Origin of the sequence: Pseudomonas sp. IPO3749 (genome assembly GCF_013386605.1) — a bacterium.
GTDB classification, from domain to species: Bacteria; Pseudomonadota; Gammaproteobacteria; order Pseudomonadales; family Pseudomonadaceae; genus Aquipseudomonas; species Aquipseudomonas azotoformans_A.
In genome coordinates, this window is the sequence record NZ_JACARN010000007.1 from 1 (window position 1) to 111,589 (window position 111,589).

Sequence of the window (111,589 nt, forward strand, 5' to 3'; positions counted from 1 at the left end):
GGCAAGCCCGCTCACCACACAAGCCCGCTCACCACAGAGGCCCGCCCAAAGATCGCGGAGTCAGTCGTAGATGACTTTCTTCTTCCACTCGGCGTCGGCATCCACCACTTTGAGGCCTTCGGTCAGTTCGTTGACCTCGTCTTCGGCAGGCTTGCTGTTGGTCAGCACCGTGGAGTTGGCGCGAGCAAGCTGCGCCTCCAGCTGTTGCAGTTGTGTGCTGTAGATCACCGGCTCCGGCTGTTTGCGCAGGTACTGCACGCCGCGCTCGAACGCCAGGCGTGCCTGGCCCGGCTGGCCTTGTTGCAGGGCGTGCTGGCCGAGGTTGTTGAAGAACTCGATGTGCAGCAACACCAGGATATGGCGGATTTCCCGGATCCAGTGCTTGGCCTCGTTGGCCGGCAGGAAGCCGTCTTGGGCGGCGCGGGTGACCTGGCCGTGCAGGGCTTCGAGCAGGAAGCGCACGTCCTTGGCCTTGGCTTCGGTCTGGATCGGCGCGGGCGGGTTGTTCACCGGGATCGATTCGCCTTGGGCTACCAGCGTATTCAACTCGGCGATGCGGGCTTTCAGTGGTGCGCTGCCTTTGTTGAGGTTCAACAGGCGCTGGTTGACGTTGAGTTCCAGGCGGGTCATCAACAGTTTGAGCGCCGGGGTCATCAACTGGCCGGGGAAGGTCTCGGTGATTTCACCGCAGCGACGCAGGCGATCATTAAGCTCGATCTCGGTGCGCTTCTTTTCCAGCTTGTTGTTTTCCACCACGTGGTTCATGTAGCCAATGGCGATCAGTATTACGATCCCGGCTATTACCAGCAGGGTGATCATGAGTGGTGTCACCGGTGTGACCTCTTTATAGGGTTTACAGTGGAGTGTAGTGACTGGGCCATCCGGCGGATAGGACTGATCGACCAGTTGCCCGGGTAGTTTGCTTCTATATAGATAGGCGCTCCCTGCATGGATGCACATTGCCATCATTTGCCGGAGCGAACTATAGCGCCTTGTCGGGTGCCAGAATATAGGCGTCAAAGCCCGGACGCGCACAATTCGCCCGCAGGCCCTGAAAGCAGGTCGAAGTCATTGATTTTAATAAATTTATCCTTGGGGGTTGACGACCTTTCAATCCATCCATAGAATGCGCGCCACTTAACGCGTAAAGCACACAGCGAAACGCGGTTAGGTAGTGAATGTTGTACGTGTGTCCCCTTCGTCTAGTGGCCTAGGACACCGCCCTTTCACGGCGGTAACAGGGGTTCGAGTCCCCTAGGGGACGCCATTTGCGGGAATAGCTCAGTTGGTAGAGCACGACCTTGCCAAGGTCGGGGTCGCGAGTTCGAGTCTCGTTTCCCGCTCCAAGTTTAAGCAGTGTGGCTCTCGGGCGGCACTGAGTGAAACCAGGGCATGATCTTCGGATCTAACCTCTGGACACTGAAATACACACCATGTGTTTCAGTTGTGTGTCCCCTTCGTCTAGTGGCCTAGGACACCGCCCTTTCACGGCGGTAACAGGGGTTCGAGTCCCCTAGGGGACGCCATTTGCGGGAATAGCTCAGTTGGTAGAGCACGACCTTGCCAAGGTCGGGGTCGCGAGTTCGAGTCTCGTTTCCCGCTCCAAATTTTGATCCACAGACTTCTACTGGGGTCTGTAGGTCATTGAAAAAAGGAGCTTCGGCTCCTTTTTTCATTCCAGCGAGTGCCACGGAAATCCACCCACAGCTACCGTTTTTGAGTGACCAAATAAGGCACAAGAATACGGGTGGGTCGGCTACCGGATAGTTGCTGGGGCTGAGCGGGGACCATGACGAGCATAGGGCCTAAGTCATTACTTAGGAGTCTCGAAATGGCGCTCTCTGATCTGACCGTCCGGCAGGCGAAGACCACCGGAAAACGCTACACCCTCTCCGACAACGACTGCCTGGGCCTGATGGTCTCAGCCGCAGGCGGCAAGTCATGGCAATTCCGCTACTACTGGCTGGGCAAGCAAAAGCGCCTGTGCCTGGGCGGCTATCCTGCTCTCAGCCTGCGCGAGGCCCGGATCGAGCGAGACAAGGCCCAGGCCCTGCTCGCCAGGGGGATCGATCCTCAGGTCGAGCGCGACCAGAAACGGCACGCGGCCAAGCTGGCGGGCGAATACACCTTCAAGACCGTCTTCGATGCCTGGGTCGAGCATCGCCGCAAGGAACTCAAGGAAGGCCGTCAAAGCACGCTGTCGCAGATCCTGCGCATCTTCAACAAGGACGTGTTGCCCACCCTGGGAAGAATGTCGATCTACGACATTCGCCGCCCCCAACTCCTGGGCGTCTTGGCGGCGATCGAGAAACGCAAGGCGTTCACCACCGCCGAGAAGGTCCGCACCTGGTTCAACCAGTTGTTCCGCTATGCCCTGGTCATTGCCGAGGGGTTGGAAGTCAACCCGGCCGCCGACCTGGACGTGGTGGCAGAGCCCAAGCCCCCCGTAGCCCACAATCCCTACCTGCACCTGCCCGAGATGCCCGAGTTCCTCCAGAAGCTCCGGCTCTACAACCCCCGTGGCTGGCAGACCCAGCTTGGCGTCCGGCTGCTGTTCCTGACCGGGGTGCGCACCGGCGAACTGCGATTGGCCGAACCCGAACAGTTCGACCTCGACAGGGGCTTGTGGATCATCCCACCGCAGATCGTCAAGCAGCTCCAGGATGAAATGCGCAAGGCAGGGAAGCGGCCGCAGGATGTGCCCCCCTATATCGTGCCGCTATCCCTGCAGGCCATCGAGATCGTGCGCTATCTCCTGGGGGTGATGCGGCCGGCGCAGAAGTACTTGCTGTCACACCGCAGCGAACTCAAGAAGCGCATCAGCGAGAACACCCTCAACAAGGCCGTGCAGCTCATGGGCTATGAGGGGCGCCTGACCGGCCACGGCATCCGCGGCACTATCTCGACGGCGCTCAACGAGATTGGCTACCCGAAGATTTGGGTGGACGCGCAGCTTTCCCATTCCGACCCCAACAAGGTGAGTTCGTCCTACAACCACGCCAAGTACGTTGAGCCGCGCCGTCGGATGATGCAGGACTGGGCCGATCGGCTCGACCTGCTCGAACAGGGCGAAGTGGAAGCCGCGAGCGCGCATCTGACCATCCGTATCGACGGGGCGCCGGCGATGGCAGAAGTGGAGGAAGCGGTGGATGCGACCCTCGCGATGGCCGAGCCCACTCCTCCCGGCGTCCCGCCCGTCGTGGCCACGCCTATTGTCGTAACCCCGAGCAGCGGCGGCATCACGTTCCAGCGGCTGTCTCAGGTACCGCCGCCTCCGACGCATGCCCCAGAGCCGGAAGTGTCCGCGATCCAGCGCGAGCGCGAGGAAATGCTGACCATCTACGAGTCTCCAAGCAGCTTGCCGGTCCCGCTGTTCGGCAAGCTGGCCGGAAAGTCCAAGGACCAGATCAACCGCGAACTGAAAGCGGGCAAGTTGCTGTCCATCAGTTTGGGCAATCGGGGGCAGCGTGTTCCCGATTGGCAACTGGTGCCGCTCAAGCACAAGCTGGCCCAGGTGCTCATGAACCAGTGCCCGCACGCGGATTCGTGGGATCTGTACCGCATGCTGACCCAGCCGCACCCTGACCTGGGGGACCGCGCGGCCATTGATGCGGTCACGCCGACCAACGTACCGGCGATCATCCAGGTCATCATGGGCGACTACCAGCACTATGCGGATATGCCCGAGGCCATTGCCCCGTACCCCATCCCCGAGGATGTGCGGCAAAGCGTTCGTCGGCTGGTGGATAGCGCAGTAGTTCTAGACGGAGCATAGGGCTCTCAAACCTTGCAGGGGCCTTGCGGCCCCTGCATTACGCTTGCACCGCCTCCACGAGTTCGCTCAGCGTGCGCGGTGCGGGAGCGAAGAACACGGCGCCGGTGTGCGCCGTCGAGAAATCGAGCAGGCGGTCGTGCATGCCTGGCGGATCGCCGAGGAACATGCGCTCCAGCATCTTCTGCGTCACCCACAGATGCCTGGAGTAGCCGATGAAGTAGGTGCCATATTCGCCCTGGCCGGGGCGGCCGAAGGGCATGTTGTCGCGCAGGATGTCGTGCTCGGTGCCGTCGTCGTCCACGATCGTGGCGAGGGTCTTGTGCGATTTCTGGCCGCTCGTCGCGTCGGGCAATTCGACATTGCTGACGATCTCCCGGCCGATGATCCGCTCTTGCTCGTCCTTGGCGAGCCGAGCCCACGGCTGCATTTGGTGCAGATACTTCTGCACCACCAAGTAGCTGCCGCCGGCGAACGCCTGATCTTCACTGCCGACCAGCGTCGAGGCGCCGATGTCGTGCCCGGTCGGGTTGGCCGTGCCATCGACAAAGCCAAGCAGGTCGCGGGAGTCGAAGTAGCGAAAACCGACCACCTCGTCGGCCACCGTCACGCTGCTGCCCAGTTGGTCCAGCAGCAGGCGCTCGAATTCAAAACAGAGGTCCTCGCGTTCGGCACGGATGTGAAAGAACAGGTCGCCGGGCGTGGCAGGCGCGGTGTGCTTGGCACCCTCGATGGGCACGAAGGGCCGTAGTTCCTTCGGGCGCTTCCCGGTCTGGAAACGGTCCCATAGCGCCGATCCCAGTGCAGTGATGCACGACAGCCGGCCGTTGAGATCGCGGAAGCCCACCGTTTTGATCAGGTCGTCCAGCCCGTCCAAGACGCCGGCGACCGCCTGAAGGGCCTCGTGGCCCTCGGCGACCGTCAACGTGAGAAACACCGCCGCGCGCGACAGCGGCGCATCGATGCTTTGCGAGTCAATTGGTACTCGATCCCAACCACTTCCAACCATTCGTGCCTCCAAAGACCATGTTAATTCATCATATTGCCAGAGATGGAAGCGCTATCACTGGCGCGCTAACAGGCGCGTGCCGCTGCAATTACCCGCACGCAGCCTCGGCGAGAGCGGGCTATGGGGTATTCGAGCAAGCCGCCCTGTCCCTGGCAACCAGCATTGCCCTGTGCTCGAACCGCTCAGAAACAACATTGGCTCGTCCGTGGGGTCGCTGCAGGTATGTCACGATCTCGTAGGGGCCGTCTGAAAGCGGTCGCATAGTGATCCCCCACGCATGGGCACGCTCAATGCGCGATTGCGCGGAGAGCCCCACTCCGTAGCCAGCGGTCACCCAAAGCGCCATCATCTCGAACGAAGTCACGTGCTGAATGCTCTGCTGGCTCAACGGAAGAAAGGACAGTCGCTGATCCAGCAGTAGGCAAGCCTCCGCCGGCCAGCGAAACACCGGATAGTCCAGAAGCTCGGCAAGCGTGATCTTCGCCTGGGCAACTAAGGGGGACCCCAGCGGCACTGCAACAGCCACGTTCTCCACCCAGAGCGGTTGGCTTTTCACAGCCGGAGCACCAGCGTTCCGAAGCGTCATTCCAGCGTCGTAGCGGCCTTCCTCAAGGCCCGTCAACAGATCATCGGCTGAGGTCTCAAAGAACGTGATGGTGACTTCTGGTTCCTCCGCGCGCTGTAGGGCAAGAAGCGTTGTGAGGCAAGAGGATGGCACTCCGGGCGCGATAGCAAGCCTGAAATGGGAAAACTGGCTGGTGGCGTCATGCATGAGGGCCCCCAATAAGCGATCTGTCCAGAAAGGCAAACCAGCGTTTCAGGAAAGAGTGAAGTTTAACGTCGTTATCTTTAACGTGGTTAATTGTGGCAGATTGTTTGACGCTTCTGCTAATGCAGAAATCAACAATTCAGCCAGGCCGTCCTTCTGGCACATCGACGTATGAATCCGAGTCGGCGTTAGCCTTCGGACAGGCCGTGCGCGCTGCGCGCGTCGCTCAAGGAGTCGCGCAAGACGAGTTCGCATCTCGGGCAAGCATTTCGCGTTCTCACATGGGTAAGATCGAGCGTGGTGAGCACGTGCCCACGCTTCCGCTCATACTGAAAATTTCTACGGCACTTGGAATAAGCGCGGCTGACCTGATGACGGCGACCGAACGCAATCTGCGTGCCGACACTGATCCCTGAGTGTCTAGCCTGCCAGGCTCCGTCAACCGTCCGAAGAGTCGCGAAGGCGAACGATAAATCGCTCCACCGAAGCCGATAAATTGCCGCCGTCCGGCCGAAGCAGGTAGGTGGTGATCACGGCAGAATCCATCGCCAAGGGGCGGATCACCACATCCGGCCGTTGGGAGATGGGAATCTTGGTCGCCGTCATGAAGCCGATGCCGTAGCCGGCGCCGACCAACGTGAGCATCATGTCCAGCGAGGACACTTCCTCGACAACATTCAGCTTGTGCTCCAACGTGTTGAGCAGCCGCTTGAGTTCGCGGCAATAGCCCTCGCATACCTGCGGGTCGCACAGGACAAGTGGATGGCCTTGAAGTTCTTGAAGTGGCACCTCCTTGTAGGTGAGCAATGAGTGACGAGCTGGCACCGCAATCACCAGCGGGTCGTGCCAGATTGGTTCGGCAGCGATACCGTCGCCGACATCGCCCGTGTGCGCGAACCCGATCATGAAGTCGCCCGAACGCAAGCCACGCACTTGCTCTGCCAGAGGCACTTCTGACAAGCGTATTTCGATCTCCGGCTCCTCGGCGCGGCAACGAGCCAGAAATGCCGACAGCCGTGGATCGATAGCCCCATCTGATACAGCGATGCGCAGGCTACCGCGCAAGCCCGATGCCACAGCCTTGGCATTTTCACGAGCCTGTTCCAGCACTGTGAATAGACGGCGAACATCTTGCAAGAAGACCGCGCCCGCCGCCGTTAGAACTGTTCCTCGTCGGTTTCGGTCGAAGAGCACTACGCCCAACTCGTCCTCAAGTTCCTTGATGGCTCGTGATAGCGGTGGTTGTTCGATATGCAGGCGCTCAGCCGCCCGCGTGAAATGTAGCTCCTCAGCAAGAACTACGAAGCAGCGAAGATGGCGCAGCTCCATAGGCCACCCTCCCGTTCCGACTTATCCAACACTGTGCTATCTCCCTATAGAAGTGACTGCCATTCTGGCGGCGGCGAGTTCGGCCACATCATTGGAAACTTCTGGCTGAATGAGCCAGGGCTGGGTTGACCGTGCGATGGCCCGAGGCAGGCACAACACTAGGCGAGCCTGATCAAGTCCGTGGGGTGATAAGGATCAGACGAAGGCTATCTCCAGCCACGCACGTCAATGGATGCCGTGCATCGTCCCCGTCTGACCCTTGGCCGATTGCGAACCAAGCGCTTGAACACGCTTGCGGTTGATCATCACCTGCGGATTGCTGAGGCTCTGCTCCTGGTCCGAGCCAAGGCAAGTACCCTGGGGCAGACGGCAAATGCCGGCGAAAATATTCGCCGGCTCCAGTTGCTGCCCGGAGACTGGCGGGACCAGAATGCCTCTCACCAGAAAGTGTGAGACATCCTGATGCTTAGCCCGCGCCGGATGCTTAATGCCGCACTGAACCATGCGGGTCGATGACGTACTTGTATGCAGAACCCGCGTCGAACTCTTTGTACGCGGCGGGCGCGTCTTCGAGCTTGATGAACTTAGTGTTCATCATCGGCGAAAGGTAAGGCATGCGATCGTTCAGTATCGCCCGCATTAACGCGTGGTTGTAGTTGGCCGTCGGAGATTGACCAGCCGACATTCGCGGCGACTTGATCCAGGCGTTGGACCATTCCAGATCCATATGGCCTTTCTTGGCTTTCGGGTCTTTCGAGATCGGGTTTGCGCAGTACACACCGACCGTACTGGTCATTCCGCCGAAGCGGACATATTTGAGCATTGCGTTGGTAACAGCGCTCTCCACGATCTTGTCAGCCTCCGCGCCAAACCCGCGGCAGTCCACACCAACATAGTCGATGACGCGATCCACCTCCCTGTGCCCGGTAATGCGTTCGAGATGCTCCTCGATCGGCACGCCGTCGGAAAGGTTGATGGTTTCCACGCCGTGTGGCTTGAGAAGGTCCAGCCGCTCTTGAATGTAATCGGCAACGATGATGGCGCCTGCACCCAGAAGTCTGGCGCAGGCGGCACCCGCTCTGCCGACCGGCCCGGCACCGAAGATCAGGATGTTTTCGCCGACGACGTAGGCCGGCGCGGCTGGCCAGTCTGGGCCAGCGAACCCATGGAAAGCTGTGGGTAATACGTCAGAGAGAAGGGTCAGGTCGCGGATTTTTTCCATGGCGGCATCCTTGTCAGGGAAGCGAAGGAGATTGAAATCCGCATACGGTACGAAGAGATAATCACCTTGCCCCCCCGTCCAGCCACCGAGGTTGAACCCGTAGGCTCCGCAGTCGATTTCGGGGTTGGTGTTCTCGCATACATCGGAGCGCATATGCTTGCAGTTGTAGCAACGCCCACACCCCACATTGAAGGGAACGGAAACGATGTCGCCCTTCTTCACGACTTCGACGTCTGATCCCACTTCGATCACTTCGCCGGTCATTTCATGGCCCATGGTCATTCCCTTGGGAACAGCAAACGAACCGCGATAAATGTGAAGGTCGCTGCCACAGATATTTGTGGTAACTATTTTGAGGATAGCGCCATGGGGTGCGCTTTTCCCTTGAGGGGTTATCAGCTCTGGAAATTTGAAGGTGTTGACCTTCATTTCCAAGGGCTTCTCGAAAGTCACGATTCGGTTACCGGTCGGAGTCATTTCGTCACCTCTGTGCGTTAATGTTTCCATCTTCTAAATCGAAGTGGGAAACGAAATTTACCGCTGTCAAGAAGAACGATCGTGGTACTGCCTAGCCGTTGGCCGCGTCTCCTTCTGCGGTCTTGACAGCATCGGATCAAGCTCAGAAGTGGTCAAACTGGAATAATCTATGTACAGATAGGCACGATCTATCTACGCGGGATCGTCGAGCCGTGCTCGTCTCCTAGCCGGGAGAGGGCAACGATCATCGCTACATCGCGCCTCCTAGCTTGATCTAGGAACAGTCAGCTCGACCCAGCGAGACATGAGGAGGCCGCATGCAGCAGGTACTCCTGTCCCCCGAGTTGCCCCTGGACCTAGTGGCCTTCGATGGGTTGCTCAGCACGTGGCGCCTGTTAGCGGCGCACACGGCATGCCTGCAATCTTCGCCTGGTTGAAGCAATACAGAGTTGCTCTTCAAGACTCGCTATTTCAGGGGGCTTTGAGATGAGTCTGCTTTGGGCTGGAACCGACGATGGATCGATATAACGGATTGAAGAGTGGCGGCGAGTTCGGGGGTGTGCACCATTTCGAGCAATGCACGCGATGACGGTGCCTCGAACGCATTTTTCCCAGCAACGAATCCGACATTTGAGTGCGACATTGGTCCATTGATTGCGATTGCGTGGAGATTTGGAATGTGCGCGAGTTGGCCGGCGAGAGATTGCGGAAGAACTGCCGAATATTTTCCTGTCGCCACGTGTGCCGATAGCACGTCAATTGAATCAGTGCGAATAGTCTGCGCGGTACATTGCATCAGCCTATCTTGAATGGGTTCAGGTACTGCCGAGTTCAGCACGCAGAGTTGTCTATTGAGAACATGGTCCCACGTTGTGCTTCGGGGTTGCTGTGTTCTCGCGGCGTGAAAAAGGAAAATGCGTTCACGGTACAGAAGGTGAGTATCGAAGTCTTCCCCTGGGATATCCTCCAAATGCATGAGTGCGATATCCAAATTGTTTTCTCGAATCGCCTGTAGCAGGGAAGAAGCGCCGGAAACCAGAACTGATTGTTGAAGTAAGGGTGTTTTTTCAGCAAGGGCGATGCTTAATGTGGGCGCTACACCGGCAGTTCCTGGGAGTATCCCTAGCCGGAATTGCCCCTCTATACCTCGCCGTAGTGCGGAGAGTTCTCGCTCCAGCCCTTTGCAGTCGTCATACATCTGCTGAGCCCAAGACAGTACGCGCATCCCTTCAGAAGTGAGGCCGTCATAGCGTCGGCCATGACGCACGATCTCGACACCCATGTCTTCCTCCAATTGCTTAATGCCCGCGGAGAGTGTCGGCTGAGAAACATTGCAGCTTTTGGCCGCGTTGCCAAAATGGCCTTCACGGTGCAAAGCAAGCAAGTATTCAAAGTTTCTTACGATCATATATTTTCTTCTGATAAAGTTGATTAGATTTTATACTTTCACGAAAAACCCTGCGCACGCTTCGATCCGCGTCCAACCTTGGGCACGTAGCTGGCACGCATGAAAGGCTGCCGCGCGCAGTGCCCATACAGTAGGTTCGACTCGTCATCGACGGTCAGCACCACAACGCACGGGACAGCCAATAGCGCGAACACAGGTGCTTTGCGCTGTGGGCGAGTCGTCCTCATGTAGCTTAGCAGTTGGCGCGTTCTGGAAGGGAGTAAGCGTGAGTGGTGAGGCACGCAACCGCAAAAGGCGGTGCTAAGCTCTTGAGCTGTTCGGGTCGTGGCCGTTGAAGCGGGGAGAGAATGGAGCCTGCCATGGCCGTTGTGGCGCAGCTGGGGAAATCCTGAAAAAGACTTCCTGATTTGGCAAAATCCCCGGACACCAATCGCCGAGCTTTTCGATGATGAAACAAATGACCTTCGCCGATGCCGAGTACGCCGGTAAGCGCAAGCAGACCCGCAAGGAGCTGTTCCTGATAGAGATGGATCGGGTCGTACCCTGGGAGGGTTTGATTGCTCTGATCAAACCTCATTACCCAAAGGGCGAAGGGGGCCGTCCAGCCTATCCGCTGATGGCGATGCTGCGGATTCATCTAATGCAGAACTGGTTCGGTTACAGCGATCCGGCGATGGAAGAGGCGCTGTACGAGACGACGATCCTGCGCCAGTTTTCCGGTCTGAGCCTGGAGCGAATCCCGGATGAAACCACCATCCTCAACTTCCGTCGCCTGCTGGAAAAGCATGAGTTGGCCACCGGTATTCTCGGCGTGATCAATGGCTATTTGGGCGACCGTGGCTTGTCACTGCGACAAGGCACCATCGTCGATGCCACTCTGATTCATGCGCCCAGTTCGACCAAGAACAAGGACGGCAAACGCGACCCGGAAATGCATCAGACCAAGAAGGGCAACCAGTATTACTTCGGTGCCAAAGCTCACATTGGTGTCGACGATGAGTCCGGGCTTGTGCACAGCGTGGTGGTCACTGCGGCCAACGTCGCGGACGTAACCCAAGTCGACAAACTGCTGCACGGTGGTGAGAACGTGGTCTGCGCTGATGCGGGCTATACCGGTGTAGAGAAGCGTGAAGAGCATGAGGGGCGCCAAGTCATCTGGCAGATTGCAGCCCGGCGCAGCACTTACAAAAAGCACGGTAACCGCAGCGCGTTATACAAAGCGATACGTAAGATCGAAAGAGCCAAGGCCCAGGTTCGCTCCAAGGTTGAGCATCCATTTCGGGTGATCAAGCGCCAGTTTGGTTATACGAAAGTGCGCTTCCGAGGCTTGGTGAAAAACACTGCTCAGATGGTGACGCTGTTCGCCCTGTCGAACATTTGGATGGCGCGTCGACATTTGCTCTCCAATGCAGGAGAGGTGCGTCCGTGAAGAGTGAAGTGACTGCTGCGAGGTGCTTGCAGCGGCAAAAAAGGCTGAAATAGACGGCAGGTTTGACCGGGATTTGAGCGGCTACCGTTTTTTGAAAGTGTCGATGGCGAAGTAGCCGGAAAACAGGGGCTACTTCAGACCATCCCTAGTACACCATGCCCCCAGCGTTTCCTTAGCTGCGATTGACGGGCATGCCTGGCGGTAGCTCAATAACAGCCATTTATGGATGAAGGAACGAGGGGAATAAGGCAGATGAAGATATTCACGATTGGATTCACTAAGACCTCCGCGCGGTCCTTCTTCACCAAGTTAAGTGCTTCTGGTGCCAAGCGCCTTGTCGATGTTCGCCTGAATAATGTTTCGCAATTGGCCGGGTTCGCTAAACGCGAGGATCTTCGATATTTTTCCGAGGCGTTGTGTGGGATGGAATATGAACATCTACCAGCACTTGCTCCAACCAAAGACATGTTCGAGGAATATAAAATAAAAGGGGGAGATTGGGATATCTACGCCAGTAAATTTCTGGATTTAATGTCGTCCCGAAAGATTGAGTCAATCGATAAAGAAAAGATTGATAACAGTTGCCTGCTTTGCAGCGAAGACAAGCCCCATCACTGCCATCGGAGGCTAGTGGCCGAGTACCTTGCAGGCAAATGGCCGAATGTTGAGATCGTGCATCTTTAGAGGGGCGACGTAGCTCCACGTTTCCAACGCCTCGTCTGGAGGGCTGAGAGAGACAAAGGCGCGTATCGGCGGGAGCCGGCGCCACACATTGGGCGTACAGAGCAACCTCGCCCGCCACGGCTCGATGTCAGCGCTCAACGAGGCGAGTGGCTCCAGGTGCATTGGCAGACGGGCCGCTGGCTGACGTCGTGGCGATCGGCGGATATGCACTGGGAAGCCCGCCCATGTGTTGGGCTATCATGTTGGCGACGCCTACGCCCAGGTGGGGCGCGGCAGGATCGCCGTCATTTACACCCCAGTTTGGTACTGCTATAGGTCTTCTGGAATAGCCGATACATCAGGACAAATTGAAGTAGCTCAATTAGGAGATATCTAATGTCAACCGGTATGTTTATTCTGCACTCCAACTATACGCCGGCGGGGGACCAGCCAGAGGCGATCGCGCGGCTGCTGTCGGACATAGAAGAAGGTGCGACGCACCAGACGCTGAAAGGTATCACCGGCTCAGGTAAGACCTTCACCATGGCCAATGTGATTCATCGTCTGAAGCGGCCCACGTTGATCTTGGCTCCCAACAAGACGTTGACCGCGCAGCTCTATAGTGAAATGAAGCACTTCTTTCCTGAGAATGCGGTCGAGTACTTCGTTTCGTATTACGACTATTTTCAGCCCGAGATCTATATGCCGGGCACCGATCGTTTCATACCGAAGGACTCGGCCATCAATGACCACCTTGAGCGCCTGCGCCTGTCCACGACCAAATCCTTGATTGAGCGTCGTGACGTGATCGTCGTCGCTTCGGTGTCTTCAATCTACGGCCTGGGTGATCCAGATGCATATCGAGCGCTACAGATCGCTCTGTCCCCTGGGGTCAAACTAAACCAGAGAGAGCTAATTCGTCGCTTGGCTTTGCTGCAATATGATCGCACGGAGCGTACGCTCAAGCGTGCAACGTTCCGCGTCCAAGGTGATGTGATTGACATTTTCCCCGCTGATTCCGAGTACAGGGCGGTTCGGGTGGAACTGTTGGATGACACTGTTGCGTCTGTCCAATGGATGGACCCTGTTACTGGCAAGACGTTGGGAGAGATAGACCATTATTTGGTTTCGCCAAAAACGCTTTTCGCACCGCCCACGAACAAAATAGATTCTGCATCCAAAAAGATACTCGCTGATATGGAAGAGCGGGTTGCCGAGCTGAACAGGAATAATCGCTTGGTCGAGGCAAACAGACTGTACGAGCGGATCACGCATGACGTGGAAATGATGCGCGAGGTCGGCTATTGCTCGGGGATGGAGAATTATTCCTGCTACTTCAGCGACCGAGACGCAGCTTCTCCTCCGATCACGTTGCTGGATTATTTGCCGAAAGACGGGCTGCTGTTCGTCGATGAATCTCATGTCATGGTGCCACAGATATCCGCAATGTACCGGGGGGATCAGGCGCGCAAGGACACGCTGATCGATTACGGGTTCCGTTTGCCTTCATCGAAGAACAACCGGCCATTGAACTTTGACGAGTTCGAGAAGGTCAAGCCTCAGACCATCTTTGTTTCCGCTACTCCGGGCGACTACGAGCTGAGGGTGTCGAAAGGCAGGGTTGTCGAACAGGTTATCAGGCCAACGGGACTGCTTGACCCCAAGGTTGAAGTGCGGAAAGCGGATGGATACATAGATGACCTGCTTGCCGAAATATCGAAGTGCGTGAAGAGAAAGAATCGAGTGCTTGTGACTACGCTGACGAAGGTCAGTGCAGAAGAGCTAACGGATTTCTTGACGGACAACGGGATTCGAGCGCGCTACATGCATTCGGACATAAAAGCGGAGGATCGTGTTGAGATCATCAATGGCCTGCGCGCAGGAGAGTTCGATGTTTTGATTGGGATTAGTCTTTTGCGCGAAGGGCTGGATATTCCAGAGGCATCATTGGTTGCCATTCTCGATGCAGACCGTGCAGGGTTCTTGCGTTCGGCCCATGCGCTCATTCAGATGATCGGTCGAGTCGCTCGGAATGAAAACGGCAAGGCGATCTTGTACGCCGACGCGGTGACGCCGGCGATGAAGCAGGCGATCGATGAGACCAATAGGCGCAGGCAGCTTCAAATTGCCTTTAACGAGGAAAATGGGATTTCTCCAGCCTCGTCTGTGCGAAAACTAGCAGGGGAAGAGACGAATACGGAGGAGCCCACCGTTCATTCCGAGGCTTTCTGCGAGAACTTGTCCGACCTTTGCGATCAGATCACTGCCAAGGAACAGCAGCTACTCGAATTTACCGATACCGGTGACGAGCAGCGCGTCGAAGACATTCGTCATCAGTTGGATGGGTTGTACCGGCAATTCATTTACATCTAATCGTTCGCCGGCATTGAGTTGCATGGCCGACCGATCTGCACCTGGGGCAAGCGGGCAGACGGTCGGCTCATCATTCAACCGGAGGGGTGAGCCGCCGAGGCTCAGTGCCCCGCTTTCCAAGGTGTGTGCCCTACAGCGTCTTGCGACGTGTCAGCGCAAAGCTGGCAACGATCCAACGGCGACCAGCATTTCATCAAATACCGCTCGAACCCTTCCCGGAATGGGGCCACGCTGAGGCCGATAGACGTACAACCCCCATGCCGGAGGTTCTTCGTTCTCCAGCACTCGCACGAGCTTCCCGCTGGCAATGTAGGGGGCGGCCATGTAGTCCGCCAGTTGCGCGAACGCGATCCCGGCCAGCGCCGCTCCCATTTCCATGTCGGCATTGTCTGCGACGAGAGTGGGTGCGGTAGGTGTCCACTGGCGTCCCGCCTTGAAGTGCCAAGGCCAGGGACGGCCGGTATTGATATCCAAGGCCACGGTAACTGGCAGGCTGCTTAGCGCATCGATGTTTGCAGGTACGCCCACTTTCTTGATCAGGCGCGGAGCGGCAACGATGGGGAGTCTCATGTCGGCGGCCTTGCGTGCGACGAAGCGGCTATCGCGCATGAATCCGACCCTGATCCCGACGTCAATCCCTTCGTCAACCGTATTGCTGATGCGATCGGACAGGCGCACATCCAGCGTGATGCCGGGATGGCGCGCGGCCACGCGCTCCAGTGCCGGTAGCACCGCTCTGGTGCCCAAGCTGTGCGGTGCGGTGATGCGAACCGTACCGGACAGAGAGGCCTGCTGGTCGGAGCCAGGCGTTCGCCACAGATCCTCGAACCGCTCCAATGCGGGGCGCACTTGGTCTAGCAGCCCTTCGCCGAAGGCGGTGATGCGCACCTGGCGCGTGCTTCGATGAAACAACACCTCGCCGTAGTGTTGCTCCAGTTGCTGGATGGCACGGGTTACACCTTGCGGAGAAGTCCCCAGCCGGACGGCCGCATCGCGAAAACTGCTGCTTTCGGCCGCCACCCGAAAGATGCGCAGTAGTTCCATTTCCTTGTTCATGACGCACGCCTTATGGCCGATTTCGCTGCTCGTTGATTGTTCCAGATTGTGGAATTATAAAATCGCAACAATTCCATATACAAGGGAGGCGCGGTTGCCCAGACTGACAACACCCCGGAATGCTCCGCTCCGAACAACCCAATAAGGAACGCGAATGAACGCTGCGACTCTCATCACTGCCTACTACGACGCCTTCAACCGCGGTGACCGCGAGGCCATGCTGTCAATGTTGACCGATGACGTCGCGCACGACTTGAACCAGGGCGCTCGTGAGGTCGGTCGCGAAGCCTTCCGCGCCTTCCTGCAGCGCATGGACCGCTGCTATGGCGAGCAACTGCGCGGGATCGTGGTGATGGTCAGCGCCGACGGCCTGTGTGCAGGCGCGGAGTACGTGGTGCATGGCGAATACAAGGTCACGGACGACGGGCTGCCGGAAGCCCAGGGCCAGCGCTACGTGCTGCCGGGCGGCGCGTTCTTCGAGATCCGCGATGGCAAGATCGCTCGTGTCACCAACTACTACAACCTCGGCGACTGGATCGCACAGGTTGGAGGGGACGCCTGAAATGACCAGCGACGTGCAGGTGCTGGTTCATCGTGGTCCGGACATTGCCGAATGGTTCGATGCCGTGGCAGGCCTGCGGGCGAGCGTCTTCCGCAGCTTTCCTTACCTGTACGAGGGCGACACCGAATACGAGAAGCACTACCTCGCTATGTACGCCCGTTCGGCAGACAGCCTGCTGGTACTCGCGCTCGCTGATGACGTGGTCGTGGGTGCGTCCACGGGATTGCCGCTCGGCGATGCGGAGCCGGCCTTCCAGGTGCCGTTCGCCGATCGAGGAATCCCGATGGAGGCAGTGTTTTACTGCGGCGAATCAGTCCTGCTCCCGGCCTTCCGGGGCCTTGGCCTGGGCCATCGCTTCTTTGACGAACGCGAAGCGCATGCCCGTTCGTTGGGCGGCATGCAGTGGACATCGTTCGCGTCGGTGGATCGAGCAGACGACGATCCCCGGCGTCCTTCCAACTACCGCAGTAATGATCCCTTCTGGATCCGTCGTGGCTACGTGCGGCAGTCGGACATGAAGGTTACGCTGCCCTGGAAACAGGTGGGTGAGCCGAGCGAAACCGAGCAGACGCTCACGATGTGGCTGCGCTCCCTGGAGAACGCGAAATGAAAGTAGCAGTTGCGAAATACGCAGTGGGTCAGCCCACGGGCTTCGAGGCATTCGCAGCGCGGCAGCGGCGGGTTCTGGAGGAGGCGAGCCGTGCCGGAGCGGAACTGGCCGTGTTGCCAGAATATCTGTCCCTCGAACTGGCTGCGATGTTCGAGCCTGGCATCCGCCAGGATTTCAACGCCTCGCTGGCCGCGCTGCAGGCCTTGCAGCCTGCGTGGCTGGCCCTGTACACCGACCTGGCGCGCGAGCTGCGCATGACCATTCAGGCCGGTACGTTCTTGACCCGGGTTGGACCGGATCGCTATCGCAACCGGGCGTGGTGGTTTGCGCCGGACGGCACGCGTGACTACCAGGACAAATTGCAGTTGACGGGGTTCGAGAAAGACACTGGCGTCATCGAGGGGGGCGACGAACTCAAAGTGTTCGACCTGAATGGCGTGCGTGCCGGCATCGCTGTCTGCTACGACAGTGAGTTTCCATTGCCCGTGCGAGCCCAGCGAGAGGCGGGTGCACGCCTGCTGTTGGTCCCGAGCTGTACGGACACGAGGGCAGGTGCAACCCGGGTTCGTGTGGGCTGCATGGCGCGGGCACTGGAGAACCGGATGTTCGTCGCACAGGCCGTGACGACCGGAGCTGCTGACTGGAGTCCGGCGCTGGACACGAACACTGGCGAGGCCACGATCTATGCACCCATGGATCGTGGATTCCCCGAGGATGGCATTCTCGCGACTACTTGCGGCACGCAGACATGGGCGATCGGTGATCTTGACGTTGAAGCACTCGAACGAAACCAAGAACAGGCCCAGGTTGCGGTCGATCGTGACTGGGACGGACAGATGTTGCCTGCACTGCGGAAAGCTCGACACTCGGGTCATCAGGTCGCCTAGCCGGTCTCATCTTGATAGCTTCAACTCGATGAGTCGGCTTAGATAGGTCATATCTATCTGCGCATAGATTTTTCCAGTTTGACCAGTTTTGAACTTGCCCCGATGCTGTCGATACATGCAAGAAATATTCATTGATTTGAATGTTTTGCGCTTCTTGGGAACAAACCTGTACTAGCCTGTAAGAGTGCTCGAAGAGCACAGAATTTGTGGCAAAGTTCGGCCGCATATACTATGGGGGAGTATTGTATAATGCGGCGGTGTACCCAAGTAGAGAGGTGTTCGATGCCACACAGTCCGGAAGAAAAGAAGCAAGCACTGACGCGCATCCGGCGCATCAAAGGTCAGGTAGCGACTCTTGAGCAAGCGCTTGATGCAGGTGCGGAATGCCCTGCAATTCTTCAGCAGCTTGCGGCCGTTCGTGGGGCAGTCAACGGATTGATGGCAACCGTTCTGGAGAGCTATCTGCGGGAAGAATTTCCCAGTAGCGAAATCAGGAGCGATTCGCAGAACAAGTCCATTGACGAGACCATCTCTATCGTCCGCTCCTATCTGCGATAGAGGCACCAGGGTGCCCTCGGTGAGGGCAAATTTAGTTAGCTAGTAAAGGAAGCGACATCATGAAATCACGTGCAGCAGTTGCCTTCGGGCCAGGAAAGCCGCTGGAAATCGTCGAGATCGACGTCGAGCCGCCGCGCAAGGGCGAGGTGCTCATCAAGATCACGAATACCGGCGTTTGCCATACCGACGCCTTCACCCTGTCGGGCGACGACCCCGAAGGTCTCTTCCCGGTCGTGCTGGGTCATGAAGGTGCGGGTATCGTCGTGGAGGTGGGTGAAGGTGTGACCAGCGTGAAGCCTGGCGATCACGTCATTCCGCTCTACACCGCCGAATGCGGCGAGTGCCTGTTCTGCAAGTCCGGCAAGACCAACCTGTGTGTCGCGGTTCGCGCAACCCAGGGCAAGGGGCTGATGCCCGATGGTACGACTCGCTTCTCGTACAACGGTCAGCCGCTTTACCACTACATGGGCTGCTCGACCTTCAGCGAATACACGGTCGTCGCCGAAGTCTCGCTGGCCAAGATCAACCCGGACGCCAACCCCGAGCACGTCTGCCTGCTGGGCTGCGGCGTGACCACCGGCATCGGCGCCGTGCACAACACGGCCAAGGTACAGCCCGGCGACTCGGTGGCCATCTTCGGCCTCGGCGGCATCGGTCTCGCTGCGATTCAAGGTGCACGCCAGGCCAAAGCGGGCCGCATCATCGCCATCGATACCAATCCGGCGAAGTTCGAACTGGCTCGTACCTTCGGCGCGACCGAATGTCTCAACCCGAAGGACTTCGACAAGCCGATTCACGAGGTTCTGATCGAGATGACTGGCTGGGGTGTCGATCACACCTTCGAGTGCATCGGCAACGTCAACGTGATGCGTTCGGCTCTGGAAGCTGCCCACCGCGGCTGGGGCCAGTCGATCGTCATCGGCGTCGCCGGGGCCGGCAAGGAAATCTCGACCCGTCCGTTCCAGTTGGTCACCGGCCGGACCTGGAAGGGGTCGGCTTTCGGCGGGGTCAAGGGGCGCACCCAACTCCCGGGCATGGTGGAAGACGCAATGAAAGGCGAGATCGATCTCGCCCCGTTCGTCACTCACACCATGGGTCTCGACGAGATCAACCACGCCTTCGACCTGATGCATGAAGGCAAGTCGATTCGCACGGTGATCCACTACTGATCACTCACTATCCATTCAACACCAACCACCAAGGAAATTAACCATGTCCAATCCTGTCATTTCCGGCGACGGCATCTTCTCGCACGTCTTCATCGGCGCCGCCGACGTCCAGAAGTCGGCCGCGTTCTATGACGCCGCTCTGGGTGCTCTCGGCATCAAGAACCTCGGTCCTTTCGGCAACGGATGGGTGCTTTTCGGTCGCGAAAAGCCGGCTTTCATCATCGCCCGTCCGGGCAATGGTGAAGCGCCTTCCAGCAACGGCGTGACGGTCGGCTTTGCGGCCGCCACTCCCGCCGAAGTGGATGCCTTCCACGCCGCCGGCCTTGCCGCAGGCGGCACCGACGAGGGCCAGCCTGGCCCGCGTGGCCACCTGCCGGGTGCCTATGCGGCCTACCTGCGTGATCCGGCGGGCAACAAGGTTTGCTCGTACACCTTCGTCTGAAAGCTAGGAAGCTGAGGGCGTTCTGAAAGGGCCAGCACAAGCCTCTACACGGCGAGCCTATTAGACGGACCGTGTAGAGCGGTGCCCGCTCATGAAGATCGGCCCGCAGCCATGTGCGAAACGCATGGCTGCGGGCATTTGCTTTGAAGCGTGTTTTTCAACCAAGAAGAAATGAGGTCGTTATGAAAGAGCCGGCCAACATCAATACGACGACCGTACAACCCACCCCGACCGCCACCGTGTACGGCATGCCGGCCTATACCGATCGTGCTGCCGCCGTGGGTGAAGTGCACGCGCGCCCGCATCTCTTGATTCAGGCCCCCCGCGGCATATTGCAGCTCGCTTTCATGACCGAAGGCGACCAGGCCAGGGATCAGATGGCGATGAGCGAGTTGTCTCATCGCTTCGGCGTTGCCGAACCCGACCATACTACGCCGCTCCACGGCGTGACATGGGATGAAGGAGACCTGCACTGCGAAAAGCACACCGAGTTCTCGACGTATCTCTGGTGCGCTTCGCTGGATTCCGAGACGGGAGAGCCGTGCGGCGAAAATCCGTTCAAGCATGGATTTGTTCCTCCCGGCCCGGTCGTATCCGGCATCCGTTTGAGACTTCTTCCGTGGACGCCGGAAACGGAGAAGGAGGTCGATCGCTTCGATCCTGCCAGCCTGTGCTACTCGCTGGTGGAGAACGGCTCTGCCGCCATCCTGACCGACTTTCGACAGGATGAGGATGGCCTGACGCAGATCCTCGTCCTGGCCCGCGATTTGACCCCGGCGCGGGCGGGTGCGCTGGCTCAACGTCTGCTGGAGATCGAGACTTACCGCACCTTGGCGTTGCTGTCCCTGCCGTTGACACGATCGATGACGTCGGAACTGCGACGCATGGAGTCGCGCCTTGCGGCGATCACCGACGAGATGTGTACGAGCTTGGTGGAACGGCGCGACAGCGACGTGCTGCTGTCCGAATTGACCGGCCTGGCTGCCGAGCTGGAAGCTGGCGTTGCGGCGAATCTCTATCGCTTCGGCGCCAGCCGTGCCTACTACGAGATCGTCGAGGAAAGGCTGGCAGCGCTTTCGGAAGAGGCCGTATCCGGGTACTGCACCTGGGCGGATTTCCTGCAGCGTCGCATCGCTCCCGCCATGCGGACATGCCAATCCGTAAAGGAGCGCCAGACCAAGCTCTCCGACAAGCTGACCCGGGCCATCGCGTTGCTGCGTTCCTGGATCGACGTCGAGCTTGAACGCCAGAACCGCGATCTGCTTGCGTCGATGAACAACCGGGCCAAGATGCAATTGCGCCTTCAGCAAACCGTCGAAGGCCTGTCGGTCGCGGCAATTTCTTATTACGTCGTGAGTCTTCTCGGCTATTTGCTCAAGGGCATTCCGATGGTTCACGACAGCGTGGCGCCGGTGATGGCGGTTCTGGTGCCTGCGGTGATGCTGACGATCTGGTGGATCGTGCGCAGGATCAGACACGCCCACGGCGACACGGCAGCGGAAGAGAAATCTTCCTGACGAGCTGCCGTCCTGGCGCGCGAGAGCTGCGCCGTTCCTTTGAACATAGGAGAACACCATGGAACGCATCGAACATCACGCCAGCTTTGATGGTTGGCAGGACGTTTATCAGCATGAATCCACGACGCTCGGTTGCACGATGAAAGTCGGCGTCTATCTGCCTCCGCAGGCACAGCACGGCAAGGTGCCGGTGCTGTACTGGCTTTCAGGCCTCACCTGCACCGAGCAGAACTTCATCACCAAGTCCGCCGTCCAGCGCTACGCAGCCGAACATGGCATTGCCGTCGTCGCGCCCGATAGCAGCGCTCGCGGCGAAGGCGTTGCCGACGATCCCGCCTATGACCTCGGACAGGGGGCAGGTTTCTACGTCAACGCCACGCAGGAACCCTGGGCTGCGAATCATCGGATGTATGACTACGTGGTGCAGGAACTACCGGCGCTGATCGAGGCCCACTTTCCCGTGACAGCGGAGCGGAGCATCAGCGGCCATTCCATGGGGGGACACGGTGCTCTGGTCATCGCCCTGCGCAACCCGGGCCGTTATCGAAGCGTCTCGGCCTTCTCGCCCATCGTCGCGCCCACCCAGGTTCCCTGGGGACACAAGGCCTTCGAGGCGTACCTGGGCAGCGACCGGGAGGCGTGGAAGCAGTACGACACCGTGGAGCTGATTCGCACCGTGCAGGAGCGTCTGCCGCTGCTGGTGGATCAGGGTTTGGGCGACGAGTTCCTGGAGAGTCAGCTTCAGCCCGATCTGCTGCGCAAGGCCTGCGACGAGACGGGGCACCCGCTCACGTTGAATCTGCGCCCAGGCTACGACCACAGCTACTACTTCATTGCCAGTTTCATTGGCGAGCATATGGCACACCACGCATCGGCGCTGAAACGCTGAGAGAGAGGAGATCAGGTCATGACAAAGACCTCCAAAAACCGACATCACGTCGTCATTATCGGAGCGGGCTTCGGCGGGATCGAGGTTGCCAACCAGCTTGCTGGTGCCGAGGTCGATGTGACGATCATCGACCGGCGCAATCATCACCTGTTCCAGCCGCTGCTTTACCAGGTCGCAGGGGCATCTCTCTCGACATCCGAGATCGCCTGGCCTATTCGCTATCTATTCCGAAATCGCCCGGAAGTGAACACCTTGATGGCGGAAGTGGAAGGTATCGACCAGGACGCGCGTCAGGTCATTCTCAACAATGGCTCGCGCCAAACCTACGACACGCTCGTACTCGCGACAGGTGCTACCCATGCCTATTTCGGACACGACGAATGGGGGGCTTTCGCGCCGGGGTTGAAGACGCTGGAAGATGCCACGACCATTCGAGGCCGAATCCTCGCGGCTTTCGAGGAGGCCGAGCGCACGAGCGATCCTCAGCAGCGTGCCGCGCTGCAGACGTTCGTCATCATCGGTGGTGGTCCCACCGGGGTTGAATTGGCCGGGACCATCGCCGAGCTTGCACGAGACACGCTGGCGCGTGACTTCCGCTCGATCGACCCGAGCACGTCCCGGGTTGTACTGATCGAGGCGGGCCCGCGTCTGTTGTCCGTCTTTCCAGAGGATCTTTCGGCCTATACGCGCCAGGCACTCGAAAAGCTCGGGGTCGAGGTCGTGCTGGGTACGCCGGTCACCGAATGCTCGGCCGACGGCGTGGTGTATGGCGGCAAGCCTCTTTCGGCCAAGACCATCGTTTGGGCCGCCGGCGTCCAGGCGTCTCCCGCGGCTCGCTGGTTGGGTGCTGCGTCTGATCGTGCGGGTCGAGTGGTCGTTGGTCCCGACCTGACGGTGGCCGGTCGCCCGGAGGTCTTCGCCATCGGCGATACCGCCTCGTGCACCATGGCTGATGGGAAGCCCGTACCGGGCATCGCCCCCGCCGCCAAACAGCAAGGCAAGTACGTCGCCAACCTCATTGGACGGCGTTTGAAAGGCAAGCCCGCTGACGGGCCTTTCAAATACCGGCATCAGGGGAACCTGGCCACCATCGGCCGCAGCCTGGCCGTAATTGACATGGGGCGGGTTAAGCTGCGTGGAGCCTTTGCGTGGTGGATCTGGAAGCTCGCGCATATCTACTTTCTGATCGGTACGCGAAATCGTCTCAGCGTCGCGTTGAGCTGGGTATGGAACCATAGCATCGGCTACCGCGGCTCTCGCATCATCATGCATGCGATTAGCGACAAAGAGCCCACGGCGTTGGATAAATCCGGCTCTCTGGATTGAGGTGCACACCTTATCGGAACGTCAACTATCAGAAATACCAGGGAGAGGAACTTGACCGATCTATTCACGACAAAGCCCAAGCCTCCCTTGGCCGAACTCCTGCGGCCCAAGACGCTGGATGAATTCGTCGGGCAACGGCACTTGCTCGGCCCCGGCAAGCCGCTTCGTCTCGCGTTCGAGGCGGGCAAGTTGCACTCGTTCATCCTCTGGGGGCCGCCAGGCGTGGGCAAGACCACCCTGGGGCGCCTGGCCGCCAGTGCGACCGACAGCCGATTCATCGCCATCTCGGCCGTGCTTGCCGGGGTGAAGGACATCCGGCAAGCCATCGACGAGGCCCAGGCAGAACTGGGCAACCATGGTCGATCGACGGTGCTTTTCGTCGATGAGATCCATCGCTTCAACAAGGCGCAGCAGGATGCCCTACTGCCCCATGTCGAGTCGGGGCTCCTGACCCTGGTGGGGGGAACGACCGAGCATCCGGGGCTGGCGGTCAATTCCGCTCTGCTCTCACGCGCGCAGGTCTATACCCTCGAACCGCTGTCCGGCGACGAACTGAACCAGCTCTACGAACGCGCACTGCCGCATCTCCAGGGCGTCACGTTGGACGCGGACGCGCTGGATCTGCTCAAGGGCTTTGCCGATGGCGATGGCAGGCGCTTCCTCAATCTGCTTGAGCAGGTGACGAATGCTGCGTCGGGCGCGGGCAAGGCCGTGGTCGATGGCGAGTTTGCCAAACTGTCCACCAGCCCATCACTGCGCAGGTTCGACAAGGGCGGCGACGAGTTCTACTGGCAGCTCTCCGCCTTCCACAAGTCGCTGCGGGGCTCCGACCCCGACGCGGCCCTGTACTGGCTGGCCCGCATCCTCGACGGCAGCGGCGACGTCAGCCAGGTGACGCGCCGCATGATCGTGGTGGCCAGCGAAGACATCGGCAATGCCGACCCGCAGGCGCTGCAACTGGCGCTCAATGCCGCGCTGGCTTATGAGAGGCTGGGTTCCCCCGAAGGCGAAATACCGATTGCCCACGCGGCGACCTACCTTGCTGCCGCCCCCAAGTCGAACGCTGCCTATGCCGCCTGGAACAAGGCGAAGGCCTTCGTCAAGAACAGCGGCTCCCTGCCTGTGCCTCTCCATCTTCGCAATGCGCCGACGAAGCTGATGCAGCAGATGGGGTATCACGAAGGCTACCGCTATGCCCATGACGAGCCCAACGGCTATGCCGCTGGGCAAAGCTACTTTCCCGAGGGCGTGGCGCGGCCGGGCTGGTATCAGCCAACGGACAGAGGTGTTGAGCGCAGGCTGGGAGAAAGGCTTACTTGGCTGCGCTCGCTGGATGATGGGACGCTGCCAGAGGCGGACGCCTGACCGGTCGCCTCCGAAACCGGCTCATCGCGACTTCACGAACTACAGGAACAGGATAAGAACATGTCAGCCACTTCTTTCGGTGCATCCTCGGCGAATATCAGCCGGGGACGCGTTGCCCGCTATCTGCGCACGGAGTCTGGTGCTGCGGTGCTGCTGGTGATCGTCACGGTCGTGGCGCTGGCGTGGGCGAACTCGCCGCTATCCGATGCCTATTTCGCGTTGTGGCACCTGGACGTCGGGTTTGACTTCGGGCCGCTGGGCATGCACATGGATCTGCATCACTGGGTCAACGACGGCCTGATGGTGGTCTTCTTCTTCCTGATCGGCCTGGAGGTGCGTCAGGAGTTCGCCCACGGATCGCTCAGGGACCGCAGCCGTGCCCGTCTCGCTCTGATCGCGGGTGTCGCAGGTGTCGTGCTTCCCGCGCTGGTGTATGTCCTGATCGTGGGGCTGGCCGGAAGTGAAGGCCTGCACGGGTGGGGGGCGGTGGTCGGCACCGATACGGCATTCATGCTGGGCACCCTGGCGATCGTCGGCCCGCGGCTATCCGGTCAGTTGCGCGTGTTCCTGCTCACCCTGACCGTGGTCGATGACTTCCTCGCCGTGTCCATCATCGGCATCGTCTATAGCGAGGAGATTCGGATCGTCCCGTTGTTGATCGCCCTCGCCAGTCTCGTTGCGTTGTGGTGGCTAGGGCGCACCCGCCAGTGGCGGGCAATGCCGTATGTGCTGATCGTGATCGTGCTGTGGCTCGCAACCGTGTACTCCGGCATCCATGCCTCTCTCGCCGGGATGGCCGCGGGGCTGCTGATCCCCGCCTACGCGACGCAACGTCACAAGGTCGTCGCGGCAAAACAACTGTTCCGCGACTTCTGGCAGTCTCCGAGTGCCGCATCGGCCCGCGCGGTGGACTGCGGGCTGTCCCGGGGTATCTCGGTGAACGAGCGATTGCACGAGTTCCTGCGGCTGCCGACGGCGCTGCTGATCGTGCCGGTGTTCGCCTTGGCGAACGCCGGAGTGGACGTGCGTGGCGGGCTGCTCGCCGAGGCCTTCGGCTCGCCAGTCACGTGGGGCGTCATCGCAGGGCTCGTGCTCGGCAAGCTCGTGGGCATCGGGCTCATCACGCTCGTCGCCGTCCGTCTCGGCCTGGGCCGGCTGCCCGAGGGCGTCGGGGTGGGGAGCGTGTTCGGTGGTGCGGCACTGTCCGGGATCGGCTTCACCGTGTCGCTGCTGATCATCGGGCTCGCGTTCGGCACGACCTCCGACCTGGGCCGCCAGGCGACGGTCGGCGTGCTCGTGTCGATGGTGTTCGCCACGTTGCTCGGGTGGCTGATCTTCAAGGTCGCCGCCAAGCGGTGGGGTGAGAAGACCGCTGACCTGCCGATGGTGCTTGAGCCACCGGTCGATCCGGAGATCGATCACATCCGCGGGCCGGAGGACGCCCAGCTCACACTCGTCGAGTACGTGGACTTCGAGTGCGCGTACTGTGCGCACGCGACCGGTTCTTGGGACGATCTGCGTGCCCACTTCGGGGACGACCTGCGGTATGTGGTGCGCCATCTGCCGCACCACCCGCACGGGCCGATCGCCGCGCGGGCGTCCGAGGCAGCGGCGAACCAGGGGATGTTCTGGCCGTGGCTGGACTTCGTGTTCACCCGTCAGCATGCGCTGGAGCGCGAGCATCTGATCGGCTACGCCGCCGAGCTTGGGCTCGACGTCGAACGGTTCATCGCGGATCTCGACAGCACCGCGGTGATCGAGCGTGTCGAGCGCGACCTCGCCAGTGCGGTCGCCAGCGGTGCGCACGCCACGCCGACGTTCTTCGTCGAGGGTCGTCGTCTGCGCGGCAGCTACGACGCCCGCACTGTCACCGCGGCGCTCGAAGCCAGTCGCCGCGGCCCACGAACTCAGGAAGTCCCGTCCTGAGCGGGACGAACTACAGGATAAGAACATGCCAAACAATTCTTTCGGTGAATCCTCTTGTACCGCTGCGGCCAGCGGCCTCGTGCAGGTGCGCGGGGCGCGCGAGAACAACCTCAAAGAGGTGGACGTTTCCATCCCGCGTAACGCGCTCGTGGTGTTCTCGGGAGTCTCCGGCTCCGGGAAGTCCTCGCTGGCCTTCGGCACCATCTATGCCGAGGCTCAGCGACGTTACTTCGAGTCGGTGGCCCCCTATGCGCGGCGATTGATCGACCAGGCCGGCGTGCCCGACGTCGATGCGATCGACGGCCTCCCGCCGGCGGTGGCGCTGCAGCAGCAGCGTGGCTCCAGCAACGCGCGTTCCTCCGTGGGCAGTGTGACCACCCTGTCCAGCCTGGTGCGGATGATGTATTCGCGCGCCGGCGCCTACCCAGCCAACCAGCCGATGCTGTACGCCGAGGATTTTTCGCCCAACACGCCGCAGGGAGCGTGCCCGACCTGCCACGGCCTGGGCCATGTGTACGAGGTGACCGAGGCCATCATGGTGCCCGATCCCTCCCTGAGCATCCGCGAGCGGGCGATCGCCTCCTGGCCCCCCGCCTGGCAAGGCCAGAACCTGCGCGACATCCTGGTCAGCATGGGCTACGACGTTGACCGACCGTGGAAGGACCTGCCGAAGAAGGATCGCGACTGGATTCTGTTCACCGAGGAAACACCGACGGTGCCGGTGTACGCCGGCTTCACGCCCGCCGAGACCCGCGCCGCGCTCAAGCGCAAGATGGAGCCGAGCTACATGGGCACCTTCACCGGTGCTCGCCGGTATGTGCTGCACACCTTTGCCAACACCCAGAGCGCGCTGATGAGAAAGCGCGTGTCCCGGTTCATGGAGGGCAAGCCGTGCCCCACCTGCCACGGCAAGCGGCTCAAGCCCGAGGCGTTGTCGGTCACCTTCGCCGGCGTGGACATCGGCGCGTTCATGCAGATGCCGCTGGACCAGTTGGCGGCCTTGCTCGAACCCATTGCCCAGGGTGATTTCCGCGCCCATGCAGCGGGGGCGGCTACGGACAAGGAAGCGACCCGGCGCGACCGTGCCCAACGCGCGGCCTCCGGTCGTGCCGTACACGCGGTATCGCCCGACGTGCGCCGCACCTCCGCGCTGTCGGAAGAAAAGCGCCTCGCCGCGCAGCGCCTGGCCGGTGGCGTGATGGCACGCCTGCGCCAACTGCGCGGGCTGGGCTTGGGCTACCTGACGCTGGACCGGGCCACGCCGACGCTTTCGGCTGGCGAGTTGCAACGCCTGCGGCTGGCTACGCAATTGAGTTCCCTGCTGTTCGGCGTCGTGTACGTGCTCGACGAGCCCTCGGCGGGGCTGCACCCCTCCGACAGCCAGGCCCTGTACGACGCACTCGATCGGCTGCGCGACGCAGGCAACTCGGTGTTCGTGGTGGAGCACGACCTGGAACTGATGCGCCGCGCGCAATGGCTAGTGGATGTCGGGCCGGATGCCGGGGAGCGTGGCGGCCGCGTGCTCTACAGTGGCGAGCCGGATGGCCTGCGCAAGATTGCCGAATCGCGCACCGCCCGTTACCTGTTCGACGAGATCCCCGCGCCGGGGAGCCGGGCACGCGAAGCGATCGGCTGGCTGGAGCTGCAGGGCGTCCACCGCCACAACCTGCATGGCGTGGACGCACGCATTCCGCTGGGCGTGCTGACGGCCGTCACCGGCATCTCCGGCTCGGGCAAGTCCAGCCTCGTCGCGCAGGCCCTGCCGGAGCTGGTGCTGCTGCACCTGGGCCACGAGCCGGAAGACGATGTAGCCGAAAGCGCCACCAGCGAAGGGCCGGCAGTGATCGAAGCGACCGGCGGCCATCTGGCGGGCGACGTGGACGCCGTACAGCGTCTGGTGCAGGTGGACCAGAAACCGATCGGGCGCACGCCGCGGTCGAACCTAGCCACCTACACGGGCCTGTTCGACCATGTGCGCAAGCTGTTCGCTGCCACGCCCGATGCGCGACGCCGCCGCTACGATGCCGGACGGTTCTCGTTCAACGTCGCCAAGGGGCGCTGCGAGACCTGCGAGGGCGAGGGCTTCGTCAGCGTGGAACTGCTGTTCATGCCCAGCGTGTACGCGCCGTGCCCGACGTGCCATGGCGCACGCTACAACGAGGCCACGCTGAAGGTGCAATGGAACGGGCGCAACATCGCCGAGGTGCTGCAGATGACCGTGGACGAAGCCAGCGAATTCTTCGCGGGTGAAGACGCTGTGGCAAGGCCACTGCAACTGCTGCGCGATATCGGACTGGGCTACCTGCGCCTGGGGCAACCGGCCACCGAGCTTTCCGGTGGCGAGGCGCAGCGTATCAAGCTGGCGACCGAGCTTCAGCGCAGCCAGCGCGGCCGAAGCCTGTACGTGCTCGACGAGCCGACTACCGGGCTGCATGCGTCGGACGCCGACCGGCTGCTGGTGCAGTTGCAGCGCCTGGTCGATGCCGGCAATACCGTAGTGATGATCGAACACGATATGCGCGCGGTGGCCCAGGCCGATTGGGTGATCGACGTGGGGCCTGGTGCAGGCGCTGCCGGCGGCAGCATCGTGGTGGCGGGCTCCCCTCAGCAGGTGGCCCGAACGTCTGGCAGCAGAACCGCTCCGTTCCTTGCACAGGAGTTGGCGCGGGCCGAGTAGCTCAGTTCGCCAAATGTTGCCAGTTTTCGCGGGGCATTGATCGTCGCCACACGACGGTGGCGATCAATGCCCGAATCGCGTCATCCTTCCTGAGTCAGAGCAAGATAGGGATTGTTGGGCGGTATTTCGGCGAGTGCCAAGGACCCATCTTCGAGGAGGTAGCCATGCAGTCGGCGGGACTTCCTCGGGCCCGTGACTTCACAGGTCCAAATGTTCAGGCCATTGGGCTGCTTTCGATGTAGCTGCAGCTTCTCGAAGCGCTTCTGCACCCACTGCCAATCCTGTTGACTCTCCTGCTTGGCGAGTGCGGCCACTTCGGGATGCTCCTGCGCATAGCGTTGGAACACACCCGGGCTGACCAGGTAGGCCGTGTCATTCACCGTATGCACGAGTGCCTTCGCGTCGTTGATGATGAGCCGTCGTGAGGCGATTCCCTGCTTCAGCCAAACCATGAACTGTTCCCCGGATGGCTTCGTTGCCGATGACCCAGGCGTAGGCGCGGGTGCAGGTGCAGGCGATGGAATGGACGTCGCGGCTGTTGCTGGCGCGGGGGTGTGGAGGAACTCCTCGGCATCCTGGCCAACGCCGGCCGACTCACCCAAGCCCACCATCGCGAGCAAATCCTCCATGACGTCGGGCACGGGCTGGGCTGCGGGCGGTGAAACGATGGTGGTGCTGTCGCCCTCCCAAATCGGAGGCTCTTGACCTCCCTGCGCTGGGTTCACCGAGACGGTAGGCGCGGGAGCCGACATGCTGGCGTCGTTTTCCGCGGGCGTCGCGTCGATCTCTACCGTGCCCGCGAAAGGTGCTGGTCGCTCGCCAGACTCCCAGATCAGCGCGGGAGCGAGACGCAACAGGGTGAACGAATGGGACCAGCCGGTCGTGCTGGTCACGGTCGCGCGCCAGACCGCCTTGCCGTCCGGTGTGGGCTGCAGCATGCCGTGGTCCTGCAGCACATTGAACACGGCGGTGTTGTTCGCAGGAATGCCATCGATCCCCTGAGACAGGAGGTGTGCGCGCAGTTTGTCCGAAACCGTCTTGCTCACCAGCCACAAACCATCCTCGGTGAGCCAGCCATCGGAGGCTTCCGGCTGGTTCAGCTTCAACTGTTCCTTGAGCAGGTAGCGCAACCCGTCCAGCAGCTTGCGTTGCAGTGCGTGCTTGGGCGCGGCCATGGCGCGCGCCGGATCGCCGCCCAGCTCCTGGGCCACCGACGCCCGGTCTGCTTGCACGACGAGTTCCCCCAGTACACCGGCATGTTCGTACTGACCGGCCAGCACATAGAGCAGCGGTGCCCAGAGAGCCGGATAGTCGCTGAGCCAGTCCAGGACGTGGCGGTCGAGCAGTTGGCGATAGAGCAAGCCTGTTGCGGCGCTGTGCAGGCGGTATTCGCGGTCGTCACGGTAGCGAAATCGGTACGCCTGGTGCAGCGGGCCATGCCACGGATGCCAAGTACTGCCGTCGGCCAGTTCGACGTGTAGATCGACGGCGATCTTGCCAATATCGTGGAGCAGCGCAGCATAGGCAACGGCGGCGGTCCAGGCTTCGGACTGGGCCGCCTGGTCTTCGGGACTGGCACCGATGGGCAGCAGATGGGACTGCCGCAGTTTCAGGCTGTAGGCGACGATCTCCAGGCCGTGGTCGAGCATGCCGCCCGGGTAGGCATGGTGATGCGCCTCGGAGGCCGGGAAGGCCTGGACCAGTTCGGCATAGCGTTCCAGGGGCGTGCGATACAGGGTGGCGAATTGCCTACGCGAGAGCGAGGTACGCTGCCAGATGTGCTCCAGCAGCTTCTGCCGGCGTGGGGTGGCCAGCAGCGATGCGGCCGACTCAGGACGCAGCAGCCCTTTCGGGAGGGCGGTGACGGGTGGTGGCGTCGGTGCGGCAGCGACCGGGGGCCGTTTTCGCTGGAACAGGGAAAGCATGTGGGTGTCCTGATGACGGGCCGACCGGGAGGCCTTTTGGCCTTTTCGAGGTAGGGCCTTTCCCCTTGCACCCCATTCCCTTGCCATTTCGGCCCTTTGGCCTTTAACCGTTTCGGTATAGCGAGGCCTGGGTTGCGGCTCCAGCGTCAATGTGGAACCCGCTCGAATGCATTGGACGGCGACCCGGCGCTGGCCTCTGCCTATGCTGTGGGAACGCTGCTTCCGCCAGGTAGGTTGTTCTCACTCAGGCGACTAAGTTGACAGACGCGACAAAGGCGACTAGAGTGAATCCTGTCCCAAACCTACTCGGGAGATGACCATGCCCACTGCCATTGAATTCATTGCCGACCGTCTGCCGCGCGTCACGGTGGAAGATGTACGCCGCTTCGCGGATACCGTCGAAATCCGGGATGCCACGGCTTTCGCGGCCGAGTTGCAGGCGTTCGTCCACGAGCGTGTGGAAGCGGTGACACTGCCCGCCAACTTGGAGGGGGAGACCGTTGGGCAGGCCCTTGCACGCAAGGCGGCCGCGCTGCGCGCCGACACGCGCTGGGCACCGAATGAAACCGACGTCCAGCGAGGCCGCGCCGTGCTGCTGGAAACCTTCAACCAGCCGCACAACCTGCCGCCCGCGGAGTTCGCCAAGCTGGCGGACAAGTCGCGCCAGCAGATCTACAAGGACATCCTCGCGCGTCGGCTGCTGGCGCTGAACGTGGGGCCGCGCGGTCAGAAGCTGCCCGACTGGCAGCTCGACCCGGTGAAACAGCAGTTGACCCAAACCGTGCTTCAGGAGGTCGAGGGTATCGATCACTGGACGATCTACCGCGCACTGTCCGAACCGCTCGAAGGCTTGGGTGGGCGCTCGCCGGTGGATGCGGTGACGCATGGCACGATCGATGACGTGGCCGAGGCCGTGTTCAACGTGCTGGGCGTCCAGGTGCATTGAAGCGAGATCGCCATGAGCCACGAGCTGCCTTCGTTCCTGATCGATGCCGGTGAACTGCTCCAGCATGTGAGCCGCGTCGTCTATCGGGGCAGCCCGCTGTACTATGGTCGCAGCAGCACGAATCGCTACGATGACCCGGCGGGGGCCTACGGCGTGCTCTACCTGGGGCGCGACCTGCCCACGGCGCTGATGGAGTCGGTGTTTCACAAGCACCAGTGGCTTGAAGACACGAAGCGCTCCATCGCCCTGAAGGAGGTCCACGCCCGGATGGTCCGCGCCGTGGGCGTGCTGGACGACGTGCTCCTGGCCGACCTCACGGCGCCGGGCGTCATGGCGGGCTACTTCGGCCTGAATCTGGAGCAGTTGGCGAGCCGCGACTACACGCACACGCAGCAGGTGTCCGCTCAGGTGCATGCGATGGTCGGCGACGACGGCCAGCCGCTGTTCGACGGGGTGCTCTATCCGTCGCGCAACAACTATCCCGCCGCGAGCATCGCCCTGTTCGAGCGTGCGGGAACGAAGGTCAGCGTTGTCGAGGACATCGACCTGGTTGACCATGTGGACTGGCCGCGTTTCGTTGCCACCTACCGCATCGGCGTGGAGCCCGACCCCGGCCCGGTGGAACCGGATGACGAAGCGTCCTGAAGCAGCAAGAAAACACATTGAAGCCCGAAACGGAATGAAGTGGAGCAAACAGGAATAGGCATTCCTCAGTAGCAGGAGACGACCATGAACACGACGACCCGCACCAGTACCGCAGAACGCCTCGGCCGTACCTTTGGCCGCGGATGGCGCGTCTATGCGCGTGGCGAACGGCGGGTATCGAATTGGTTGGTGGCCAAAGGGGTGCCTTCGGTTGGTGCCACAGTGCTGCTGTGGGTGGTCAAGCTGGCTGTGCTGGGCGCGCTGCTCTACGCCGCCTTCTGGTTCGCACTCGTGTTGCTGGGAGTCGTGGTGGCGGGATGGGCGGCGGCTGCCAATACATCGGAAGAAGACGAGTGGCCGTTCACCGACCTCACCGAACTGCGCAAGACACCCGGCTACGATCCCAATCTGTACAACGATACGTCGCACGAGTTGTACACCGACGACTGATCGGCACCGCGCTACTTCAGCTTACCTCCGGTAAGGGCCCCAGCGCCCTTACCGCCTGCTTGGCCGGCGCTCTTGCTGCCATCTGAAAGCCCCTGGATGACGTGCCCGGCCCGAATCCCAACCCAGGTAAGGCTCGCAAGCCAAAAGCCCGGCAAGACCAGGAACATCGTGCCCATGACGAACATCAGGAGCAGGTCGCCAAAGGCATTGTTCAACCCCACCAGCGGATCGAAGTTAGTGTGTGGCCGGTTCCAGCCGAAGCCCCACCCATAGAGCGCATCGAGGATGGTGCTGTCGATCCAGCGTGCGAGTTGGAACCAGAAATCGGTGAAGAACAGCGCGAATTGCACGACGCTGACGGTGACGACCGTCTTCAGGTCATAGGTTCCGACGACCAGTACGAGCGGGATGCAGATGACCAGTGCCATCTTGAGCAAGGCAAGCACCATGGGCAGCGCCTGGCGCACCACGTCCATGGCGGGAAATGCGGCAAGTGCCCCGACCGCCATTCCTACATCCCCCGTGGCCCGCGTCACGATGTTCGGCAGGGTCTTGTCGATCTGGCCGCCGTAGTCGGTATAGACCGAACCCTGGTTGAGCTTCTGCTGTCGCGGTGACGCGATGGTACGGACCACCGAATCGTCCACCTCGGTACGGCTCAGGAACCCGGCCCAGCCCGCCAAGCGATTCAACAGGCTGGGGTCCACCTGGCCCAGCAGCCGTGCCCGCAGGCCGTTGCTGCCATCGGCCCACCACTGCCTGCAGGTCGGGTAGCCGCCGCCACTGGCCACCTGCGCAAGCCCTGCGTCGCGGGTGTCGTCATAGGGCCATGACTCGCGCGCCGTGCTGGAACGGTAGCTGTCGTAGTAGCCGCCGGTATCCGTGAAAAACCTCGAACCGATCCAGGTCACGTCGTTCATTTGAGCGTCGTCCAGCTCCGGCCGCGCCATGAACAATTTAGCGCGTGCAGGTCCGTAGCAGTCGTGTGTGAAATCGGCCACTTCCTGAGCCAGAACCGGGTCATTGATGCGGGTAGCGTCGATCTCCATGCGCATCTGTCGCAGGTCTGTCCCGCACGGGATTGCCGCCACCGAGGCGCTGGTGACGGCGCGCGAGAGCGCGTGCATGAAGGCCCACCAGACCGGCACCTTGGCACTCTGGTTGTTGATGGTGCTGAAGGACTGGGACCAGCCGGTATCCGTGGGCTGCGGCACGTTGACCTGGCACTGGGCCGAGCGCGAGCTGTCGTACTGAATTGTGTTGAGGTCCACGTCGATGAAGGGGATGCCGGCGAACATCACCACCACGATGGCGACGAACACCCGGTTCTCGATGCGTGCGGCCGAGAGCACGCCCTTGTTGCCTTCGTCGGCACCTTCCGCACGGGCCTTAAGCCATTCCTGCACGATGATCGCCACGAAGGGCAGTGCGAATACCCCGCTGGATACCAGTACCGCCCAGATGCCGTTGTTGACGATCCAGGACACCAAGGTCAGGTAGTACTCCAGGTAGTCGGTTGTGAAAAGCGTCATGGCTCGGACCTCCCCTCAGCCCTGCATCAACAGGCTGGCTTCAAGCGCCACGATGGCAACGACGCCGGCGATCTCGCTGCGTACCAGGCGGCGCCGCGCTTGCGCGTCGTCCTCACGCGCAAGCAGCCGGCGACGCATCCAGACCCAGCCGTAGGCCGTCGCGCCATACAGGCACAGCCGCCAGACCAGGAAGTAGCCCGCTGCTGCCGCCAGCCAACGCTCCCAGCCCGCGACACTTCCGACGAGGTAGATGCCAACGATGTTGGCACCCACGGCGACGGCCGCGAGTACCATCGTCCACAGCAGCGCCTTCGCTGCGCGCCGGTTGAACAGCCAGCGCGGGCGCAGCCAGGCCGCACGCATCAGGCTCATGGCCGGCCTCCCGGATTGCCCTTCTGCAACTGATCGAGGCGGTCAGGCACCGGATCGCCTTCGTAGATGCCACGCGAGCCCGCCGCGCGCGTGCCGTGGCGCTGGATGATCGCCATGGGCGAGTTGTTCGCCAGCTCCCGGCGCAGCTCCAGCTCGGTCTTGAGGTTGCGAATCTCGCGATCGAGCGTGTCGCTCTCGTGGTTCACCGCCTCCACGGCGAGCTGGTTGGCCGCCACGTTGGGCTCCTTCTTGCCGGTCAGCAGCGTGCGTTGCAGCAGTAGCGCCTTCTCCAGCACCGACGCCAGCGCAACCTCGGACGCCAGGCGCTGCGACAGCAGGTGCTGGTCCGGTTCGTCGCGCAGTGCCTCGACCACGCCGCGCGTGATGGGCAGCGACGCGCTGCCGGCCTCCCGCAGGTTTTCGGGCGTCGTGTTCTTCGCCTTGGAGACCAGGTCCTGGAGCGCCTGCAGCTTGGCGTCGTACTCCTCCTGGATCAGGGGCGTCAGCCCGACGCCGGGCACCGTCTCCGTCTTGGTGCAGGCGTCGCAGGTGCGCTGCTCCTTCTCGCCGAGCACCCGTGTTGCCCACTCGATGGCCGCCTGCGGCGTGGTCCAGGTTTGGCACGACAGGCTCGTGCAACTGGCCGGAGCGATTGCCGACGTGTCGGTCACCCCGCGGCCATTGACCAGGTTGTAGCCCGCGCGGGTGACGTCACCGACCACCTTGATCGCGGGCTGACCGGAGCCGCCGGCATTGCTTCCCCCGACCCAGGGCACGCCATCGTTGCCACGGCGCGTCTCGGCCTGCTCGATGGCCGAGACGGCATCCGTGCTCGAAACAGCGTCACGCAGCGCCAACCCCTCTGCCATCTGGCTCCAGCCGAGTTGGCCGCCAGCCGTTTCGGCCATCTTTTCGGCCATGGCGCGGCACGTCAGCTTCGAGCGGTCGAAATCCAGCCGCGCTTGCAGAACGCCGTTGGTGAGCAGGTTGTAGAGGCCTGGATCTGCACGCTGGATGATCAACGCCGGCAGGGACGCCACAGCACTCGTAGCACTCTGGATCACCGAGGACATGATCTGCTGAAAGCCATTGGTGACACCGTTGAGTTGATTCTTCAACGTGGTCTGGATGCTCATGTCGCCGCAGATCAGATTGCTGTTCCAGCCGACACCCACGCCGAGCGAGCGCATGCCGGCTGCGCGGCCCATCGAAACGGCGCTGCCGCCGCCGATGGAGTACATGACGTCATCGCCGATGACGTTGCCGCTGGTCTGGTAGCCCAGTTGGCCCCAGGCCACGCCGCTTGCCAGAACCAACGCGCCGGTAAGCGCCAAACAGATCCTCTTGCCACGAGCCGGTGGGGAGAACTGCATAGAGTCGGAACGCTTCATCGCGGCACCTCAAAGGAAATCAACGCTGCCAAGGAACACCTGTCCACGGCGTTCGCAGCAGGCATACGGCCGCCACAGCGCCCAGGCGTAGTCGCCTTGCTGGGCCTGAGTCAGGAAGCCGGTGCGTGGGAAAACCGTGCAGGACGAGGACAGGACGGGCGTGAGTTCCTGCCACTTGCCAGTCGAGGCATCACCCTCCATCAGCGCGCTGGCGGGCCAGTAGCCATCGCGGGCATTGGCAAGCAGCGGCTGGTACACGTGCAACTGCCCGCGGCGCGTGACGACATCGCCCGCACGCTGGGCCACCACGGCTCCCGATTTGTGGTCGTCGGTCTGGTGCAGGAAGCCGCCGCGGGGATACACGTTGCCCCAAAGGTTCATCGTGGTGCGTGCGCCGACCTCGCGCATGCCGGGAATCAATGCCTCCGGGTAGGCCATCTCGGGCACGTTGTAGCGCCAGGCAAGCGTGTCCAAGGTGCTGAGCAGATACGGCATGAATGCCGTTCCCGCGCCCTCGCAGAAGTAGCCCGAGGACGAAACAAACTGGTTGAACACCTCGACGCCGGGATGGCCGATCACGTCGGCGTTCTTGAATTTCGCGAGATTGTTTTCGTGATCCTCGTTCGTCGTTCCATCGCCGCCCGCTTGGGCGGACGGGTTGGCCGTACTCATCGCCCGGACTTCGACCCACGGGTTCTCGCCCGTGTTGCTGTAGCTGGAGACGACCGCATCGGGGATGTAGTGGCGCACCTTGACAGAGGTGCGCACCGTGCAGCCTCCCCAGGTGCAGTAGAGCCAGTAGCAGATACCCACCACCCGGTACTCCAAGCAATCGGGCGAGGCCACCGAGGCAACGATGGCGGTGGTGTTCAAGGCGTAGCTACCCGTGGCGCTGAGCAGCAGCAAGGAAGCCACGCCAGCCCGCATGCGGCGCATAAGGTCGAATGGCCTCGTCATGGCTGGGTCCTCCGACGCTGCTCGATGCGCGCGACAGCGCGGGCCACATCCGGCTCGCCATAGACCACGTAGCGCTGATCCACCACGACAGCCGGGATGCTGGTGATGCCCAGGCTCCATGCGTCGGTGACGCCCTGGTATGCGGAAGCGATGCGGCGCTGTAGGTCGGCGCCGCCTTGGTTCAGCCGACGCTTGACGGTGGCCGCCGCCTGTTCGGGGGCGGCGGGCAGTTCCGCAGAAAGCTCCGCTTCAATCCGGCGGGCTTCGTCCAGCTCGATCAGCCGCTCGCCGCCCATGGTCTTGACCGGGTGGTGGCTGTCGGTGACGACCAGTACGTCGGCTGCGAAGGTGACGGGGCTGAACACGGCCAGGGACGCCGGCAGCGCCACGACGAGACCAAGGGTTCGCCAGCCCGACGCGAACGTGGAAAAGGATGCCGGCATGTCGCGTGCCCCGAAAGTTGATCAGGGCCATAGTCAAACGCGAACCCGATGCCACCCCAACAAACAATGCGCATCGCGGGCTGCCCGCATACCTGCTTGTCCCGGGCCATAAAAAAACGGAGGCCGAAGCCTCCGCGAGGATCAATGAAGCAATGCGACCGTTACAGCAGGCCTGACTCCGCAAAGGAGAACGGGGAACCTTGGCCTACGATGATGTGATCCAGTACCCGTACATCGATGAGCGCCAGCGCGGCCTGCAGTTGCTGGGTCAGCACACGATCCGCGCTCGACGGCTCGGAGATGCCCGAGGGGTGCTGGTGCGCGAAGATCACCGCGGCGGCGTTCAACTCCAGCACACGCTGTACGACGACACGTGGATAAACAGAAGTCGAGTTGATCGTGCCCCTGAACAATGGCTCGTAGGCCAGCACCTGGTGCATGCTATCCAGGAACACAGCGGCGAATATCTCGTTGGGTTCAGCGACCAGTTTCACGCGCAGATAGTCCCGCACGGCGGCCGGCTGGCTGAGGCATGGTCCAGCTTTGAAGATCCGTTTTTCCAGCAGCACGATGGCCTGCTGGATGATCCAGTCTTCGTGCTGGGCAGCTACGGCGGAAAGCGACTCCACACAGGAGTCATTGATGGCGAAAGACATGGCGAACCTCCAGACGGTGAGATCGGAGGGCGCGCGCCCCCGAGGGCAAGCCCTCCTGGGGATGAGAATGAAAAGATGCATCCATCACCGCGATTGCGGTGACCGTTCGCGGCCAGGATGCAAGGCGAACGAGTCGCGGTCAGCGCAGAGGACTGCGCCGTAGCCTTGAAGACCGGGGCTACCTGGGCATGTCGCCGACGACGTCGGCAGGCATTTCGGATGTGGGTGTGCTGGTCGGACCCTCAGCCGCCAGCATGTCCATGGCTGACAGCAAGGCATCGCCCTCGATCGGCCCCTGCAGCAGGATGGCCTGGCCCGTTTGGCGATCGAGCAGGCGCAGCGACGGCGTGGCGGTTACGCCGCTCTTGGTGGCTTCCGCAGCCTGGGCGCGGATAGCCGCACTGGGCCTTTCGCTTGCCATGCACTGCTCGCTGGCTGGCGTCGATTCGGGGTACCGCAAGCCATCGGGCAAGCCCTGGCCGCCGCTGCGCGTGTGGGCATAGACCCATTCGATCGCCTGCCAGAACGCGACATGCCCACCTGCTTCGGCAGCGCATTCCACTAGGCGTGCCTCGGCTGACGCGGCCGGCTCGTGCTCGGCCAGCGGCTGGTGGTGCCATTGCAGCGCCACGTCGGTGTTGTTGCCGATCCACCGCTTGAGCTGCGGGAAATACTCCCGGCAGAACGGGCACTCCAGGTCGGCATAGAGCGTCAGCGTGAAACGGCCTTTGGGGTTGCCCATTAGCCAGGGCGGCCCGGCCACCGGTGCCATGCTGACCGGCGTGGGCGGCTGCGGCGGGGATTCGCCGGGCGACCTTGACACAAGCCAGATCAGCAGCAGCGCGACCAGCACAGCAGCCAATGCCCAGGGCCAGCGGGGCCGCCCGTTGCGGCGGCGGAACGCCTGGACCTGCATCGGAATGGAAGGACGTTTCTGTTCCATGGCGTTCTCCGTCTTACGACAGTTCCAAGGCCGGCGACTCGATGCCGCGCGCCTGGTCGATCTTCTCGGCCACCTTGAAGGCCGCTTCCAGTTCGGTGCAGCCGTAGTGCTGCATGAGCTGGTAGCGCTCGGCCTTCTCTTCGGGTTCGGTCTGCGCCAACGCCAAGTACAGGCTGGGCGGCACGGCGCGGAACAGCACTTCCATGCTCTTGGAAAGGATGACGCCCTCGGTGAACTTGCCCGCTTCTTTGCGCGCCGAGAGCATCAGCGCTTTCTGCGCGGGCGAGAGTTCGCGGAAGCGTGCAATCTTCTCGACCTCATCGGGCGGCATCGACAGGCAGATCCACCACTCAATCATGTTGAGCATGGGCTCCGCGGCACGCGGCAGATCGTCGATATTTTGTGTAGCCAGCCAGAACCAGGCCCCTAGCTTGCGCCACATTTTTGTAATTTTTACAACGTAGGGCGCAAGCAGCGGGTTCTTCGTGATGATGTGGCCTTCGTCGGTCACATTGATGATCGGACGGCCCAGGTACTGGTCGCGCTCGGCGATGTTGTTCACCGTGCTGATCAGGCTGATGTAGGCGATGGAGAGCTGCGCGTTGTAGCCCTCCCGGGCATAGGTCGCGAGATCCACCAGCGTGATGTCGGCCTCGGGCCACGGCGTGCCATCGCGATCGAACATCTCGCCGTCCGTGCCTTGGCAGAACATGTCCATCGCGTCCGCCATCTCCAGCAGCCGCACGCGCCGCATCTCGGGCAGCGTCGGGTCCTGGCCGCGCGTGCGCAGCGCGTTGCGCACGTCGCGCGTGAGCACCGTGCGTTTCTCGGCCACGCAGTGCTCGGCGGCATCGAGGATGCACTGGCGGATCAGCGAGCGATCGGCCCGCGTCATCCGGGCTTCTTCCTTGTCCTCGCCGCCTGTGATCATCAGCCGTGCCGTGATCTCCAGTTCACCCAGCACGTCGCGCTGCTCGTCCTCCTCCATGACCGAGGAATCGGCTGGCAATTCTTCATCCAGTGCATCGGCATCAAGCGTCTGCACGTTGCTGGGCGTTTCGATCAGCCGGCGAGCGTCGGCGAACGGCGCCAGGCTGATGCCCGAGCCAGGAGCCAGCTTGACCCGGTTCACGGTCAGACCCAGGCGCTTTGCGAAGTCGCTGAACAAGCCAAAGCTGTTGCCGGCTTCCACGATGAACAGCCGCGGCCGGTAGATGGCCGTGACCTGGTTCAAGAGGTTGTTGAGCGTTGCGCTCTTGCCCGAGCCGGTGGGGCCGAACAGGAACAGATGGGCGTTCATCTGCCTGTCCAAGCGGTTCAGTGGATCAAACGTGATCGGCCCGCCGCCGCGGTTGAAGAACGTGTTGCCCGGATGACCCGTACCCTGGCTGCGACCCCACGCCGGCGAGAGATTCGCCACATGCTGGGCGAACATCAGTTGGGTGAACCAGTTCCGTCGATCTTGCGCAGGGTTGTAGCAGCACGGTAGCCAGCGCAGGTAGCTGTTGAGCGGCGCGACTTCATCGTCCTCGCGCACAGGCTGCAACCCCGCGTTGAGCATCACGTTGGCGAGGTCCAGACCGCGCCTGTCAAGTTCGGCTTCATCGCGTCCGCGCAGATAGAAGGCCAGCGTGCCGCGGTAGAGCTTGTGCGCGCTGCCGATGAGCGAGCGTGCCTCCTGCACATCCTTGAGCGTTTGTTCCGATGCCAGTGTTTCGCCGACAGCCTTCTTCGCCAGGTGATTCAGGTGCGATTCGAGGATGTCCTGGGGCGTCGCCACCATGGTCAGACACATCGTGGTGTCTTCGGGCATCTGATCGAAAAGCGTGTTGATAGCGTCCCCCTTGCGGGTTTCGCCGGTCAGGTGCCCCGTACCGGGCGGCATGCGTAGCCGGTCGGTGACCAGTACGCGATGCGGCATACCGTCAAAGTACCAGGTGCCGTGCTCGGCATCGGAGCGAGGCTGACCGAAGAACAGCCGTTGACTGAAGTCCCGACCACTCGCCAGCTCAATCTCACCTTCCTCCACCTCGTCGGGATAGCGGGCCAGCGCATAGAAGCGCTCTCGCTCCTCAGCGCCGGGCCCGAGCATCGTGGGGCGTGGGTTGAACCAACGCAGCAGCCAGTCGTGAACATCGGCCGCGACCATGCGCCGGGCCTGGATGCCGGCGTTCGCCAAGCCGCCGCAGAGGCGATCGCAGACGATGTTCAGCATTTGCTCGGGTGTCTGGCCGCGGCGGTTCGCCTGCCCGGCGGCCCGGCGATAGACCACCATGCGCACGCGCCGCGTCTGGCCGCGCCAGCGCAACCGCGTGACCACCGTATCCTCGAACAGTCCGCCGGGCTTGGCCACCGCGCGCAGGTGGTGGCCAAAGAAGCGGAGGTAGAACTCGGTGAAGGCCGTGCTGCGGGCGCGCGGCTGCACGTAGTCGCGTAGCGTCTGCATGTACTGGTCGAAGCTGGGCTCGTCCTGTGCATAGAGCTGGAGCACCCACGGGTTCTCATCCAGCTCATCGAACGAGTCCTGGAGCGCGTTTTCGAGCGCATCGCGGGCATGAGCGAGCCAGCCCGGTTCCCGACCTTCGGTGCCTAGCGGGACCAGTTCGTAGAAGGCCGCGACCGATTGCCCGTCCTCCAGCAGCATGGACTTCGACGGCGGCAGGAACTCCACCCACGGCAGCAGCTCCGCGAATGACTGCGCAACGTCGTACATCGCCTGCTCGTCCGCCACGGTCGCCGGCCTGCGGCCCTGGACCGTCGCTCCGGGTTCGGCAATGCCGGCCTGGCGCAACGCCTCGACGTGGCGCTGCCAGCCGTCCGGCTGCTCGTCATTGCCACCATCGGATGCAGCCAGCTTCGGCCAGGGGAGTTTCCAGCGCATCAGTAGTCCTCCACGCGCTCGCCCGGCATGGCGTACTGCACACGCTGGTACAGGGGAAAGACCGTCGTGTAGCCCGGAACCGGCACGGGATCGGTGCCCGCCAGGTGCGGGTACACATACATGACAAGATCGGGGTTCGGCAGGCGGTGGAACTGGCGATAGACCTCGTTGCGCGCCGTGCGCGTGTAGCGCATCTGCTCGGTGGGCGCGGCCTCCACGTCGGCCTCGGTCAGCGTCCGGCGCAGGCTCTGGCGTGCATCGAGCAATTGCCTGCGCGCCACCTGGCCGGCGCCACCACCCCCGTCACCGGCGTTCTGCTGCCAGATGTCCATCATCGTGCTGTCGCCGTGGGGGAGCAGCTTTTCCTTGCTGGTGGCACAGCCGCCGAGCACCGCGACGGCGAGGGCCAGCGCCAGGGCCTTATTCAAGTTCGAGAGCATGGCTTTCTCCTGCGCGGTGATCGACCTTGCGGCCTTCGGGATCGAAGTCGATGGCGAGCGGCTTTTCGAGGTGGACGGCGACCTTCGCGCCGGGCTGGACATAGACAGCGGCGAACGCCTGGCCGTACAGCTTGTTCACCCAGTCGGCCATGTCGCGCACGCCACCGGCCAGGATGCGGCCCACGGCTTCATTGCCCGAGATACCGACGCTGCCGATGGAGCCGTCGGCGCCGACGTAGGACATCTGGCCGCTGTCGCTGTCGATCAGCGAGGCGACGCCGGCACCGGCGGCGGTAATCAGGGCTTGCGAGCCAAGGTACTGCTGGGCGTTGCTGCGCCGCTCCCCGCTGACGCAGGGAATGCCGTATGGGTCGCTGATCCAGCCCAGGCCTCCACTTTGAGAGTTCTGCTGCTGGTTGTTTTGCTGGTTGCCGTCGCGGTCTTCGGGGATGGTGCGGATCGTGCCGTCGTGGAAGACGAAGGTGATGCTGCGTACCTGGCCGCGCACGCACGAGAGCGTCCAGTCGCCCGATGCGGTGCCGCTGAACACGGCACCGGCCACGTCGGGAATGTCGATGCCATTGGCGGTCAGGTTGTCCGATCCGACCAACACCTTGAAGGGGTACGGATCGTTGACGGTTCCGTCGATCGGCACGCGGCCGATCAGCGCCGTCATCGCCACCGACCCCATCAGCGTCGAATTGGTCGGTACGGTATAGACCGCCTTGGCGCTCTTCACGCCTGCGGCGCGTGCGCCCGCGTTCGCCACGGTTTCCGCCGTGGTTTCCAACGTGCTCTGCGCGGGGCCGAAGCTCGTCGGGAAGCTCATGCCGCTACCCGTGCCACGACTGCTGTTGCGCCCCTCGGCTTTCCTCGCATCGTCGGGTTCGACCCAGCGCACGCCGCCTTCCATGCCGGCCTCGTCGCCGTCACGCAGCCCCAGACCCACCGGCAGGTCGGCATGGCCGCCGCCACGTCCGCCGATACTGTCCAGGCGCCGTTGCAGGTCGGCCAGCAGCCCTTCGGTCTGCTGACGCGCGCTGGCTGCCTGCTCTTGGTCGCGACGCAGGTTGGTGCGCTCGGAGTCGAGGGCCGAATTGATGCGCTGGTCAATGGAGTTCTCGCGCTGGCGCAGTCGCTGGTTTTCTTCGCGCTGGGATTTGTTGTCCGAGAGCGCGGTCTGAAGCTCGGTGCGCAACTGCTTCACTTGGGCAACGAGCGTCGCCACGGTGTCGCGCGGGGTATCGCCCTCGATGCCCAGCGCCTTCATTTCCGCTGGCGTGAGCTTGGCGCCGGCATCCGCGGTCGGTGGTGCCGAAGTGCTGCCTCCCGAGAACAGCCGGATGGCGACGAACAGCACCAGCACGGCAACCGGGATCATCAGCCACTTCAGGAGTCCATTACTGCGCATGGCGGACCTCCTTGCGGTCGGTGCCATCCTGGGAACCGGCTTCCGGTTGCGGGAGATGCACGGCCGGGTCGAAGCGGTTGACCGCTGGTAGCAGCGATTGCGCAAGGCCACGCCCGCGCGTCACCAGGTACAGAACGGTCGTGTCCTCGGGCGTCCCGCGCGGGCCAAGCGCCTCGTGTTGGAAGGTGGCGGTGAGGAAATCGCCTTGCAGCACGCGCGGGTCCAGGGTGATCCAGCCGCTGCTGCTGTTGGTCAGGCGCACGGCGGTCACCCACTGGTCTTCCAGACGCCATGACGCGAGCGCGACCGCGCGCACGGGCAGCGTCGGCATCAGCGTGCCGAGGTCGAGGTCACGGCGCAGGTTCACCCGCATGACGCTCGGCAGCGGCTCCACGGTGCGTAGCGGCGCGTAGAGGTTCTGTGCGGCAAAGCGCGTCAGGACAACCGACACCGGGGTCTCGCGTCGCGCCGCTCGCGCGCCGGCCTGGTCCTGGGCGCGCGCCGGAGCTTCGTTGTCATCGCCGGGCTGATCGCCATAGCGCGCCGGGGTGCTGTTGCCCTCGACGATGCGCACTGGTTCCAGCTCGGCTTCGCCGTCCTTGGCTGGCTCCGCCGCAATGTCCAGCAGGATCAGCGCGCCCGTGTCGGCGTCCTGCAATTGCAGCCGCGTGGGCTCGATCGGCTCGCTGGCGCGCAGGTACACCGCGCCGCCCGCGCTCTGCACCCGTAGGCGCTCGCCGACGCCCGCAGGTACGCCCACGCGGACGTTGCGGTCGATGAACACGATGCGCTCGTGGCCGACCTTCAGCGGCACCGCCAACGGCATACGTTCCCAGCGCAGGATCTCCACTGCCTGGACAGCAGGAGCGGCGGCCACGGCCAACAGCCCCAGCAGCGTGAGTACAGGATGCTTCATGGGGTTTCTCCTTGGGGCGCTTGCGGAGACAGGCCGCCAGACGCCGGGCGCGTTGGCTCCGGCGTGCTGATGCGCTGGGGCGCGCCCTCATAGCAGTCGAGCGCCAGGCCGAACGGGTTGCGGGCAGGATCGACGTCCACCCGCGTGACCTTCACTGGATAGCGCACCAGAGCGCGCTTGACTTGCTCGGCGCCGTAGTACTCGTCGGCGGTGATGTCCAGCGTCACCACCCAGTCGCGGTCGGAGACCACGCGCACGCGCGCCGTAGGGTCGTCGCCGTAGCCGCGGCCGGGGATTTCATAAATCCCGCGCACGCGCTGGCGCAGCTCGCCCGTGCTGCGGCGGTAGTCGTAGTCCGCGCGAAGGAAGGCCTGGCAGGACGGGGTGAGATACGGCGAGAGCGTGTGGAGGTTGCGCGCGTAGTCCTCTTCGCCATTCGTCGGCCAGCGGTTGAGCGTCTGGAACACGTAGAACGTGAACGCATAGACCGATTCGGGCGGCACTTCCCACCACTTCCTGGTACTGCCGGAGCGCAGGTCAGGCGGAACGTGGATGGTCAGATCGCGCGGAGCGCTCCACCAGCCGCCGCCCATGACCAGGGCGACGATGACCAGGGCGCCAGCCCCCAGGCGAAGCGTCTTGATGTGCGCCTGCAGGTGGGTGATCTCGTTCTTGAAGCGGCTCATCGCGCGCTCCTTCGGGTGGTCCAGAAGCCGGAACGCGAGATCAGCACATGGCCGCCCACCCAACCCGCCATCAGTGGATGACGTGTCGCAATGCGCCATTGCAGTTGCCGATACAGCCAGGTGTCGGGACGCCCGCGTTTGAGGCGGCGAAGAATGCCGCCGCCGATGAACACGCCCAAGGCCACGCCCAGGACGACGAACGTGGGAGCTAGCGCGATCGTGCGGAACACCCACGACAGCGGCGCGCCGACCAGCAGGCCGGCGGCGCCGGACAAGCCGCAGCAGATCCACAGCTCGTCGGCGGTGAGGCCGCGCACGACAACGGGGTGGCGGTTGAGCCGGTGCGGAAGGAACGTCACGGTCCCGTCCGCACGGACGTGCTGCTGCTCAGACATACCGGCCTCGCCTTACAGGATGCCGGTGGCTTCGGTGAGCAGCCAGATGCCGATCACGAGCAGGACGGCGCCGATGGCGACCGTGAGGCCGAACTGGCCCCACGTCTTGCGGCCTGTGTGGATTTCCGCGTAGGTCCCGTAAGCGTGGTAGCACACGCCGATGAACATCGACGCCACCACCAGCAGGGCTACGAGCATGATGATGTCGTAGCCGTAGTTGCGGATCGTTTCCATGATGCCGTTGCCCGTGCCGCGGGTCGGGTTCTCCAATTGCGGCAGACCCTGCGCGAACGACAGCACGGGCAGCGCAGCGGCGCCCAGGGCCACGGCGGCGCGCTGGGCAAGACGGGAATTGAGGATGCGGTTTTGCATGGTCATGCCTTTCAGGTCAGGAGAGGAGGAAGAAAGTCAGGACGAGGTACATCGCGACGAATCGGATGCAGACGCCGAGGAACTGGCGCTGGTTGAGGCGGCTCTCGGACCACCCCACGTAGGCCGTTCGCATGGCCCAGACGCCCCAGACGAGCAGGACCGCGAACACGACGCCGACCAGGACGGTCGCCATCGCTGAAGGTGCGATGCCGCTGTTGGCTTGAAATGCCGAGACCTGGGCGCCGTTCATGGCTTGCCCTCCGCGGTCGTCGGCGGTGATGGCGGGACGACCCGCTCCGTGCGGTAGTCGCCGGCCAATTCGGACGGGTCGCGCGGCTGGGCGCGCGACGGTGTGAGATGGGCCTGGATGCCGGCGCGCACGCGCGCCAGGTCAGCCAGCAGCCTCGGGTAGTCGAAGTGGTAGCGCTCGCCCGGCTGGATGGGGGCATGCGCGGCGCTGTCGGCGACCGTGCGCTCCAGCGCGTCGAGTTGGCGCAGCGCTGCGACCAGCTCCTGACGCTGCGCTGGGGACTCGGCCAAGGCCATCGAGGACTGGCCCAACACAAGGGCCGTCACGAGAAAAGTGGGCACGCCGCGATGCGCGGCGCGCAGCCAGATCGGAGCCAACATCGCGCCATTCCTGTGTGATCAGCAATGGCTAGATCGTGGAGATCAGGGCTGTTTCAGGCCGCAAACAATAGGAACCTGCGGATGACCGGATTGATCGGCTAGAGGTACTTCTTGAAGCTGCCCGCAGTCAGGCTCACGGCCAGTCCCAGCAAGGCGGCGCTCGGCAACAGGATCAGCAATGGATGCACCGAGATCGGCAGTGCCAGGTACGTGATCCACGGCAGCACGGCCAGGGGCATAAGGCTGGCTTTCGCGCGGTGGTAGATGAACCCGGATTCGCGGCCCGCGCCGAACCTGCGCACGTCACGTCGCACCAGACCGTCAATCAGACCGACGAAAGCAGCCGTGAAGATCAGTGGCAGCGTGAGCACCAGGACCAGCAGGCGCACTAGGAAGGTCAGCGTCGTGAAGGCCGCGGCGATCAGGTAGCTCTCGGCCCAGACATAGGCTTGGCTGATGTAGTAGCGGAAGTTGCGCGCCTGCTCGTGGCTGGGCGCGCGGACGCGCTCGGCGGTCTGGCTCATGCGCGCCAGCAGCCCGGAGCGAACAAACACCCATTCGTAGCCTGTATCCACCAACTCGTGCGCCGTGCGCCCCGGCTCCTGCACGACCACGCTGCGCGTGAAGTGGTTGGACAGATGCCCAAGCTCGTACTGCAACATCTGCTGGGAATGGCGCCAGCCCTGGTCCTTCCAGAACAGGTGCATGCCGACGCACTCCACCACGATCGAGAACAGCAGCGAGCCGATCAGCACTCCAAGCAAGCGAAACGGCAAGGTGATGGTGCCGACGATCAGGCCCTGGCGCTGATTCTGCTCCCGCTGCGCGGTCGAGGCGGCGTCCTTCACGGCGCGGCCTCGTCGCCACTGTGGTCGGTGTCGGTGGCCACCGCAGCAGGCTCGGCTGGAGCAGCATCATCCAGCAGGTCATCGGGCAAGGCCGCATCCTGCAAGGCCGGGGAACTGGTGAACTCCCACCACTGCGTAGCCTCGCTGTAGCTCTGGCGCATGTACCCTGCCAGTTGTTGCAGGTCCGTCGGCATCACTTCATCCGGGTCTGGTAGCGGCAGCGGCATGCGAACCTTCCAAAGCTGGCCGCCCTGCAGCAGCGCGAAGCATTGGCCTTTTGGCAGGCCGACTACGTGCGATGGCTCGATCATCGGCACGCTGGACATGCTGATGCGGTCCTGGGTGTTCGACGTGAAATCCGTCGCGCCGCGGATGTCCGAACTGTCGGTTGCCCCGGAGACGATGGTAGTGGTATAGACCTCGACCTTCGGCAACTGCCGCGTCAGCAGTTCGGCAGTGGCAGTCTCGCGCACGCGCAGCATGAACAGGTTGTTGAAGTTGCCGATCACCTGGCCAGCTTTCGCGCGATTGCCGATGCGGGCCTCGATGTCCGAGAGGGTCTGCGTGTACGCGGTGACTTGCAGCCCGGCGCCGCCGCCTTTGTTGATAAGCGGCACGAATTCGTCACCCATGAGTTCATTGAATTCATCCGCATGGACGTTGATCGGTACGCGCGCGCCAGCCGAGGCGTCTGGCAGGCCATCGTCGATTCCGTGCTTGTAGATATGGCCCGCGACCGAAACCAGGTCGGAGAACATGGAGTTGCCGACCGCTGCGGCAACCTCGGCGTCGGACAGCGCGTCCAGTCCCACATAGACGATGGCGCGCTTCCTGATGACTTGCATCCAATCGAAGATCGGGCGCGGGTCGGCCAGGTCGGAATAGTTCGGTGCCAGGAGCTGCGCGATCTTGCCGCTGGTTAGCTTTTCCAACAACGGCAGCAATGACGCGACGATCTTGTCGAAGTAGGTCTTGTCGTACCGAACTGCCGAGCGCAGTCCGTCGAGCACCGGGTCGTAGTTGCGCGCCTGGGAGAGATACTGCTCCAGCGCAACCACGCGCTTCTCTCGCCCGATCATGTTGCGCGGGATGTTCTTCTCGTTGAGCTTGGCCTCGATCTGGACGATCACCTCCCAGGCCTTGGGCTCGGTCTTGGCGAAGTAGTGCTGGGCGTACTCGATAAACAGCGCGTCGATGTTGATGACGTGCCGCTGGATCAGCATGTAGTCCGGGCGCTGTCCCAGTTCCACCAGGGCACGAGCAATGATGTTGACGAAGCGCCACGCGAACTCCCTGAAGGCCGCGCTATTGCCTTCACCGGAGAGTTGCCCTGCGATACGGGTGGCGACTTCCGAGATGCGACCGAATCGGCCCACCGCGTTGTAGCGGGCGCTGATCTCCGGCCAGCCCAAGTGGAAGATGTAAAACTCGCCTTCACGGCCGGCGCGCTTGGCCTCGACATACATGCGCTTCAAGAGGTCCGCATCCCCTTTGGGGTCGATGACGATCACGACTTCGTGCTCGCCGGCAGCGCTCTTGCGGCGGATGTCCTGGGTCACGAACAACTCGGCCAGTCGCGTCTTGCCCACGCGCGTGGTGCCCAGCACCAGCGAGTGCCCGACACGCTCGCCGAGCGGAAGGCTGACGTCCACCTCGTCCGGTTCGATGCCGTGCAGGCGTGGCAGGCCGCCCACAGGCGGCAGCGGACGCACCGGGTTGAAAGGAGCATCCCAGCCCGTGAGCGCGGACAGCCGGGATAGCGGGAACGGCGCGAACTCCAGCCGCTCCTCCAGTCGCCGTGCCAGCCGGTAGGCAGGCGTCGGCTCGACGTATCGGCGGAACTCCGGCCGGTACGTCTGCATCAGCCTATGGGTGTGTTTTTGTTCCCACAGGAACCCGCGCCCGATGAAAAGCCGCTGCTGGCTGACGGGCACGTCCTTGCTCGTCATCACGTAGCGCGACAGGCGGCGGATGTTGCGTCGGTAGCGCAGGATCACGCGGGCATCGCGATAGCGGATCGCGCCGTAAGCGCCGAAAGCCAGCGCGCTGCCGACGCCCATCGACGGGCTCAGCGCGAGCGACCATGGGGCCACCAGGCACAGAAACGCGGCGCCTGCACACGCCGCGACGGTGTATAGCTCCACCGCTGGGCGTAGCAGAACCTCGACCGGCTGTTTCCCCGACATGGCTTCATTGCTCGATGCCGGTGGCCGTGATCAGCGCCGGGTAGTGCCGCAGCCCCAGGCGATCGGCCAGGTCGTCTCCGGCTACGGGCGCGAGCGGCACGCCCGGCACCAGGGCACGCAACCGTGCCAGGCCCTGCGCGGTCTCGACATTGACCACGAGGCCGACCGCGCCGCGTTCGCGCAAAGCGACGCCGCGGCGCTGCAGCCAGGCCCGGGAGGCGTCGTCGTCGCCGATGACCACGAACGGCCGCAGGCCGGGCGCTTCGATCACGCGCCGCGCGACGGTGCCGGGCGTGAGCTTGGCGCTACGCACCGGCAGCATCGCTGCCTCGTCCGCGGGTGTGGCGGGAACCTGTGGCGTCGGAATGGGCGGCCGGCCCGGGACATCGGCGCGCGCCTGGAGGTTGAGGGCCTCGTAGTACGGCAGCGCCGACGTGCCACCGCGATCTTCGACCACGATCAGCGGATCGCCGGCACGCGATGCCAGCGGCAGACCTGCCAGCAGCACAAGCAGGCCCCGCAGGGCCAGATGGGATTTTGTCATGGGGAAGTCTCCTGGCGCGCGGCGAGCACCGCGGCGTTTGGATGTGCGCCCTGCACACGCGCGAGATGGCGCGACACGCTGCGCCGGTAGCGGGCGGCGGGCTCGCCGCCCGCAGGACGGTGGTAGCGGCCGATCGCGAGCAGCCAGTCTTCGCCGGACGTGTGCTGCTCGTTCAGGATTTCAGCGGCGATGGCGAGGTTTCGATACGGGTCCAGCAGGTCGCACGCGCTGGTGAAGCGATGCTTGTGGTAGCCGAGGTTGATCTGGACCAGGCCTGCATCGATGCGCGTGTGGGGCGTGGTACGCATTGCCTGTTGCAAGCCCGAGCAGGCGTCGGCGCGCGTGGCGAAGCGGCGCGACTGGCCGGCGACATTGAGGGACCACGGCCACGGCACGATGCGCCCGTTGCGTCGAACGCCGCTCTCCTGCAAGGCCACGGCGTAGAGCACGGTCGAGGGGATGCCCGCCTGCTGGGCGGCGAGCTGGTAGGCAGGTGGCGGAATCTCCTGGGCATGGACGGCGCAGGCGCACAGGCCGGTAGCGAGCACCAGTGCGCACAAGAGCTGCGAGAAGGAGGTGGCCGCTACGGCTGGCGCTGCCATTGGCCGTTCACCTCGCGCACAGCCGCGGGCAAGTCACCGGGCAGGCCCAGCGACAGCCAGCGGCCGCCGTCGTGGTTGAGGGTAATGCTGCCGCTGCGCACGCGCGCCGGGTCGATCTGCGCGCGCTTGGCCCAGTCGCGGATGCGTGCGTCGTCCTGGCGGCTGCCCACCATATACAGGTCGAACTCGGCACCCGAGGATTGCAGCCGCTGCACGAGCTGCCCACAGGCCGCGCAGCCGTCCTTGACGAACACCGCCATGCGACCGCTGCCGCGCGCGGTGCCGGTGCCCGGCCCGTCGTCGGGCAGGTTCACGCGCTGCATGCCGGGGTTCAGGCGCTGCCAGGCTTCGTCGTAGGCACGTTGGTAGGCGAGCAGCTTCTCGACGCGGCGAGCCTCGACTTGCACCTGCAGCTCTGCATAGCGCCGCCGTTCTTCGTCGGTGCGTGCCTCGATGCCTAGGGCAGACAGCGGGTCCAGGTTTGGCGAGTAGATGCCCAGCGGCCCATCCATCAGCTCGCGGTAACGCGCCCATTCCTGGGGTTGGAGCCCCCAGTTGCTTGCTACTCGGTCGTCCAGGACGCGGGCGGCCAGCGGGCGCTCCTGGCTCTGCGCATTGCGGGCTGGAGCTGTGGCTGGCTGTTGCGCCCACGCGGGCCACTGGACTGAAGCCAGTAGGAGTGCGGAAAGGATGATCGACGGCTTCATGTCGTGTGCTCCGATCAGGGAATCGCCACGCGACGGATCTGTTCGCCGGCTTGGAACACCGCAGCGCTGCCATCGATTGCCTGCAAGCGCCATGGACCGACCGCATCACCGGGCAACAGCACCTGAAGCTGGTCGGGCGTGAAGTCCCCGCTGCTCGGCGCGACGGACACACTGAGCTGGCCGGCGCGCAGTTCGGCGCCGACGATGCGGAACGGCAGTGGCGGCGGTTCAGGCTTGGCGGCGGGCTTGCTCGATGTGCGCGGCTGGGCGGGTGTTGCTGCACGCGCGGCGGTCTGACGCGTCTTGATCTGCTCGATCTCCGCGCGCAGCGCCTGAAGGTCGTCGGCTGCTGCGTAGCTGCTCAATGTCTTCTCAACTTGGGAAGCGCGTGCTTCCAGGATTTGGCGGGTGTCTTTGAGGTCCGCCGCCGTTGCGACCTGCGGACGCTGCTGGATGGTTCCGATGGTCTCGGCCAAGGCCACCGCCTGCGCTTCGAGGCGTTGCAAACGGGAGTCGAGCCGTTCCTCGTCGGCCTGGTCGCTCATCGCCTGGTAGCCGAGGGCCACGATGACGCTGAGACCGAGCAGCCAGAGCCAGAGCAGGCTTTGCGCCACCACGGCGGCAGCCGGGCGCCGCGAGGATTGGGGAGTGTTCATGGCTGGCCGCCTGGAATGGAGGGCATCAGTGGGAAGGTCTGCACCGCATCGGCGGCGGCCGGTTCAGGCATGGATTCGACGGCCATGCTGTCGCCGGGCCGCTCGAAGCAAATTTGTCGTGCGCGGTCATCCGCGTGCAGTTCCCAGGCCGGACCAGCTAGGGTGATCAGCGCGTCGCGCAAGGTCATGGGACCGAGATGCAGGTGCGCCGCCGGCAGCGGCAGCGCATACAACTCGATCACGGCATGTGCCGTTTGACACAGGCTGTAGCCGCTGCGCTTGAGCACGTGCCGCAGCCCATCGCCGACCGTGACGCGGGCATCCGCCGGCATCGAAACATCGATGGTCTGCAACAGCAGGTCGCGCTGCGCCGCCGTGGGGGCCAGCTCGACCAACGTGTAGCGCCCATAGCGCACAACGGGGATGTACTCGGGCGCTTCGGGTTCGGGCGCGGTCGAGACTTCCTCGAAGGCATCGGGTGCGTGCGGCGCAGTCGTTGTCGCGCAGCCGCCAGCCAGTACCGACCAAAGCAGGCCGAGAAATCCCGTCAGCAGGCGGCGTTCGGGATGGTGAAACCAGGGTGGAGAGGGGCACATAGCTCGGCGTCCTGAAACATCGAGCCCTCACCATCGCCGCTGGGGTCGTGCGCGGCAGCAAACAATGCGAATCACGCCCCGTCCGATTTTCCGACAGCCTCCCTCCAAAGAAAAAGGCCCCCGAAGGGGCCAATGAGAGCGCAGGTCGGACCCTGCCGAATCAACCCCGAGCCAGCTTCAGGCCAGGATCGACCTGTGCCAGTTGGGCATGCGCCCAGCAGCGCACGAGTTGGCCGTTCTCGCCGAGCGGCCGGTCCGCCATCGCCACCGAGTACTCGTCGGTATCGCTGGTGTCGTAGCAGACGACTTTGATCTCGCCGGTGTCGCAGCGGATGGAGTGGATCTGGCCGTCGGTCATATCGACCACGACGACCTGCGGGACAAGACCCAGTTCGCGGGCGGCCGACAGGATGGGGCCATATTCGGCAGCGTCGAAGCAGACGAACGGCCCTTCGTACCGGGCTTCTTCGGCCAGATCCTTGGCTTTGTGGTAGTGGGCACCCTGGTCGTATTCCTCCTGGGTGGTTCTGACCTTGAAGACCGGCATGTTGGGGGTGCCGGAAGCATCGACGCAGGCGACAGCGACTTGCATCTCGATCTCGCCGCCTTCAGCAGGCTCGGTCGGAGGGATGACAGCCTGACTCTCGGGTTCTTCGTCGGCCATACCCATGCGCTCGCGCATCTCGTCGGCGAATGCCTCGGGAGCCATCAGGCCGTAGCGCGCCAGGCGCACGGGGATGTCTTCAGCGTTCAGATTGCCGTCTTCGATGCGCTGCCGCATGAAGGAGGCGATCTCGGTTACCAGGGTGTCACTCTCAGCTTCCGAGGGCTGCTCGGACACATCGATCGACCACTTATCCACTTCCGCGGCGGTCTCGCCGGTCAGCAGACCCTCATCGATGGCGTATTCGCACATGCTGCGCAGCCGTGCCAGCATTTCCGATTCGGCCTCGCCGTTGAGCAGGTAAGTCACGTCCAGCGTGAGGCGAGCACTGACGACTTTGGTCGTTGCTTGGGTATTGGTGTTCATGGAAATCTCCTTGGGATCGAAAAAGCGCAGCCACGCCCACGGAGACCGTGGACGTGGCTGCAAGGTGGGAACAGCGGAAAGCCGGCGGCGTTAGGCCAGCGTTGGCGTGGGGATCAGGCGGCGACCAGTTGCCGGGCCAGTGCGACCTCGACCGAATCACCATCCTGGTTCAGGACGTCCAACCCTGATTCGGGCACGTCGCCCGAGGTGGACTGCGAGACCATGATCTTCTTGGCCATCAGTTCGAGGCAGGTCATCTGCGAGGAGCCGGCGTAGCCAAGGTAGATCACGCGCACGGGTTGCTTCTGCCCGATGCGCCAGGAGCGGCGTGCCGCCTGCTGCAGCGAGTACACGTTGTAGCCCGACTGCATGAACACGATCGTCGGAAACTCCAACAGGTCCAGTCCCGTTTTAACCAGCTCGGGGTTGGTGATGAGCACATCGATGCCACGGTCCAGTTGTTCGGCGATCCAGTCCTCGCGGCGGCTGGCATCCACGCTTGCGCGCAGCACCGCCACCTTGAAGCCTTCCTGCTCCAGCAGCACCTTCAACCGGCTGGTCGTGTCGCGCGTGCCGGTATAGACCGTGTAGGCCAGCACCTTGCGGCCCTGCGCCTTCTCCTCTTTGCAGATGTCGATCAGCTCACGCTCCTTGGGGCTGATCTCGAACTCGTTGAACTGAGCCGGGACGAACGCCAAGGTGTTGCGCGTGCGCGGATGCACCACGGTCTCCGACCGGAAGCAGCAATCTGGCCAGGCCAGTAGCACGTTGAGCACCACACCCAGCAAGGTCGTATCGCGTCGTGCAAGAGCCTGTTTCAGCTCCGCGGTCAGCCGACCCGCCAGATCGCGGTAGGCCGCGGCTTGCGCCGTGTCCATCGCGACTTCGCGGAACTCCTCGTCATACGGCGGCAGGATGTTGCCGCCGATGTCCTTGAGCTTGAGGAAGATCGTGAACGGCAGGATGCAGCGCAAGACGCCCTTGGGGCCGAAGCCCGGGGCCTTGACCGTGCGCACCGATACCTTGGTGCCCTTGGCCGTCTTGTGCGCCGTGCCGGTGCTCTCGGAGTAGATGTCCTTCAAGACCCCGTGATCGCGCATGAACGCCATCGCGGCCGAGGTCATGCTGCCGCTCGTGGTCGGGCGGTAGCCGTCTTCGATCATCCGCCCCGGAAGGGCTCGGAACAGCAGGTAGAACAGGTCGTCCCCGTAGCCGCCCATCAGCGTGCCAGTCAGCAGCAAGGTCTTGCGAGCCTTCGCTGCCAGCACGCCCATGGCCTGGCCTTGGGCACTGCCGCCGTTCTTGTACTCGTGCGCCTCATCGGCGATGAGCAGGTCGAACGTGCCTTGCGGCAGGTAGCGTTTGATGAACTCGGACGGCTGGTAGCCGCCTTCGCCAAAGCCGAACTCCATGTTGGCCATCGCACGTTCCATGCGGGTGGCCTGACGGTCGGAAAACACCAGCTCGCCGTTGCCGTCCATGAGGTTGATGAACTCATGGATGTTGTCGCCGAGCATCGAGGCCAGGAAGCCGTCTCCGAACTTCTGCATCAGCTTCTGCGCGGTGACTGCCCCGATGGTCGGGATGCGCTTCAAGGCTTTCAGCACGGCCGAGGACTGGTCGCTGCCGGACAGGCTGCGTGGGCGGATCAGCGTCCACAGGGGCGCTGCGCAATGGCTGCACTTCCTGCGGTACTCCTCGGCTTCGAGCGCGACCGGGTTGACCGGCTCGCCGTCGAGGTCGGTGATGACCGTGCCGCAGTCCGGGCAGGCCGCCACGTCGCCGTGGCGGGTGCGCCGCTGGGTGAAGACAGGCTTCCAGTGGAACCCCATCCGCATCCTGACGCGCCCCAGGACAAAGAACTCCTGGCCGGTCGGCTGCACACCCAACTGCTCGCGCAGCTTGATGAGCTTGACCAAGGTATCGGGGCCGTTGAGCACCCAGACCTTCGCGCCCGCTACTGTCTCCTGGATCTCGCGCCGCCACTTGTAAACAAGGTGCGGGGGCGAGAGAACCAAGGTCCGGCGGTAGCCTTCGGCGTTGAGCACAGCGGCCGTGGCGATGCCGACGGTCGTCTTGCCGCAGCCCATCTCGCCATTGACGATCGCGGCGCGCTCGCCACGGTCAATCAGCAGCTCCGCGGCGGCGTGGACGACTTCGGCCTGGGCCTGGAACAGCTTGCGCTTGAGGCTGGCGACGATGAGCTGGCGATGTGCTTGCGGTTGGCCGGTATAGACCGGCGGGTTGGCGCTGTTGAGGGCGTCGAGCAGTTCGTCGCCGAACTCGCCGACGAAATCCTGAAGGCTCAGGGTCAGAGGGGAAGATTCCGCGTCGAGCAGTTCGCCCTGTACGGGCGCGGCTTCAGCGGCATTGGTTTCGAGATCGAGGGACATGGTGATGCTCCAAAGAAAAAGGGGCATGCACCACCCCCAGCGGGGCAGTGGCATGCCCCGTGGTGGGAAGTAAATCGACGCGTGGCCGACGGTGGTTGAAGGTGCTGGCCTGGGTGGCCAGCGGCTGAACCGTGCTCAGTCCTCGGACGGCAGAACGATGACGGTGGCGTGGCGCTCCGCGTCGGTAACGATGCGAATGGCCAGCCCCGGATGGATCACGTAGTGCGATGCCAGCGATGCGCCTGATTGAAGCGCGGTGCTGTTGGCCTGCCATTGCTGGACGTTGACGTCGCCCCAGTCGCCACGGGTGTGGCGCCTGAAGTACGGGATCGGGTCGAGGCGACCCGAGCGGACCAGGCGGTCAATGCCTTTGCTGAAGATAAGCGCCCCGATGGGGAACGCCAGGTTCTGACAGTAGGTTTCGATGCGATGTGATGCCATGGGCTCCTCCTTGATGAGTCATTGAGCCACGACACCCCTGCCGGAGTGAAGTGGCTCCGTCAGGAGAATGAGGATGACGATGTGGGGACGTCAGATCAGGTCCCGCTCTTCGGGAAGCTGGATCACCGTGGTCTGGTGGTCCTCGCTGGTCTTGACGATTAGCGCCAGGTCCGGCGTGATCCTGAACTGCGAGATCATCAGGTTGTCCTGTTGGATCGCCACGTCGTTGGCTTGGCGTGTGGCCTCATCGATCTCGCCCCAGTCCCCGCGCACATGGCGCTGGACATAGGCTAAGGGGTCGATCAGGCCTCTTCGGGCCAGCCAATGCACCTTCTCGCTCAACTTCAACGTACTCGGTGCGAACAACGGTTGCTTGTGCGGCGCTGGCCGCTTGAACGGATTCGGGAACATGGTGTTTCTCCTTCGATGTGGTACAGCAGGACGGCAGCGCGTCCGGTGGATCAGCGGATGGTCAACACCTCGCCCCGTGTCGCGGAGCCAGGCGTCATGTCCCACGCGCGGATGACGGGCACAAACTTGTCGGTGAGGATGCGGGTCTCGGCGATGGAGCCGTCTTCGCGTTCGGTGAATTCCCGCTGGAGCGTTTTGTCCTTGTGGGTGTCACCTTTGACGACGAGCACGCGCCCCGTCTGGGAGCGCACAACGCCGGAGATCGCGCCCGCTGCCAAGGCCAGGGCGAGATGCCAGTGGGACAAGGCTCGCGCCGGTGGACGCAGCGACTGCTGCGCGGCCCCCAGGTGCGTGTCCAGCGACGGCCAGAGGCCTTGCAGCCGACCGACCTCATCGGCGAACTGCTCCGGCTCCATCGTCACGCGGAAGAAATGCTCCGGCTCGACCGGACTGGCGGGGACGATGTACGGCAGGAACGGCCATTCGCTCGGCAGTTCCTCGGCTTCGACTTCGCCAAGCCCAACCTGCAGCAGCAGGTTGCGCACGGCCTTGACGCCATCGGGGGCCTGCTCGCGCTGGCGCACCCTTCGGCCAAAGATCACCACCTGCTTGAACTGCGTTTCCACCGCTCGGTAGATCCGCAGATCGGTGTAGTGGCGTGTCAGCCAACCAACCAGCTCCGCGTCGAGCACGTAGCCGGGGACGATGAAGACCAGCATGCCGCCGTACTGCAGCAGCGACAGCGAACGCTGATAGAACAGCTTTTCGAGGCGGGCACGTCCCTGACCTTGATAGCCGATGTTGCCGTTGACGTCCTTGGACAGGTCGCCATACGGCGGGTTGAGCCAGAGCAACCCGAAGGACTGTTTGGAGACCATCGTGTCCATCAGGTCCGCGTGCAGGCAGTGATCGACCAAGCCTCGGGCATGGCGTGCCCGCTCCGCGTCGAACTCGACCGCGAATGCCTTGGCCTGGTCACGCCCGAGGGCATAGGCGGCTTCGGCGATCGCCACGCCTTCGCCGGCGCAGGGATCAAGGATGCACATCGGCCCGTCGCTGGGCATCAGTGCGTTGAGGGCTCTTTCGAGCGTGGGTTCGTCGGTCGGGTAGTACCCGTTCTTGGCGAAATTGCGGGCGAGCCGCGGGAACATGAGGGCCATGGAAGTCTCCTGGTTGGCGGGGATGAAAGACGGAAGCACGCCGAGACGTGCCTCCGAGGGGGTCAAGCCGCTACCGCTTCCGGCGTCCAAATCTTGGTCGGATAGGGATAGGCGGTGAGCGCGTCACTGCGGATCAGGGAGCCCAGCGCCAGGGTCAGCGCCGGCACGTCGATGGCGAGCCGATGGCCTTCCAGCGGCCCGAGGGCGAACGGAAGGCGGGCCAGCATCTCGCGGCTTTGCAGCAGTTCCAGCACGGTCTCGCGCCAGTGGTCGAGTAGCGGCAACGGGCAGGTGTCCCGCACCAGCATCCACAGGCGGTCAAGCCGGTGGGCGCTGTCGCGCGGCAGCAGTGCCAATGCGCTGGCGTTGGCCTTGTCGGGCTTGACGCAGCGCCGGTCGAACAGCCACACGTTGGACAGCGAACCGAACAGCGTTCGCCGGTAGGCGCGGGTCATGCGCTTTTCCAGGCGATCGACGTTGCCGATGAACACCGGGACGCTGCCGCCCTGGTCGGTGATGACGTGGAACTGGTCCAGTCCCTGCTCGTCGCGCCCGAGGGTCAGGCGAGCGAGGAATTGCTGGACGGCGGTGTCGCGTGCCCAGATGGACAGGAAGATCAGGTTGCCCTGGTCATCGCCAACGCAGGCGTCGGCCATCACGTCCGGGCATTCGTCGATGCGGTACAGCGTGGAAGAAGTGTTTGCGGGCATGGTGGTGTCCTCGGATGAGCGGGAACAGCACCGCCCGTCGGGGCAGGTACTGCCCCGGGGGGGGTGGAAGAAAACCGCTCAGTCCGGCTCGAACTGCCGGGTGTGCGGGTTGAAGTGAAGCGCCTCGTCCACCGCGGTGATCGGCGTGAAGCCGTCCAGGTAGATGTTGTTGAGGTACTGGTCGCGATAGGTCAGCGCCTGCCGTGCCTGCTCCTCGGTGAGGCCGTTGTCGATGAAGTACGCCAGCATTTCCTCGTCGGAGGAAACTTCGTCGTTGGACAAACTGCCTTCAACGAGCTTTAACAGCGAGGCGGGGAGCGCAGCCAGGATCGGGTCCATGTTGGTTCCTCCTGGCTCAGGCCAATAGTGCCGCGGCGGGTGCCGTGGCAACCGTGGGTGTACGACGCCGCGCGTGGTAGGCGCGAACGCCTGCACGCCAGTCGGCGGACTGCTCCGGTGCGAGGTCCAGATAGGACAGCGGGCACGAGTAGTAGTACGGGTGCATGGACTCGTCCAGCGGCTTGTAGCCCCACTGGTTGCCGCTGCGCTCCAGAAGATCGCAGCGGATGTAGCGCAGGGACTGGCCCGGCGCGAGATCACGATGCACGCCTTCGGCCCTGGCCGTCACTTCCGCGACGGACCAGAGGACGTTGCCGCGCAGCGTGTGGGCGATGACCTTCACGCTGGCGCGCTCGGTCTCCTGCGGTGCGATCAGTTCGGCGATCAGTTCAGACCGCGATTGGGGAGAGAAATACCAGCCCATGAGAGGCCTCCTGAAGAAGTAGAGCCAGAGGCCTCCCCGTGGGGAAGAACCCCCAGCGGGTGATGGAATGCCGCGTGTGCGGCGATGGAATGCAGTGCGGGCTAGGAACCGCAACCGGCCGGGCAGCAACCCAGCGTGATCCCATGCGAACAGCAGCCGTTTTCAGCGAGCCAGTCCTGGGTTTCCTGCCGTTCGGCAGGTGTTGCGTAGTCCCATTCCTGGGTCGCGATTTCCAGCGCATGAACGCGCTGGCTTTCCGGCAATCGACTGGCTTGCGCGTCGATCTCCGAGCTGAAAAGCGTGACCCAGTGATCCCAGGACAGGCCGCAACCACGTTGGGCATGCTCGGCGGCCGTCTTGCAAACGGCGCGCCACGCGGTTTCGTCCAGCGCGGAACGGGGTGTATCGCAAGTGATGGTGGACATGATGGAGACCTCCAGAAGAAAGCCGAGGCCACCCCCGCATGGGGAAGGAACCCCAGCGGGTGGATGAAGAACACCGCGGATGCGGTGTCTGCAATCACGCAGGTTGCAGTTCGGCCTGGCGGCTCCACTCCTGCGTCTTGAAGTCCAGCGCGTAGCCCAGTTCGCCCAGGCGGGCGATCTGGGCGCGCAGGGCGCGGCGGTCGATGGTCGAATCCAGCTTCACAGACTCGCCCAGCGGCCACAACAGGCCGAACAGCGCGGCGTCGCCATCCTCGGTGCTGCCGGGGGCAGCAGCCGCAGCAGGCGGCGCGTCCACGCCGAAGGGCGTGGTATCGACCAGCGGGTCCGCGGACGTCTGCACGGGTGCAGGTTTGGCGGACCTGGATGCCTTGGCGGGTTTGGCCGGCGTTGTCGCAGGCTGTGTCCCTTGATCTTCATCGAGCGGATCGACTTCCTGCGGGGCGAAGCTATGTGCTTCGGCCTTGCTCAGCTTGTCGATGCCGAAAAGTGTCATACCGTCCAGGTTGGCGCGCATCTCGAAACGCATGCTGCCGTCGCTGATCGGATAGCCTTTGAGGAAGATGTAGCGAAGGACGAACTCCCCTTGATACTTGCCCTCGGGGTATTGCTCCAACTCCGCGTCTTTAATCGTGAATTTTCCGAGTTGGCATTCGAGCTTGCCAACATTGAACTTTCCGTTGCGGCCATGAATGGTGCGCAGCGCGAGCTGGCCCGGGACGATGATGGGAGTGGCCGATTTCTCGGGTGCCGATGTGACTGCCATGATGCTTCTCCTTGAGGAATAGGAAAAAGGCAAGGCCCCGTGAGGGGCCATGCCGGATCAGAACGAAGCAGCCAATGCCGGCTCCTGCTCTTCGACTTCACCTGCGGGCTCGCGCTCGGCGGGCTCGATAGGCTGGTCGGCAGCGGTGTCGGCGGCGTCCTCGGCTTCGGGCGCGGGTGCGTCCTCGGCCTGCGACGCCTCGGCTTGCGCCTGGCTCGTCGGATAGACCTGGGTGCCGTCGATCTTGATCAGACCGATGTGGATCAGCGTCGATTCCAGGCTCGCTCCCGGCTCCCCGGCGCGCTCACCCTTGGTGCGGATGTACGGATCGATCTTCATGTCGTTCAACTTGAAGGCGATCAGCACCTTGCGGTCCCCTTCGATGGCCTGCACGCACCGGCGAACCAGGTGCTCGGCTTCAGGGGTGGCGACGATGGTGTCGAAGTACCGATAGTCCGGTTCACCGACAGGCCCGGCCAGAGCCGCGACGCAGCACGACAGGAACGGATCGCCATCCTTGGGGGTGACGTCCTTCGGACGGCTGAGGTAGCCGATGCCGCGGGTGATCAGCTCGTGCTGCTTGATGGAAGCCAGTTCGGCCCGGTCAAGCGGCTCGGCCTTGAGCAGTCGCGCCTTGAGGGACGCGGCGGCTTCACCCTTGCGCTCGCCCTTGTCGCGGATGTACGCATCGCCCCACAGGTCGCCGAGGCGGAAGCGCACCAGCGGGCGCTGCTTGGGATCGTCAACGCCGATGTAGCGCTGGACGAGGTTCTTGGCCTCGGCACCCGAGACCTTGACGTCGAAGTAGCGGTAGCTGGGGTCCCTGGCGGGGCCGACCAGCGCGGCAACGGTGCATGCCAGGAAAGGCTGCGCACGGCGGCCGCCCCGGACAGGCACTTCACGGACACGCTGGATGTAGCCGATGCCCGAGGTGTGGAGGTCGAAATACGATTTCTCGTTGGACGTGGTGTTCATGGTGAATCTCCATAGGGAAGAAGCGGAGACACACCAGCCCCACGCATGCGGGGAAAGGTGCGTAACCCCGCGGTGGGTCGATAAGGCGAAAGCATCCGCCACCAGAGACTGGTGGCCGCTCGCGGATGGATGCGGTGCGAGCTGGCTCGGTCACGCAGTGGGAACTGCGACGCAACCTTGAAGACCGATGGTTGCTTGGCATGTCGCTGACAACGTCAGCAGGCATGGGGTCAGCATGGCCGGGCCTCGCGCGCGCGACAGCAATCAATCGGCATCCGGGCGCTTCCCATTTTTTCCAGGCTGCCCAGTTCCGCCCAAAAGAAAGCCCCCGAAATGGGGGCTTCAAGGGGTATGCGGACATTTTTGGACTACGCCGATTCCACCGCCGCCAGCGACAGATACGTAGCGGTGGCGGACAGCTCCAGATCATCTGAGCTTTGCAGAATGCGAGTGAAAACGCTGTCTTTCGGGTCGAAGAACTCGCCGAAGTCGTCGCCGCCAAGCTCGGCGCGTGCCAGTTCCCACCAGTCATCGAACGGGTCGGTATCCGGGTTGCAGCCGACGGCATAGGCCAGCAGCTTCACGCGGCCATCGGGGCGGCGCTCTCCGCGCTCGGCGAGGAAGTACACGCCCTGGTCCTTGGCCAGGGCGACGCGGCATTGGTTGGCGATGGCTTCGGCAAGCACGGGGCGCAGGTCGGAGCCTCTGAATCGCAGTGACATGGTTGAAATCTCCTGTATGGATGAAGAAAAAAGCCCTCCACCGAAACGGATGGAAGGCTTGTGGGGCAGTCGCCGGTAGGCTGTGGACTGATCAGTCGTGCCGCTAGGCTTCCTGTCTGGCACGTCAGGCTGGAACCGCCTGACGTTGCCGAAAGGCTTTGGCGTCGATCACGCTCACGTCGATCAGGCGCCAGCGCCCGTCGTCGATGAGCCGCTCCAGCACTTCACCGAGCATGTCGAAATACACCTCGTCGTGCCTATCGACCAACTCACCGTCGCGGTGCAGCTCCACCACGTAGGTGTCGCCGCCACGGTCGTAGAGGATCGTCACCTGACCCTCGAACTTGGTGGTTGAGACCGTGAAGCTGATCGCCGGCGGGGTCTCGATGATCCTGGAGGGCTTGGGATCGACCCAGGCGAAGTCGCGGGCACCTGCATCGACCAGCATGTGGGTGATGCACCGGAACCCGTCGGGCGCGGGCATCTCCTCCAACTGCTCGATGAGTTGGCCCAGCTCCATGCACTGCGGCTCGGGAATGGGCAGCTTGGCGGGTGCTTTGCCAAGGATATGCCTCGTGATGGTGTAAGGCGTGCCATCCGAAGTCTTCTCGGTGACGACTTCCGGGGTGTCCGCGCGAAGCCCGTCGAAACGTCGCCGGGCGTAGGGTTGGACATGGACCTTGGCGCCCTCGCTGGGAACGGTGGTCACCAGGTTGGGATCGAGCACGGCGAACTCGGAAGGCTTGAGCTTGACGACGATGGCATCGTCGGTCGCGGAGACTACCTTGCCGTTGAAGGGCTGAGGGTCAATGGCGAAGCCCAACGTCGAGGACTGCGGCTGATCATCGAATACGCGGTATTTGAACGAACGCACGTTGCGAGGGACATGGCCCGCGACAAGCGAAGGCATCATGGATTTGATGAGGGAACGGTCCATGGGAATCTCCTTGAGGAAGAACAAGGGATTCCCCGCCCGCAAGGGAGAGGTCCCTTGTGGGTGGCGTGAACGGACGGGGTACGTCCATAGGAAGAAACGACCAGCACGGTTTCCCGCACTTGCAGCCTTGAAGGTCTCGGCTGCCAGGGCATGTGTCGGCAACGCCGACGAACATGGAGCAAGGATGGCTCTGGAATGGGCGGCCTGCCTGCAAGAAATCGCACAGCGTCGCACCCGCTTTCCTGCGCTGCGGACAAGAAAAAGCCCCTCGAAAAGGGGCTTGGTTGGGTCAGGCTTCGTACACGAAGTAGTGCTCGCGCTGACGTGGGAAGAAGACATGCTTCCATGTATCGCCGCTGGTGTTGCCACCGTCGAAGACGACCATTTCGTAGTCGTCAATGTCGGTGTCCACCAGGTCGGCGCTGGCGATATGGCGCATGTGCAGCGTGCCGCTCATGCGCTCGAATACCAGGATCTGGCCGATGGCGTCGTCCTGGCCCATGGCATTGACGCAGGCGCCGAGCTGGTGCTCGAAGTCTGGCGTGCGCGAGATGAGGTCGGGGAACATGAGGTTGCTCCTATGAAAATGGACCAGCCCGGCTCCGGGAGGGAGACGGGCCGGTATGGGGGAGAACAAAGAGGAAGGATGTTGCGTCGAGCGGCTGCTAGGATTCGGCCAACGGCAGGCCCAACAGCACGGGTGCGTCGGCGTCGAGAATCAGGATGCGCACGTCGGCCTGGCCAGCCAGTTCAATGACGTTCGCCAGGTCATCCGGCATACCCTTGCTTCGGTGCTCCTGGCGAAGCTGCTCCGCACTGATGCCCTCGGCGTGGTCCAGGTTCTTGTCCGTCCAGGGAGTGGAGATCAGCTTGATGCCGATCGCCGGGCTGTACGGAACCCGGAACGCGATGAACAGGAATGCCTCCGGCGTAGCGAGGTCTGCCAGGTTGGCGAGGTATTGGCCGGTTTCTTGGCTGATGTGTGCGCTGCTGATTTCCCAGCACCGGCTGTAGTAGCCGGTCTCGAAACTCAGGCGCTGTACGACTTCCCGCGCTGCCTCTGCCGAATAGGCGTCGCCGACGTGGATGGGGCGACCGTCGAAGTCGTCGCCATGGATGGCATAGACCACGGCACCGATTACACCTTCGCCGCTGACACCTTCTGCGGTATCGCATTCGGCCAGCACCTCGGCACTCACGGGTTCGGGACCATTCCTGACCACGGCGAAATCGCTGGTGACGATGCACGAGGATGAAATCAGTTCCTCGTCGGAAAAGTGCTTTTGACTCGCGTGGATGATTCGCCAGACATGCGGGCTTCCGTCGTCGTAGCCGATGCACAGCGTGCGGACGATTTTCAGATTCCAGTAGCCGCGGAGAAAGGGATTGGGTTTCTGGGACATGGGAACTCTCCAGATTTGAATATTGGGGCCAATCTCCGCCACCGGGAATTGGACCCGGTTGGTTGAAAGTGGAAAATGCGTCAGTCGGCGCTGATCGTTGGCGTCTGAACCAGCCGTTCGGCGATGCGATGGCGCACATTTAGGCGAAATTGCTCATCGGTGATGCCGGCAAGCAGGTTGGCGGCCTCCAGCGCGATCAACGCTGAGGCCTCTTCGATGTCGGCGGCCAGGATGGTGTTGCGCAGTTGATCGCCGAGTTGAAGCGCCTGCGAGGACGTTCTGAAGACCTGGACCTCACGGCTCAGGTAGCAGCCGTTGCCGCCGAACTCGAATAGCCTTGGCTTGCTGCAATACCAGCAGCCCTCAAACTGGATGGCGGTCAGGTTATGGCCGTCATCGAAGCGGGTAGCGATCAGAAGCAGGGCTTCCAGGTCGGCGCCGTCCTCGAATTGGTGGTGCTCGATCAGGTTCTCCAGCTCCCCGTCCTGGTCAGCACCGAAGTGCGCGGCCAGCCGTTCAAGCAGAGGCGGAATCGACAACTCTTCGTCGTCGGGCATGGGGATGCCGAGTTGTGTGGCCAGGTTTTCCAGACCGTCCAGCACATCTGTCCAGCGTGGATCATTGGTTTCGGCGATCTGGGCGATGTAGGCCTGCCCATTGCCGGGATGGTTTTCGTCGAGCGCGAAAGCACCGAACAGTGCCTTGATGACGGGAGTAACGCGGTTGAGCACGAGAACGCCCGTGCCTTCGTAGTAGTTGTTTGCCATGCTGGCTCCTTTCGAGAAGAGCGGAGCCAGCCCATGCGGACGATGGCGTCCGCAGGGAATAGCCCAAGGCCGTTGGCGTCGGGCGATGGGGAAGAAAAATTGAGGGACATGGCCTTATGGGCGCATGTCCCTCACGGGGGGATCGAGAGGACAGTGGCGTGCCGGAGACCGGCTCACCAACCGCTGTAGTTCACCAGCAGGTCGGCGATGACCTTGCGGCGTTCCAGATCGAGACCGTCGAAGTCCGACAGCCCGTGGAAGCGGCAGCGCTTGAGCATGGCACCGCCCTCGCGCGCGTTGTAGAAGCTGACCATGGCGGACAGGAACATGCGTTCGCCGCTGCTCAGGACGCCGAGGGCATCGTTGAGCCGCAGCATGTCGGGACGCAAATCCCACTTGGTCTTGGCCTGGTTCAGGCCTTCACGGGTGCCGTCGCCGAACCACTCGGGACCAGCAATCTCGACACCGCGCTTCCAGGCCTCGAAGAAGGCTTGGGGCGCGGCAGCGAAATGCTGCTCTTCCCGCATGATCTGATCGACGACTTCCCGCGGCAGTAGCTGGTTCATGACGTGATTTCTCCAGTTGGATCAGGGAATGGCGAGCTGGGACCAGCCGCCTCTTTCGAGGGCGCGTTGAGCCGCGGCATAGCTGCGGAAGTACTCGCGGGATTCCCGCGAAACGGGACCTTCGGTATCGCGCGTGCCGATGTAGTGGCCGGCGGCGCTTTGCAAGACTTCGAGCGGCAGGAACTTGCCGCAGTAGGTCAGGGCCAACTGGCCGAAAGAGGCTTGCTGGGACATGGACGGGCTCCTTGGAAAAGCGGGGCCTTGTCCCTCACGGGATGGCAGCTCCCGCACGCGGTTGATAAAAAGCATCAGCGTCACGGGGACGCTCATCCGCAGAATTGATGCGATGCGGACTGGTGGGTGACGCGGGAGAGACCCGCGGCAGCCTGGAACCCTGGCTGCTGGCATGTGCTGACGAATCAGCGAACATGCAGGCAGCTTCGTGCGAGGGCTGCGCCGCGTCAGTTGGAAAACGGCATTCGGCCCAGCCCCGATTGATGAGCACAGGAAAAGAAAAGCCCCGCATCGAGTACGGGGCTGTCAGGAGGGTGCGGTGGCGCTGGGTCAATCGGGCTTGTCGCCCAGGACATGCTGCTTCCACAGGTCGAATGCCCGCTCGGGCGGAAGCTCGGCGAGGATGACGATGGGCTGGGCCTGCCTGGTGCGCAGCGAAGCGAAGTACGCCTTGCGGTCGGCGATAGCCTTGAGCTTGATGCCTTTGATGAACAGCAGTTTGCCGTCCTTGATGAACAGCACCTTGTTGCCGATGTCGCGGTTGAAGGCGGCTCGCACCTTGCGCTCCGCGTGCATGGCATCGGCCAGTTCATCGACCAGGAAGTCGAGCGTCATGTCGATGTAATGAGGGTCTTCACCCTCCTGGCCTAGATCGAGCGGCGCAGGCGGCAAGCCCTTGGCAAAGGCTTCGGCCTGAGCCAGCAGCGTCGTCTTGCCGTTGAGCGCGCGGAGGAATGTCGAGCCGCCATGCCCGTCGTTGCGGGCCTCGGCGATGGGAGTGCCGTCGAACACGATGGTCGCGGTGAAGCACAGCGTTTCCTCGCTGGCGAAGTCGGCGACCTTGAGGTTCTTCAGCGTGATGCGGTCTTGCTTGGTGATGGTGTCCATGGGAAGTCCTGAAATCGACCGGGTGGCGACATGCCCCTGACGGGACGTGGCGACCATCCCGTGGGTTGGAGAAAGGAGGCATCGATGCCCCGGTGGGCAGCGTTCGCCGGTGAGATGCCGAAGCGAACTGGTGGGTGGCGTGGGCGGAACCCACGGCAGCCTTGACACCCTGGCTGCGGGCTGCTGCCGATACATCGGCAATGCAGGGGGAGAATGGCGCGGCCGGCAGGCTGCGTCGTCGATCAATCCGAAGCGGTCGAGTCCGTCTTGTGCAGGCACTGCACCAGCCGGTTGCCCAGCCAAGCCATGCACGGGACGGCCATGGAGTTGCCAATCGCCTTGTAGCGCGGAGCGTCTGCGGCAGGCTTGCCGCGATACGGGATCAGCGTGTAGTCGTCGGGCATGCCCTGCAGCCGCTCGCACTCCATGGGCATCAGCCGCCGCACCCGCCATTGCGACCAGTCCGCTGCACCGGATTCATTCCAGTCGTAGCGGAAATGTGCCTCGAAGTCGGGGGCCAGGACATGGGGCTTGTCTGCGCCGCCGCCGCTGGTACGCAACGCCGCCGCAACGCTTCCGCCCAGTTCGGCAGCAAGACCCTGCGTCCGTCCCCGCAGGGCAACGCAGGCCACCATCGGCACACCGTAGCCCGGCTTGCCGTTGGACAGGACGGTGCAAGACACCTGTCCATGGCCCGACTCGAAGCGCACTTCGCCGCGGTTGTTCTGCGCGAAGGCGATGGCGGGCACGACGCCTGCGTTCGCATGGCTGTTGCGATGCCCGCCGGCACGCAGCGTCGGCGTCAGGTCGATCGTGGCGTCCGCGCCGCTGCCCTGGGCGGTGAAGGCGATGATCGGCACGCCCTTTCCCGTACCGTCCTCGCTGCTGCCCTTGCCGTTGTTGGCGGTGTCGAGGGTGTGGGCGATGCTGCCGGCGATGGACTGCACCATGAACGTCTCGGTGCGGATGTCGTGCTTGGGACCCGCGGCCATCAGGCATGCCGCAACATCGACGGGGCCAATGCCGCCGCTGAATCCGAACGTCGTCGTGACCTTGCCGTAGGGCTGGTTCAGTCCAGCGAATCCTGCGTATCCGCCTGCTGCTGCAGCACCCGGTCCAGCAGCGCGGGCAGCTTCTTGCCACGGCGCGCGGCCCGCAGAAGAATCCCCGCGCAGGCCTGTGCGCTCAAAAAGTACTTCGGAGGGATCGAGGTCATCACCACCACATGCCACAAGAAACACGCGCTTGCGGCGTTGGGCGACACCGAAATATTGAGCGTCGAGCACGCGCCAGGCGATGCGGCGGCGGGGTCCAGACACACAACCAGCGTGCGCCCATTTTTCCCCTGGCGGCTGGAGCGCACGGCTTTCTCCGGCCAGTGCGCCCAGGAAATGCCCGAAGGCATTGCTGCGGTCGTTGAGGACGCCGGGGACGTTTTCCCAGACGAGCGTTGCCGGCGGGCGGCGGTCTTGGTGGCGGGTTTGGTCGATGGCATTTGCAAGCTCCACATAGGCAAGGGTCAAGGCGCCGCGCGGGTCGTTCAACCCCTGGCGCGCGCCGGCAACGCTGAACGACTGGCACGGCGTGCCGCCGACCAGGATGTCGGGCGCCGGCACGGTGCCGGCGCGCACCTGACGGGCGATCGCGGTCATGTCGCCCAGGTTGGGCACATGGGGGTAACGGTGGGCGAGCACGGCGCTCGGGAACGGCTCGATCTCGGCGAACCACGCGGCTTTGAGGCCGAGGGGTTGCCATGCGAGGCTCACGGCCTCGATGCCGCTGCACACGCTGCCGTACAGCAGTGGCGCGGCCTGGGGCGCACCGCGAAGGGTGCAAGGTTGCGGGTTCATGTCGGGTCTCCTGTTCGTGTGGCCCGGGGCGGGCCGGGACGTTGATAGGCAGGAGAAAGGCGCCGAAGGCCCTGCGGCCTTCGGCTCGGGAGGACAGAACCACCCGTGGGCTGGTGCAGGCCCGGTCGTCGCTAGAACCGTCTGCTCATCAGCAATCACACCCGGCGCATGTCGTGGTTCGCGCCGGCATCGTCTGGCGCACATCCGCGCACAAAGGGAGCCCGTTTTTGCGCCGGCGGGCACCGGCACCGAATACCGCTGACCACGAAGGGTCTCCGGGTGGCTCGCGCAGCTTGGCAAGCCACCGGGGGACCCTTCGCAGAGGCGGGAGAAATGCAGATCAGCAGAACGCGCAGGAGGCGGTTCGCGGAGAAGCTACCTTCAGGTCCCGCGGCCGGGGATGACCAAGCGGGACGCGCACACGGACAAGAAGGCGTTGCGCGCTGGGCGTCCCGCAGGGCGTGCGGAACACAGGCCGCGCCGCCGATGGCGGGCACGGTTCACGGGGAACGGGGTCGGTCAGGAGCCTTTGCGGCCGCTGCGGCGCGGGCGCGAGGCACCACGCTTGGACGTGCCGGATTCGACCGGCAGCGTGCCTTTGCAGTCGGGGTAGCGACTGCACGACCAGAATGGGCCGCTCTTGCCGGTGCGCTGGCGCGTCGGTGCGCCGCACTGTGGGCAAGGCGGTCCGTGGGGAACCTTGATGGACAGGGACGTGCTGCCGTACTGCGCGATCAACTGTGAGATCCATGCAGCCTGCTTGCCGATGAATACGTCCAGCGTGAGCTGTCCAGCTTCGATCATGTCCAGCGCCTGTTCCCAGACGGCGGTTGTCCCTGGGTCGGCAATCGCTGTGGGCACCGCGTCGATCAGGGTGAAGGCCGCATCCGAGGCACGGATGGCGCGGCCCTTCTTCACGAGGTAGCCCCGCGTCAGCAGGCCACTGATGATGTTGGCCCGCGTCGCTTCGGTGCCGATGCCGACCGTATCCTTGAGCTTCTGTTTCAGGCGCGGGTCCGAGACCAGTTTGGCGACGCCCTTCATGGACTTGACCAACTCGCCCTGCGTATAGGGCCGAGGGGGCAGCGTCTTGAGCGCCTTCAGATCGACGTCGGCCACCTGACATGCCAGGCCCTCGCGCAGCGCGGGCAGTACCTGGCTGCGCGCCGCAGGGTCGCCATCCTCCTCGGATTGCGGTTCGGCCAGCACCAGGCGCCACCCCTTGACGACGACCTGCTTGCCGGTGGCCGCCAGCGTCTGCTGGCCGCAGGAGAGGTTCGCCACATTGCGGTCGAACTCGTGGTGAGGAAGGAATTGCGCCAGGTAATGCGCCCGGATCAGCCGATACACTGCCAGTTCCTTCTCACTCATGGTCGAGAGGTTCGCCGGTTCGAGCGTCGGGATGATGCCGTGGTGAGCAGACACCTTCGCGTCGTTCCAGGCGCGTGAGCGTTGAGTGCGGTTGAGCTGGTCCATGATCGGTCGCAGCAAGGGATCGGTCTTGACCAGGCTGTCGAGGACCGTTGGCACCTCGGCGAACATGCTTTCGGGCAGGTAGCCCGAATCGGAGCGCGGGTACGTCGTGGCCTTGTGCGTCTCGTATAGGGCCTGAGCAATGTCTAAGGTCTCCTGCACATCGAGCCCAAGCTGCCTGGAACACACCTCCTGCAAGGTCCCCAGGTCGAACGGCAGCGGCGGGCCTTCCCGCACGCGCTCGGTTTCGACCGCCACCACCTGGGCGCTGTCCGCGGCGCGGATCTGCTGCGCGGCGTGCTGCGCGATGGGCTGCTGCAGGCAGCGGCCGGCGTCGTCGGTGCATGCTTTCGGGGGAACCCACTGCGCGGCGAAAGTCTGGCCACCGGCGGACAGGGACACGTCGATGGCCCAGTACGGCACGGACACGAAGGCGGTGATCTCGCGGTCGCGGTCCACGACCAGTTTGAGCGTGGGGGTCTGGACGCGGCCTACCGACAGCACGCCGTCGTAGCCGGCCTGCCGTCCCAGCACCGTGAACAAGCGGCTGAGGTTCATGCCGACGAGCCAATCCGCCCGAGAGCGCGCCAGCGCCGAGTAGTACATCGGCAGCGTCTCGGCCGATGGCCGGAGCTTGCCGAGTGCCGCGCGGATGGACGCATCGTTGAGCGCCGACAACCACAGCCGTTCGATGGGACCGCGGTAGCCGCACAGGTCGATGATCTCGCGGGCGATCAACTCGCCCTCGCGGTCGGCATCTGTGGCGATGACAAGCTGGGTCGCCTTAGCCAGAAGCGCCTTGACGACTTTGAACTGCGTGGCGGTTTTAGGTTTGACCTCGACCCGCCAGTGCTGAGGAATGATGGGCAACTGCTCCAGCGACCAGCGCTTGAGCGCCGCGTCATAGACCTCGGGGGCTGCCGCTTCGACGAGATGGCCGATGCACCAGGTGACGGTGACGCCGGAACCGTTGAGGCAGCCTTCACCGCGCTGCGTGGCACCGAGAATTCGGCCAATGTCTTTGCCCTGGGAGGGCTTCTCGCACAAGAACAGCCGCATGTCCGTCCATCCCGATTCCCGTTGTTCATGGAGTTGCTGGAATCGAGGATGCCGAGCGCCACCTGGGGTAGCAGCAAACAAGCCGCATGCGCCGGCGACCGCTTTCACGCCGATGGAATGGCTCGGGCGGGGATGGCGCGTGGCCGCAGGTGTGCGGACCAGTAGCCGCGATTTGCGGGAGCGCGTGGAAGTCGATGGACGTTGATGGAGCTATCCCCAGGGGATAGCTTGCGGGGTGCATGGAGGGCGGCGAAGCACTACGGCGGCCGCCCTCCATGCCGGTTCACTTCCTGCGCTTCGCCTCCTTCGGCGCGGTCGATTCCTGGGCAGCCTGTGGCTTCGGTTCTGCCTCCTGCGGCTTCGGACTGAGGGCCACGGACTCGATGCGGTACGGCAGGATGCCGACGCTGCGCGCGTTGATCTGCCAGGTCTCGCGCGGCTGATCTTCGTTGTCCGTCCAAGGCTCGCGCTCCATGCGGCCGATGACCAGCACGCGCATACCTTTCTGGTACAGGTCCTTCCAGTGCTCGGCGTCGCGGTGCCAGATTTCCACCGGCGCCCAGAAGCCGCCGCGGTCCTCGAAGGTGCCATCCTTCTTGGGTACGGGGTTGTCGAAATAGACGTTCAGGCGCAGCAAGCGGCTGGGTTCGTCATTGCCGTTGGGGAATTCGCGGTACTCCGGTGGCGAGCCGATGTTGCCTTCGCCAGAAAAATGCGTGCTCATGGTGTGATCTCCGTGGTGGTTGAAATACCCGTGCCTCGTCGGCGCCGGGCGCGTGCTGGGATGCCCGGCGCAATCACCGATCGCGCATTGCGGCAGGAACGGACGTGAGCCGGTGCAGGTAGGCGTCGTCCGCCTCGGCGGCCTTGCTGGCGCATTCCTGCGCCTGCCTGCCCAAGGTGTGCAGCAGGCTGATCTGCATGTTCAACGTGATGCGCTGCAGCTCGATCGCGTGCAGGTCGGCCAGCAGGTTGACGGGTGTGCTGCTGCTGGCGATCAGCTCCCGCCACAGCGCCACGCCCATGGCCGACCTGTCGTGCCTGCGCCAGCGCAAGAAGACGGTTCCTGCGCCAGTGGTCTGTTGGGCCAGTTCGATGGGCAGAAGGTGGAAGGGGTGCCCGCATGCTTGCTCCAGCACCTGTCGCTGTGCCAGGGCAATCAACTCGTCGCGCATGGCGAAGCACTGGCTGGCCCAGGCCTCGAAGTCCCCTTTACCCTTAAAAGGCTTTAAAAGGCCTTTTAGAGAGGCCGCGTGTTCCAGCCGCATGAAGGCACCCTGTTGCAGGCCCCGGAAGTAGCGGGTCGGTTGGTTCAGATCGTTCATGCGGGCTCGTCCTCGCCGGCTGACGCTTCGGGCGGCTCTGCGGTGGCGGCTTCGTCGCTGGGCGGAGGCGCTGTGGCAGGACCGTCGCCGCGCTGTTGCAGGCCACGGCGCACGACGGGTGGCGCAAACTTCGAGCGGCGTGTCCCCTCCAGCACCTCCTGCGGCAGTTCGCCGTACTTCTCCAGCGCGACTCGCGCAGCGGCGTTCTTCGCCGCGAAATCGTCGCGGGTGCAGCCCGAGTAGCGATACTGCTGGGCCAGCGAGAACAGGCTGCGCAGCGCGTGCGCGCCCTCGTTGAGCCAGCGTTCCAAGGTGCTGCGGTCGATGAGCGCGGTGTGGTGGGCGAGGATCAGCTTGCGGGCGATGTCGTCGTAGTCGGCCAGGAGATAGACCGCGGCAAAGCCGAGCTGCGCGTTGACGAAGAGCGGGAGCTTGACCGGCTGCACGTTGAGGTTTTCGCCCAGGCTGAGCGCCGGTGGCACGCTCGCCAGCGCCTGGTCCACCTGCTCGCGCAGCGATTGCAGCGTGACCTTGGTTTGGTCGAGCTTGTCCTCGATGCGCAGCATCCACCAGTCCGAGTACGGGTCGTCCTGCTCCGAGCCCCGCCGCATCTTGTTCATCTGGGCGATGTAGCCGTTCAGGCCGACGATGCCCGGTCGCCCCTCGGCGGCGGCGCGGCCGTGCCAGATGCGGGAAGCGTGATGGGTGTGCAGGGTCAGCGACATCGCGCTGCGCAGGGAGCCGAGATTCAGTTGCAGAGGTTCATTGGTTGCCATGGTGTCCGCTCGTTGTTGGAAAAGGAGCGGCCAGCTTCGGCAGGAAGCGGAAGGCAGTCAGTCAAGAATCCGAATCCCGGCGGGCCCCGGTTTAGGGCGCGGCGGTTGCATGCGGCGCGAGCTATCCCCAGGGGATAGCTCCATGGAGCGTCAACGAACGCTGCACGCCGGGATCAGGGTAGGCAACACCGATGCTGCGGCAGATGGTCGATCCCAGGCCTGCGACAACTTGGCGTTGTGCCCAGCAGCGGAACTATCCCCAGGGGATAGCTCTATTGGCGGCCATGGGCATCTACTTTCACCGACTTGCATGCCGGCTCACTTGCTGGCGAGCAGATTGCGTAGCCGCTCGATGTGCTGCTTGGCGACTTCCGGCGGCACTGGCTTACCCTGCGGCTGAGGTGGCGGTGCTGCTGGTGGCCGCTCGTTTGGCGGGACGGGTGCCGATGGCGCGTCTTTCTTGGCCCAGGCATTGAACTCGCCATGGATGGCGCGCTGGATGATGCCGAACAGATACCCCGCAGGATTGCGGATGCCATGACTGCTGCATCGTGCGGCCCAGTCGTCCAGCACGGCCTGTCTCAGCGCGGCATCGACCTGCTGCAATGCCACCCTGGCACCTGTCTGCTGCTCTGCCTTCAGTTCCGTGAAGCGCTTGGGCCATTGCAGATCGCCCAGCGCGCGCGCCTGCGCGGTAGTACGTACTTCATTAATACGACTACTACGTACTGTACGGGCCTGCTTCGGATTCCGAAGAGAGGCGTCTGGCGCGGGTTTCGCCCCTGCTTCGGATTCCGAAGACGGGTCGTCCGCATTCCGAAGAAGGCTCGATGCTCCTTCTTCGGAATCGTGGGCGGCATCCTCCTGTGGATAACTTTCGGCGGCCGTGATGCCTTGGCTGGCGAGGCGTTCGGCCAGGACCTGTAGCCGCGACGGCAGTGTGCGTCCGGAGAGCATCGGATCTTCCGCGATCTCCTTGAGGGTGTTCAGACCGACCATCTGGACAGCCTTGGCCGAATGGCCGAGGGACTGGCTGACCAGTGCCAGGTAGTCGGCGTCGAGCTGCATGGCCTCGAAGGGCGTCAGTGGTTCATCGTGCAGAACGTAGAGGTTGCCGAGGATGCGGCCGGTCTTGGGGTCACGCCGTCGCCGTACCAGGCTCAACCATCGGGTGAGGCGCAACAGCGTCAACGCTCGGGCCACGGTTTCATGCGAGGCCTGCCCGGCGCAGGGCATCGACGCCAGCCAGGGTCGAAGCTGCTCATACGTCGGGAAGGCTGTCATGCCGTCGTCGTTGAGCATCAGCCGGAACACCTGCCAGGCGTTGCGCTCCAGCGGCGTCAGGCGACGGTCGAGGAACAGCCGCCGCGGCACGGTCTCGTGCCGGTTGCCGCTGAAGAGGAAGGCATCGCCTGACGTGGCGGGCGTCGGCGTAGGCACGGGTGCTGGCGCACTGGGGCTGGGCTTGGGCGCGAGGTCTTTCAGGGCAGCATCGAACAGATCCGCGAGTGCGACGGGGCCACGGCGTGGTGCGGTGTCGTCCACGGCCATGGCTCAACCCAATCCCTGATCGACCCAGCTCTTGATCGAGGCCCAGACCACCGACAGAGGCAGCGACATGCCTTCGGCCAAGTCCATGGTAGCGTCGAGGATGGAGGTTTCGTCTTCGAGATCGACATTCCTGCTGCCGGTCACGGCCTTCCATTGCCGCCACAGCTCCGTGTCCTGTTTCTCGTCCAGCACGGGGTGGCGGCCCTTGCGCTTCGGCAGGCCGAGGATTTCGCGGCGAAGCGCCACCTCCTGGTGGGTCAGGCCATAGAACCGACTGACCATCTCGGTGCTCGCGCCCAGCCTGAGCATGCGATCGACCGTGGCGATTTCCTTCTCCACGTCCTGCGCCTGCTTGAGCAGTCGCCGGAGCACTTCGCGGTTGACCGTCACCGAGCACCAGGAGACGTTAGCGTTGGCGAGCACGCTGATCAGCGCGGGATGCTTGAGGGCGTCCAGTTCTTCCTCGCCAAACCCCATCAGTTTGCACCGGCGCAGTTGCCCATTGCGCAGGTCATAGAGGGCCTGGGCGATGACGGCCTGGTTGAGTGGGTGTGGTGCGGACATGCTGGCCTCCCTCGCTCACATTCCAACGCCTTCAGCGCCGGCTTCAAGGTCGAGCAGGCGCCGGGCCAGCCGCAGCAGCCGGAACAGCTTGACCAGCGAGGTATCGCTCAATCGCTGGGCCGCATCACCCTGGCCGTGCAGCAGCGCCGGCAGTTCGATGACGATTTGCCCGTCGTGCAGGCCGACGTCGGCGGGCCGCTGACCGGCCAGGCACGCTAACAGCGCGAGGACGGCACGGCCCAGCGGTGCCGAGCTTTGGGTGCGGGCCCGGCAGACGAAACCGATACCCTCTGCACGGTCATCAATGCACTCGTCCAGGTCTGCCTCGCCCGCGATTTCGCGGGCGAACTGTGCGATGTGGATGCGCAGGCGCTCGGCTGTGTCCACGCCGGGATCGATGTACCAGACATCGGAGATCGGATAGAGCCCGCCAGCCTGCACAGGGATGGACTGCAAGACACTCGCCGAGAAGTCGAGCGGCAGCGCATCACCCAACTGGTCGGCGACCATGCGCTGAATGGACTGGAGCCGTTCGGTCGTCGGTGCCGGCGAGACGATGTGCTCCCGAAGCAGATCGCCACCCACCGCAGGGTTGGCCGGACTTGCCTGGCTGGCATCCGTGTCGCTCTCGCGCGTCGAAGGCGTTGCCGCAGGTCGGCCTGCAGGCGGCGCTGCGGATGCAGCCCCTGCGATGGGTGGCGCAGTGTTGGCAGGTGGGCGCGCGATGGTTCCCGGCTCCGGCAACGCAGGCGGCGTCGATGGCGGCGTTGGGTCGCTGACCAAGGCGCGCTGCCGGCTCTCGGATTCGGTCATGTCCAGGGCGAGCACGTCGTAATCGACACCCAGCATCTCGGCCATCTGGCCGATCAGCTCGTCCTGTACACGCTGCGCGGAGAACTCGTCGGCCTGGACGTCGAATTGCGACAGCACTTCCTGGAAAAATTCGTCGAAGTCCTGAACCAGTGGGCGACCCTTGGCGTAGCGCTCCCACGCGAGCATGCAGGCTTTGCGCATGACCGACAGGCGTTCGACCTGATGGCGACCGAGACCGCCATAGAGCACGGTGGGGATCGCGGGCAGGAGATACTGCACCGCGTCGTTCATGCGGCTGATGTGCGACTGTTGTACCGGGAAGCCATCGGCGGCGAGGCGGCGGGCCAGCTCGGACTGGCTCAAGGTGGTGCCGCTTTCTTGCTCGTAGAACTCGCGCGCCTTCTCGACGCCGAGGGCGCGCTCGATGAACGTGAGGCCCCCGCGCAATTCGTTCTCGGCCAAGTGGCCGGTCAACATGACGACTTCGCCGCGGCTGGGCCACGGCCGGAACAGGCACGATACACGGAAAAACCGCTCGTCCTTGGTCTCTGACCATAGTTCGCGCAGGATCGCCAGCCGAGTATTTCCACCGTTGCGGATGATGTAGTGGGACTCACCTGGTCGGCGAGTGATGGCCGGCGCTGCGTCCAGACCGCGCTCGCGGATGGACGCCTTGATTTCCTCGTAGGCCGGGTTGCGTTTTTTCCTGGGATCGTGGTCGTAGGGGCGCAACTGATCTAGGGTCACGACCATGGGGGTGTCGGCGATCGGGTCGCTCAAGGTCGAGGCTGACGGGCCGCTGCGCTCGAACCCGGCCGCGAGCAGCTTGCCAGCCATCTGCTGGGAGGTGATCTCAGCCATGGCCGCCTCCCTGCGCTTGGTATCGGGCCTCGCGCTCGGCGCGGCGGATTTGCGCACGGGCATTCAGGGTCGCCCGGTGGTCGCTTGCCGTCGAGCTGGTGTAGATCGCGGCGCAGCCAGGCTTGGTGAACTTGAGGTGGCCGCCAGGCGTGCGTTTGACGTGCCAACCTTCGCCAACCGCGAACTCGATCAGGGCGCGAAGCCGCTTGTGGCCTCGGGCTAGCTCATGTGCGTTCGCCATGGGACCTCCCGGCATCAAGAGGGTGTGGCGGACGGCCGGACACCATGGCAAATCGGTGCCGCCATTGCGGAAATAGTTCGTCTGCGAGGCCGCGCATGGTGTCGAGCGCGGCGAGGGCGACTCTGCCCGGCGGCTGGCGGTATTCGACCCGATGCACTGGCAATCCGCGCGTAGCTGCACGCGGATACGCCTCGATGGCCGGCACGTCGGTGGCCAGCACGCGGATGCCGGCGTGGTCCTGGAAAAGATCGCGCAGGGCCTGCTGGATCAGCCGTGCATTGGCTGACACAGGGTGGACGCGATTGATGAGCAGATGCAGAGGTGGAGGCTCGATGCCCAGGTGCCGGTAGGGCGCAATGTCTTCGAGCAACTGCATGGTGCCGCGCCGCAGCTCGCGCGCCGCGAGAATTTCCGGGGTCACGGGCGACAGCGCGAGGTTGGAGGCGAGCACCGCCATCTCCAGCAGCACCGAGCGCGCACCTTGGGTGTCGATCAGCACCAGGTCATAGAGAGGCGCCAGGACCGGCAAGAGATGGCGCAACCGTAGGCGCCCATCCGGCGTGTGCAGCAGCAAAGTGTTCAGCTCGCCTCGGTGGTCGTTGGAGAGCACCAAGTCCAGGCCCTCGATGTTCGTGCGGGACACAAGCAGCCCGAGGTCGCGCTCGTTGAAGGCCAGCAACTCGTAGATGCCACCAGGTGCGCGGTGGCCTAGCTCGTAGTACGAGGACAAGGTGGGCTGCACGTCGAGGTCGAGCAGCAGTACACGCAGCCCCGCGTCCGCGGCAAGCCCGCCGAGGTTCGCGGCCGTGGTGGTCTTGCCGACGCCACCTTTGGTTGAAATGATGGATACGACCTGCATGGCGTTCTCCGTGTGAGGATGGGAAGTCCGCTGGAGAACGGGTCAGGCCCGGTTGTTGACGCGCTCGGCGATCCACTGATCGATCTCGATGGAGTCCCAACCGACCGCGCGCACGCCCAGGCGCAGCGCCTTCGGGAACAGGCCTTTGCGCATCAGGTTGTAGATGTGGGCGCGTTTGAAACCCGACTTGGTTTCGACTTCATCAAGCCGCAGGATGCGGCGCTCGCTTGCGGGCAGTGCAGGTGTTTGCGACATGGCGGTCACTCCTGAACGCTCAGTGGCGTTTGTTGGCGTGACCTCCATTCAATAGACATGGATGGGAAAAGACATTGCAAATGCAATCTCCGCGATTGCACATACAAGATGGAAAACCTCAGACTGTTGCGCTACGCAGCCGGCGTCTGGCCGTGGCGAACTTGCCGTTTAGCGTCCGCTCCGCGATCCCCATTGCGCCGCTGTGATGGGCGACCAACGCGCTGACCACCGCCTCCTGCGTCTTGAAGCTGGAGTACGGAACGCCGGAAGGCGACTGGCCGAGCATCAGGTCCAGCATGCTGCCGATGATGTTCAGGTAGGTGGCTTCGGCGCGATCACTGATCAGGCACTGTGCGCCAGCAGAGGGCGCCATCTGCTTGAGAAGCGCTCCGTGCTTTTCCTGCAGCTCATGCAGTTGGCGTTTGTACTGGTCCAAGGTGGACTTCAGGGCCAGGCGCTCGACTAGCATCGCCTGCCCAGTTTCCACCGAGATGAAGGGATGGGCGATGCGCTCGCTCCGGGAGAAAAGGAAGCACGGTCGTTGCTCGGGATAGTGCTGGCGCATCCAGCGCTTCAGATCGACGTGGCGCACCGTCAGATCAGGGGAGTCGATCAGCGCGGAATCGCGCGTCGTGATGCCGTTCCGTCCGAAGGGCAGTTCTCCATTGAGGATGCCGTCGAAGATGCGTTCGGTGCAAAGCCGCAGCTCGTCACAACGTGGACAGTCCAACGACTGCGGCAGGCGCCTTGGCGACGAAATCGAAGCCAGGATCACCTGCTCGTATCGCAGCAGCCCGGCCCAGCGGATGGACGCTTCGATCGGGCGATAGAACACCTTTGATGTTGGTGCATCATTCTTGTTCTCGTGCATGCTCCGTCTCCTTCCAGGAGAAGAACTACATGACCGACTCCTTTGTCGCCGACCTCATGGTCGGCCTGTCGCTTGTGTAGGAAGTGGGTCCCGAAGGCCGCTTCGTCATGTGGTTTGAATACTTCTCACCAGTTCGCGCAACTGGTAGTCGTCGTGTGTTCGATGTGCAAAAATCATCGATCAGAAGGTCGAGCATCGGGACGTAGGCTCGACAGCGACGCTCACGCTATCAGGGTCGTGAGAAGTTACGGTTTCTGCAAAACCGTCTAGGTATGACCTGATATGCCAGCGGTCTCAGGAAGCGTGAGGGGGCCGCAATCGTCCTCGAATGTCCAGTCGGACGCAGCAAACCGGCGCCTGTCATGCTTGCCCCGTCATCCTGATATATCGACAAAGAATCGTGTGCGGAAACGCGGTGGCCAGCATGCGCGTTCTTTCAAAGGAGCTTGACCAGAAGGTCGCCTGTGAGTTGTGGTGCAGGCGTTCCTAGGTGGCATCCGAGCTGTGCCATCACCAGAACCATCTGCCTGATCGTCTTCGCGGTGATGGATGCGGGGCAGACGACCGGGCGTGGATGATGAGTTCGAGGGAGTTGCCTACGACGATGTACCGATCGTGGGTCTGGTGTGCTGAGTGCAGCTCTTTGGACGTCTGTGGAACTCTTTGGACGAATTTGTTGCCGAGGACGAAAAACAAGGCTACAATTGAGGTCTTCGCTGGCCAGCCCAACGAAGAAAGTGATTGGGAAACAACGACTTACTGTCCTAGTACACGTCTCGTTTCCCGCTCCAATTTAAGCAGTGTGGCCCTCGGGCGGCACTGAGTGAAACCAGGGAATGATCTTCGGATCTAACCTCTGGGCACTGAAATACACACCATGTGTTTCAGTTGTGTGTCCCCTTCGTCTAGTGGCCTAGGACACCGCCCTTTCACGGCGGTAACAGGGGTTCGAGTCCCCTAGGGGACGCCATTTGCGGGAATAGCTCAGTTGGTAGAGCACGACCTTGCCAAGGTCGGGGTCGCGAGTTCGAGTCTCGTTTCCCGCTCCATATTCAATGAAAACGCCGATCAGCAATGATCGGCGTTTTTGTTTGTACGCGTTTTATCGCGCGTTCGCCGCGCTGGCCAGCCTCAAGGTCGCCTCGCGTATCTCGTTCTGATCAAGCGAGGCAAAGCCCAACCGCAACGCGTTCTCCGCCTGGTCCATCGGCGAAAACTGCCGGCCGCTGCGTACGACCAGCCCGTGATCAAGCGCTGCGTTAACCATCTTGTCGACGTCGATTGCATCGTCGAAACGCACCCACAGCGCCAGGCCGCCTTCGGGCTCGCGCACCTGGATCCGCTCACCGAACGCCGCATGCAGGCAGCCTTGCAAGGTTTCACGGCGGGCGCGGTATTCCTTCGACACGCGGCGCAGGTGCTTCTTGAGTTCGCCGTCGTTGATCAGGTTGGCAAGCATCTTCTGCGCGACCGCGTCGGCATCGCCCAGCATCAGTGCGGCGTTGCTGTGCAGGGCTTCGACCACCTGTGCGGGAGCCACCACATAACTGCAGCGGAACGTCGAGCCGAGAGCCTTGGATAATGAGCCAACATAAATCACATGCCGCTGCGCGCGATCACTGGCCAGGGGCAGGTAGGGGCGCCCGCTGAAGTGAAATTCGTGGTCGTAGTCTTCTTCGATGATGCAGAAGTCATGCAGCGCCGCCAATGCCAGCAACTGCTGCCGCCGCGCCGCGTGCAGGCTCACGGTGGTGGGGAACTGGTGGTGTGGCGTGAGATAGATCATCCGCACCTTGTGTTCGCGGCACAGGCGATCGATCTGGTCCGTGCGACAGCCTTCTTCGTCGATGTCCACCGTGACCAGTTGCGCACCCAACCTGCGGAAAATTTCCCACGCTGGCGGGTAACTCAGGCGCTCCACCAGCACCACGTCGCCGGGTTTGAGCAACAGGCTGGCGGTCAGGTACAGCGACATCTGGGTGCCTTGGGTCAGGCAGATGTTTTCGGCGCTGACCGTCAACCCACGGTTGTTGCGCAGCATCTCGGCCAGCGCGCAGCGCAGATGATAGCCGGTGCCCTCGCTGCCGTAGCGCAGGGTGTTTGACGCAAAGCTGCTGCGCAGGGCATTGCGGTAGTAGCGGTGCAGCACGGCCTGGGGCAGCAAGCGGTGGTCGCTGGTGCCATTATCGAAAAACAGCGCGCCATGTCGATGATTCAGCGCCGTCACCTGGGCGTTCTGGGCGAAATAGGGCGCGGCTGTCTGCGCCAGGATGGGCGGCGCGAAGGGCGCCTGCGCGCGGCTCGGCAGTTGCTTGGCCGTCAACTGCGCATTGACGAAGGTCCCGCGTCGCGGCTCGCTGACCAGCCAGCCTTTGGTCATGGCCTCTTCGTAGGCCAGGATCACCGTCTTGCGGTTAACATCGAGCAACTGCGCCATCTCCCGCGTGCCCGGCAACAGTGTGCCTGGCAGCAATCGCCCTTCAACGATCGCGGTCACCAGGCCTTCGGTAATCTTGCGGTAGGAGGCCTTGCCTGGACTGTCGTCCAGCTTGAGCATCGGGCGCCATTTTCGCATCTGGACCATCTGAAGTATCCAAAACTGGAGGTTTTAATGGGCCTAGTCTAGCGCAACAATCACGGCTCACTCACCCCCGAGGTTGTTATGAATACACGTCATGTCATCGAACTCTTCCCCTCGGGGAAAACCTTTGAGGCCGGTGATGAACTGTTGCTGGATGCGATGCTCGCCAGCGGATTGTCGGTGCCGTTTTCCTGCCGACGGGGTGCTTGTGGCTCCTGCAAGGTGGTGGTCGCAGCAGGGAATTACCGGGCTAAACGTCTGGCGCCGGAAGCCCCCGCGCCGTGCTATCCGTTGGCCGCCAATGAAATGCTGTTGTGCCAGAGCCATGCCTGCGGCGACATGCGCCTGGAAATCCCCGGTTGGTCGCTGGACACGCCCGCGCTGGTGGTCGAGGCGCAGGTCGTGAGCAAACGCGCACTGAGCCCCGACATCATTGAACTGGTGCTGATGCCGGACAGGCCGCTGGCAGTGCGGGCGGGCCAGTACCTCAAGTTCCGCCTGGTCGACGGCGACTCGCGATGTTTTTCGATCGCCAACCTGCCGGGCGACGACGATGGGCGGCTGGTTTTTCAGATTCGGCAGGTGAGCGGCGGGCTGTTTTCCGAGATCCTGCTGGCTGACCTTGAGGCTGGCGATCTGTTGCAGCTGGAAGGACCGTTTGGCGCCTGTACCTGGCAGGATAATGACGAGGCGTCCGTCGTCCTGTTCGCCACGGGCACCGGCTACGCGGGCATCAAGCCCATCCTGCTGACCGCCCTAAAGCGTGATGTCGACGTGACCTTGTACTGGGGCGGCGGGCAACCGGCAGACTTTTACGACCGCCTGTTCCTGGAACAATCGGTCATCGACCATCCACGTTTTCACTGGCATCCGGTGTTGGCGTCCCAGGGGCGGGTGCAAGAAGTTGCCTTGAGCCATGGGCACGACTGGGAAGCCGCCCAGGTGTATGCGTGCGGTAATGGCGCAATGATCAGCCAGGTGCGTACGGAATGCTTGGAGGCAGGTTTACCTGGCCATCGATTTGTCGCGGAAGCCTTTGTGCCCAGTGGCCGGTCGAGTGCCGGCATGGCGCCCAAGGCGCTGCACCCGATCTGGGAGAAAGTCGGCCCACGTTATTCACTGGACGGCATGTTGGCGGCGCGCGATCAGTCCATCCGCGCCCTGGCGGCGATTGCCAGCCGACTACAAGTGGGCATGACCACCGGCGAAGCCCTCGACATGGCCGCCGAACAACTGCAAGCCATGGGCGCCTCCCACACCTGGCACCCGACCTACATCCGTTTTGGCGACGACACGGTCCGCCCGCCCCGCGAGGGCATTGACCGCCAGCGCAGGCTGCGCGCTTGCGACATTGTCGTGGTCGATCTGGGCCCGGTGTGGGACGGTTACGAGGGCGACTATGGTGACACTTTTGTGTTCGGTGACGCGCCGTTGCACCTGGCGTGCAGGACCGCACTGCATGAGGTGTTCGACGAAACCCGCGACGCCTGGCTACAGGGCCTCACTGGCCGCGAACTGTATGACTATGCCGAGCAGAGCGCCTTGGCAAAAGGCTGGAGGCTGGCGCGTAACCTCGCAGGGCACCGCCTTGCGGATTTCCCCCACGCGTTGTTTGAGAGCAAGGTGCTGGCGGACCTGGAAATCCCACCGAGTGAAATGGCCTGGGTCCTGGAAATCCAGCTGTGCCATCCCACGGAACCGGTCGGTGGTTTTTTCGAAGATATGTTGATGCTGCAAGCCTGAACAGCCCGCCGTTGCGGCGGGCTGCTGTTTATCAGAGCTTGGGCAGTTGGCCGATGCGGCCCATCATTTCGGTGACGATCTGCAGGTCCAACAGGAACTGGTCGACGGTCTTGAACTCGTTGTCGGTGTGCCCGGTGTACTTCACTTCCGGACGCGCCAGGCCGAATTGCACGCCGTTGGGCAGTTCATGCACGGAGGTCGCGCCGGCCGACGTGCCGAACTTATGTTCCATGCCCATGTTTTCGCTGGCCACCGCCAACAGGGCCTTGACCCACTCACCTTCAGGGTTGCGGTACATCGGCTCGGCCACCGAGTAGGTGAAGCCCACCTTGACCTTGGTTTTCTTGTCCCAGGCGCTCAGCTTGTCGGCGATCTCGGCTTTGAGTTTTTCCGGCGACTTGCCCTTCGGCACGCGCAGGTTCACGGCCAGCTTGAAGGCTTTGTCATCCAGGCCGACAAAGGTCAGCGAAGTGGTCAGCGGGCCCATGAACTCATCGGAGAAGCCCACGCCCAACTTGCCGCCCAGGTAATCCAGGCCCCAGTTGTCAGACGCATAACGTGCAGCATCGGTGATGTGGTTGTGCTTGAGGGCGATCTTGCCATCGACGCTGTGGATCAGCTCCAGCATGCGCGCCACTGGGTTGACCCCGGATTCCGGCTCGGACGAGTGCGCGGACACGCCGGTGACGGTCAGCTTGACGTTTTTGCCGTCGACCTTGGCGGCCACTTCAAAATCGCCGCCGTTGTTCTTGGCGTATTCAGTACCGGCCTTTTGCAGGCTGGCCGCCAACTCGGCAGGTTTGTCGCTGACAAAAGTCGCCACTGACGCCGAGGGAATCTGGTTGGTTGCCATACCGCCGGTCATCGAGATGACTTCCGCGCCTTTGCCTTCCCCCTTGCGACGCGGGAAGGTGGCCATCACCGTGCCGTAGCCTTTCTCGGCAATCACCACCGGGTAACCGCCATCCAGCGCCAGGTTGTACTGCGGTGTCGGGTTCTTTTCGAAGTAGTAGGGAATCGCGTCGCCGGAGGTTTCTTCGGTGGTGTCCACCAGCAGCTTGAAGTTGCGCGCCAGCGGCAGCTTTTCTTCCTTGATCACCTTCATGGCATACATGGCCACGACGATGCCGTTTTTGTCATCTTCAGTGCCACGGCCGTACATGCGGTCGCCGATCAGCGTGACCTTGAACGGGTCGAGCTTGGTGCCGTCTTTCAACACCCAGTTTTCCGGCGTCACGGGCACCACGTCGGCGTGGGCGTGGATACCGACCACTTCGTCACCGCTGCCTTCCAGGGAAATTTCGTACACGCGGTTGTCGATATTGCGGAAGGTCAGGTTAAAGGCCTTGGCCAGTGCCTCGATCTTGCCGGCAATCTTGATGAATTCCGGGTTCTTGTACTGCGGTAGACCGTCCACGTTGAACGTCGGGATTTCCACCAGCTCACGCAGGGTTTCGGTGGCGGCCTTGCCGTACTTTACTCGCGTGTAGATACCGAGCAGGCGATTGATCTCGTTCTGCTGATCCGCGCTCAAGGTTTTGTTATCAAGAAATGCACTGACCGCCGGGCCTACATCGCTGGTCTTGCCCAGGTCGCCCTTGGCCAGGGCACCGAGGAAACCACGGAAATCAGTGACGGACGTTTCGTTGAAATCCTTCAGAATCGCCGTGCTCTGGTCCGGGGTGATGTTGGCGTAAGCGGGGCTGGTGATGGCCGAAAGGCTCGCCGCGAACAGGGTGGCAGCCGCCAATTGCTTGAGTGGGAAGTGCATGGAGGGACGCATTCCTTTGCAGGTAGTGAGTAGGACGTTTCTGATCAATCTGTCAGAAACATTTCCACACACTACCACTACTCAGGTGCCTCTGGTCAATGCTGGCCAGGGTGGGGCTCAGGGTACTCCTCGGTCACGTTCAAGGCTCTAGCATACGGCCCATCCCACAATTGCTCATGCAACTCCCCGACCCGCTTGGCCATCGCTTCACTGCGCATCACCACTTCCAGGTTGCGCGAGTTATCCAGGTACCCGCCCAGCCAGTTGCTGGTGCCGATCCACGCAACCTGGCCGTCGATTTCCATGGTCTTGCTGTGGATCACCCGTGCATACGGGATAAAGCCTTGCTTGGCCTCGGGCAGGGTGACGATCTTGATGTGCACGTTGGGCAGCACGGCGAGGCTTTTGAGGTAGGGCAGTTCCAGCTTGTCGGTGTTCCAGTTGGACACCATCAGCTTGATCGACACCCCACGCGCCGCTGCCGCACGCACGGCATTGTCGATCACTGCGTAGTACGGACGGGTTTTGTCCGGTCCGTAGGACAGTGGCGCATAGTCGAGCAGTTGCACGCGCACTTCGTGTTTCGCTTCGCTGAGTAAACGCGGCAGTTCCAGCTGTGAATCGCCGACGCCTGGCGGGTTGTAGCGTTGCGGGCTGGCGACCAGGTAGTTGCCGGTGCGTGGCGGCTCTTTGCTGGAGGCAGGCAGTGGCACCGGCTGGTTGTTGGCCAATGCCTGCTGGGCTTTCCAGTCCTGTTCGAAGATCGCCTGCACTTGGCTCACCACGGTCGGGTCGGTGATACGCAGCCCGGTTTCGTGGATATGTTCCAGCGAACGCCAATCGAAATTCTGGCTGCCGACAAACGCCTGCTTGCCATCCACCACCAGGTATTTGGCGTGGATGATCCCACCGCTCACCCGCGCGTAGGGCAGCACGCGAAAGGTCAGGTTGGGGATCGCGCGCAGGCGTTCCAGGGTGGAAGCTTCCGACAATCGGATGCCTTTTTCTTCCAGCAGAAAACGAATCTTCACACCGCGTTTACCGGCGGCTTCCAGGCGTTCGATCACGCGGTCCATCACCGAGCCAGGGTGATCGGCGGCGTAGAACTGGCCAATGTCGATGCTGTTTTTTGCGCCATCAAACAGCTCGCTCCACACCGGGCCGGGCTGGCGCAAGTCGTCGGTGCCGAGGGCGGTGTCCACCGGCACGGTGTGCACCAATTCAAACCCCGGAATCGAAAAGTCCGCCTGGGCCAGCGGACTCATGAGCAAACCTGCCAGGCCTGCGATGCGCAATTTCAAGGAAATGGACATGACACTCTCTTCAACTGATGTAGTGAGCGGGCTTGCCCAGCGCGGGGCAAGCCCGCTCACTACGGGGTTACGCCGTGCGGCTGTGCAGCGGCGTCGGCACCAGGTGCGGTACTTCACTCTGCACGCGGGCGCCGGTGGCGGCGCGGATCAGCAGGATTTTCAGCTGGTCGTTGATGCGCTCCAGGCTGTCCTGGAAGAAGTTGTGGAACACCACGCAGAACAGCGCGATGGCGATCCCCAGGCCGGTGGCGAACAAGGCCGTACCGATACCACCGGAAATCTGCCCTGGGTCGGACACGCCCGCCGTCGCCAGCGCCTTGAAGGTGTCGATGATGCCGAGGATGGTACCCAGCAAACCCAACAGCGGCGCGGCGGTGGTGATGGTTTCGATGATCCACAGGCTGCGGGCCAGGGGTGCACGGGTGGTCAGGTACTGGGTTTCGATCACGTCATCCAGGTCCTTGCGCGAACCCTGTGAGGCTTTCTGTGCCAGCACTGGCAACACCATGCTCAGCGGCAGGCTGTCACGGCGGGTCAGGCTTTCCGGCAGGTCGCGTTCGCTGTGCACATGGGCGCCCAGCACCTCGGTCAGTGCGCGCGCTTGACGGCGTACGTAGGCGAAGTAAATCCCGCGCTCGATGGTGATAAAGATCGCGATGGCCATCGCGGCATACATCACATAAAAGGTGATGTCGTGGAGCAGGTTCATGTCCATGTTCATTTACCTCGCAATTAGAAGTTGGCTTCCAGGGAGACCGTCACGGTACGTTCCAGGCCTACGATGTAGGCCGGGTCGCCGTCGCGGAAACCGCTGTAGCTGGCCGCGTTGGTCTTGGTGGTGTACACCCCGTCCAGGTATTTCTTGTCGAACAGGTTGTCGACGTTCAGGCGCAGGGTGGCGTCCTTGACCACCTTCTTGTCCACCGGCAGGTAGATACCCGCGCCGGCGTTGAACACGGTGCGGCCGGAGATGGCCTCGTCATTGGTCAGGTCGCCGTAGAGCTTGCTGGTGTACTTGCCGCCGAAGGTGCCGTAGAAGCGGCCGTCGTCGTAGCCGATGTTGGCGGCCAGCATGTTTTTCGGCACGTTGGCGAACTGCTTGCCGCTGGTGGGCAACAGGATGGCTTGGCCGGCGTTGTACACGGTCAGGTCGTCTTGCTGCTCGGCCTTGGTGTAGGTGTAGGAGGTGTAGTAGTTGAAGTGATTGGGCAGCAGGCCGCTCCACTCCAGCTCCAGGCCGCTGTTGTTGACGGAGCCGGCGTTGATGTCGGCGAAGTCGCCGTTGATATCCCGCGACGACACTTGGCGATCCTTGAACTGCATGTAGAACAAGGTGGCGGCCACGGTCATGTCTTCATCGGTGTAGCGCCAGCCCAACTCATGGTTCCAGCTGGTTTCCGGCTTGGAGTCGATGGAGCCGACGCCCTTGTCGTACAGCACGTAGTTCTGCGGAATACGCATGTTGCGCGACAGGCTGTAGAACAACTGGTCGCGTTCATCCAGCTGGTATTTCAGGCCGGCGTTGGGCAGCAGCTTGTTGTAGGTCTGGTTACGTTTTTCCGGCTGCTCGGTGAGGCTGCCGTGGTTGGTGCCGTCACGCTTGACGTTCATGTAGGCCAGGCCGGCGATCAGGGTCCAGTCCGAGTTGATGTACCAGGTGTCCTGGGCCCAGACCTTCTGCGCCGGGGTGATGGTGAAGCGGTCGCGACCCTGGATGGTGTTGCCATTGGCATCGACCACCGCGTCGTTGGAATCCGGCCAGGTGTCGACGGGCTTGCCACTGGCCTTGAGCGGAATGAACGGCTGGGTCTGGCTTTGGCGTGCGCGCTCGTACCAGTAGCCGACTTGCAGGCTGTGATCGCCCAGGTCCCAGTTCAGTTTGGTGGTGATGCCCGGACGCCAGGTCTGGGTGCGCGAAGGGCGGTAGTACACGCCGTTGTTCGGGGTGCCGTCGGCGTTGTATTGGGCGCCGGTGGGCAGGTTGCCCAGGTCGAACACGCCGCCTTGGTTGGAGCCGCGGTTCAGCGCATAGCTGGACGAACCGACACCGCTGCCGTTACCCCAGTAGTAATACGGGATCACCGACAGCGCGAGGTTGTCTGCCAGTTTGAACTGGGTGTTGAGCACGGCGGTGAACGTCTGGAACGGGTTCTGCGCCAGGGCGTAGTAGCTGTTGTACTTGCCGTTGCTGCCCACGGTCGGCGTGGCCGGGTAGGGGTCGTACTTGCGACCGTTCTGCTGGTACTGGGCCTTGGTCAGTTGGCTGTAGCTGTTGTTGTCCTGCTCGTGGTACTTGAGGATCAGGTTGGCGGTGTTGCCATCGCCGGCGTCGAAGAAGCTGTTCCACTCGACTTTGTCCGCGCGCACGGCGCCCGAACCGCGCCACATCTGGCCTTCGGTGTGGGACGCCGACAACCAGTTGCTCAGGCCATTGATCTCGCCGGTGTTGAGGCGGGCAAAGGTCTTGCGCGTGGCGTTGCTGCCCATCACCTGTTTGACGAACGCCCCGGTTTCCTTGGTCGGGCGAATGGTCACGATGCCGATGTTGCCGCCGCTGGAGCCGATGTGCGGGCCGTCCGCCTCCGACGAGCCTTGGGTGACAAAGATCTGCTCGATGTTTTCCGGGTCGCCCAGCAGGTTGGAGTACAGCGCGTAGTTGCCGGAGTCGTTGATCGGCATGCCGTCCACCGACATGCCCACCTGGTCGGAGTTGAGCCCGCGCATGGTGAAGCGAAAGCCGGACAGGCCGGTGTTGTCTTCGCTGGAAATGTTCAAACCCGGCGTGTACTTGAGCTTGTCCACGGCGTTGCCGGTGGCGGTCTGTTTATCCAGCGCTTCCTTGGTCACGGTGGAGCGGCCCTTGATGCTTTCTTCTTGCACCATGTAGCCGCCACCTGCCGTGGCCTTGCCCTGAACCCCAATCGTCCCGACGTCGCTGTTGCTGGTGTCGGCCATGACCATTCCATGGCCCATGCTTGCGGCAACGAGTGCCAGATGAATCCGTGTGAACCTCATCTCTGTCGTCCTGGTGTCGGGTGCTTATTGCACGCTGTAGTTGAAGGTGGCGGTGAAGCGCTGCTCATTGCGGCCCCCGAAGGCTTGCTCGGGGAACGGCTTGACTTGCTTGATACGACGCAAGCTGTTGGTGGCGGCCCGGTTGAGCAACATGCTCGAGGCCTGGGTCTGCAAACCGGAGTCGAGAACCCGACCCTGGCGATCGACCAGCAACCAGACCACCACTTCGCCGGTGGGGCGTTCGAGGGAGGCCTGGCGTCCGGTGGGGTACTGCTTGTAGGTATCCAGCTCGTTGCGCAAACCCTTGAGGTAACCGCCTTCCAGCGCTTGGCCGTCGACCTTTGGCGGTGCTGGCGGCGCGGGTGTCGGCGCGGCCTGGGCCACGGGCGCCGGTGCCGGTTTGGCGGCGACCGGTGGGGGTGTCGGGGTGGGCGTTGGCTTGGCGACCACTGGCTTGGGCACAGGCTTTGGCTTGGGCTCAGGCTTGGGTTTCGGCAAGGGTTTAGGTGGCGGCGGTGGCGGGGCCGGCTCGGCCTCTTCATCCTCGATCACCGGCGGTGGCGGTTCTTGTTCCACCACCGGCTCGGGGATCACTTCCGGCTCTGGCTCGACCAGCGCCAACTCGACCGCCGACTCGTCATACACCGGCTCGACCTTCAAGGTCTGGGACTGGATACCCAGTGCAATCAGCACCAGGGCGATCAGGGCCGGGACACTGCCCAGCAGCTGACGCGCACGAAACAAGACGTACATGATCAGGACTTACGCGTGGCAATGGACACGGAGGTAAAGCCACCCAGACGCAGGGTGTCCATCACCTCCACCAGGCGCGAAACCTCCACGCCTTTGTCGCTGTTCACGATGATGGTCGACTTGGTGTCAGGCTTTTCGGCCGCCTTCAGCGCCGGCACCAGCGCATCGACTGTGAGGTCCTTGCCATCCAGTTGCAGTTGGCCTTCCAGGCCCAGGGTGAGGATGAATTTGTTCTGTGGTTTGAGCTGCTGCGAACTGCTGGCGCTGGGCAGTTGCGTCTTCATGCCGAGGGCCGGAATCACGTTCAGGCTCACGAGTACGAAAAACACCAGGAGGAACATCATCACGTCGATCATCGGGATCAGTTCGATGTGCGCCTTGCGTTTTTTCGGTTCGTCCCAGGTTCTCATTCCGCTACCCCGTTATTGAATTAGGGGCGACACGCTAACAACCAAAAATGACCGATTGGTTAACTTTAATTGACGTTTTGAGGGCTCTAGGACAAGTCTTTCAGACAATTCTCAAGAAATTTTTATGACGTAACAGAATTGACATGCGCCAGGGGCATTCTCAAAAACTTTACATCGAGGGCCCCTGGAAATGAGCCGTGAACTGCCACAGATATCCACGCCGCGACTGTTAATGCGCGCACTGGAAAACCACCAGGCCGAGACGTTGTGCACCCTCGCCAACGGCCCGAAAATTGCCGACAACACAGCGAGTATTCCTTCGCCCTACACCCTCGAAATCGCGCAGGATTTCATCGCTGGCATGCCTGAGAAATTTCGCTCGGCCCACTTGTTGAGCCTGGGCATGCATCGGCGTGACAGCGGCGAGTTGATCGGCATCGTCAGCCTGCGCGTCAAACCGGATCACCTCTACGGACACCTGGGCGGTTGGGTGGCGGCGGACGCACGCAACCAGGGCTACGCGGCAGAAGCGGCGCGTGCACTGATGGACTATGGCTTTGCCGAACTCGGCCTGCATCGCGTGGGCAGCCAGTGCTTCAGTCGCAACAAAGAGTCGGCACGGGTCATGGAGAAAATCGGCCTGCAGTACGAAGGTTGCCTGCGCGGGGCGTTCCTCAAGAACGGCGTGCATGAAGACATGCTGGTGTTCGCCACGCTGCGAGAGGATTGGGAGTTTCGGCTGTGAGTGGCGAGGTTGATCATGGCCGACGCCGGGTGCTTGCCGGGCTGGCGGTTGCCACCACGTTTTCGATCCTCAGTCCGTTTGCGCGCAGTGCCGGCGTGGATTATCCGTTCACCCTCGGCGTGGCTTCCGGGGACCCGTTGCCCGATGGGTTTGTGATCTGGACGCGCCTGGCGCCCTTGTTCAATGCCGTGGATGGCCGTGGCGGCTTGAGCCGTTCCGTGCCCGTGCGTTGGCGGGTCGCCAGCGATGCCGCGATGACCCGCGTGGTGCGCCAGGGCGAAGTCATGGCCAGCGAGCGCTGGGGCCATTCGGTGCATGTGGAAGTCGCGGGGTTGGAGGCGGGCCGACCGTATTGGTATCAGTTCGAAGGGCTGGGCGCGCAAAGCCCGGTGGGGCAGTCGCGCACGGCGCCTACGGTGCATGCCATGGCGTCGGCACGTCTGGGGTTTGTCTCGTGCTCCCACTGGGAACGCGGCTATTTCAGTGCCTATCGCCACCTGGCAGAGGAACAGCCCGACCTGGTGTTCTTTCTCGGCGACTACATCTACGACAGTTCCTACGCGGCGGATTCGGGCAAGATCATCCGCCCCCACGGCAGCGGCAATGCGGTAAGCCTGAGCGACTATCGCAACCGCTATGCCCTTTACAAAACCGATCCGGACCTACAGGCCCTGCACGCCGCTGCACCGAGCGTGGCGACCTGGGACGATCACGAAGTACAGAACGACTACGCCAACCGTTGGTCCCAGGACCCGAAGATTCCGATCGGGCAATTCCTGCAGCAGCGTGCGGCGGCCTACCAGGCTTACTACGAACATATGCCGCTGCGTGCCAGCAGTTTGCCGAAAGGGCCGGACATGCGTATTTACCGGCGCCTGGACTACGGCCGACTGGCCCGTTTCCACGTGCTGGACGGTCGGCAATACCGTTCCGAACAACCCTGCATTCCGGCGAATGGCAGCCACCAGGGACATATCGCCGATAACCTTTGTCACGACTTGCGTGACCCTGGCCGCACCATGCTGGGTTGGCAGCAAGAGGCCTGGTTGGACCAGGGGTTTGCCCAGTCGAAGGCGCAGTGGAACATCATCGCCCAGGACCTGCTGGTGGCACCGCTGACCCAGCGTGACCTGACCAACCACAAGCCGGGGCGTTGGACCGACGGGTGGGATGGCTACATGGCCAACCGTTCGCGGATGCTGGCGTCCATCGAGCGTAACCGAGTCAGCAACCCGGTGTTCTGGGGCGGTGATATCCATTCGTTCTGGGTGACGGACTTGCATGCCGATGCCAACAACCCGGATTCGCGGGTGGTAGCCACGGAATTCGTCGGTACGTCGGTGACGTCTGACGGACCGCCCTTTGATGCGTTCAGCAAGCTGTTGCCGCTCAACCCGCATGTGAAGTTTTTCGATAGCCGTCAGCGGGGATATGTGTCGGTGGAGGTGGAGGAGGGCAAGATGCTCACGAACCTGCGGGTGATTACCGACCCCCGCGACCCGATGGCCACGGTATCGACCCTCAAGTCGTTTGTGGTGGAACCGGGGCGGGCGGGGGCGAGTGAGGTTTAATCGAGTTCGTAGCGCACGGACAGCGCACCCTTTTTTTCTGAAAGGGTCAGGATGGTCACCTGGCCCAACTCACTCAGTGCCTGTACATGAGTACCGCCGCAGGCGTACGCGGGTAATTCACCAAAGCCGACTTCGCGGGTGCCGTCTTCCAGGTTCATGTGCCGTGGGTAATCCGCAGCGATCCATTGGTTGACCTGTTGCTGGATCGCCTCGGCGTCCATGGCTTGCGCCGCTTCGCCACGGATGAAGGTGATCTTGCCTTCGCCGGGCCAGTGATGGGCCTTGATCGGCATCCAACCCAAGGTCTCGCCCACGTTGCCGATCAAGTGCCCGGCGGAATGCAGTCGGGTGTTCAACATACGGCGCTGTTCATCGACCCTTGCGGTGATCGGACCCGGTTCCAATGGCCGGTCGACGTAGTGCACCACGCGGTCTGCTTCCTGGGTGGCGCGCAGCACAGTGGCTTCACCGAGCCAGCCGGTATCGAAAGGTTGCCCACCGCCCTGGGGGTGAAAAATCGTCGACTGCAGGATCACTGCAAACTGCTCCTCGTGGGGGGTGCAACTCAACACCTCCAGCTCGGCAGTCAGGTGGTCGTGGGTAAAAAACAGGCGCTCGGTCATCATCTACATCCGCATCAGGGTTCTGCGCGCAGTATAAATAGTGCGCGGATAGGTGATAATCCGCTCAATTATCAATGGACCTGTGCACCATGAGCATCAATCTTCCTTTGCCGCTGCTGGGCGAAATGGCGATTTTCGTCAAAGTGGTGGAAACCGGCAGCTTCTCCGAAGCCGCCCGGCAACTGGGGGCCTCGCCTTCCTCGGTGAGCCGCAGTATCTCGCGCCTGGAGAAGGCACTGGCGACGCGCTTGTTGCAACGCACCACACGCAAATTGCGCTTGAGCGAAGGCGGGGAAGAGGTATTCAAGCGCTGCCAGGAGATGGTCAGCGCGGCGCGCTCGGTGATGGAGATCAGTGGCCAGTTCACCCATGAAGCCGAAGGGTTGGTGCGGGTCAGCGTGCCCAAGGCGGTGGGGCGGTTTGTGGTGCACCCGCATATGCCGGAATTCCTGCGGCGTTACCCCAAGGTGGATGTGCAGTTGATCCTGGAGGACCGCCAGGTGGACATGATTGATGACAACGTCGACCTGAGTATCCGTATCACCGACAGCCCTCCGCCGGGGTTGGTGGGGCGGCAGTTATTGCCCATCGAGCATCTGTTGTGCGCGACGCCGCAGTACCTGGCTGAACACGGGACGCCGGCGCATCCCCATGACCTGCTGGCGCACAGTTGCATTTACTTGGGGGAAACGCCGGGCGATTCGCGCTGGAAATTCCGCCAGGCCGGCAAGGCGGTGACGGTGGCGGTGGCGGTGCGTGGGCGTTATGCGGCGAACCACACCGGGGTTCGGCTGGATGCGGTGTTGCAGCATGTGGGGATTGGCAGCTTGCCGTATTTCACGGCGCGCCATGCGTTGGAGGAGGGGCGGTTGGTGCAGGTGTTGCCAGCGTGGGACTTTATTGCGTCCTACCACGGCGAGGCGTGGTTGCTGCATTCGCCCACGCGGTACCTGCCGCCGAAGTTACGGGTGTTTATTGATTATCTGGTGGCGTGCATGGCGAAGGAGCCGACATTGCGTCGGCCCCTTCCTGGTCGCTGATCAGTGCTTGCTCTGGTCAACCGGCATGGCCAGCAGCTGCTTTTCCTGGTTCCAGTCGAACGGTTCGTCGTTCTGTTCGGCTTCGAAGCGACGTTCTTCCAGGGCCTGGTACAGGTCCAGTTCTTCGTCGGGCATGAAGTGCAGGCAGTCACCGCCAAAGAACCACAGCAGGTCGCGCGGCACCAGGTGGGCGATTTGCGGGTAGCGCAGGATGACCTGGCTCATCAGGTCCTGGCCCAGGTACTGGCTTTCGATCGGGTCGATAGGCAGTAGGGCGCGCAATTCGTCGAAGCGCTCCAGGAACAATGAATGGCTTTCCTCGGGCACCTGTTCGGCTTCGCCGACGGCAACCAGGATGCTGCGCAGGTGGTCGAGCAAGACGAGATGATCGGCAACGACGTTGGACACGAGATAAGTCCTCTAAAGCAAAAACGGGCGCGAGAGTATATAGCTCTCGCGCCCGTATTTATATGACCGCTCGACTCAGCGGACTTTACCCTCAGCCTGGGTCAGCTCTTCCTTGCTGAAATCATCCACGTCGATCACCTTGCGCCGCGCTGCTTCGGCATCACGCAGGGTTTGCGCCTCGGCCGGTTGCAAGACACCTGCGTGCAGCGCTGCGTCGATGGCATGCTGCCCGGCGGTCGGTTTGACCTGGCCGCTTTTGAGCGCGGTGTGCAGTTTTTTCTGCAACGGATGGCTGGCGCCGAGCAGGTCGTAGGCATGTTGCAAGGCGCCCACCGGATCTTCCGCCGATTGCGGGCGATAGCAGCCGGCCAGCAACTCTTCCAGGGTCGGGTCACCCTTGGCACGGCCGATCACCGCAGCCACTTCGGCATCCAGCGCATCCGACGGCCCGGTATGGCGACGGCCGAACGGGAACACGATCACCCGCAGCAGGCAGCCCAGTACCTTGTTCGGGAAGTTGCTCAGCAGTTCATCCAGCGCACGCTCCGATTCGCCCAGGCTTTCTTCCATGGCCCAGGCGAACAGGGGTTCCAGATGGTCCGGCGAATCCAGGTCGTGATAACGCTTGAGGGCAGCCGACGCCAGGTACATATGGCTCAATACATCACCCAGGCGTGCCGACAGGCGTTCGCGACGCTTCAACTCGCCACCCAGCAACATCATGCTCAGGTCAGCCAGCAGCGCGAACGCGGCGGCCTGGCGGTTGAGTGCGCGGAAATAACCCTGGCTCAACCGGTTGCCTGGGGCCTTCTCGAAATGACCGACGCCGAGGTTCAGCACCAGGGTGCTGGCGGCGTTGCTCACAGCGAAACCGATGTGTTGCATCAGCAGCCCGTCGAACTCCTTCAGCGCCTGGTCATGGTCTTCGCGACCGGCCAGGGCCATTTCCTTGAGTACGAACGGATGGCAGCGGATCGCGCCCTGGCCGAAGATCATCAGGTTGCGCGACAGGATGTTCGCGCCTTCGACCGTGATGAAGATCGGCGCACCTTGCCAGTTGCGACCCAGGTAGTTGTTCGGGCCCATGATGATGCCCTTGCCGCCGTGCACGTCCATGGCGTGGCTGATGCACTCGCGACCACGTTCGGTAAGGTGGTACTTGAGGATCGCCGACAGTACCGAGGGTTTTTCTCCCAGGTCCACGGCGTTGGCGGTGAGCATGCGTGCGCTGTCCATCAGCCAGGCGTTGCCGCCGATGCGCGCCAAGGCTTCCTGAATGCCCTCGAAGGCCGACAGCGGCACATTGAATTGTTCGCGCACCTGGGCGTATTGGCCGGTCACCAGGCTGGTGAACTTGGCCGCGCCAGTGCCGACCGCAGGCAGGGAGATCGAACGGCCCACGGAGAGGCAGTTCATCAACATCATCCAGCCTTTACCGAGCATTTCCTGGCCGCCGATCAGGAACTCAAGCGGGATGAAGACATCCTTGCCGGAGTTGGGGCCGTTCATGAAAGCGGCGCCCAAAGGCAGGTGACGACGGCCGATTTCTACGCCGGGGGTGTCGGTGGGGATCAGCGCCAGGCTAATGCCCAGGTCTTCCTCTTCACCCAGCAGGTGGTCCGGGTCATGGGCCTTGAAGGCCAGGCCGAGCAGGGTCGCGACCGGGCCGAGGGTGATGTAGCGTTTTTCCCAGTTCAGGCGCAGGCCGAGGGTTTCCTTGCCTTCCCATTCACCTTTGCAGATCACGCCGGTGTCGGGCATGGCGCCTGCATCGGAGCCGGCCAATGGGCCCGTCAATGCGAAGCAGGGGATGTCATCGCCACGGGCCAGGCGCGGCAGGTAGTGGTTGCGTTGTTCTTCGGTGCCGTAGTGCAGCAGCAGTTCGGCGGGGCCGAGGGAATTGGGCACCATCACGGTGGAGGCCAGGTCACCGCTGCGGGTGGCGAGTTTCATCGCGACCTGGGAATGCGCATAGGCAGAGAAGCCTTTGCCGCCATATTCCTTGGGGATGATCAGGGCGAAGAAGCCATGGGTCTTGATGTGCTCCCAGGCCGCGGGCGGCAGGTCCATGGCCTGGCCGATTTCCCAATCGCTGACCATGGCGCACAGTTCTTCAGTCGGACCGTCGATAAACGCCTGTTCTTCTTCGGTCAGTTGCACCTTGGGGTAGGCCAGCAACTTATCCCAGTCTGGGCGACCGCTGAAGAGTTCGCCGTCCCACCACACGGTGCCGGCGTCGATGGCGTCGCGCTCGGTCTCGGACATTGGCGGCAGGACTTTCTGGAACCAGCTGAACAGTGGCTTGGTGAAGTATTGGCGGCGCAGGTCGGGCAGCAGCAGGGGCGCGGCCACCACGGCGATCAACACCCAGAAGATCAGCAGCAGCCAACCCGGTGCGTGGCTCCAGGCGCCCATCGCCAGCAGGTAGACGGCAACCACGCCCAGGGCGGGCAGGGGCGCGACGCGGCGGTGTGCGAGGTAGGCAATGCCGACCACCAGCACCAGTATCCACAACAACAGCATATTCAATCCTCCGTGAAACCAGGGGCGAAACCACCAGGGAGCTTAGTCGGCATCCGAACAAGCGGGGTGATCAGGGTGTAACGAGATTTGGCCGATTCGTCGTTATCTCCCCGGCAGGCCTGTGGTTAGACTCCAGGCTTCCTTCGGAGATAAAGCTCATGGATACCTACCTGAGTCCCAGCCGCTTCATCGATAGTGACCACCCTGCGGTGGTGGAGTTCGCCGAAAAACACCGTGGAACCCGTACGGATTTTAGTGACCAGGCAGTCAGCCTCTACTACGCCGTACGTGAGGCGATTCGCTATAACCCCTACACCTTCAGCCGCGACCCAGACACATTAAGTGCCAGCTTCGCCCTGGCCGCCGGCGAAAGCTATTGCGTGCCCAAGGCCACGTTACTTGCCGCCTGCGCCCGCCATTGCGGGATCCCGGCGCGCATCGGCCTGGCGGATGTGCGCAATCATTTGTCGACGCCGCGCCTGATCGCCTTGCTCAAGAGTGATGTGTTTGCCATGCACGGCTATACCGAGCTTTACCTGAATGATCGCTGGGTCAAGGCCACGCCCGCGTTCAACCAACAACTGTGTGATGTATTCGATGTTCCGCCGCTGGAGTTCGACGGCCTCCACGACAGCGTCTTCCACGCGTTTAACCGTCAAGGCCTGCGTTCGATGGAATACGTGGTCGACCACGGGCAATTTCCTGACGTGCCCGAGGCCTTTTTCTTCGCTCATATCCAGCAGTGTTACCCGCATCTGTTCACCGAGGACCAGCCGCCGTTACTCGGCGACATGCAGAGCGATTTGAGCCGCGCGTGAACCGGCGTATGCTGCTGCCTTCATCCAGCCATGTTCATCCACAAGAAAGGCGCGGTCATGCTGAAAATCTGGGGTCGTAAAAATTCATCAAACGTCAGGAAGGCACTGTGGTGCGCCGAGGAACTCGGCCTGGACTATGAAGCAATTGATGCGGGCGGGGCTTTTGGTGTGGTCGACACGCCGCAATATCGGGCATTGAACCCCAACGGCCGGGTGCCGATGATCGAAGACGGCGACTTCGTGCTGTGGGAGTCCAATACCATCGTGCGTTACCTCTGCGCCAAGCAGGCCTCCAACTGGTATCCGACAGAAGTGAAAGCCCGGGCCAACGCGGAAAAGTGGATGGATTGGACCACCTCCACTTTTGCCGAACCGTTCAAGATTGTGTTCTGGGGCGTGCTGCGCACCCCAGCGGACAAACAGAACTGGGACAACATCCACGCCGGTCGCCAGGCCTGTATCGATGTGCTCAAAACCGTTGATGAAGCGCTGGCTACACAGCCGTATCTGTCGGGCAACGAGATCGGCATGGGCGATATTCCCCTGGGCAGCTTTATCTACGCCTGGTTCGAAATGCCCATCGAACGGCCTGCGATGCCCAATCTAGAGGCTTGGTATGCGCGCCTGCAACAACGTCCGGCCTACCGCAAAGCGGTCATGACTGCGTTGACTTAATACCCACTATTAATACGGGTGACTGTACTTGTGCGGCGCGGGCAAGCACCATGCTTGTCATGCGCCGCCGTTGAACTACCTGGGCTGCGCCCTCATCTACTCTTTCTATTCCCTTCTTTGGTGCGTAATCCGATATGAGTTCCGCTCTGTCCATCCGGCAGCTAACCAAAACCTACGGCAACGGTTTCCAGGCCCTGAGTGGTATCGATCTGGACGTTGCCGAAGGTGACTTCTTCGCCTTGCTCGGCCCCAACGGTGCCGGCAAATCCACCACCATCGGTATCCTCTCGACCCTGGTCAACAAGACCAGCGGCACGGTGAATATCTTTGGCCATGACCTGGACAAATCCCCGGCGGCGCTCAAGCGTTCCATCGGCGTGGTGCCCCAGGAATTCAACTTCAACCAGTTTGAAAAGACCTTCGACATCGTCGTGACCCAGGCCGGTTATTACGGCATCCCGGCGAAGATCGCCAAGGAACGCGCCGAGCAGTACCTGACCCAACTGGGCCTGTGGGACAAGCGCGACGTGCCTTCGCGTTCGCTGTCCGGCGGCATGAAGCGGCGCCTGATGATCGCCCGCGCATTGGTGCATGAGCCGCGCCTGCTGATCCTCGACGAGCCCACTGCCGGCGTGGACATCGAACTGCGTCGCTCGATGTGGACCTTTCTCACCGAGCTGAACGAGAAGGGCATCACCATCATCCTCACCACCCACTACCTGGAAGAGGCTGAGCAGCTGTGCCGCAACATCGGCATCATCGACCACGGCACCATTGTCGAGAACACCAGCATGCGTAACCTGCTGGGCCAGTTGCATGTGGAAACCTTCTTGCTCGACCTGAAAAACAACCTGTCGGCGCCGCCGCAACTGCTCGGTTACCCGAGTCGCCTGGTGGACAGCCATACCCTGGAAGTGCAGGTGGACAAGGCCATGGGCATCACCGCGCTGTTCACGCAGTTGGCGACCCAGAACATCGAAGTGCTGAGCCTGCGTAACAAAACCAATCGCCTTGAGGAGTTGTTCGTGTCCCTGGTGGAGAAAAATCTGGCGAAGGTGGCGGTATGAGTTCCGAACTGCAACCCAACCTCGTCGCGCTTCAAACCATCGTCTATCGCGAAGTGAAGCGCTTTACCCGGATCTGGCCGCAGACCCTGCTGCCGCCGGCGATCACCATGGTCCTGTACTTCGTGATCTTCGGTAACCTGATTGGCCGTCAGATTGGCGACATGGGTGGCTTCACCTACATGGAGTACATCGTGCCGGGGCTGATCATGATGTCGGTGATCACCAACTCCTATGGCAACGTGGTTTCCAGTTTTTTCGGCAGCAAGTTCCAGCGCTCCATCGAAGAACTGATGGTGTCGCCGGTGTCGCCGCATACCATCCTGATCGGCTACACCTTGGGTGGTGTGCTGCGTGGCTTGATGGTGGGCGTGATCGTGACCCTGCTCTCGCTGTTCTTCACCCACCTGCAGGTGCATCACCTCGGGGTCACCATTCTGGTGGTGGTTCTGACGGCGACGATCTTCTCGCTGCTGGGCTTCATCAACGCCGTGTTTGCGCGCAACTTCGATGATATTTCGATCATTCCGACCTTCGTGCTCACGCCGCTGACCTACTTGGGCGGGGTGTTCTACTCCATTACCCTGCTGCCGCCGTTCTGGCAGACCGTGTCGCTGGCCAACCCGGTGCTGCACATGGTCAACGCCTTCCGCTACGGCATTCTGGGGGTGTCGGACATCAAGATCAGCGTGGCAATCACCTTCATGCTGGTGGCGACTGTGGTGCTGTATATCGGCTGCGCGAAGCTGCTGGTGAGTGGGCGCGGGATGCGCACCTAACGCATTGCATGCACGCTGTATAAATGTGGGAGCGGGCTTGCTCGCGAATGCTGGGTGTCAGTCACCGGAAATATTGACTGAACCACCGCATTCGCGAGCAAGCCCGCTCCCACATTCGGTTTTGTGCAGGGTTTTAGATTTTCAGGGCCAGATCGATCAGCTCATGCAGCTCTTCAACCGGCAACGGTGCGCTGGAAAACAGGCTGCGATACACCGTGGGGGCCGCGATCAGGTTCAGCAGGCGATCCAGGCTTGGCAACACCTCGACGCTGCCCTGATAGCGGTCGAGGATGACCTGCAACTGGCCCATCAGGATGTGGCTGCAATAGTCCCTGGGATGACTGCACTGCACGTCGCGCATCATGTTGCGGCCCAGGTCGGAGCTCATTTCATCCAGGTATTGTTCGCCCCAGGCGCGCAGGTCACCGCGTAGGCTGCCGGTGTTGGCCGGCTCGCTGTCCGGGCGCAGGCGCTCCAACGCTACATCGGCGAGCAGCGCCGCGAGGTCGCCCCAGCGTCGGTAGATGGTGGAGGGCGTAACGCCCGCGCGTGCAGCAATCATCGGCACGGTCACGCTGGAGCGCTCATGGGCTTCCAGCAGTTCGCGCGCGGCGTTATGCACTGATTCTTGGACCCGGGCACTGCGGCCTCCCGGGCGAAGGCCTTCTTTGATCGCCATGCACAAAACCTTAACACAAAGAATTTGCTTTAAGCGCTTTCCAGTAGCACACTCGGCAAAAGCAAAATATTAGCTTTAGCGGAGCGTGCCCATGTCCAGTAATCCTTCACACCGTGCCAACCTGGCCTTCCTGGTGATCACGGTGTTGACCTTCCTCGCCGCGTCCAGCGCGCCGACGCCGCTGTATCAGGTGTATCAGGACAATCTGCACTTTTCGGCGGCAATGCTCACGGTGATCTTTGGCGTATACGCCGTGAGTTTGCTGGTAGCGCTGCTGACCGTCGGCTCGCTGTCGGATCACCTGGGGCGCAAGCCAGTAATCTTCACGGCATTGCTGCTGAACATTCTGGCGATGCTGTTGTTTATCGACGCCGACAGCACCGCGTACCTCATCGCCGCCCGCGCATTGCAAGGCTTTGCGACCGGCATGGCCACGGCGGTGCTGAGCGCGACGCTGCTCGATACCGATCGCCTGCGCGGCCCGATGCTCAATAGCCTGGCGCCTTTGTTGGGCATGGCCAGTGGCGGCCTGGGCAGTGGTTTGCTGGTGGAATACGCGCCCCGGCCAACCCAGCTGATTTATCTGACGATGCTCGCCTTGATGGTGGCGCAGGCGCTGTATGTGTGGCGTTTGCCGGAAACGGTCAGCCGGATTCCGGGTGCCTTGAAATCCCTGGCGCCGACCCTGCATGTGCCCGAACAGGCGCGCCGGGCCCTGTGGCTGGCGATGCCGCTGAATGTGGCGGTGTGGGCACTCGGCGGATTCTTTTCCTCCCTGGCACCTTCGCTGGTGCGGGCGGCGACCGGCTCGACCTCGCACCTGATCGGCGGCGGGTTGGTGGCCGTGGTCACCTTGAGCGGTGCGGTGATGATCTACAGCCTGCGGGATCGCCCGGCGGACAAGGTCATGCGTCTGTCGGCCGTGCTGTTGGCGGTGGGCGTGGCCTTGCTGTTGGTGGCGGTGCAGAGCGCGAGCCTGACGCTGTTTTTTGTCGCCAGTGTGATCGCGGGCTTCGGCTTTGGCGGCGGATTCATGGGCAGTGTCCGCAGCATTGTGGGCCTGGCGTTGCCTCACGAACGGGCCGGATTGATGTCGGCTTTCTACGTGCTGAGCTACCTGGCGTTCTGCTTGCCGGCGCTGCTGGCGGGTAACTTGAGCCACGTGTATGGCCTGATCGTGACCACGGATGGCTACGGCGCGGTGCTGATCCTGTTGGCCCTGGGGGCGCTGGTCGGTCTGCTGATGCAGGATTCGGCACGGGCCAGGGCGACGACGGGCGGCTGATGGGTAATAATCGTTGCCTCGTATTCGCCTGACCGAGAGGCAAGCATGAAGATCATCCGTAGCAAGGACTTCACCGGCAGCCGTGCTTGGGAGGCGCTGGATATCGCCAACATGAACGGCATCACCACGCGCCTGCACTGGACCGACCAGCCGTACCGCTGGCACATCAATGACGGTGAAGAAGTGTTTGTGGTGCTGGATGGCCGGGTGCAGATGCACTATCGCGACAATGGCTTCGAACAGGTGGCGGAACTGTGCGTCGGCGACATCTTCTACGCCAGTGTCGGCACCGAGCACGTGGCTCACCCTCAGGGCCCGGCGCGCATTCTGGTGATCGAAAGCGAAGGCAGCGTTTGACGCTATATTTGTAAAACAGATAACAGATAGAGATATTACCCGTTATATAGATATTCGATCGGGTTCTACCATGGTCTCAACCTCAAACGAGGAAGAGGATTGCCATCATGACCTGCTCGAACACCATCAGCTACAAACCCTTCAGTCACTTGACCCGTCCACGGGAAGTGATCCGCCAGTTCACCCCGAACTGGTTCGCCGCGACCATGGGCACCGGCGTGCTCGCGCTGGCGCTGGCGCAACTGCCGTTCAATTTACCTGGCTTGCACGCGATTGCCGAAGCACTGTGGCTCTTCACCATCGGCCTGTTTGTGCTGTTCAGCGGGTTGTACGCGGCCCGTTGGGTGATGTTTTTCCATGAGGCGCGGCGAATTTTCGGACACTCCACGGTGTCGATGTTCTTCGGCACGATTCCCATGGGGCTGGCGACGATTCTCAATGGCCTGCTGTTGTTCGGCCTGCCGCGTTGGGGCAGCGACGTGATCCCCCTGGCTGAAGCGCTGTGGTGGCTGGATGTGGCCATGGCCCTGGCCTGCGGTGTGCTGATCCCGTTCATGATGTTCACCCGCCAGGAACACAGCATCGACCAGATGACCGCCGTCTGGCTGTTGCCGGTGGTGGCTGCCGAAGTCGCCGCCGCTAGCGGTGGCCTGCTCGCACCACACCTGGCAGATGCCCATTCGCAACTGGTGATGCTGGTGACCAGCTACGTGCTGTGGGCGTTTTCCCTGCCGGTGGCGTTCAGCATCCTCACTATCCTGATGCTGCGCATGGCCCTGCATAAACTGCCTCATGCCAATATGGCCGCGTCGAGCTGGCTGGCGTTGGGCCCCATTGGCACCGGGGCGCTGGGCATGCTGTTGCTGGGGGGCGATGCGCCGGCCATTTTCGCGGCCAATGGTTTGCCAGGTGTCGGCGAAATGGCCAACGGCCTGGGGCTGGTGGCGGGCATTACCCTGTGGGGCTTCGGCCTGTGGTGGATGCTGATCGCGGTCTTGATCACCCTGCGTTACCTGCGCGCCGGCATCCCGTTCAACCTCGGCTGGTGGGGCTTTACCTTTCCACTGGGTGTGTACGCTCTGGCAACGCTTAAGCTGGCGAGCCTGTTGCACCTGGGTTTCTTCAGTGTTTTCGGCAGTGTGTTGGTGGCGGCATTGGCGCTGATGTGGCTGATCGTGGCCAAGCGCACGGTGCAGGGGGCTTATAAAGGTGAGCTTTTTGTTTCGCCTTGCATTGCGGGACTAGGGAATAAGTAAGCCGGATTAGGTAAAGTCGTGGCCTGAATGCTTTTACAAAAAAATAGGCCACGCAGGAACACGGACGATGAGCCACCCCTCGCAATTCACTTTGCTGCGCACACGGCGTTTCCTGCCGTTTTTCATCACCCAGTTGCTGGGCGCGTTCAACGACAACATCTTCAAGCAATCGCTGATCCTCGCCATTCTCTACAAGCTCACCATCGACGGTGACCGCTCGATCTGGGTCAACCTCTGCGCGTTGCTGTTTATCCTGCCGTTCTTCCTGTTCTCGGCCCTGGCCGGGCAGTTTGGCGAGAAATTCAACAAGGATGCGTTGATCCGCGCGATCAAAATCGGCGAGATCGTGATCATGGCCGTGGGCGCGACGGGCTTCCTCACCAATCACCTGGAACTGATGCTGCTGGCGCTGTTTGCCATGGGCACTCACTCGGCGCTGTTCGGGCCGGTGAAGTACTCGATCATGCCCCAGGCTTTGCACGAAGATGAGCTGGTGGGCGGCAACGGCCTGGTGGAGATGGGCACCTTCCTGGCGATCCTGGCCGGGACCATTGGTGCCGGGATCATGATGTCGTCTACCCATTACGCGCCAGTGGTGTCGGTGGCGATCGTCGGTGTGGCGGTGCTGGGTTACCTCGCCAGCCGCAGCATTCCGCGCGCGGCGGCGTCGACCCCTGGGTTGCGCCTGAACTGGAACATTTTCAGCGAATCCTGGGCCACCTTACGTCTGGGGCTGGGGCAGACGCCCGCCGTTTCGCGTTCCATCGTTGGTAACTCATGGTTCTGGTTTGTCGGTGCGATCTACCTGACGCAGATCCCGGCCTACGCCAAGGAATGGTTGTACGGCGACGAGACCGTGGTGACGCTGATCCTCACCGTGTTTTCGGTGGGCATCGCGCTCGGCTCGATGCTCTGCGAAAAACTCTCCGGGCGTAAGGTGGAAATCGGCCTGGTGCCGTTCGGTTCATTCGGCCTGACCGTGTTTGGCCTGCTGCTGTGGTGGCACTCCGGCGGCTTCCCGCAGAACGTGCAGGCCAACGACTGGCTCGCCGTGCTCAGCTATGGCCAGGCCTGGTGGGTGCTGTTGGATATCCTTGGCCTGGGCGTGTTTGGCGGCTTTTATATCGTGCCGCTGTACGCGCTGATTCAGTCGCGTACCGCCGAGAATGAGCGGGCGCGGGTGATTGCGGCCAACAACATCCTCAATGCACTGTTCATGGTGGTCTCGGCCATCGTGTCGATCCTGTTGCTCAGTGTCGCCAAGCTGTCGATCCCCGAGTTGTTCCTGGTGGTGTCGCTGCTCAACATCGCGGTCAACACCTACATCTTCAAGATCGTTCCCGAGTTCACCATGCGTTTCATGATCTGGCTGCTCAGCCATTCCATGTACCGCGTGGAGCACCGCAACCTGGAGGCGATCCCGGATGAAGGCGCGGCGTTGCTGGTGTGCAACCACGTGTCGTTTGTCGATGCGCTGCTGATTGGCGGCGCGGTGCGTCGGCCGATTCGCTTTGTCACGTACTACAAGATCTACCGTTTGCCGGTGCTGAACTTTATCTTCCGCACCGCCGGGGCGATTCCGATTGCCGGGCGTCATGAAGATATCCAGATCTATGAAAAGGCCTTCACGCGGATTGCGCAGTACCTGAAGGACGGTGAGTTGGTGTGCATCTTCCCCGAGGGCAAGCTGACCGCCGATGGCGAGATGAATGAGTTTCGCGGGGGCGTGACGCGGATTCTGGAAGAGACGGCGGTGCCGGTGATTCCCATGGCGTTGCAGGGGTTATGGGGGAGTTTCTTCAGCCGCGATCCGAAGAAGGGCTTGTTCCATCGCATCTGGTCGCGGGTGGTGTTGGTGGCGGGGGAGCCAGTAGGGGTAGAAGCTGCCACTCCCGCGCAGCTACAGGAAAAAGTCACCCAGCTACGCGGCACTGTTCTGTAGGCGCCCGGCTTGCCGGCGATGGCGATCTTCAGGCCGCCATCGCCGGCAGGGTTATGTGGAGATTTTCAGGCCAATAAGCCCACAAATGATCAGCGCCACACTCGCCAAGCGGAACAACGCCATGGACTCCCCAAACAGGATGATCCCGGCAATCACGGTGCCCACGGCGCCCACGCCGGTCCAGATGGCATAGGCCGTGCCCAGCGGCAGCTCCTTCATGGCCAGCCCCAGCAGGCCGAGGCTGACGGCCATGGCGGCAATCGTCAAAGCCGTGGGCAAAGGCTTGCTGAAACCATCGGTGTATTTGAGGCCGACGGCCCAGCCAACTTCAAACAGACCCGCAAAAAACAGAATGATCCAGGACATGATGACCTCCTAACGTTAGGTGGGGTCGTCCCCGGAATAGGCGCTTGAAGCGTCGCGGGGTCGTCCCCGCGCAGCTCGGTAGAGTGCCGAAAAGTGCTCGGCTGATCAAGTTTGCGGGGTGTTCTCCAGCACGCGGCGGTCTTCCTTTTCGCTCATGCGGCGGAAGTAGGTCGACAGCAACGCCCCGGAAATATTGTGCCAGACGCTGAACAGCGCACTCGGCACCGCCGCCAATGGCGAAAAGTGCGCGCTGGCCAAGGCGGCGCCCAGCCCGGAGTTCTGCATGCCCACTTCCAGCGCCAGCGACTTGCGCTGTGCCAATGGCAGCTTGAACACGCGGCCGGTGAAGTAACCCAGCAGGTAACCAAAGCTGTTGTGCAGCATCACCACCGCCATGATCAACAGGCCCGACTCGGCAATCTTCGCCTGGCTCGCCGCCACCACCGCGGCGACGATGATCACGATGCTCACCACTGACACCAGCGGCAATACATCCACCGCATGGCGCACCCGATCACCGAGCAGACGTTGCGCCAGTACGCCGAGCACGATCGGCAGCAGCACCACTTGCAGGATCGACCAGAACAACTCCATGAACGACACCGGCAGCCAGGCCGACGCCAGCAGCCAGATCAGCGCCGGGGTGAGCAGTGGGGCGAGGAGGGTGGTGACGGCGGCGATGGCCACCGACAGCGCCAGATCGCCACGGGCCAACCAGGTCATCACGTTGGATGAGGTGCCGCTTGGGCAGCAACCGACCAGGATCACGCCGACGGCGATCTCCGGCGGCAGGTGGAACGCCTGGCACAGCAACCACGCCACGCCCGGCATGATCACAAAGTGCGCGACCACGCCCAAGGCCACGCGCCATGGATGGCGGGCGACCTCGGCGAAGTCATCGAGTTTGAGGGTCAGCCCCATGCCGAACATCACCAGGCCCAGCAACGGGACGATGGCGCTTTTCAGACCGATGAACCAGTTGGGTTCGAGGAAAGCGACGACGGCGAAGAGCAATACCCAGTAGGCGAAGGTATTGCCGACGAAGCGGCTCAAGGCGGCGAGTGCGCGCATGGGGATGTCCTTTTATTAGAGAGGTAGTCGGAGTGGAAACCGGATCCAAATGTGGGAGCGGGCTTGCTCGCGAATGCGGTGGATCAGTCAACATATTCAGTGACTGGCACACCGCATTCGCGAGCAAGCCCGCTCCCACAGTTTGATCTTCACAAGGCGTTAAATGCCCTGTGGTGTCTCTTCACCGCCCAGTGCTTCAACCAGCGCCGGGATGAAATCGCCGAACGTCAGCATCATCAATGTGAAGCTTGCATCCAGTTGGCCCAGGGCCTCGTCGCCGCCGTCCTGTTCCGCCTGGTCTTGCAACAGGTCTTCGAACTTCAGGCGCTTGACGGTCATTTTGTCGTCAAGCATGAAGGACAGCTTGTCCTGCCAGGCCAGGGACAATTGGGTCACGACTTTGCCGGTGGTCAGGTGCAGTTGGATCTCTTGGCCGGTCAGGTCCTGGCGCTTGCAGCGCACGATGCCGCCGTCTTCGTGGGTGTCGCGCAACTCGCATTCGTCGAGGACGAAGAAGTCATCGGCCGGCTTCTGGGTAGTGACCCAGTCGGTCATGATTGCGGTTGGCGCAGTTTTTACCGTGAGTGGGCGAACCGGCAGGGTGCCGATCACTTCCCGCAGGGTCGACAGCAGGTCTTCAGCGCGTTTCGGGCTGGCCGAGTTGACCAGGATCAGGCCCTGTTTCGGCGCGATGGCGGCGAAGGTGGAGGAGCGACGGATAAAGGCGCGTGGCAGGAAGGCCTGGATGATTTCATCCTTGATCTGATCGCGTTCCTTTTTATAGACCTTGCGCATTTGCTCGGCCTCGATTTCTTCGACTTTCTCTTTCAGTGCGTCACGCACTACGCTGCCCGGCAGGATGCGTTCTTCCTTGCGCGCGGCAATCAGCAGGAAATCTCCGCTGACGTGAACCAGGGGAGCGTCTTCACCTTTACCAAAAGGCGCGACGAAACCGTAGGTAGTCAATTCCTGGCTCGCGCAAGGGCGCGCCAGTTTGGTGGCCATGGCCGCTTCCAACGCCTCGGCATCAACAGGCAGATCTTGGGTCAGGCGATAGATAAGCAGGTTCTTGAACCACATGGGGTGAGTCTCTCCTTTATACAAAGGGGGGCATTATTCTCTTGATAACGTCCCAGGCCAACCCTGCCTAAGCCATTGGAAGCTATCAAAAAAAAGATTTAAGAAAGTGCTTGCCAGACTCAAGGTCGCTCCGTAGAATGCGCGCCACACCGAAACGAAGGGTGATTAGCTCAGCTGGGAGAGCGTCTGCCTTACAAGCAGAATGTCGGCGGTTCGATCCCGTCATCACCCACCATTCGTTTTATGTGTTACGCGCAGCGGTAGTTCAGTCGGTTAGAATACCGGCCTGTCACGCCGGGGGTCGCGGGTTCGAGTCCCGTCCGCTGCGCCATATTCGGTAACCTGGAACACTGAACGCCAGGTCACCACAGAAAGCCCGCTTAATCGCGGGCTTTTCTTTGTCCGGAATATGGCAAAAAATCGCGATTTAAACTTTTTTTACATAAATTGCATTTAAATCAAGACATTACGATTTTTTGGTGTATGATGCGCCCACACCGAAACGAAGGGTGATTAGCTCAGCTGGGAGAGCGTCTGCCTTACAAGCAGAATGTCGGCGGTTCGATCCCGTCATCACCCACCATTCGTTTTACGTGTTACGCGCAGCGGTAGTTCAGTCGGTTAGAATACCGGCCTGTCACGCCGGGGGTCGCGGGTTCGAGTCCCGTCCGCTGCGCCATATTTGCTTCCACTAAGGCCCACTGAACGCCTGGAAGTCACGGAAATAGCGGCCTTGCGCCGCTTTTTTCGTTTTCTGAATTCCACCGGAATCCATCTCCAGCCACGGTTTTTAAGTACACATTTAAGTACACCGCTGGCACAGCCTTTTACGATTCCTTGCGCATCAATTTTCGCATTGGTCCGTCTACTGCTTGATTGTATTCCCCTCCTTGATGCAAAAGGAGGTGTCTGATGGCTCTGACAGATACAGCGATCAAGCAAGCCAAGCCCGCCAGCAAGCCTTATACGTTAACTGATGGGGATGGCTTATCTCTGCAAGTGCCCACGACGGGTTCGAAGCGCTGGCATTTCCGTTTCTATTGGCATGA

109 protein-coding genes and 10 tRNA genes (1 of these 119 cut by a window edge) are annotated in these 111,589 nt (G+C 62.6%); 43 read left to right on the top strand and 76 right to left on the bottom strand.

Annotated features, from left to right (window positions below; all coding sequences use genetic code 11):
* Window positions 1-60: 60 nt before the first annotated feature.
* Complete coding sequence (locus HX812_RS01490; RefSeq protein ID WP_038849172.1) at window positions 61-831, bottom strand: hypothetical protein; 771 nt, start codon at window positions 829-831, stop codon at window positions 61-63.
* Between the two features lie 360 nt (window positions 832-1,191).
* Here HX812_RS01490 and HX812_RS01495 point away from each other — a divergent pair.
* The 5 genes from HX812_RS01495 to HX812_RS01515 all read left to right on the top strand — a co-directional run bounded on the left by HX812_RS01495 (window position 1,192) and on the right by HX812_RS01515 (window position 3,775).
* Window positions 1,192-1,267 (top strand) — tRNA-Glu (locus HX812_RS01495).
* Window positions 1,268-1,270: 3 nt separating this feature from the next.
* Window positions 1,271-1,346 (top strand) — tRNA-Gly (locus HX812_RS01500).
* A gap of 104 nt (window positions 1,347-1,450) precedes the next feature.
* Window positions 1,451-1,526 (top strand) — tRNA-Glu (locus HX812_RS01505).
* Window positions 1,527-1,529: 3 nt separating this feature from the next.
* Window positions 1,530-1,605, top strand: a tRNA-Gly gene (locus HX812_RS01510).
* A 226-nt stretch (window positions 1,606-1,831) separates the two neighbouring features.
* Complete coding sequence (locus HX812_RS01515; protein ID WP_023103875.1) at window positions 1,832-3,775, top strand: integrase arm-type DNA-binding domain-containing protein; 1,944 nt, start codon at window positions 1,832-1,834, stop codon at window positions 3,773-3,775.
* 37 nt (window positions 3,776-3,812) lie between these two features.
* On the opposite strand, the gene HX812_RS01520 is transcribed toward HX812_RS01515, so the two are convergent.
* Together HX812_RS01520 and HX812_RS01525 are read right to left on the bottom strand one after the other, a co-directional pair.
* The gene (locus HX812_RS01520) at window positions 3,813-4,781 is read right to left on the bottom strand and encodes a Dyp-type peroxidase (protein WP_020924940.1); all 969 of its coding nucleotides are present in this window, start codon (window positions 4,779-4,781) and stop codon (window positions 3,813-3,815) included.
* Between the two features lie 118 nt (window positions 4,782-4,899).
* The gene (locus HX812_RS01525; protein ID WP_023106332.1) at window positions 4,900-5,553 is read right to left on the bottom strand and encodes a substrate-binding domain-containing protein; all 654 of its coding nucleotides are present in this window, start codon (window positions 5,551-5,553) and stop codon (window positions 4,900-4,902) included.
* A gap of 119 nt (window positions 5,554-5,672) precedes the next feature.
* Between HX812_RS01525 and HX812_RS01530 the strand changes: the two genes are divergently transcribed.
* The gene (locus HX812_RS01530; protein WP_009459591.1) at window positions 5,673-5,966 is read left to right on the top strand and encodes a helix-turn-helix domain-containing protein; all 294 of its coding nucleotides are present in this window, start codon (window positions 5,673-5,675) and stop codon (window positions 5,964-5,966) included.
* Between the two features lie 22 nt (window positions 5,967-5,988).
* Here the strand turns inward: HX812_RS01530 and HX812_RS01535 are convergent, their stop codons facing one another.
* From HX812_RS01535 to HX812_RS01545, 3 genes are all read right to left on the bottom strand, one after another.
* Window positions 5,989-6,879, bottom strand: a complete 891-nt coding sequence (locus HX812_RS01535; protein WP_023103878.1) for a LysR family transcriptional regulator — start codon at window positions 6,877-6,879, stop codon at window positions 5,989-5,991.
* Window positions 6,880-7,363: 484 nt separating this feature from the next.
* Window positions 7,364-8,578 (bottom strand): glutathione-independent formaldehyde dehydrogenase, encoded by a 1,215-nt coding sequence (locus HX812_RS01540; RefSeq protein WP_023093406.1) that lies wholly within the window; start codon window positions 8,576-8,578, stop codon window positions 7,364-7,366.
* A gap of 466 nt (window positions 8,579-9,044) precedes the next feature.
* On the bottom strand, window positions 9,045-9,986 hold the full coding sequence (locus tag HX812_RS01545) for a LysR family transcriptional regulator (protein WP_028698648.1): 942 nt from the start codon (window positions 9,984-9,986) through the stop codon (window positions 9,045-9,047).
* Window positions 9,987-10,434: 448 nt separating this feature from the next.
* Between HX812_RS01545 and HX812_RS01550 the strand changes: the two genes are divergently transcribed.
* The 3 genes from HX812_RS01550 (at window position 10,435) to uvrB (ending at window position 14,451) form a co-directional block, all read left to right on the top strand.
* Window positions 10,435-11,415 carry an IS5-like element ISPa26 family transposase gene (locus tag HX812_RS01550; protein WP_024086516.1) on the top strand — a complete coding sequence of 327 codons (981 nt, stop codon included), beginning with the start codon at window positions 10,435-10,437 and terminating at the stop codon, window positions 11,413-11,415.
* Between the two features lie 252 nt (window positions 11,416-11,667).
* Complete coding sequence (locus HX812_RS01555; RefSeq protein ID WP_023835768.1) at window positions 11,668-12,099, top strand: DUF488 family protein; 432 nt, start codon at window positions 11,668-11,670, stop codon at window positions 12,097-12,099.
* Window positions 12,100-12,474: 375 nt separating this feature from the next.
* Window positions 12,475-14,451, top strand: a complete 1,977-nt coding sequence (gene uvrB, locus HX812_RS01560) for an excinuclease ABC subunit UvrB (protein ID WP_028690943.1) — start codon at window positions 12,475-12,477, stop codon at window positions 14,449-14,451.
* Window positions 14,452-14,601: 150 nt separating this feature from the next.
* On the opposite strand, the gene HX812_RS01565 is transcribed toward uvrB, so the two are convergent.
* Window positions 14,602-15,507: a LysR family transcriptional regulator gene (locus HX812_RS01565; RefSeq protein WP_023103881.1), complete on the bottom strand. Its 906-nt coding sequence runs from the start codon at window positions 15,505-15,507 to the stop codon at window positions 14,602-14,604.
* Between the two features lie 154 nt (window positions 15,508-15,661).
* On the opposite strand from HX812_RS01565, the gene HX812_RS01570 reads away from it, so the two are divergent.
* The 12 genes from HX812_RS01570 to HX812_RS01625 all read left to right on the top strand — a co-directional run bounded on the left by HX812_RS01570 (window position 15,662) and on the right by HX812_RS01625 (window position 29,435).
* Window positions 15,662-16,069, top strand: coding sequence for a ketosteroid isomerase-related protein (locus HX812_RS01570; RefSeq protein WP_023103882.1), 408 nt, complete (start codon window positions 15,662-15,664; stop codon window positions 16,067-16,069).
* Window position 16,070: 1 nt separating this feature from the next.
* Entirely contained in the window at window positions 16,071-16,679 is a 609-nt protein-coding gene (locus tag HX812_RS01575) for a GNAT family N-acetyltransferase (RefSeq protein WP_028690944.1), read from the top strand.
* Window positions 16,676-17,566 carry a carbon-nitrogen hydrolase family protein gene (locus HX812_RS01580; RefSeq protein ID WP_028690945.1) on the top strand — a complete coding sequence of 297 codons (891 nt, stop codon included), beginning with the start codon at window positions 16,676-16,678 and terminating at the stop codon, window positions 17,564-17,566. Before HX812_RS01575 ends, HX812_RS01580 begins: the two co-directional genes overlap by 4 nt.
* 282 nt (window positions 17,567-17,848) lie before the next feature.
* Window positions 17,849-18,124 carry a formaldehyde-responsive transcriptional repressor FrmR gene (frmR, locus tag HX812_RS01585; RefSeq protein WP_007182548.1) on the top strand — a complete coding sequence of 92 codons (276 nt, stop codon included), beginning with the start codon at window positions 17,849-17,851 and terminating at the stop codon, window positions 18,122-18,124.
* A 59-nt stretch (window positions 18,125-18,183) separates the two neighbouring features.
* Complete coding sequence (locus HX812_RS01590) at window positions 18,184-19,293, top strand: S-(hydroxymethyl)glutathione dehydrogenase/class III alcohol dehydrogenase (RefSeq protein WP_011871467.1); 1,110 nt, start codon at window positions 18,184-18,186, stop codon at window positions 19,291-19,293.
* Window positions 19,294-19,336: 43 nt separating this feature from the next.
* Window positions 19,337-19,735: a VOC family protein gene (locus HX812_RS01595; protein ID WP_023103885.1), complete on the top strand. Its 399-nt coding sequence runs from the start codon at window positions 19,337-19,339 to the stop codon at window positions 19,733-19,735.
* A 182-nt stretch (window positions 19,736-19,917) separates the two neighbouring features.
* Window positions 19,918-21,252 carry a DUF3422 family protein gene (locus HX812_RS01600; protein WP_023464791.1) on the top strand — a complete coding sequence of 445 codons (1,335 nt, stop codon included), beginning with the start codon at window positions 19,918-19,920 and terminating at the stop codon, window positions 21,250-21,252.
* 58 nt (window positions 21,253-21,310) lie between these two features.
* Window positions 21,311-22,141, top strand: a complete 831-nt coding sequence (gene fghA, locus HX812_RS01605; RefSeq protein ID WP_023464790.1) for an S-formylglutathione hydrolase — start codon at window positions 21,311-21,313, stop codon at window positions 22,139-22,141.
* Between the two features lie 18 nt (window positions 22,142-22,159).
* The gene (locus HX812_RS01610) at window positions 22,160-23,467 is read left to right on the top strand and encodes an NAD(P)/FAD-dependent oxidoreductase (RefSeq protein ID WP_028690947.1); all 1,308 of its coding nucleotides are present in this window, start codon (window positions 22,160-22,162) and stop codon (window positions 23,465-23,467) included.
* 51 nt (window positions 23,468-23,518) lie between these two features.
* Window positions 23,519-24,832: a replication-associated recombination protein A gene (locus HX812_RS01615; protein WP_028690948.1), complete on the top strand. Its 1,314-nt coding sequence runs from the start codon at window positions 23,519-23,521 to the stop codon at window positions 24,830-24,832.
* Window positions 24,833-24,892: 60 nt separating this feature from the next.
* Window positions 24,893-26,758: a Na+/H+ antiporter NhaA gene (gene nhaA, locus HX812_RS01620; RefSeq protein ID WP_028690949.1), complete on the top strand. Its 1,866-nt coding sequence runs from the start codon at window positions 24,893-24,895 to the stop codon at window positions 26,756-26,758.
* Between the two features lie 25 nt (window positions 26,759-26,783).
* Window positions 26,784-29,435 carry an excinuclease ABC subunit UvrA gene (locus tag HX812_RS01625; RefSeq protein ID WP_028690950.1) on the top strand — a complete coding sequence of 884 codons (2,652 nt, stop codon included), beginning with the start codon at window positions 26,784-26,786 and terminating at the stop codon, window positions 29,433-29,435.
* Between the two features lie 80 nt (window positions 29,436-29,515).
* Here the strand turns inward: HX812_RS01625 and mobH are convergent, their stop codons facing one another.
* Window positions 29,516-31,360, bottom strand: a complete 1,845-nt coding sequence (mobH, locus tag HX812_RS01630) for a MobH family relaxase (RefSeq protein WP_028690951.1) — start codon at window positions 31,358-31,360, stop codon at window positions 29,516-29,518.
* Window positions 31,361-31,679: 319 nt separating this feature from the next.
* Here mobH and HX812_RS01635 point away from each other — a divergent pair, with 319 nt between their 5' ends.
* From HX812_RS01635 to HX812_RS01645, 3 genes are all read left to right on the top strand, one after another.
* A complete protein-coding gene (locus HX812_RS01635) occupies window positions 31,680-32,306 on the top strand; it encodes a hypothetical protein (RefSeq protein WP_023657212.1) in 627 nt (208 codons plus the stop codon).
* Window positions 32,307-32,318: 12 nt separating this feature from the next.
* On the top strand, window positions 32,319-32,951 hold the full coding sequence (locus tag HX812_RS01640; protein WP_028690952.1) for an RES family NAD+ phosphorylase: 633 nt from the start codon (window positions 32,319-32,321) through the stop codon (window positions 32,949-32,951).
* Window positions 32,952-33,035: 84 nt separating this feature from the next.
* Window positions 33,036-33,401: a DUF3742 family protein gene (locus tag HX812_RS01645; protein WP_028690953.1), complete on the top strand. Its 366-nt coding sequence runs from the start codon at window positions 33,036-33,038 to the stop codon at window positions 33,399-33,401.
* An 11-nt stretch (window positions 33,402-33,412) separates the two neighbouring features.
* Here HX812_RS01645 and HX812_RS01650 read toward each other — a convergent pair whose 3' ends face one another.
* The 54 genes from HX812_RS01650 to HX812_RS01915 form a co-directional block, all read right to left on the bottom strand.
* A complete protein-coding gene (locus HX812_RS01650; RefSeq protein ID WP_028698647.1) occupies window positions 33,413-34,933 on the bottom strand; it encodes a conjugal transfer protein TraG N-terminal domain-containing protein in 1,521 nt (506 codons plus the stop codon).
* A gap of 15 nt (window positions 34,934-34,948) precedes the next feature.
* Entirely contained in the window at window positions 34,949-35,305 is a 357-nt protein-coding gene (locus tag HX812_RS01655) for a hypothetical protein (RefSeq protein WP_017516006.1), read from the bottom strand.
* Window positions 35,302-36,696 carry an integrating conjugative element protein gene (locus HX812_RS01660; protein ID WP_023103896.1) on the bottom strand — a complete coding sequence of 465 codons (1,395 nt, stop codon included), beginning with the start codon at window positions 36,694-36,696 and terminating at the stop codon, window positions 35,302-35,304. The genes HX812_RS01655 and HX812_RS01660 overlap by 4 nt, the downstream gene beginning before the upstream one ends.
* Before the next feature lie 9 nt (window positions 36,697-36,705).
* Window positions 36,706-37,653, bottom strand: a complete 948-nt coding sequence (locus HX812_RS01665) for a TIGR03756 family integrating conjugative element protein (RefSeq protein WP_023103897.1) — start codon at window positions 37,651-37,653, stop codon at window positions 36,706-36,708.
* Window positions 37,650-38,096: a TIGR03757 family integrating conjugative element protein gene (locus HX812_RS01670; protein ID WP_017514119.1), complete on the bottom strand. Its 447-nt coding sequence runs from the start codon at window positions 38,094-38,096 to the stop codon at window positions 37,650-37,652. Before HX812_RS01670 ends, HX812_RS01665 begins: the two co-directional genes overlap by 4 nt.
* 161 nt (window positions 38,097-38,257) lie before the next feature.
* Window positions 38,258-38,752, bottom strand: coding sequence for a DNA repair protein RadC (radC, locus tag HX812_RS01675; RefSeq protein WP_023103898.1), 495 nt, complete (start codon window positions 38,750-38,752; stop codon window positions 38,258-38,260).
* A gap of 178 nt (window positions 38,753-38,930) precedes the next feature.
* On the bottom strand, window positions 38,931-39,695 hold the full coding sequence (locus tag HX812_RS01680) for a DsbA family protein (RefSeq protein ID WP_028690954.1): 765 nt from the start codon (window positions 39,693-39,695) through the stop codon (window positions 38,931-38,933).
* Between the two features lie 13 nt (window positions 39,696-39,708).
* Complete coding sequence (locus HX812_RS01685; RefSeq protein WP_023103900.1) at window positions 39,709-42,576, bottom strand: conjugative transfer ATPase; 2,868 nt, start codon at window positions 42,574-42,576, stop codon at window positions 39,709-39,711.
* Window positions 42,576-43,016 carry a TIGR03751 family conjugal transfer lipoprotein gene (locus HX812_RS01690; protein ID WP_023103901.1) on the bottom strand — a complete coding sequence of 147 codons (441 nt, stop codon included), beginning with the start codon at window positions 43,014-43,016 and terminating at the stop codon, window positions 42,576-42,578. Before HX812_RS01690 ends, HX812_RS01685 begins: the two co-directional genes overlap by 1 nt.
* On the bottom strand, window positions 42,997-44,427 hold the full coding sequence (locus HX812_RS01695) for a TIGR03752 family integrating conjugative element protein (protein WP_017515583.1): 1,431 nt from the start codon (window positions 44,425-44,427) through the stop codon (window positions 42,997-42,999). Before HX812_RS01695 ends, HX812_RS01690 begins: the two co-directional genes overlap by 20 nt.
* Window positions 44,417-45,343 (bottom strand): TIGR03749 family integrating conjugative element protein, encoded by a 927-nt coding sequence (locus tag HX812_RS01700; protein WP_023103903.1) that lies wholly within the window; start codon window positions 45,341-45,343, stop codon window positions 44,417-44,419. The genes HX812_RS01695 and HX812_RS01700 overlap by 11 nt, the downstream gene beginning before the upstream one ends.
* Complete coding sequence (locus HX812_RS01705; RefSeq protein ID WP_023835765.1) at window positions 45,340-46,029, bottom strand: PFL_4703 family integrating conjugative element protein; 690 nt, start codon at window positions 46,027-46,029, stop codon at window positions 45,340-45,342. Before HX812_RS01705 ends, HX812_RS01700 begins: the two co-directional genes overlap by 4 nt.
* Window positions 46,026-46,424 carry a TIGR03750 family conjugal transfer protein gene (locus HX812_RS01710; protein ID WP_023103905.1) on the bottom strand — a complete coding sequence of 133 codons (399 nt, stop codon included), beginning with the start codon at window positions 46,422-46,424 and terminating at the stop codon, window positions 46,026-46,028. The genes HX812_RS01705 and HX812_RS01710 overlap by 4 nt, the downstream gene beginning before the upstream one ends.
* Window positions 46,425-46,436: 12 nt before the next feature.
* Window positions 46,437-46,796: a TIGR03745 family integrating conjugative element membrane protein gene (locus tag HX812_RS01715; RefSeq protein WP_023103906.1), complete on the bottom strand. Its 360-nt coding sequence runs from the start codon at window positions 46,794-46,796 to the stop codon at window positions 46,437-46,439.
* A gap of 16 nt (window positions 46,797-46,812) precedes the next feature.
* Window positions 46,813-47,046: a TIGR03758 family integrating conjugative element protein gene (locus HX812_RS01720; protein WP_009459672.1), complete on the bottom strand. Its 234-nt coding sequence runs from the start codon at window positions 47,044-47,046 to the stop codon at window positions 46,813-46,815.
* Window positions 47,043-47,426: an RAQPRD family integrative conjugative element protein gene (locus HX812_RS01725; protein WP_023465080.1), complete on the bottom strand. Its 384-nt coding sequence runs from the start codon at window positions 47,424-47,426 to the stop codon at window positions 47,043-47,045. The genes HX812_RS01720 and HX812_RS01725 overlap by 4 nt, the downstream gene beginning before the upstream one ends.
* A gap of 98 nt (window positions 47,427-47,524) precedes the next feature.
* Window positions 47,525-48,274 (bottom strand): TIGR03747 family integrating conjugative element membrane protein, encoded by a 750-nt coding sequence (locus tag HX812_RS01730; RefSeq protein WP_023103908.1) that lies wholly within the window; start codon window positions 48,272-48,274, stop codon window positions 47,525-47,527.
* Complete coding sequence (gene traD / locus HX812_RS01735; protein ID WP_023103909.1) at window positions 48,271-50,460, bottom strand: type IV conjugative transfer system coupling protein TraD; 2,190 nt, start codon at window positions 50,458-50,460, stop codon at window positions 48,271-48,273. Before traD ends, HX812_RS01730 begins: the two co-directional genes overlap by 4 nt.
* Before the next feature lie 4 nt (window positions 50,461-50,464).
* A complete protein-coding gene (locus tag HX812_RS01740; protein WP_017515759.1) occupies window positions 50,465-51,004 on the bottom strand; it encodes an integrating conjugative element protein in 540 nt (179 codons plus the stop codon).
* Window positions 51,001-51,606, bottom strand: coding sequence for a transglycosylase SLT domain-containing protein (locus HX812_RS01745; RefSeq protein ID WP_028690955.1), 606 nt, complete (start codon window positions 51,604-51,606; stop codon window positions 51,001-51,003). Before HX812_RS01745 ends, HX812_RS01740 begins: the two co-directional genes overlap by 4 nt.
* A complete protein-coding gene (locus HX812_RS01750) occupies window positions 51,588-52,313 on the bottom strand; it encodes a TIGR03759 family integrating conjugative element protein (protein ID WP_023103911.1) in 726 nt (241 codons plus the stop codon). The genes HX812_RS01745 and HX812_RS01750 overlap by 19 nt, the downstream gene beginning before the upstream one ends.
* Before the next feature lie 14 nt (window positions 52,314-52,327).
* Window positions 52,328-52,969, bottom strand: a complete 642-nt coding sequence (locus HX812_RS01755; protein ID WP_023103912.1) for a hypothetical protein — start codon at window positions 52,967-52,969, stop codon at window positions 52,328-52,330.
* Window positions 52,966-53,565, bottom strand: a complete 600-nt coding sequence (locus HX812_RS01760) for a PilL N-terminal domain-containing protein (RefSeq protein WP_028690956.1) — start codon at window positions 53,563-53,565, stop codon at window positions 52,966-52,968. The genes HX812_RS01755 and HX812_RS01760 overlap by 4 nt, the downstream gene beginning before the upstream one ends.
* A 160-nt stretch (window positions 53,566-53,725) precedes the next feature.
* Window positions 53,726-54,595, bottom strand: coding sequence for a hypothetical protein (locus HX812_RS01765; RefSeq protein ID WP_028690957.1), 870 nt, complete (start codon window positions 54,593-54,595; stop codon window positions 53,726-53,728).
* 113 nt (window positions 54,596-54,708) lie between these two features.
* The gene (locus HX812_RS01770; protein ID WP_028690958.1) at window positions 54,709-56,988 is read right to left on the bottom strand and encodes a helicase-related protein; all 2,280 of its coding nucleotides are present in this window, start codon (window positions 56,986-56,988) and stop codon (window positions 54,709-54,711) included.
* Window positions 56,989-57,123: 135 nt separating this feature from the next.
* Window positions 57,124-57,429: a hypothetical protein gene (locus tag HX812_RS01775; RefSeq protein WP_023103916.1), complete on the bottom strand. Its 306-nt coding sequence runs from the start codon at window positions 57,427-57,429 to the stop codon at window positions 57,124-57,126.
* Window positions 57,430-57,519: 90 nt separating this feature from the next.
* Window positions 57,520-57,840 carry a hypothetical protein gene (locus tag HX812_RS01780; RefSeq protein ID WP_023103917.1) on the bottom strand — a complete coding sequence of 107 codons (321 nt, stop codon included), beginning with the start codon at window positions 57,838-57,840 and terminating at the stop codon, window positions 57,520-57,522.
* 50 nt (window positions 57,841-57,890) lie between these two features.
* Window positions 57,891-59,024: a DUF6094 domain-containing protein gene (locus tag HX812_RS01785; RefSeq protein ID WP_254912518.1), complete on the bottom strand. Its 1,134-nt coding sequence runs from the start codon at window positions 59,022-59,024 to the stop codon at window positions 57,891-57,893.
* Between the two features lie 38 nt (window positions 59,025-59,062).
* Window positions 59,063-59,710, bottom strand: a complete 648-nt coding sequence (locus HX812_RS01790; RefSeq protein WP_023103919.1) for a hypothetical protein — start codon at window positions 59,708-59,710, stop codon at window positions 59,063-59,065.
* A 78-nt stretch (window positions 59,711-59,788) separates the two neighbouring features.
* Complete coding sequence (locus tag HX812_RS01795) at window positions 59,789-60,049, bottom strand: hypothetical protein (RefSeq protein WP_023103920.1); 261 nt, start codon at window positions 60,047-60,049, stop codon at window positions 59,789-59,791.
* 16 nt (window positions 60,050-60,065) lie between these two features.
* Complete coding sequence (locus tag HX812_RS01800; protein WP_023103921.1) at window positions 60,066-60,473, bottom strand: hypothetical protein; 408 nt, start codon at window positions 60,471-60,473, stop codon at window positions 60,066-60,068.
* Between the two features lie 101 nt (window positions 60,474-60,574).
* Window positions 60,575-60,898, bottom strand: coding sequence for a hypothetical protein (locus tag HX812_RS01805; protein WP_023103922.1), 324 nt, complete (start codon window positions 60,896-60,898; stop codon window positions 60,575-60,577).
* A gap of 94 nt (window positions 60,899-60,992) precedes the next feature.
* Complete coding sequence (locus HX812_RS01810) at window positions 60,993-61,682, bottom strand: DUF3275 family protein (RefSeq protein WP_023103923.1); 690 nt, start codon at window positions 61,680-61,682, stop codon at window positions 60,993-60,995.
* A gap of 57 nt (window positions 61,683-61,739) precedes the next feature.
* Window positions 61,740-62,657, bottom strand: coding sequence for a DUF3577 domain-containing protein (locus HX812_RS01815; protein WP_023103924.1), 918 nt, complete (start codon window positions 62,655-62,657; stop codon window positions 61,740-61,742).
* Between the two features lie 368 nt (window positions 62,658-63,025).
* Window positions 63,026-63,379: a DUF3085 domain-containing protein gene (locus HX812_RS01820; protein ID WP_009459699.1), complete on the bottom strand. Its 354-nt coding sequence runs from the start codon at window positions 63,377-63,379 to the stop codon at window positions 63,026-63,028.
* A 124-nt stretch (window positions 63,380-63,503) separates the two neighbouring features.
* Complete coding sequence (locus tag HX812_RS01825; protein WP_023103925.1) at window positions 63,504-64,316, bottom strand: hypothetical protein; 813 nt, start codon at window positions 64,314-64,316, stop codon at window positions 63,504-63,506.
* Between the two features lie 289 nt (window positions 64,317-64,605).
* The gene (locus HX812_RS01830; protein ID WP_009459701.1) at window positions 64,606-64,884 is read right to left on the bottom strand and encodes a hypothetical protein; all 279 of its coding nucleotides are present in this window, start codon (window positions 64,882-64,884) and stop codon (window positions 64,606-64,608) included.
* A gap of 97 nt (window positions 64,885-64,981) precedes the next feature.
* Window positions 64,982-65,719, bottom strand: a complete 738-nt coding sequence (locus HX812_RS01835; RefSeq protein WP_017512403.1) for a hypothetical protein — start codon at window positions 65,717-65,719, stop codon at window positions 64,982-64,984.
* A gap of 80 nt (window positions 65,720-65,799) precedes the next feature.
* Window positions 65,800-66,486 carry a hypothetical protein gene (locus tag HX812_RS01840; RefSeq protein WP_017512402.1) on the bottom strand — a complete coding sequence of 229 codons (687 nt, stop codon included), beginning with the start codon at window positions 66,484-66,486 and terminating at the stop codon, window positions 65,800-65,802.
* 173 nt (window positions 66,487-66,659) lie between these two features.
* Window positions 66,660-67,052 (bottom strand): hypothetical protein, encoded by a 393-nt coding sequence (locus tag HX812_RS01845; protein WP_017512401.1) that lies wholly within the window; start codon window positions 67,050-67,052, stop codon window positions 66,660-66,662.
* A 21-nt stretch (window positions 67,053-67,073) separates the two neighbouring features.
* Window positions 67,074-67,286, bottom strand: coding sequence for a hypothetical protein (locus HX812_RS01850; RefSeq protein ID WP_003290186.1), 213 nt, complete (start codon window positions 67,284-67,286; stop codon window positions 67,074-67,076).
* Window positions 67,287-67,616: 330 nt separating this feature from the next.
* Window positions 67,617-68,174, bottom strand: a complete 558-nt coding sequence (locus HX812_RS01855) for a hypothetical protein (RefSeq protein ID WP_023103929.1) — start codon at window positions 68,172-68,174, stop codon at window positions 67,617-67,619.
* A gap of 242 nt (window positions 68,175-68,416) precedes the next feature.
* Complete coding sequence (locus tag HX812_RS01860) at window positions 68,417-70,024, bottom strand: DNA cytosine methyltransferase (protein WP_023103930.1); 1,608 nt, start codon at window positions 70,022-70,024, stop codon at window positions 68,417-68,419.
* 519 nt (window positions 70,025-70,543) lie between these two features.
* The gene (locus HX812_RS01865; RefSeq protein ID WP_028690960.1) at window positions 70,544-72,556 is read right to left on the bottom strand and encodes a DNA topoisomerase III; all 2,013 of its coding nucleotides are present in this window, start codon (window positions 72,554-72,556) and stop codon (window positions 70,544-70,546) included.
* Between the two features lie 283 nt (window positions 72,557-72,839).
* On the bottom strand, window positions 72,840-73,280 hold the full coding sequence (locus tag HX812_RS01870; RefSeq protein ID WP_028690961.1) for a single-stranded DNA-binding protein: 441 nt from the start codon (window positions 73,278-73,280) through the stop codon (window positions 72,840-72,842).
* A 73-nt stretch (window positions 73,281-73,353) separates the two neighbouring features.
* Complete coding sequence (locus HX812_RS01875) at window positions 73,354-73,881, bottom strand: DUF3158 family protein (RefSeq protein ID WP_028690962.1); 528 nt, start codon at window positions 73,879-73,881, stop codon at window positions 73,354-73,356.
* A complete protein-coding gene (locus HX812_RS01880) occupies window positions 73,878-74,657 on the bottom strand; it encodes a PFL_4669 family integrating conjugative element protein (RefSeq protein WP_028690963.1) in 780 nt (259 codons plus the stop codon). The genes HX812_RS01875 and HX812_RS01880 overlap by 4 nt, the downstream gene beginning before the upstream one ends.
* 318 nt (window positions 74,658-74,975) lie before the next feature.
* Entirely contained in the window at window positions 74,976-76,208 is a 1,233-nt protein-coding gene (locus tag HX812_RS01885; protein WP_028690964.1) for an STY4528 family pathogenicity island replication protein, read from the bottom strand.
* Between the two features lie 3 nt (window positions 76,209-76,211).
* Window positions 76,212-76,772 carry a DUF2857 domain-containing protein gene (locus tag HX812_RS01890; RefSeq protein WP_023093474.1) on the bottom strand — a complete coding sequence of 187 codons (561 nt, stop codon included), beginning with the start codon at window positions 76,770-76,772 and terminating at the stop codon, window positions 76,212-76,214.
* A gap of 15 nt (window positions 76,773-76,787) precedes the next feature.
* The gene (locus HX812_RS01895; protein WP_028690965.1) at window positions 76,788-78,446 is read right to left on the bottom strand and encodes a ParB family protein; all 1,659 of its coding nucleotides are present in this window, start codon (window positions 78,444-78,446) and stop codon (window positions 76,788-76,790) included.
* Window positions 78,439-78,687, bottom strand: a complete 249-nt coding sequence (locus HX812_RS01900; RefSeq protein WP_019726333.1) for a hypothetical protein — start codon at window positions 78,685-78,687, stop codon at window positions 78,439-78,441. Before HX812_RS01900 ends, HX812_RS01895 begins: the two co-directional genes overlap by 8 nt.
* Window positions 78,671-79,546: a ParA family protein gene (locus tag HX812_RS01905; RefSeq protein WP_028690966.1), complete on the bottom strand. Its 876-nt coding sequence runs from the start codon at window positions 79,544-79,546 to the stop codon at window positions 78,671-78,673. Before HX812_RS01905 ends, HX812_RS01900 begins: the two co-directional genes overlap by 17 nt.
* A gap of 42 nt (window positions 79,547-79,588) precedes the next feature.
* Window positions 79,589-79,801, bottom strand: a complete 213-nt coding sequence (locus tag HX812_RS01910; protein WP_009459729.1) for an AlpA family transcriptional regulator — start codon at window positions 79,799-79,801, stop codon at window positions 79,589-79,591.
* 118 nt (window positions 79,802-79,919) lie between these two features.
* Window positions 79,920-80,672 carry a hypothetical protein gene (locus tag HX812_RS01915; RefSeq protein WP_028690967.1) on the bottom strand — a complete coding sequence of 251 codons (753 nt, stop codon included), beginning with the start codon at window positions 80,670-80,672 and terminating at the stop codon, window positions 79,920-79,922.
* Window positions 80,673-81,566: 894 nt separating this feature from the next.
* Between HX812_RS01915 and HX812_RS01920 the strand changes: the two genes are divergently transcribed.
* Window positions 81,567-81,642: transfer RNA gene (locus tag HX812_RS01920), tRNA-Glu, on the top strand.
* A 3-nt stretch (window positions 81,643-81,645) separates the two neighbouring features.
* A tRNA-Gly gene (locus HX812_RS01925) sits at window positions 81,646-81,721 on the top strand.
* Window positions 81,722-81,774: 53 nt separating this feature from the next.
* Here HX812_RS01925 and HX812_RS01930 read toward each other — a convergent pair.
* Window positions 81,775-83,256 carry a PLP-dependent aminotransferase family protein gene (locus HX812_RS01930; protein ID WP_038845201.1) on the bottom strand — a complete coding sequence of 494 codons (1,482 nt, stop codon included), beginning with the start codon at window positions 83,254-83,256 and terminating at the stop codon, window positions 81,775-81,777.
* Between the two features lie 78 nt (window positions 83,257-83,334).
* On the opposite strand from HX812_RS01930, the gene HX812_RS01935 reads away from it, so the two are divergent.
* Window positions 83,335-84,996 (top strand): M24 family metallopeptidase, encoded by a 1,662-nt coding sequence (locus HX812_RS01935; RefSeq protein WP_038845200.1) that lies wholly within the window; start codon window positions 83,335-83,337, stop codon window positions 84,994-84,996.
* A gap of 31 nt (window positions 84,997-85,027) precedes the next feature.
* Here HX812_RS01935 and HX812_RS01940 read toward each other — a convergent pair whose 3' ends face one another.
* From HX812_RS01940 to HX812_RS01965, 6 genes are all read right to left on the bottom strand, one after another.
* Complete coding sequence (locus HX812_RS01940) at window positions 85,028-86,767, bottom strand: dipeptidase (protein ID WP_038845198.1); 1,740 nt, start codon at window positions 86,765-86,767, stop codon at window positions 85,028-85,030.
* Between the two features lie 95 nt (window positions 86,768-86,862).
* Window positions 86,863-88,080: a phospholipase D-like domain-containing protein gene (locus HX812_RS01945; RefSeq protein ID WP_038845195.1), complete on the bottom strand. Its 1,218-nt coding sequence runs from the start codon at window positions 88,078-88,080 to the stop codon at window positions 86,863-86,865.
* A 67-nt stretch (window positions 88,081-88,147) separates the two neighbouring features.
* Complete coding sequence (locus tag HX812_RS01950; protein WP_038845237.1) at window positions 88,148-88,795, bottom strand: MotA/TolQ/ExbB proton channel family protein; 648 nt, start codon at window positions 88,793-88,795, stop codon at window positions 88,148-88,150.
* Window positions 88,796-88,812: 17 nt separating this feature from the next.
* A complete protein-coding gene (locus HX812_RS01955) occupies window positions 88,813-91,095 on the bottom strand; it encodes a TonB-dependent receptor (protein WP_038845193.1) in 2,283 nt (760 codons plus the stop codon).
* 24 nt (window positions 91,096-91,119) lie between these two features.
* A complete protein-coding gene (locus HX812_RS01960; protein WP_038845191.1) occupies window positions 91,120-91,848 on the bottom strand; it encodes an energy transducer TonB in 729 nt (242 codons plus the stop codon).
* Between the two features lie 2 nt (window positions 91,849-91,850).
* Window positions 91,851-92,258, bottom strand: coding sequence for a biopolymer transporter ExbD (locus HX812_RS01965; protein WP_005786670.1), 408 nt, complete (start codon window positions 92,256-92,258; stop codon window positions 91,851-91,853).
* Between the two features lie 190 nt (window positions 92,259-92,448).
* On the opposite strand from HX812_RS01965, the gene HX812_RS01970 reads away from it, so the two are divergent.
* Together HX812_RS01970 and HX812_RS01975 are read left to right on the top strand one after the other, a co-directional pair.
* The gene (locus tag HX812_RS01970) at window positions 92,449-93,003 is read left to right on the top strand and encodes a GNAT family N-acetyltransferase (protein ID WP_038845188.1); all 555 of its coding nucleotides are present in this window, start codon (window positions 92,449-92,451) and stop codon (window positions 93,001-93,003) included.
* The gene (locus tag HX812_RS01975) at window positions 93,000-94,574 is read left to right on the top strand and encodes an alkaline phosphatase (RefSeq protein WP_038845187.1); all 1,575 of its coding nucleotides are present in this window, start codon (window positions 93,000-93,002) and stop codon (window positions 94,572-94,574) included. The genes HX812_RS01970 and HX812_RS01975 overlap by 4 nt, the downstream gene beginning before the upstream one ends.
* Here HX812_RS01975 and HX812_RS01980 read toward each other — a convergent pair.
* Entirely contained in the window at window positions 94,571-95,197 is a 627-nt protein-coding gene (locus HX812_RS01980) for a serine-tRNA(Ala) deacylase AlaX (protein WP_038845235.1), read from the bottom strand. The genes HX812_RS01975 and HX812_RS01980 overlap by 4 nt on opposite strands.
* An 89-nt stretch (window positions 95,198-95,286) precedes the next feature.
* Here HX812_RS01980 and HX812_RS01985 point away from each other — a divergent pair, with 89 nt between their 5' ends.
* Entirely contained in the window at window positions 95,287-96,237 is a 951-nt protein-coding gene (locus tag HX812_RS01985; RefSeq protein WP_038845185.1) for a LysR family transcriptional regulator, read from the top strand.
* Here HX812_RS01985 and HX812_RS01990 read toward each other — a convergent pair whose 3' ends face one another.
* Both HX812_RS01990 and HX812_RS01995 read right to left on the bottom strand, forming a co-directional pair.
* The gene (locus HX812_RS01990) at window positions 96,238-96,645 is read right to left on the bottom strand and encodes a PA2817 family protein (RefSeq protein ID WP_016979513.1); all 408 of its coding nucleotides are present in this window, start codon (window positions 96,643-96,645) and stop codon (window positions 96,238-96,240) included. It abuts the gene before it with no gap.
* A 75-nt stretch (window positions 96,646-96,720) separates the two neighbouring features.
* Entirely contained in the window at window positions 96,721-99,168 is a 2,448-nt protein-coding gene (locus HX812_RS01995) for an acyl-CoA dehydrogenase (protein WP_038845183.1), read from the bottom strand.
* Between the two features lie 158 nt (window positions 99,169-99,326).
* Here HX812_RS01995 and HX812_RS02000 point away from each other — a divergent pair, with 158 nt between their 5' ends.
* The 4 genes from HX812_RS02000 to HX812_RS02015 all read left to right on the top strand — a co-directional run bounded on the left by HX812_RS02000 (window position 99,327) and on the right by HX812_RS02015 (window position 102,504).
* Window positions 99,327-99,986 (top strand): transglutaminase family protein, encoded by a 660-nt coding sequence (locus tag HX812_RS02000; protein ID WP_038845182.1) that lies wholly within the window; start codon window positions 99,327-99,329, stop codon window positions 99,984-99,986.
* Window positions 99,987-100,043: 57 nt separating this feature from the next.
* Window positions 100,044-100,661 (top strand): glutathione S-transferase family protein, encoded by a 618-nt coding sequence (locus HX812_RS02005; protein ID WP_038845233.1) that lies wholly within the window; start codon window positions 100,044-100,046, stop codon window positions 100,659-100,661.
* A 134-nt stretch (window positions 100,662-100,795) separates the two neighbouring features.
* Entirely contained in the window at window positions 100,796-101,728 is a 933-nt protein-coding gene (locus HX812_RS02010) for an ABC transporter ATP-binding protein (protein WP_017737219.1), read from the top strand.
* Window positions 101,725-102,504: an ABC transporter permease gene (locus HX812_RS02015; protein ID WP_012723134.1), complete on the top strand. Its 780-nt coding sequence runs from the start codon at window positions 101,725-101,727 to the stop codon at window positions 102,502-102,504. The genes HX812_RS02010 and HX812_RS02015 overlap by 4 nt, the downstream gene beginning before the upstream one ends.
* A 133-nt stretch (window positions 102,505-102,637) precedes the next feature.
* On the opposite strand, the gene HX812_RS02020 is transcribed toward HX812_RS02015, so the two are convergent.
* Window positions 102,638-103,183 (bottom strand): TetR/AcrR family transcriptional regulator, encoded by a 546-nt coding sequence (locus HX812_RS02020; RefSeq protein ID WP_038850243.1) that lies wholly within the window; start codon window positions 103,181-103,183, stop codon window positions 102,638-102,640.
* 91 nt (window positions 103,184-103,274) lie between these two features.
* Here HX812_RS02020 and HX812_RS02025 point away from each other — a divergent pair, with 91 nt between their 5' ends.
* The 4 genes from HX812_RS02025 (at window position 103,275) to HX812_RS02040 (ending at window position 108,023) form a co-directional block, all read left to right on the top strand.
* Window positions 103,275-104,468 carry an MFS transporter gene (locus tag HX812_RS02025; RefSeq protein WP_038850244.1) on the top strand — a complete coding sequence of 398 codons (1,194 nt, stop codon included), beginning with the start codon at window positions 103,275-103,277 and terminating at the stop codon, window positions 104,466-104,468.
* A gap of 45 nt (window positions 104,469-104,513) precedes the next feature.
* The gene (locus tag HX812_RS02030) at window positions 104,514-104,825 is read left to right on the top strand and encodes a cupin (protein ID WP_038850245.1); all 312 of its coding nucleotides are present in this window, start codon (window positions 104,514-104,516) and stop codon (window positions 104,823-104,825) included.
* A 107-nt stretch (window positions 104,826-104,932) separates the two neighbouring features.
* The gene (locus HX812_RS02035; protein ID WP_038850246.1) at window positions 104,933-106,081 is read left to right on the top strand and encodes a TDT family transporter; all 1,149 of its coding nucleotides are present in this window, start codon (window positions 104,933-104,935) and stop codon (window positions 106,079-106,081) included.
* A gap of 67 nt (window positions 106,082-106,148) precedes the next feature.
* Window positions 106,149-108,023 (top strand): MFS transporter, encoded by a 1,875-nt coding sequence (locus HX812_RS02040; protein WP_038850247.1) that lies wholly within the window; start codon window positions 106,149-106,151, stop codon window positions 108,021-108,023.
* Window positions 108,024-108,074: 51 nt separating this feature from the next.
* Here the strand turns inward: HX812_RS02040 and sugE are convergent, their stop codons facing one another.
* From sugE to rdgC, 3 genes are all read right to left on the bottom strand, one after another.
* On the bottom strand, window positions 108,075-108,389 hold the full coding sequence (gene sugE / locus HX812_RS02045; RefSeq protein WP_010211634.1) for a quaternary ammonium compound efflux SMR transporter SugE: 315 nt from the start codon (window positions 108,387-108,389) through the stop codon (window positions 108,075-108,077).
* Between the two features lie 105 nt (window positions 108,390-108,494).
* A complete protein-coding gene (locus tag HX812_RS02050; protein ID WP_038850248.1) occupies window positions 108,495-109,460 on the bottom strand; it encodes a bile acid:sodium symporter family protein in 966 nt (321 codons plus the stop codon).
* A 159-nt stretch (window positions 109,461-109,619) separates the two neighbouring features.
* Window positions 109,620-110,540, bottom strand: coding sequence for a recombination-associated protein RdgC (gene rdgC, locus HX812_RS02055; RefSeq protein ID WP_038850240.1), 921 nt, complete (start codon window positions 110,538-110,540; stop codon window positions 109,620-109,622).
* 159 nt (window positions 110,541-110,699) lie between these two features.
* Between rdgC and HX812_RS02060 the strand changes: the two genes are divergently transcribed.
* The 5 genes from HX812_RS02060 to HX812_RS02080 form a co-directional block, all read left to right on the top strand.
* A tRNA-Val gene (locus HX812_RS02060) sits at window positions 110,700-110,775 on the top strand.
* A 19-nt stretch (window positions 110,776-110,794) separates the two neighbouring features.
* Window positions 110,795-110,871, top strand: a tRNA-Asp gene (locus HX812_RS02065).
* Between the two features lie 176 nt (window positions 110,872-111,047).
* Window positions 111,048-111,123 (top strand) — tRNA-Val (locus HX812_RS02070).
* A gap of 19 nt (window positions 111,124-111,142) precedes the next feature.
* Window positions 111,143-111,219 (top strand) — tRNA-Asp (locus HX812_RS02075).
* Between the two features lie 233 nt (window positions 111,220-111,452).
* Window positions 111,453-111,589, top strand: partial view of an integrase arm-type DNA-binding domain-containing protein gene (locus HX812_RS02080; protein WP_016976651.1) — the 5' end (the start) only. It continues 1,177 nt past the right edge of the window; 137 of the gene's 1,314 nt are visible here — the first part of the coding sequence; the start codon lies at window positions 111,453-111,455; the stop codon falls past the right edge of the window.

Excerpts from the sequence above, each read along its gene's own strand:
- HX812_RS01515 (WP_023103875.1), top strand. The coding sequence starts at position 1,832 with ATGGCGCTCTCTGATCTGACCGTCCGGCAGGCGAAGACCACCGGAAAA.
- HX812_RS01520 (WP_020924940.1), bottom strand. The coding sequence starts at position 4,781 with ATGGTTGGAAGTGGTTGGGATCGAGTACCAATTGACTCGCAAAGCATC.
- HX812_RS01525 (WP_023106332.1), bottom strand. The coding sequence starts at position 5,553 with ATGCATGACGCCACCAGCCAGTTTTCCCATTTCAGGCTTGCTATCGCG.
- HX812_RS01530 (WP_009459591.1), top strand. The coding sequence starts at position 5,673 with ATGCAGAAATCAACAATTCAGCCAGGCCGTCCTTCTGGCACATCGACG.
- HX812_RS01535 (WP_023103878.1), bottom strand. The coding sequence starts at position 6,879 with ATGGAGCTGCGCCATCTTCGCTGCTTCGTAGTTCTTGCTGAGGAGCTA.
- HX812_RS01540 (WP_023093406.1), bottom strand. The coding sequence starts at position 8,578 with ATGACTCCGACCGGTAACCGAATCGTGACTTTCGAGAAGCCCTTGGAA.
- HX812_RS01545 (WP_028698648.1), bottom strand. The coding sequence starts at position 9,986 with ATGATCGTAAGAAACTTTGAATACTTGCTTGCTTTGCACCGTGAAGGC.
- HX812_RS01550 (WP_024086516.1), top strand. The coding sequence starts at position 10,435 with ATGAAACAAATGACCTTCGCCGATGCCGAGTACGCCGGTAAGCGCAAG.
- HX812_RS01555 (WP_023835768.1), top strand. The coding sequence starts at position 11,668 with ATGAAGATATTCACGATTGGATTCACTAAGACCTCCGCGCGGTCCTTC.
- uvrB (WP_028690943.1), top strand. The coding sequence starts at position 12,475 with ATGTCAACCGGTATGTTTATTCTGCACTCCAACTATACGCCGGCGGGG.
- HX812_RS01565 (WP_023103881.1), bottom strand. The coding sequence starts at position 15,507 with ATGAACAAGGAAATGGAACTACTGCGCATCTTTCGGGTGGCGGCCGAA.
- HX812_RS01570 (WP_023103882.1), top strand. The coding sequence starts at position 15,662 with ATGAACGCTGCGACTCTCATCACTGCCTACTACGACGCCTTCAACCGC.
- HX812_RS01575 (WP_028690944.1), top strand. The coding sequence starts at position 16,071 with ATGACCAGCGACGTGCAGGTGCTGGTTCATCGTGGTCCGGACATTGCC.
- HX812_RS01580 (WP_028690945.1), top strand. The coding sequence starts at position 16,676 with ATGAAAGTAGCAGTTGCGAAATACGCAGTGGGTCAGCCCACGGGCTTC.
- frmR (WP_007182548.1), top strand. The coding sequence starts at position 17,849 with ATGCCACACAGTCCGGAAGAAAAGAAGCAAGCACTGACGCGCATCCGG.
- HX812_RS01590 (WP_011871467.1), top strand. The coding sequence starts at position 18,184 with ATGAAATCACGTGCAGCAGTTGCCTTCGGGCCAGGAAAGCCGCTGGAA.
- HX812_RS01595 (WP_023103885.1), top strand. The coding sequence starts at position 19,337 with ATGTCCAATCCTGTCATTTCCGGCGACGGCATCTTCTCGCACGTCTTC.
- HX812_RS01600 (WP_023464791.1), top strand. The coding sequence starts at position 19,918 with ATGAAAGAGCCGGCCAACATCAATACGACGACCGTACAACCCACCCCG.
- fghA (WP_023464790.1), top strand. The coding sequence starts at position 21,311 with ATGGAACGCATCGAACATCACGCCAGCTTTGATGGTTGGCAGGACGTT.
- HX812_RS01610 (WP_028690947.1), top strand. The coding sequence starts at position 22,160 with ATGACAAAGACCTCCAAAAACCGACATCACGTCGTCATTATCGGAGCG.
- nhaA (WP_028690949.1), top strand. The coding sequence starts at position 24,893 with ATGTCAGCCACTTCTTTCGGTGCATCCTCGGCGAATATCAGCCGGGGA.
- HX812_RS01625 (WP_028690950.1), top strand. The coding sequence starts at position 26,784 with ATGCCAAACAATTCTTTCGGTGAATCCTCTTGTACCGCTGCGGCCAGC.
- mobH (WP_028690951.1), bottom strand. The coding sequence starts at position 31,360 with ATGCTTTCCCTGTTCCAGCGAAAACGGCCCCCGGTCGCTGCCGCACCG.
- HX812_RS01635 (WP_023657212.1), top strand. The coding sequence starts at position 31,680 with ATGCCCACTGCCATTGAATTCATTGCCGACCGTCTGCCGCGCGTCACG.
- HX812_RS01640 (WP_028690952.1), top strand. The coding sequence starts at position 32,319 with ATGAGCCACGAGCTGCCTTCGTTCCTGATCGATGCCGGTGAACTGCTC.
- HX812_RS01645 (WP_028690953.1), top strand. The coding sequence starts at position 33,036 with ATGAACACGACGACCCGCACCAGTACCGCAGAACGCCTCGGCCGTACC.
- HX812_RS01650 (WP_028698647.1), bottom strand. The coding sequence starts at position 34,933 with ATGACGCTTTTCACAACCGACTACCTGGAGTACTACCTGACCTTGGTG.
- HX812_RS01655 (WP_017516006.1), bottom strand. The coding sequence starts at position 35,305 with ATGAGCCTGATGCGTGCGGCCTGGCTGCGCCCGCGCTGGCTGTTCAAC.
- HX812_RS01660 (WP_023103896.1), bottom strand. The coding sequence starts at position 36,696 with ATGAAGCGTTCCGACTCTATGCAGTTCTCCCCACCGGCTCGTGGCAAG.
- HX812_RS01665 (WP_023103897.1), bottom strand. The coding sequence starts at position 37,653 with ATGACGAGGCCATTCGACCTTATGCGCCGCATGCGGGCTGGCGTGGCT.
- HX812_RS01670 (WP_017514119.1), bottom strand. The coding sequence starts at position 38,096 with ATGCCGGCATCCTTTTCCACGTTCGCGTCGGGCTGGCGAACCCTTGGT.
- radC (WP_023103898.1), bottom strand. The coding sequence starts at position 38,752 with ATGTCTTTCGCCATCAATGACTCCTGTGTGGAGTCGCTTTCCGCCGTA.
- HX812_RS01680 (WP_028690954.1), bottom strand. The coding sequence starts at position 39,695 with ATGGAACAGAAACGTCCTTCCATTCCGATGCAGGTCCAGGCGTTCCGC.
- HX812_RS01685 (WP_023103900.1), bottom strand. The coding sequence starts at position 42,576 with ATGCGCTGGAAACTCCCCTGGCCGAAGCTGGCTGCATCCGATGGTGGC.
- HX812_RS01690 (WP_023103901.1), bottom strand. The coding sequence starts at position 43,016 with ATGCTCTCGAACTTGAATAAGGCCCTGGCGCTGGCCCTCGCCGTCGCG.
- HX812_RS01695 (WP_017515583.1), bottom strand. The coding sequence starts at position 44,427 with ATGCGCAGTAATGGACTCCTGAAGTGGCTGATGATCCCGGTTGCCGTG.
- HX812_RS01700 (WP_023103903.1), bottom strand. The coding sequence starts at position 45,343 with ATGAAGCATCCTGTACTCACGCTGCTGGGGCTGTTGGCCGTGGCCGCC.
- HX812_RS01705 (WP_023835765.1), bottom strand. The coding sequence starts at position 46,029 with ATGAGCCGCTTCAAGAACGAGATCACCCACCTGCAGGCGCACATCAAG.
- HX812_RS01710 (WP_023103905.1), bottom strand. The coding sequence starts at position 46,424 with ATGTCTGAGCAGCAGCACGTCCGTGCGGACGGGACCGTGACGTTCCTT.
- HX812_RS01715 (WP_023103906.1), bottom strand. The coding sequence starts at position 46,796 with ATGCAAAACCGCATCCTCAATTCCCGTCTTGCCCAGCGCGCCGCCGTG.
- HX812_RS01720 (WP_009459672.1), bottom strand. The coding sequence starts at position 47,046 with ATGAACGGCGCCCAGGTCTCGGCATTTCAAGCCAACAGCGGCATCGCA.
- HX812_RS01725 (WP_023465080.1), bottom strand. The coding sequence starts at position 47,426 with ATGTTGGCTCCGATCTGGCTGCGCGCCGCGCATCGCGGCGTGCCCACT.
- traD (WP_023103909.1), bottom strand. The coding sequence starts at position 50,460 with ATGTCGGGGAAACAGCCGGTCGAGGTTCTGCTACGCCCAGCGGTGGAG.
- HX812_RS01740 (WP_017515759.1), bottom strand. The coding sequence starts at position 51,004 with ATGACAAAATCCCATCTGGCCCTGCGGGGCCTGCTTGTGCTGCTGGCA.
- HX812_RS01745 (WP_028690955.1), bottom strand. The coding sequence starts at position 51,606 with ATGGCAGCGCCAGCCGTAGCGGCCACCTCCTTCTCGCAGCTCTTGTGC.
- HX812_RS01750 (WP_023103911.1), bottom strand. The coding sequence starts at position 52,313 with ATGAAGCCGTCGATCATCCTTTCCGCACTCCTACTGGCTTCAGTCCAG.
- HX812_RS01755 (WP_023103912.1), bottom strand. The coding sequence starts at position 52,969 with ATGAACACTCCCCAATCCTCGCGGCGCCCGGCTGCCGCCGTGGTGGCG.
- HX812_RS01760 (WP_028690956.1), bottom strand. The coding sequence starts at position 53,565 with ATGTGCCCCTCTCCACCCTGGTTTCACCATCCCGAACGCCGCCTGCTG.
- HX812_RS01765 (WP_028690957.1), bottom strand. The coding sequence starts at position 54,595 with ATGAACACCAATACCCAAGCAACGACCAAAGTCGTCAGTGCTCGCCTC.
- HX812_RS01770 (WP_028690958.1), bottom strand. The coding sequence starts at position 56,988 with ATGTCCCTCGATCTCGAAACCAATGCCGCTGAAGCCGCGCCCGTACAG.
- HX812_RS01775 (WP_023103916.1), bottom strand. The coding sequence starts at position 57,429 with ATGGCATCACATCGCATCGAAACCTACTGTCAGAACCTGGCGTTCCCC.
- HX812_RS01780 (WP_023103917.1), bottom strand. The coding sequence starts at position 57,840 with ATGTTCCCGAATCCGTTCAAGCGGCCAGCGCCGCACAAGCAACCGTTG.
- HX812_RS01790 (WP_023103919.1), bottom strand. The coding sequence starts at position 59,710 with ATGCCCGCAAACACTTCTTCCACGCTGTACCGCATCGACGAATGCCCG.
- HX812_RS01795 (WP_023103920.1), bottom strand. The coding sequence starts at position 60,049 with ATGGACCCGATCCTGGCTGCGCTCCCCGCCTCGCTGTTAAAGCTCGTT.
- HX812_RS01800 (WP_023103921.1), bottom strand. The coding sequence starts at position 60,473 with ATGGGCTGGTATTTCTCTCCCCAATCGCGGTCTGAACTGATCGCCGAA.
- HX812_RS01805 (WP_023103922.1), bottom strand. The coding sequence starts at position 60,898 with ATGTCCACCATCACTTGCGATACACCCCGTTCCGCGCTGGACGAAACC.
- HX812_RS01810 (WP_023103923.1), bottom strand. The coding sequence starts at position 61,682 with ATGGCAGTCACATCGGCACCCGAGAAATCGGCCACTCCCATCATCGTC.
- HX812_RS01815 (WP_023103924.1), bottom strand. The coding sequence starts at position 62,657 with ATGAACACCACGTCCAACGAGAAATCGTATTTCGACCTCCACACCTCG.
- HX812_RS01820 (WP_009459699.1), bottom strand. The coding sequence starts at position 63,379 with ATGTCACTGCGATTCAGAGGCTCCGACCTGCGCCCCGTGCTTGCCGAA.
- HX812_RS01825 (WP_023103925.1), bottom strand. The coding sequence starts at position 64,316 with ATGGACCGTTCCCTCATCAAATCCATGATGCCTTCGCTTGTCGCGGGC.
- HX812_RS01830 (WP_009459701.1), bottom strand. The coding sequence starts at position 64,884 with ATGTTCCCCGACCTCATCTCGCGCACGCCAGACTTCGAGCACCAGCTC.
- HX812_RS01835 (WP_017512403.1), bottom strand. The coding sequence starts at position 65,719 with ATGTCCCAGAAACCCAATCCCTTTCTCCGCGGCTACTGGAATCTGAAA.
- HX812_RS01840 (WP_017512402.1), bottom strand. The coding sequence starts at position 66,486 with ATGGCAAACAACTACTACGAAGGCACGGGCGTTCTCGTGCTCAACCGC.
- HX812_RS01845 (WP_017512401.1), bottom strand. The coding sequence starts at position 67,052 with ATGAACCAGCTACTGCCGCGGGAAGTCGTCGATCAGATCATGCGGGAA.
- HX812_RS01850 (WP_003290186.1), bottom strand. The coding sequence starts at position 67,286 with ATGTCCCAGCAAGCCTCTTTCGGCCAGTTGGCCCTGACCTACTGCGGC.
- HX812_RS01855 (WP_023103929.1), bottom strand. The coding sequence starts at position 68,174 with ATGGACACCATCACCAAGCAAGACCGCATCACGCTGAAGAACCTCAAG.
- HX812_RS01860 (WP_023103930.1), bottom strand. The coding sequence starts at position 70,024 with ATGAACCCGCAACCTTGCACCCTTCGCGGTGCGCCCCAGGCCGCGCCA.
- HX812_RS01865 (WP_028690960.1), bottom strand. The coding sequence starts at position 72,556 with ATGCGGCTGTTCTTGTGCGAGAAGCCCTCCCAGGGCAAAGACATTGGC.
- HX812_RS01870 (WP_028690961.1), bottom strand. The coding sequence starts at position 73,280 with ATGAGCACGCATTTTTCTGGCGAAGGCAACATCGGCTCGCCACCGGAG.
- HX812_RS01875 (WP_028690962.1), bottom strand. The coding sequence starts at position 73,881 with ATGAACGATCTGAACCAACCGACCCGCTACTTCCGGGGCCTGCAACAG.
- HX812_RS01880 (WP_028690963.1), bottom strand. The coding sequence starts at position 74,657 with ATGGCAACCAATGAACCTCTGCAACTGAATCTCGGCTCCCTGCGCAGC.
- HX812_RS01885 (WP_028690964.1), bottom strand. The coding sequence starts at position 76,208 with ATGGCCGTGGACGACACCGCACCACGCCGTGGCCCCGTCGCACTCGCG.
- HX812_RS01890 (WP_023093474.1), bottom strand. The coding sequence starts at position 76,772 with ATGTCCGCACCACACCCACTCAACCAGGCCGTCATCGCCCAGGCCCTC.
- HX812_RS01895 (WP_028690965.1), bottom strand. The coding sequence starts at position 78,446 with ATGGCTGAGATCACCTCCCAGCAGATGGCTGGCAAGCTGCTCGCGGCC.
- HX812_RS01900 (WP_019726333.1), bottom strand. The coding sequence starts at position 78,687 with ATGGCGAACGCACATGAGCTAGCCCGAGGCCACAAGCGGCTTCGCGCC.
- HX812_RS01905 (WP_028690966.1), bottom strand. The coding sequence starts at position 79,546 with ATGCAGGTCGTATCCATCATTTCAACCAAAGGTGGCGTCGGCAAGACC.
- HX812_RS01910 (WP_009459729.1), bottom strand. The coding sequence starts at position 79,801 with ATGTCGCAAACACCTGCACTGCCCGCAAGCGAGCGCCGCATCCTGCGG.
- HX812_RS01915 (WP_028690967.1), bottom strand. The coding sequence starts at position 80,672 with ATGCACGAGAACAAGAATGATGCACCAACATCAAAGGTGTTCTATCGC.
- HX812_RS01930 (WP_038845201.1), bottom strand. The coding sequence starts at position 83,256 with ATGGTCCAGATGCGAAAATGGCGCCCGATGCTCAAGCTGGACGACAGT.
- HX812_RS01935 (WP_038845200.1), top strand. The coding sequence starts at position 83,335 with ATGAATACACGTCATGTCATCGAACTCTTCCCCTCGGGGAAAACCTTT.
- HX812_RS01940 (WP_038845198.1), bottom strand. The coding sequence starts at position 86,767 with ATGCACTTCCCACTCAAGCAATTGGCGGCTGCCACCCTGTTCGCGGCG.
- HX812_RS01945 (WP_038845195.1), bottom strand. The coding sequence starts at position 88,080 with ATGTCCATTTCCTTGAAATTGCGCATCGCAGGCCTGGCAGGTTTGCTC.
- HX812_RS01950 (WP_038845237.1), bottom strand. The coding sequence starts at position 88,795 with ATGGACATGAACCTGCTCCACGACATCACCTTTTATGTGATGTATGCC.
- HX812_RS01955 (WP_038845193.1), bottom strand. The coding sequence starts at position 91,095 with ATGAGGTTCACACGGATTCATCTGGCACTCGTTGCCGCAAGCATGGGC.
- HX812_RS01960 (WP_038845191.1), bottom strand. The coding sequence starts at position 91,848 with ATGTACGTCTTGTTTCGTGCGCGTCAGCTGCTGGGCAGTGTCCCGGCC.
- HX812_RS01965 (WP_005786670.1), bottom strand. The coding sequence starts at position 92,258 with ATGAGAACCTGGGACGAACCGAAAAAACGCAAGGCGCACATCGAACTG.
- HX812_RS01970 (WP_038845188.1), top strand. The coding sequence starts at position 92,449 with ATGAGCCGTGAACTGCCACAGATATCCACGCCGCGACTGTTAATGCGC.
- HX812_RS01980 (WP_038845235.1), bottom strand. The coding sequence starts at position 95,197 with ATGACCGAGCGCCTGTTTTTTACCCACGACCACCTGACTGCCGAGCTG.
- HX812_RS01985 (WP_038845185.1), top strand. The coding sequence starts at position 95,287 with ATGAGCATCAATCTTCCTTTGCCGCTGCTGGGCGAAATGGCGATTTTC.
- HX812_RS01995 (WP_038845183.1), bottom strand. The coding sequence starts at position 99,168 with ATGCTGTTGTTGTGGATACTGGTGCTGGTGGTCGGCATTGCCTACCTC.
- HX812_RS02000 (WP_038845182.1), top strand. The coding sequence starts at position 99,327 with ATGGATACCTACCTGAGTCCCAGCCGCTTCATCGATAGTGACCACCCT.
- HX812_RS02005 (WP_038845233.1), top strand. The coding sequence starts at position 100,044 with ATGCTGAAAATCTGGGGTCGTAAAAATTCATCAAACGTCAGGAAGGCA.
- HX812_RS02010 (WP_017737219.1), top strand. The coding sequence starts at position 100,796 with ATGAGTTCCGCTCTGTCCATCCGGCAGCTAACCAAAACCTACGGCAAC.
- HX812_RS02015 (WP_012723134.1), top strand. The coding sequence starts at position 101,725 with ATGAGTTCCGAACTGCAACCCAACCTCGTCGCGCTTCAAACCATCGTC.
- HX812_RS02020 (WP_038850243.1), bottom strand. The coding sequence starts at position 103,183 with ATGGCGATCAAAGAAGGCCTTCGCCCGGGAGGCCGCAGTGCCCGGGTC.
- HX812_RS02025 (WP_038850244.1), top strand. The coding sequence starts at position 103,275 with ATGTCCAGTAATCCTTCACACCGTGCCAACCTGGCCTTCCTGGTGATC.
- HX812_RS02030 (WP_038850245.1), top strand. The coding sequence starts at position 104,514 with ATGAAGATCATCCGTAGCAAGGACTTCACCGGCAGCCGTGCTTGGGAG.
- HX812_RS02035 (WP_038850246.1), top strand. The coding sequence starts at position 104,933 with ATGACCTGCTCGAACACCATCAGCTACAAACCCTTCAGTCACTTGACC.
- HX812_RS02040 (WP_038850247.1), top strand. The coding sequence starts at position 106,149 with ATGAGCCACCCCTCGCAATTCACTTTGCTGCGCACACGGCGTTTCCTG.
- sugE (WP_010211634.1), bottom strand. The coding sequence starts at position 108,389 with ATGTCCTGGATCATTCTGTTTTTTGCGGGTCTGTTTGAAGTTGGCTGG.
- HX812_RS02050 (WP_038850248.1), bottom strand. The coding sequence starts at position 109,460 with ATGCGCGCACTCGCCGCCTTGAGCCGCTTCGTCGGCAATACCTTCGCC.
- rdgC (WP_038850240.1), bottom strand. The coding sequence starts at position 110,540 with ATGTGGTTCAAGAACCTGCTTATCTATCGCCTGACCCAAGATCTGCCT.